The 115,343-nt window shown below is 33.2% G+C and carries 106 protein-coding genes and 15 pseudogenes (2 of these 121 cut by a window edge); 95 read left to right on the forward strand and 26 right to left on the reverse strand.

What is annotated here, in order from left to right; translation table 11 throughout:
- From MKY00_RS12190 to MKY00_RS12210, 5 genes are all read left to right on the forward strand, one after another.
- Nucleotides 1–195 carry the final stretch of a helix-turn-helix domain-containing protein gene (locus tag MKY00_RS12190; protein ID WP_000581024.1) on the forward strand. Its footprint begins 366 nt before the window's first position, so only the last 195 of its 561 coding nucleotides appear in the window; its start codon lies beyond the left edge, outside the window; its stop codon occupies nt 193–195.
- Between the two features lie 33 nt (nt 196–228).
- Nucleotides 229–1,176, forward strand: a complete 948-nt coding sequence (locus MKY00_RS12195) for a hypothetical protein (protein ID WP_016717475.1) — start codon at nt 229–231, stop codon at nt 1,174–1,176.
- A gap of 168 nt (nt 1,177–1,344) precedes the next feature.
- A complete protein-coding gene (locus tag MKY00_RS12200) occupies nt 1,345–1,494 on the forward strand; it encodes an aspartyl-phosphate phosphatase Spo0E family protein (protein WP_000424361.1) in 150 nt (49 codons plus the stop codon).
- A 114-nt stretch (nt 1,495–1,608) separates the two neighbouring features.
- Nucleotides 1,609–2,337, forward strand: coding sequence for an alpha/beta fold hydrolase (locus MKY00_RS12205; protein WP_016717476.1), 729 nt, complete (start codon nt 1,609–1,611; stop codon nt 2,335–2,337).
- Nucleotides 2,338–2,397: 60 nt separating this feature from the next.
- On the forward strand, nt 2,398–3,798 hold the full coding sequence (locus tag MKY00_RS12210; RefSeq protein ID WP_016717477.1) for a protoporphyrinogen oxidase: 1,401 nt from the start codon (nt 2,398–2,400) through the stop codon (nt 3,796–3,798).
- A 52-nt stretch (nt 3,799–3,850) separates the two neighbouring features.
- Here the strand turns inward: MKY00_RS12210 and MKY00_RS12215 are convergent, their stop codons facing one another.
- Nucleotides 3,851–4,399, reverse strand: coding sequence for a hypothetical protein (locus MKY00_RS12215; protein WP_016717478.1), 549 nt, complete (start codon nt 4,397–4,399; stop codon nt 3,851–3,853).
- Between the two features lie 299 nt (nt 4,400–4,698).
- On the opposite strand from MKY00_RS12215, the gene MKY00_RS12220 reads away from it, so the two are divergent.
- Entirely contained in the window at nt 4,699–5,250 is a 552-nt protein-coding gene (locus tag MKY00_RS12220; protein WP_000885372.1) for a GNAT family N-acetyltransferase, read from the forward strand.
- A gap of 39 nt (nt 5,251–5,289) precedes the next feature.
- Here MKY00_RS12220 and MKY00_RS12225 read toward each other — a convergent pair whose 3' ends face one another.
- Both MKY00_RS12225 and cspD read right to left on the reverse strand, forming a co-directional pair.
- Nucleotides 5,290–5,475: a cold-shock protein gene (locus MKY00_RS12225; RefSeq protein WP_000286198.1), complete on the reverse strand. Its 186-nt coding sequence runs from the start codon at nt 5,473–5,475 to the stop codon at nt 5,290–5,292.
- A gap of 86 nt (nt 5,476–5,561) precedes the next feature.
- Nucleotides 5,562–5,765, reverse strand: a complete 204-nt coding sequence (gene cspD, locus MKY00_RS12230; protein WP_000176368.1) for a cold-shock protein CspD — start codon at nt 5,763–5,765, stop codon at nt 5,562–5,564.
- Nucleotides 5,766–6,237: 472 nt separating this feature from the next.
- On the opposite strand from cspD, the gene MKY00_RS30180 reads away from it, so the two are divergent.
- The 4 genes from MKY00_RS30180 to MKY00_RS12240 all read left to right on the forward strand — a co-directional run bounded on the left by MKY00_RS30180 (nt 6,238) and on the right by MKY00_RS12240 (nt 8,308).
- A complete protein-coding gene (locus MKY00_RS30180) occupies nt 6,238–6,417 on the forward strand; it encodes a hypothetical protein (RefSeq protein ID WP_198318922.1) in 180 nt (59 codons plus the stop codon).
- The gene (locus tag MKY00_RS30185) at nt 6,402–6,464 is read left to right on the forward strand and encodes a hypothetical protein (RefSeq protein ID WP_350494781.1); all 63 of its coding nucleotides are present in this window, start codon (nt 6,402–6,404) and stop codon (nt 6,462–6,464) included. Before MKY00_RS30180 ends, MKY00_RS30185 begins: the two co-directional genes overlap by 16 nt.
- 273 nt (nt 6,465–6,737) lie before the next feature.
- Entirely contained in the window at nt 6,738–7,493 is a 756-nt protein-coding gene (locus MKY00_RS12235) for a hypothetical protein (protein WP_016717479.1), read from the forward strand.
- 155 nt (nt 7,494–7,648) lie between these two features.
- Complete coding sequence (locus MKY00_RS12240; RefSeq protein WP_141114919.1) at nt 7,649–8,308, forward strand: AAA family ATPase; 660 nt, start codon at nt 7,649–7,651, stop codon at nt 8,306–8,308.
- A 34-nt stretch (nt 8,309–8,342) separates the two neighbouring features.
- Here MKY00_RS12240 and MKY00_RS12245 read toward each other — a convergent pair whose 3' ends face one another.
- Nucleotides 8,343–9,125 (reverse strand): arginase family protein, encoded by a 783-nt coding sequence (locus MKY00_RS12245; protein ID WP_016717481.1) that lies wholly within the window; start codon nt 9,123–9,125, stop codon nt 8,343–8,345.
- Nucleotides 9,126–9,335: 210 nt separating this feature from the next.
- Here MKY00_RS12245 and MKY00_RS12250 point away from each other — a divergent pair, with 210 nt between their 5' ends.
- On the forward strand, nt 9,336–9,941 hold the full coding sequence (locus MKY00_RS12250) for a PRK06770 family protein (RefSeq protein ID WP_016717482.1): 606 nt from the start codon (nt 9,336–9,338) through the stop codon (nt 9,939–9,941).
- Between the two features lie 69 nt (nt 9,942–10,010).
- A pseudogene (locus MKY00_RS12255) lies at nt 10,011–10,133 on the forward strand (MFS transporter); the annotation flags it as partial.
- Nucleotides 10,134–10,203: 70 nt separating this feature from the next.
- Here the strand turns inward: MKY00_RS12255 and MKY00_RS12260 are convergent.
- Nucleotides 10,204–11,076 carry a LysR family transcriptional regulator gene (locus MKY00_RS12260; protein ID WP_016717483.1) on the reverse strand — a complete coding sequence of 291 codons (873 nt, stop codon included), beginning with the start codon at nt 11,074–11,076 and terminating at the stop codon, nt 10,204–10,206.
- A 129-nt stretch (nt 11,077–11,205) separates the two neighbouring features.
- Here MKY00_RS12260 and MKY00_RS12265 point away from each other — a divergent pair, with 129 nt between their 5' ends.
- From MKY00_RS12265 to MKY00_RS12295, 7 genes and pseudogenes are all read left to right on the forward strand, one after another.
- The gene (locus tag MKY00_RS12265; RefSeq protein WP_016717484.1) at nt 11,206–12,249 is read left to right on the forward strand and encodes an aspartate-semialdehyde dehydrogenase; all 1,044 of its coding nucleotides are present in this window, start codon (nt 11,206–11,208) and stop codon (nt 12,247–12,249) included.
- A gap of 139 nt (nt 12,250–12,388) precedes the next feature.
- Nucleotides 12,389–12,463, forward strand: a pseudogene (locus MKY00_RS12270) (MOSC domain-containing protein); the annotation flags it as partial.
- A 261-nt stretch (nt 12,464–12,724) separates the two neighbouring features.
- On the forward strand, nt 12,725–13,609 hold the full coding sequence (locus MKY00_RS12275; RefSeq protein ID WP_016717485.1) for a GNAT family N-acetyltransferase: 885 nt from the start codon (nt 12,725–12,727) through the stop codon (nt 13,607–13,609).
- 33 nt (nt 13,610–13,642) lie between these two features.
- The gene (locus tag MKY00_RS12280) at nt 13,643–14,239 is read left to right on the forward strand and encodes a DUF1349 domain-containing protein (protein ID WP_000703152.1); all 597 of its coding nucleotides are present in this window, start codon (nt 13,643–13,645) and stop codon (nt 14,237–14,239) included.
- 221 nt (nt 14,240–14,460) lie between these two features.
- Entirely contained in the window at nt 14,461–16,215 is a 1,755-nt protein-coding gene (locus tag MKY00_RS12285) for an ABC transporter ATP-binding protein (protein ID WP_016717486.1), read from the forward strand.
- Entirely contained in the window at nt 16,208–18,004 is a 1,797-nt protein-coding gene (locus tag MKY00_RS12290) for an ABC transporter ATP-binding protein (protein ID WP_016717487.1), read from the forward strand. Before MKY00_RS12285 ends, MKY00_RS12290 begins: the two co-directional genes overlap by 8 nt.
- A gap of 402 nt (nt 18,005–18,406) precedes the next feature.
- Nucleotides 18,407–19,480 (forward strand): RNA-guided endonuclease TnpB family protein, encoded by a 1,074-nt coding sequence (locus tag MKY00_RS12295; RefSeq protein ID WP_016717489.1) that lies wholly within the window; start codon nt 18,407–18,409, stop codon nt 19,478–19,480.
- Between the two features lie 337 nt (nt 19,481–19,817).
- Here the strand turns inward: MKY00_RS12295 and MKY00_RS12300 are convergent, their stop codons facing one another.
- Nucleotides 19,818–20,078 carry a hypothetical protein gene (locus MKY00_RS12300; protein ID WP_016717490.1) on the reverse strand — a complete coding sequence of 87 codons (261 nt, stop codon included), beginning with the start codon at nt 20,076–20,078 and terminating at the stop codon, nt 19,818–19,820.
- A 95-nt stretch (nt 20,079–20,173) separates the two neighbouring features.
- Between MKY00_RS12300 and MKY00_RS30190 the strand changes: the two are divergent.
- A pseudogene (locus tag MKY00_RS30190) lies at nt 20,174–20,233 on the forward strand (N-acetylmuramoyl-L-alanine amidase C-terminal domain-containing protein); the annotation flags it as partial.
- A gap of 89 nt (nt 20,234–20,322) precedes the next feature.
- Here the strand turns inward: MKY00_RS30190 and MKY00_RS12305 are convergent.
- Nucleotides 20,323–20,907, reverse strand: coding sequence for a LysE family translocator (locus MKY00_RS12305; protein WP_016717491.1), 585 nt, complete (start codon nt 20,905–20,907; stop codon nt 20,323–20,325).
- 57 nt (nt 20,908–20,964) lie between these two features.
- Between MKY00_RS12305 and MKY00_RS12310 the strand changes: the two genes are divergently transcribed.
- Nucleotides 20,965–21,579 carry a helix-turn-helix domain-containing protein gene (locus MKY00_RS12310; RefSeq protein ID WP_141114937.1) on the forward strand — a complete coding sequence of 205 codons (615 nt, stop codon included), beginning with the start codon at nt 20,965–20,967 and terminating at the stop codon, nt 21,577–21,579.
- Nucleotides 21,580–21,982: 403 nt separating this feature from the next.
- Here the strand turns inward: MKY00_RS12310 and MKY00_RS12315 are convergent.
- Nucleotides 21,983–22,183, reverse strand: a pseudogene (locus MKY00_RS12315) (BclA C-terminal domain-containing protein); the annotation flags it as partial.
- Between the two features lie 183 nt (nt 22,184–22,366).
- Here MKY00_RS12315 and MKY00_RS12320 point away from each other — a divergent pair.
- Entirely contained in the window at nt 22,367–23,170 is an 804-nt protein-coding gene (locus tag MKY00_RS12320; RefSeq protein WP_341034983.1) for a DUF4183 domain-containing protein, read from the forward strand.
- A gap of 61 nt (nt 23,171–23,231) precedes the next feature.
- On the opposite strand, the gene MKY00_RS12325 is transcribed toward MKY00_RS12320, so the two are convergent.
- Nucleotides 23,232–23,522: a DUF4183 domain-containing protein gene (locus MKY00_RS12325; protein ID WP_001121647.1), complete on the reverse strand. Its 291-nt coding sequence runs from the start codon at nt 23,520–23,522 to the stop codon at nt 23,232–23,234.
- Between the two features lie 604 nt (nt 23,523–24,126).
- Here MKY00_RS12325 and MKY00_RS12330 point away from each other — a divergent pair.
- Nucleotides 24,127–25,555: pseudogene (locus tag MKY00_RS12330) on the forward strand (exosporium glycoprotein BclB-related protein).
- Nucleotides 25,556–26,145: 590 nt separating this feature from the next.
- Here MKY00_RS12330 and MKY00_RS12335 read toward each other — a convergent pair.
- From MKY00_RS12335 to MKY00_RS12345, 3 genes and pseudogenes are all read right to left on the reverse strand, one after another.
- The gene (locus MKY00_RS12335) at nt 26,146–26,778 is read right to left on the reverse strand and encodes a cupin domain-containing protein (protein ID WP_016717495.1); all 633 of its coding nucleotides are present in this window, start codon (nt 26,776–26,778) and stop codon (nt 26,146–26,148) included.
- A 180-nt stretch (nt 26,779–26,958) separates the two neighbouring features.
- Nucleotides 26,959–27,267: pseudogene (locus MKY00_RS12340) on the reverse strand (TGS domain-containing protein); the annotation flags it as partial.
- An 80-nt stretch (nt 27,268–27,347) separates the two neighbouring features.
- The gene (locus MKY00_RS12345) at nt 27,348–27,506 is read right to left on the reverse strand and encodes a hypothetical protein (protein ID WP_001100983.1); all 159 of its coding nucleotides are present in this window, start codon (nt 27,504–27,506) and stop codon (nt 27,348–27,350) included.
- A 303-nt stretch (nt 27,507–27,809) separates the two neighbouring features.
- Between MKY00_RS12345 and MKY00_RS12350 the strand changes: the two genes are divergently transcribed.
- From MKY00_RS12350 to MKY00_RS12365, 4 genes are all read left to right on the forward strand, one after another.
- Entirely contained in the window at nt 27,810–28,403 is a 594-nt protein-coding gene (locus tag MKY00_RS12350; protein WP_029141122.1) for an O-methyltransferase, read from the forward strand.
- 313 nt (nt 28,404–28,716) lie between these two features.
- A complete protein-coding gene (locus tag MKY00_RS12355) occupies nt 28,717–29,829 on the forward strand; it encodes a toxic anion resistance protein (protein ID WP_000137402.1) in 1,113 nt (370 codons plus the stop codon).
- A gap of 24 nt (nt 29,830–29,853) precedes the next feature.
- Complete coding sequence (locus tag MKY00_RS12360) at nt 29,854–30,687, forward strand: DUF3974 domain-containing protein (RefSeq protein WP_016717498.1); 834 nt, start codon at nt 29,854–29,856, stop codon at nt 30,685–30,687.
- 267 nt (nt 30,688–30,954) lie between these two features.
- Nucleotides 30,955–31,872, forward strand: a complete 918-nt coding sequence (locus tag MKY00_RS12365; protein WP_229147457.1) for a hypothetical protein — start codon at nt 30,955–30,957, stop codon at nt 31,870–31,872.
- Between the two features lie 67 nt (nt 31,873–31,939).
- Here MKY00_RS12365 and MKY00_RS12370 read toward each other — a convergent pair whose 3' ends face one another.
- On the reverse strand, nt 31,940–33,499 hold the full coding sequence (locus tag MKY00_RS12370; RefSeq protein WP_016717501.1) for a glycoside hydrolase family 10 protein: 1,560 nt from the start codon (nt 33,497–33,499) through the stop codon (nt 31,940–31,942).
- Between the two features lie 227 nt (nt 33,500–33,726).
- On the opposite strand from MKY00_RS12370, the gene MKY00_RS12375 reads away from it, so the two are divergent.
- From MKY00_RS12375 to MKY00_RS12420, 10 genes are all read left to right on the forward strand, one after another.
- A complete protein-coding gene (locus tag MKY00_RS12375) occupies nt 33,727–34,032 on the forward strand; it encodes a PTS sugar transporter subunit IIB (protein ID WP_000865887.1) in 306 nt (101 codons plus the stop codon).
- Nucleotides 34,033–34,043: 11 nt separating this feature from the next.
- Entirely contained in the window at nt 34,044–35,327 is a 1,284-nt protein-coding gene (locus tag MKY00_RS12380; protein WP_001032281.1) for a PTS sugar transporter subunit IIC, read from the forward strand.
- 79 nt (nt 35,328–35,406) lie between these two features.
- Complete coding sequence (locus MKY00_RS12385) at nt 35,407–35,673, forward strand: hypothetical protein (RefSeq protein WP_016717502.1); 267 nt, start codon at nt 35,407–35,409, stop codon at nt 35,671–35,673.
- Between the two features lie 22 nt (nt 35,674–35,695).
- Nucleotides 35,696–36,847, forward strand: a complete 1,152-nt coding sequence (gene anmK, locus MKY00_RS12390; RefSeq protein ID WP_016717503.1) for an anhydro-N-acetylmuramic acid kinase AnmK — start codon at nt 35,696–35,698, stop codon at nt 36,845–36,847.
- A gap of 18 nt (nt 36,848–36,865) precedes the next feature.
- On the forward strand, nt 36,866–37,765 hold the full coding sequence (locus MKY00_RS12395; RefSeq protein ID WP_016717504.1) for a BadF/BadG/BcrA/BcrD ATPase family protein: 900 nt from the start codon (nt 36,866–36,868) through the stop codon (nt 37,763–37,765).
- Nucleotides 37,766–37,896: 131 nt separating this feature from the next.
- On the forward strand, nt 37,897–38,445 hold the full coding sequence (plsY, locus tag MKY00_RS12400; protein ID WP_000610849.1) for a glycerol-3-phosphate 1-O-acyltransferase PlsY: 549 nt from the start codon (nt 37,897–37,899) through the stop codon (nt 38,443–38,445).
- Nucleotides 38,446–38,514: 69 nt separating this feature from the next.
- On the forward strand, nt 38,515–40,098 hold the full coding sequence (locus MKY00_RS12405; protein ID WP_016717505.1) for an aminotransferase class V-fold PLP-dependent enzyme: 1,584 nt from the start codon (nt 38,515–38,517) through the stop codon (nt 40,096–40,098).
- An 86-nt stretch (nt 40,099–40,184) separates the two neighbouring features.
- Entirely contained in the window at nt 40,185–41,186 is a 1,002-nt protein-coding gene (tdcB, locus tag MKY00_RS12410) for a bifunctional threonine ammonia-lyase/L-serine ammonia-lyase TdcB (protein ID WP_016717506.1), read from the forward strand.
- 232 nt (nt 41,187–41,418) lie between these two features.
- Complete coding sequence (locus tag MKY00_RS12415; RefSeq protein ID WP_001030893.1) at nt 41,419–41,889, forward strand: MarR family transcriptional regulator; 471 nt, start codon at nt 41,419–41,421, stop codon at nt 41,887–41,889.
- A gap of 138 nt (nt 41,890–42,027) precedes the next feature.
- Complete coding sequence (locus MKY00_RS12420; RefSeq protein WP_016717507.1) at nt 42,028–43,263, forward strand: MFS transporter; 1,236 nt, start codon at nt 42,028–42,030, stop codon at nt 43,261–43,263.
- A 220-nt stretch (nt 43,264–43,483) separates the two neighbouring features.
- On the opposite strand, the gene MKY00_RS12425 is transcribed toward MKY00_RS12420, so the two are convergent.
- A complete protein-coding gene (locus MKY00_RS12425) occupies nt 43,484–43,813 on the reverse strand; it encodes a YkvA family protein (protein ID WP_016717508.1) in 330 nt (109 codons plus the stop codon).
- Nucleotides 43,814–44,057: 244 nt separating this feature from the next.
- Between MKY00_RS12425 and MKY00_RS12430 the strand changes: the two are divergent.
- Nucleotides 44,058–44,345: pseudogene (locus MKY00_RS12430) on the forward strand (MBL fold metallo-hydrolase); the annotation flags it as partial.
- Here MKY00_RS12430 and MKY00_RS12435 read toward each other — a convergent pair.
- Nucleotides 44,346–44,558 (reverse strand): annotated as a pseudogene (locus MKY00_RS12435) (hypothetical protein); the annotation flags it as partial. It abuts the pseudogene before it with no gap.
- Nucleotides 44,559–44,587: 29 nt separating this feature from the next.
- Here MKY00_RS12435 and MKY00_RS12440 point away from each other — a divergent pair.
- The 9 genes from MKY00_RS12440 (at nt 44,588) to MKY00_RS12480 (ending at nt 54,009) form a co-directional block, all read left to right on the forward strand.
- Nucleotides 44,588–44,857, forward strand: a complete 270-nt coding sequence (locus MKY00_RS12440) for a hypothetical protein (protein WP_341034991.1) — start codon at nt 44,588–44,590, stop codon at nt 44,855–44,857.
- Nucleotides 44,858–44,930: 73 nt separating this feature from the next.
- Complete coding sequence (locus tag MKY00_RS12445; RefSeq protein ID WP_016717510.1) at nt 44,931–46,283, forward strand: DEAD/DEAH box helicase; 1,353 nt, start codon at nt 44,931–44,933, stop codon at nt 46,281–46,283.
- A gap of 253 nt (nt 46,284–46,536) precedes the next feature.
- On the forward strand, nt 46,537–47,172 hold the full coding sequence (locus tag MKY00_RS12450; RefSeq protein ID WP_016717511.1) for a TetR/AcrR family transcriptional regulator: 636 nt from the start codon (nt 46,537–46,539) through the stop codon (nt 47,170–47,172).
- Nucleotides 47,173–47,233: 61 nt separating this feature from the next.
- On the forward strand, nt 47,234–48,481 hold the full coding sequence (locus tag MKY00_RS12455) for an MFS transporter (protein ID WP_029141123.1): 1,248 nt from the start codon (nt 47,234–47,236) through the stop codon (nt 48,479–48,481).
- Between the two features lie 6 nt (nt 48,482–48,487).
- Entirely contained in the window at nt 48,488–50,827 is a 2,340-nt protein-coding gene (locus MKY00_RS12460) for an ABC transporter permease (RefSeq protein WP_016717513.1), read from the forward strand.
- 11 nt (nt 50,828–50,838) lie between these two features.
- A complete protein-coding gene (locus MKY00_RS12465; RefSeq protein WP_016717514.1) occupies nt 50,839–51,600 on the forward strand; it encodes an ABC transporter ATP-binding protein in 762 nt (253 codons plus the stop codon).
- 100 nt (nt 51,601–51,700) lie between these two features.
- Nucleotides 51,701–52,411 (forward strand): class I SAM-dependent methyltransferase, encoded by a 711-nt coding sequence (locus tag MKY00_RS12470; RefSeq protein WP_016717515.1) that lies wholly within the window; start codon nt 51,701–51,703, stop codon nt 52,409–52,411.
- A 119-nt stretch (nt 52,412–52,530) separates the two neighbouring features.
- Nucleotides 52,531–52,938 (forward strand): VOC family protein, encoded by a 408-nt coding sequence (locus tag MKY00_RS12475; RefSeq protein ID WP_000072497.1) that lies wholly within the window; start codon nt 52,531–52,533, stop codon nt 52,936–52,938.
- A gap of 288 nt (nt 52,939–53,226) precedes the next feature.
- Nucleotides 53,227–54,009, forward strand: a complete 783-nt coding sequence (locus tag MKY00_RS12480) for a class I SAM-dependent methyltransferase (protein WP_000381776.1) — start codon at nt 53,227–53,229, stop codon at nt 54,007–54,009.
- A gap of 177 nt (nt 54,010–54,186) precedes the next feature.
- Here the strand turns inward: MKY00_RS12480 and MKY00_RS12485 are convergent, their stop codons facing one another.
- Complete coding sequence (locus MKY00_RS12485; RefSeq protein WP_033677799.1) at nt 54,187–55,872, reverse strand: alpha-keto acid decarboxylase family protein; 1,686 nt, start codon at nt 55,870–55,872, stop codon at nt 54,187–54,189.
- Nucleotides 55,873–55,979: 107 nt separating this feature from the next.
- Here MKY00_RS12485 and MKY00_RS12490 point away from each other — a divergent pair, with 107 nt between their 5' ends.
- The 5 genes from MKY00_RS12490 to spoIISB all read left to right on the forward strand — a co-directional run bounded on the left by MKY00_RS12490 (nt 55,980) and on the right by spoIISB (nt 58,925).
- The gene (locus tag MKY00_RS12490) at nt 55,980–56,462 is read left to right on the forward strand and encodes a MarR family winged helix-turn-helix transcriptional regulator (protein WP_016717517.1); all 483 of its coding nucleotides are present in this window, start codon (nt 55,980–55,982) and stop codon (nt 56,460–56,462) included.
- 166 nt (nt 56,463–56,628) lie between these two features.
- On the forward strand, nt 56,629–57,366 hold the full coding sequence (gene gpmA, locus MKY00_RS12495; protein ID WP_000594137.1) for a 2,3-diphosphoglycerate-dependent phosphoglycerate mutase: 738 nt from the start codon (nt 56,629–56,631) through the stop codon (nt 57,364–57,366).
- A 336-nt stretch (nt 57,367–57,702) separates the two neighbouring features.
- On the forward strand, nt 57,703–58,440 hold the full coding sequence (locus tag MKY00_RS12500) for a type II toxin-antitoxin system SpoIISA family toxin (protein WP_014893739.1): 738 nt from the start codon (nt 57,703–57,705) through the stop codon (nt 58,438–58,440).
- Between the two features lie 107 nt (nt 58,441–58,547).
- Entirely contained in the window at nt 58,548–58,676 is a 129-nt protein-coding gene (locus MKY00_RS12505; RefSeq protein WP_000588714.1) for a hypothetical protein, read from the forward strand.
- 72 nt (nt 58,677–58,748) lie between these two features.
- Entirely contained in the window at nt 58,749–58,925 is a 177-nt protein-coding gene (gene spoIISB, locus MKY00_RS12510) for a stage II sporulation protein SB (protein WP_000852590.1), read from the forward strand.
- Between the two features lie 18 nt (nt 58,926–58,943).
- Here the strand turns inward: spoIISB and MKY00_RS12515 are convergent, their stop codons facing one another.
- Nucleotides 58,944–59,333, reverse strand: a complete 390-nt coding sequence (locus MKY00_RS12515) for a YxeA family protein (RefSeq protein ID WP_016717519.1) — start codon at nt 59,331–59,333, stop codon at nt 58,944–58,946.
- A 216-nt stretch (nt 59,334–59,549) separates the two neighbouring features.
- On the opposite strand from MKY00_RS12515, the gene pepD reads away from it, so the two are divergent.
- The 5 genes and pseudogenes from pepD (at nt 59,550) to MKY00_RS12540 (ending at nt 66,029) form a co-directional block, all read left to right on the forward strand.
- Complete coding sequence (gene pepD / locus MKY00_RS12520) at nt 59,550–61,019, forward strand: beta-Ala-His dipeptidase (protein ID WP_016717520.1); 1,470 nt, start codon at nt 59,550–59,552, stop codon at nt 61,017–61,019.
- Between the two features lie 200 nt (nt 61,020–61,219).
- Nucleotides 61,220–61,825, forward strand: a pseudogene (locus MKY00_RS12525) (CatB-related O-acetyltransferase).
- 295 nt (nt 61,826–62,120) lie between these two features.
- Nucleotides 62,121–64,088 (forward strand): annotated as a pseudogene (locus MKY00_RS12530) (penicillin-binding transpeptidase domain-containing protein).
- 590 nt (nt 64,089–64,678) lie between these two features.
- Nucleotides 64,679–65,212: an RNA polymerase sigma factor gene (locus MKY00_RS12535; RefSeq protein ID WP_016717521.1), complete on the forward strand. Its 534-nt coding sequence runs from the start codon at nt 64,679–64,681 to the stop codon at nt 65,210–65,212.
- On the forward strand, nt 65,202–66,029 hold the full coding sequence (locus MKY00_RS12540; protein WP_016717522.1) for a hypothetical protein: 828 nt from the start codon (nt 65,202–65,204) through the stop codon (nt 66,027–66,029). Before MKY00_RS12535 ends, MKY00_RS12540 begins: the two co-directional genes overlap by 11 nt.
- 14 nt (nt 66,030–66,043) lie before the next feature.
- Here MKY00_RS12540 and MKY00_RS12545 read toward each other — a convergent pair whose 3' ends face one another.
- Nucleotides 66,044–67,807, reverse strand: a complete 1,764-nt coding sequence (locus MKY00_RS12545; protein WP_016717523.1) for a peptidoglycan D,D-transpeptidase FtsI family protein — start codon at nt 67,805–67,807, stop codon at nt 66,044–66,046.
- Nucleotides 67,808–68,187: 380 nt separating this feature from the next.
- Here MKY00_RS12545 and MKY00_RS12550 point away from each other — a divergent pair, with 380 nt between their 5' ends.
- From MKY00_RS12550 to MKY00_RS12580, 7 genes and pseudogenes are all read left to right on the forward strand, one after another.
- A complete protein-coding gene (locus tag MKY00_RS12550) occupies nt 68,188–70,314 on the forward strand; it encodes a peptidoglycan D,D-transpeptidase FtsI family protein (RefSeq protein ID WP_016717524.1) in 2,127 nt (708 codons plus the stop codon).
- A 233-nt stretch (nt 70,315–70,547) separates the two neighbouring features.
- Nucleotides 70,548–71,476 (forward strand): annotated as a pseudogene (bla, locus tag MKY00_RS12555) (class A beta-lactamase Bla1).
- Between the two features lie 247 nt (nt 71,477–71,723).
- Nucleotides 71,724–72,566, forward strand: coding sequence for a metallophosphoesterase (locus tag MKY00_RS12560; RefSeq protein ID WP_016717525.1), 843 nt, complete (start codon nt 71,724–71,726; stop codon nt 72,564–72,566).
- A 217-nt stretch (nt 72,567–72,783) separates the two neighbouring features.
- Nucleotides 72,784–73,035 carry a hypothetical protein gene (locus MKY00_RS12565; protein ID WP_000548621.1) on the forward strand — a complete coding sequence of 84 codons (252 nt, stop codon included), beginning with the start codon at nt 72,784–72,786 and terminating at the stop codon, nt 73,033–73,035.
- Between the two features lie 184 nt (nt 73,036–73,219).
- Nucleotides 73,220–73,945, forward strand: a complete 726-nt coding sequence (locus MKY00_RS12570) for an ABC transporter ATP-binding protein (RefSeq protein WP_001186989.1) — start codon at nt 73,220–73,222, stop codon at nt 73,943–73,945.
- On the forward strand, nt 73,942–74,961 hold the full coding sequence (locus MKY00_RS12575) for an ABC transporter permease (protein ID WP_001266750.1): 1,020 nt from the start codon (nt 73,942–73,944) through the stop codon (nt 74,959–74,961). Before MKY00_RS12570 ends, MKY00_RS12575 begins: the two co-directional genes overlap by 4 nt.
- 24 nt (nt 74,962–74,985) lie before the next feature.
- A complete protein-coding gene (locus MKY00_RS12580; protein ID WP_016717527.1) occupies nt 74,986–75,639 on the forward strand; it encodes a TetR/AcrR family transcriptional regulator in 654 nt (217 codons plus the stop codon).
- Between the two features lie 135 nt (nt 75,640–75,774).
- Here the strand turns inward: MKY00_RS12580 and MKY00_RS12585 are convergent, their stop codons facing one another.
- Nucleotides 75,775–76,074 (reverse strand): WGxxGxxG family protein, encoded by a 300-nt coding sequence (locus tag MKY00_RS12585; RefSeq protein WP_016717528.1) that lies wholly within the window; start codon nt 76,072–76,074, stop codon nt 75,775–75,777.
- A 232-nt stretch (nt 76,075–76,306) separates the two neighbouring features.
- On the opposite strand from MKY00_RS12585, the gene MKY00_RS12590 reads away from it, so the two are divergent.
- The 8 genes from MKY00_RS12590 (at nt 76,307) to MKY00_RS12625 (ending at nt 85,492) form a co-directional block, all read left to right on the forward strand.
- The gene (locus MKY00_RS12590; protein WP_016717529.1) at nt 76,307–77,275 is read left to right on the forward strand and encodes a YbgA family protein; all 969 of its coding nucleotides are present in this window, start codon (nt 76,307–76,309) and stop codon (nt 77,273–77,275) included.
- Between the two features lie 216 nt (nt 77,276–77,491).
- A complete protein-coding gene (locus MKY00_RS12595; RefSeq protein WP_000397274.1) occupies nt 77,492–78,637 on the forward strand; it encodes an acyl-CoA dehydrogenase in 1,146 nt (381 codons plus the stop codon).
- A 15-nt stretch (nt 78,638–78,652) separates the two neighbouring features.
- Complete coding sequence (locus MKY00_RS12600; protein WP_016717530.1) at nt 78,653–79,990, forward strand: acetyl-CoA carboxylase biotin carboxylase subunit; 1,338 nt, start codon at nt 78,653–78,655, stop codon at nt 79,988–79,990.
- 26 nt (nt 79,991–80,016) lie between these two features.
- Nucleotides 80,017–80,232 carry an acetyl-CoA carboxylase biotin carboxyl carrier protein subunit gene (locus MKY00_RS12605; protein WP_001985297.1) on the forward strand — a complete coding sequence of 72 codons (216 nt, stop codon included), beginning with the start codon at nt 80,017–80,019 and terminating at the stop codon, nt 80,230–80,232.
- A gap of 21 nt (nt 80,233–80,253) precedes the next feature.
- Complete coding sequence (gene mvaB / locus MKY00_RS12610; RefSeq protein ID WP_016717531.1) at nt 80,254–81,165, forward strand: hydroxymethylglutaryl-CoA lyase; 912 nt, start codon at nt 80,254–80,256, stop codon at nt 81,163–81,165.
- 4 nt (nt 81,166–81,169) lie between these two features.
- The gene (locus tag MKY00_RS12615) at nt 81,170–81,958 is read left to right on the forward strand and encodes an enoyl-CoA hydratase (protein WP_000939803.1); all 789 of its coding nucleotides are present in this window, start codon (nt 81,170–81,172) and stop codon (nt 81,956–81,958) included.
- 2 nt (nt 81,959–81,960) lie between these two features.
- Complete coding sequence (locus MKY00_RS12620) at nt 81,961–83,502, forward strand: acyl-CoA carboxylase subunit beta (RefSeq protein WP_000886752.1); 1,542 nt, start codon at nt 81,961–81,963, stop codon at nt 83,500–83,502.
- A 49-nt stretch (nt 83,503–83,551) separates the two neighbouring features.
- Nucleotides 83,552–85,492, forward strand: a complete 1,941-nt coding sequence (locus tag MKY00_RS12625) for an AMP-binding protein (RefSeq protein WP_000806485.1) — start codon at nt 83,552–83,554, stop codon at nt 85,490–85,492.
- 60 nt (nt 85,493–85,552) lie between these two features.
- Here the strand turns inward: MKY00_RS12625 and MKY00_RS12630 are convergent.
- A protein-coding gene (locus MKY00_RS12630; protein ID WP_085966774.1) for an IS3 family transposase occupies nt 85,553–86,886 on the reverse strand; the annotation gives its coding sequence in 2 pieces (ribosomal slippage) (nt 85,553–86,499 and nt 86,499–86,886; 1,335 coding nt in all).
- Nucleotides 86,887–87,257: 371 nt separating this feature from the next.
- Nucleotides 87,258–87,755 (reverse strand): hypothetical protein, encoded by a 498-nt coding sequence (locus tag MKY00_RS12635; protein ID WP_178378400.1) that lies wholly within the window; start codon nt 87,753–87,755, stop codon nt 87,258–87,260.
- 572 nt (nt 87,756–88,327) lie between these two features.
- On the opposite strand from MKY00_RS12635, the gene MKY00_RS12640 reads away from it, so the two are divergent.
- The 5 genes from MKY00_RS12640 to MKY00_RS12660 all read left to right on the forward strand — a co-directional run bounded on the left by MKY00_RS12640 (nt 88,328) and on the right by MKY00_RS12660 (nt 91,135).
- Nucleotides 88,328–88,684 (forward strand): hypothetical protein, encoded by a 357-nt coding sequence (locus MKY00_RS12640; RefSeq protein ID WP_000535574.1) that lies wholly within the window; start codon nt 88,328–88,330, stop codon nt 88,682–88,684.
- Nucleotides 88,685–88,789: 105 nt separating this feature from the next.
- The gene (locus tag MKY00_RS12645; protein WP_033677803.1) at nt 88,790–89,329 is read left to right on the forward strand and encodes a GNAT family N-acetyltransferase; all 540 of its coding nucleotides are present in this window, start codon (nt 88,790–88,792) and stop codon (nt 89,327–89,329) included.
- Between the two features lie 51 nt (nt 89,330–89,380).
- Nucleotides 89,381–89,941 carry an AAA family ATPase gene (locus tag MKY00_RS12650; protein WP_016717534.1) on the forward strand — a complete coding sequence of 187 codons (561 nt, stop codon included), beginning with the start codon at nt 89,381–89,383 and terminating at the stop codon, nt 89,939–89,941.
- A complete protein-coding gene (locus tag MKY00_RS12655) occupies nt 89,934–90,674 on the forward strand; it encodes an alpha/beta fold hydrolase (protein ID WP_016717535.1) in 741 nt (246 codons plus the stop codon). Before MKY00_RS12650 ends, MKY00_RS12655 begins: the two co-directional genes overlap by 8 nt.
- 2 nt (nt 90,675–90,676) lie before the next feature.
- Nucleotides 90,677–91,135, forward strand: a complete 459-nt coding sequence (locus MKY00_RS12660; protein ID WP_000288276.1) for a DinB family protein — start codon at nt 90,677–90,679, stop codon at nt 91,133–91,135.
- 58 nt (nt 91,136–91,193) lie between these two features.
- On the opposite strand, the gene MKY00_RS12665 is transcribed toward MKY00_RS12660, so the two are convergent.
- From MKY00_RS12665 to MKY00_RS12675, 3 genes are all read right to left on the reverse strand, one after another.
- A complete protein-coding gene (locus MKY00_RS12665; protein ID WP_016717536.1) occupies nt 91,194–92,210 on the reverse strand; it encodes a D-alanyl-D-alanine carboxypeptidase family protein in 1,017 nt (338 codons plus the stop codon).
- 181 nt (nt 92,211–92,391) lie between these two features.
- Nucleotides 92,392–93,549 carry a sensor histidine kinase gene (locus MKY00_RS12670; protein WP_001243301.1) on the reverse strand — a complete coding sequence of 386 codons (1,158 nt, stop codon included), beginning with the start codon at nt 93,547–93,549 and terminating at the stop codon, nt 92,392–92,394.
- Nucleotides 93,539–94,234 (reverse strand): response regulator transcription factor, encoded by a 696-nt coding sequence (locus tag MKY00_RS12675; protein ID WP_001038815.1) that lies wholly within the window; start codon nt 94,232–94,234, stop codon nt 93,539–93,541. The genes MKY00_RS12670 and MKY00_RS12675 overlap by 11 nt, the downstream gene beginning before the upstream one ends.
- Before the next feature lie 192 nt (nt 94,235–94,426).
- Here MKY00_RS12675 and yqeK point away from each other — a divergent pair, with 192 nt between their 5' ends.
- The 11 genes and pseudogenes from yqeK (at nt 94,427) to MKY00_RS12730 (ending at nt 106,327) form a co-directional block, all read left to right on the forward strand.
- Nucleotides 94,427–95,035 (forward strand): bis(5'-nucleosyl)-tetraphosphatase (symmetrical) YqeK, encoded by a 609-nt coding sequence (gene yqeK, locus MKY00_RS12680; protein WP_016717537.1) that lies wholly within the window; start codon nt 94,427–94,429, stop codon nt 95,033–95,035.
- 31 nt (nt 95,036–95,066) lie between these two features.
- Nucleotides 95,067–95,723, forward strand: a pseudogene (locus tag MKY00_RS12685) (DUF3885 domain-containing protein).
- Nucleotides 95,720–96,460, forward strand: coding sequence for a phosphorylase family protein (locus MKY00_RS12690; protein ID WP_016717539.1), 741 nt, complete (start codon nt 95,720–95,722; stop codon nt 96,458–96,460). Before MKY00_RS12685 ends, MKY00_RS12690 begins: the two are co-directional and overlap by 4 nt.
- An 11-nt stretch (nt 96,461–96,471) precedes the next feature.
- A pseudogene (locus MKY00_RS12695) lies at nt 96,472–96,546 on the forward strand (NADH-flavin reductase); the annotation flags it as partial.
- A gap of 92 nt (nt 96,547–96,638) precedes the next feature.
- A complete protein-coding gene (locus MKY00_RS12700; RefSeq protein ID WP_016717540.1) occupies nt 96,639–97,487 on the forward strand; it encodes a GNAT family N-acetyltransferase in 849 nt (282 codons plus the stop codon).
- A 103-nt stretch (nt 97,488–97,590) separates the two neighbouring features.
- Nucleotides 97,591–97,965 carry a hypothetical protein gene (locus tag MKY00_RS12705; RefSeq protein ID WP_016717541.1) on the forward strand — a complete coding sequence of 125 codons (375 nt, stop codon included), beginning with the start codon at nt 97,591–97,593 and terminating at the stop codon, nt 97,963–97,965.
- A gap of 170 nt (nt 97,966–98,135) precedes the next feature.
- On the forward strand, nt 98,136–100,802 hold the full coding sequence (locus MKY00_RS12710; RefSeq protein WP_016717542.1) for a M4 family metallopeptidase: 2,667 nt from the start codon (nt 98,136–98,138) through the stop codon (nt 100,800–100,802).
- A 182-nt stretch (nt 100,803–100,984) separates the two neighbouring features.
- Complete coding sequence (locus MKY00_RS12715; RefSeq protein ID WP_016717543.1) at nt 100,985–101,545, forward strand: class I SAM-dependent methyltransferase; 561 nt, start codon at nt 100,985–100,987, stop codon at nt 101,543–101,545.
- Between the two features lie 221 nt (nt 101,546–101,766).
- Nucleotides 101,767–102,504, forward strand: coding sequence for a hypothetical protein (locus MKY00_RS12720; RefSeq protein WP_016717544.1), 738 nt, complete (start codon nt 101,767–101,769; stop codon nt 102,502–102,504).
- A 93-nt stretch (nt 102,505–102,597) separates the two neighbouring features.
- Nucleotides 102,598–103,077, forward strand: coding sequence for an SRPBCC family protein (locus MKY00_RS12725; RefSeq protein WP_016717545.1), 480 nt, complete (start codon nt 102,598–102,600; stop codon nt 103,075–103,077).
- A 79-nt stretch (nt 103,078–103,156) separates the two neighbouring features.
- Nucleotides 103,157–106,327 (forward strand): ATP-binding cassette domain-containing protein, encoded by a 3,171-nt coding sequence (locus MKY00_RS12730; RefSeq protein WP_016717546.1) that lies wholly within the window; start codon nt 103,157–103,159, stop codon nt 106,325–106,327.
- Between the two features lie 371 nt (nt 106,328–106,698).
- Here MKY00_RS12730 and MKY00_RS12735 read toward each other — a convergent pair whose 3' ends face one another.
- On the reverse strand, nt 106,699–107,925 hold the full coding sequence (locus MKY00_RS12735) for an MFS transporter (RefSeq protein ID WP_016717547.1): 1,227 nt from the start codon (nt 107,923–107,925) through the stop codon (nt 106,699–106,701).
- A 449-nt stretch (nt 107,926–108,374) separates the two neighbouring features.
- On the opposite strand from MKY00_RS12735, the gene MKY00_RS12740 reads away from it, so the two are divergent.
- From MKY00_RS12740 to MKY00_RS12765, 6 genes and pseudogenes are all read left to right on the forward strand, one after another.
- A complete protein-coding gene (locus MKY00_RS12740) occupies nt 108,375–109,238 on the forward strand; it encodes a serine/threonine protein kinase (protein ID WP_016717548.1) in 864 nt (287 codons plus the stop codon).
- Between the two features lie 52 nt (nt 109,239–109,290).
- A pseudogene (locus MKY00_RS12745) lies at nt 109,291–110,044 on the forward strand (class I SAM-dependent methyltransferase).
- 193 nt (nt 110,045–110,237) lie between these two features.
- Complete coding sequence (locus MKY00_RS12750) at nt 110,238–111,032, forward strand: VOC family protein (protein ID WP_016717549.1); 795 nt, start codon at nt 110,238–110,240, stop codon at nt 111,030–111,032.
- Nucleotides 111,033–111,148: 116 nt separating this feature from the next.
- The gene (locus MKY00_RS12755; protein ID WP_062822435.1) at nt 111,149–111,901 is read left to right on the forward strand and encodes an aminoglycoside phosphotransferase family protein; all 753 of its coding nucleotides are present in this window, start codon (nt 111,149–111,151) and stop codon (nt 111,899–111,901) included.
- 117 nt (nt 111,902–112,018) lie between these two features.
- On the forward strand, nt 112,019–112,819 hold the full coding sequence (locus tag MKY00_RS12760) for an ABC transporter ATP-binding protein (RefSeq protein ID WP_000847755.1): 801 nt from the start codon (nt 112,019–112,021) through the stop codon (nt 112,817–112,819).
- Nucleotides 112,804–114,681 (forward strand): hypothetical protein, encoded by a 1,878-nt coding sequence (locus tag MKY00_RS12765; protein WP_016717550.1) that lies wholly within the window; start codon nt 112,804–112,806, stop codon nt 114,679–114,681. The genes MKY00_RS12760 and MKY00_RS12765 overlap by 16 nt, the downstream gene beginning before the upstream one ends.
- Before the next feature lie 76 nt (nt 114,682–114,757).
- On the opposite strand, the pseudogene MKY00_RS12770 reads toward MKY00_RS12765, so the two are convergent.
- Nucleotides 114,758–114,976 (reverse strand): annotated as a pseudogene (locus tag MKY00_RS12770) (protein kinase); the annotation flags it as partial.
- Between the two features lie 224 nt (nt 114,977–115,200).
- On the opposite strand from MKY00_RS12770, the gene MKY00_RS12775 reads away from it, so the two are divergent.
- Nucleotides 115,201–115,343, forward strand: partial view of a helix-turn-helix domain-containing protein gene (locus MKY00_RS12775; protein ID WP_016717552.1) — the 5' end (the start) only. Its footprint extends 952 nt past the window's final position; 143 of the gene's 1,095 nt are visible here — the first part of the coding sequence; its start codon is at nt 115,201–115,203; its stop codon lies beyond the right edge, outside the window.

The raw sequence follows: 115,343 nt of genomic DNA on the forward strand, positions 1-115,343 counted from the left end.
CACTATTCACATGAAGATAAAGAAGAAATTGCTGTTGTTATGAAAGGAGAAGTTTATGTGGAGTTAGAAGGCAAAGAGTACTTCTTAGAAGAAGGAGATGTTGTACGTATCCCGCCAAATGTGAAACATCGTTTTTTGAATAAGAGTGATGAATCCAATCATATTTTATTTGTATTGACGCCATCTTTAGGATGAGTAAAAAGTGGTTTTTTTACGGGGGATAGAAAGATGGAAAATAAAACTGTTTTAAAAGGTGGCTTGTCAATTATTTCTCAATGTAAAAAAGAAACAAATGATATTTGGCATGCACATTTCGGAGCAGCTGCAATTGCTAGTTACTTTTTCATGAAAGATATCAATATGGAAGAAGAGATAGCTCGAAGTATGTTTTCTCAAACTAAAATGATGCTAAGCAAGCAAAACTTAGGTGAAATCATCGATCATAAAGAAGAAATTGATTTTCAAAGTGCTGAAAAAATGATTATAAGATCATTAGAGCATACAATTGATGAACTTCATTGGGTCGGACATAATGTCATTTATGCTGCATTAAGTTTATTAGCTATGAAAGAGTTACAAAAATGGGGCGATAATCAAGCAATTGAAGGGATTACGAACCTTATATTATCGTTTCGAAAAACAATTCCAGGTAGATCGTGGATTGGTTTTACGACGAAGGAAGTAAAACAATTAAGTATAAAAGATGAGATAGAAAGTGAATTGAAAAATCCGAAACAACTATCAAAGTTTATTTTAAAGGAGCTATCGCAATTTAATATTATTTATAGAGCGGAATCTCATCATGATTTAATTGGTCATTTACTTACATTTTCTCATGCAATTAATATTATGTATGACTTAGGGCATATAGATATATTCCATCGAGGGATACGTCCACTATTAAAACTAGTATACGTGTTACGTGCTAGTCAAAATCTAACTTCAAATAGTGAAATAACTCTACACTCACCGATAGATTGTTTACCTTTAATTGAATCTAAACGGGCTCATATTTTACCAACAGAAAATCAGTTTTGGCTAAAAGACTACAGTACATTTGATTGGGATTTTGGACATGTCTTTAAATTCTCATATAGTTACTTTGATCATATTAAGAGGGCTCCAAAATATAAAGATATAACTTTAGAGAAATTCCGATTTGTTATGAATACGTAATGAAGCCTAATGGTCTGTATTAAGGTACAAAAATATAAATTTATTTGTTGTTAGTATATTATTTTAAAATATGTAAGATTTTACATGAGTATTTTACTTTTACTAATTATGTAAATAGGCTATACTAAAATACATATATTTTAGTATTGGAGAGAGAAGTAAAACGACATGGAATTAGTGAAATTGGAAAAAGTAATTGAAATAAAGAAAGAAGAACTTTTATATTTAGTATCAGATTACGGAATTCAACATGAAAAAGTATTGGCATTAAGTCAAGAAATAGACAAATTAATTAATTACTTTATGTTTTTAAAATAGGAAGAACTATGACATGATGTGAAAATGTTATAGTTCTTTTTTATTTGGAAATTCAGATGTATATTCTATATACTGATAATAGATGGAATATTCTGTTTTATGAGAGGGGAATATATGATATTACATGCACACATTTCAGGTGAAGGAGAACCAATTGTACTTTTACACTCTGGAGGTATGACAGGTTTAGTAGAATATGAAGAGCAGGCAGCACTTTTTGGAGAACAAAATTATCAAGTCATTCGCCCTGATTTAAGAGGGCATGGAAAATCAGGGGGGACATTGGAGAATTATTTCCTACGTTCTGTAAAGGATTTATATGATACGTTAGAGCATTTACAAATTGATAGATGTCATATCGCTGGTGTTTCACTAGGAGGATTAGTCGCTTTATTATTTGCAAAAAAGTATCCAGAGAAAGTGAGAACATTAACTTTTTCAGGTATATTTCCGGTTAAGAGGGATAATTGGGAAGAGTCGTTGGAGTATGAAGCGAAGTGTCATCAGCAATTGATGGAAAATGAAGAAGTTGTAACTTATATGAATCAAATTCATGAAAAAAGTGATTGGAAAGCATTGCTTGAATCGTGGCAAGTTAAAGATTGGTACCCTTACGATGAAACTGGTGAAGTAGCGAATCTTCAAATACCTACACTTTGTATTGCTGGGGGAGATTCAGAAGATGAAGTTACAGCTGCTACAACGTTCAAACAATTAAACAAAAATATTCATATTGCCATTATTCCGTTTGCTGGTCACTTAGTGCATAGTGATCAACCAAAAATTTATTCGAATATATTGTCTAATTTCTTACAGAACGCGCAAGTTGCTAGTCGAATATAAGGACTTTTGGGTATAATAATAAAGGAATTATTAATTGTATCGGTTAGGAGCGCAATACATATGAAAACAGTTGTTGTCATCGGTGGAGGTATAACGGGACTTTCTACTATGTTTTATTTAGAAAAATTAACAAAGGATTATAATATAGATTTAAATTTAATCCTTGTAGAAAAAGAAGAGTACTTAGGTGGGAAAATCCATAGTGTAGAAGAAAAGGATTTTATTATGGAATCCGGAGCAGATTCTATCGTTGCTCGTAATGAACATGTCATGCCGCTTATAAAGGATTTAAATTTAGAAGAAGAAATGGTGTATAACGAAACGGGTATTTCTTACATATATTCTGATAATACTTTACATCCAATTCCTTCTGATACTATATTTGGGATACCGATGAGTGTCCAGTCGTTGTTTAGCAGTACGCTAGTATCAACGAAAGGAAAAATTGTTGCTTTAAAAGATTTCATAACGAAAAATAAAGAGTTTACAAAAGATACTTCTCTTGCTGTATTTTTAGAAAGCTTTTTAGGGAAAGAGTTAGTAGAAAGACAAATTGCTCCGGTGCTTTCAGGTGTATATTCTGGTAAATTGAATGAGCTTACTATGGCGTCTACACTACCGTATTTACTGGATTATAAAAATAAATATGGAAGTATTATTAAAGGTTTTGAAGAGAATAAAAAACAGTTTCAATCAGCAGGAAATAAAAAGTTCGTATCATTTAAAGGTGGATTATCTACGATTATTGATCGTTTAGAAAAAGTGCTGACTGAGACTGTTATTAAGAAGGGGGCTGTAACGACCGCTGTAAGCAAACAAGGTAATCGCTATGAAGTCTCCTTTGCAAATCACGAATCAATCCAAGCTGATTATGTTGTTTTAGCAACTCCGCATGATATCGCAGAAAGTTTATTACAGTCTAATGAGTTAAACGAGCAGTTTCATACATTTAAAAATTCATCACTTATAAGTATTTACTTAGGATTTGACATACTAGATGAACAATTACCAGCGGACGGCACAGGATTTATCGTAACAGAAAACAGTGATTTACATTGTGATGCTTGTACATGGACAAGCCGGAAGTGGAAACATACATCTGGAAACCAAAAGCTATTAGTGAGAATGTTTTATAAGAGTACGAATCCGGTATATGAAACGATTAAAAATTATAATGAAGAAGAATTAGTACGAGTCGCTTTATATGATATTGAAAAGAGTCTCGGAATTAAAGGTGAACCAGAAGTAGTTGAAGTGACAAATTGGAAAGATTTAATGCCGAAATATCATTTAGAACATAATCAAGCAGTTCAAACATTACAAGAAAAAATGACGGATCTATATCCTAATGTATACTTAGCGGGTGCCTCATATTACGGTGTCGGAATTGGTGCGTGTATTGGAAATGGAAAGAACACTGCGGATGAAATCATTGCAACATTAAATGAACCGGCAAATTAATATAGCATATATAAATAAAATGTCCCTCCGTTATATTGGAGGGACATTTTATTTATTTTACTTGAATTGAGATCTTTTTATTCGTTGTATGATTTTCAGTAATCGTTAATGTTATGTTACCGGATTCTTTAAATGAATATGATGAGAGTTGATAAAGCTCTTTTATACCATGTTTCTCTTTTAATTTATGGACAGGAAGTAATGTTATGTTCGGTTTCCATGTTTCCTGTTTACCGGAAGGATAGCTTACTATTATTTCTGGATTATTTAATTGCATTGGTTTCCAAGAGGCAAAATGTAGCTTAACTTCTGTATCTTTTTTTAGTAATTCTTCTGAGAAATATCCAAGCTCTCCAATGTTACCGAAAACCGTAAAGTTTTGATTTTGTAATGTGATGTCTAAATGTTTAGGTTGATATGTTGCTGCGTGATAGATTCCATATGAAAGAGAAAGAGTAGCGGCGATTAAAATGCTGATTGAAAATGTCTTAAAGCTATTGCCTTTAAAACTAGTCATCATGAATGAGTTTGGGGCGACCTTTTTCGCAAATAAAAATATGAGTAATATGAGTAAGAGGGATAAGCTGATGAATATATACAAAGGAAATTTACACCTCCACAATAAAATAATGTATCAACTATATTTTACCATAAATGTATGGGGTAGGGTGTTGTTTTAGAAGGGAAAAGTGAGTATGGAATAAAGAGATGGTCAGTGTACTATGATCATCTCTTTATTTTTTCTCATCATGTGAAAGCAAGAAGGGTTACTCTTAGTTCGTATTGAATTAAGAGGGTAGGCTACTCTTGAAATATTTGATTAATGAGACATTGAGGACTTTCCTAATTATAAATATGTTTTCTGCTATAATGAATAAGTAGAAAGAAAGGAGTGATCCTATGGCATTTCCTATATTAGAAACAGAACGTTTGCGTTTAGTTGAAATAGAACAATCTTATTGTCAAAAAATATTTGAAATCTTTTCATTGGATGAGGTAACGTGTTTTTACGGTATGAATTCTTTTACGGAGTTTGGACAAGCTTCACGTATGATTGAATCTTTTTCAAAAAATTATTTTGAGAAAAAGGCAATACGATGGGGGATTGTATTAAAAGAAACAAATGCTTTAATAGGTACAATTGGATTAAATAATTTACAATTATGGAGTAAACGATCTGAAATTGGATATGATTTACATCCTCGTTACTGGGGGAATGGTTATGCGTCAGAAGCAGCCAGGGAAATTATTCATTATGGATTTCAAGATTTAGGCTTATTTAGAATTGGTGCTATTACATACCCTGAAAATGTTACTTCTTGTAAAATGTTATCTAAAATAGGCTTTCATAAAGAAGGGTTATTACGTGGATATATTCATCAAGGAAATAAGCAACATGATGCACTATTGTATTCTATAGTTCGAACGGATGTTGAAGTTATAAATTTATAATAAAAAACCCCTCTTAAATAAGAGGGGTTAAGCTAAAAATTAACCTAACTTAGGTAATAAACGTTCTCCGCTTTTCATGCTACTTTTACATAAAGGGCATTTAGGCTCTTCTTCAAATGAAAAGTTCTTTCTCATCCATCCTAAACAATCCTCTGCTTCACATTCCCAGACAGGGGTTTGTTCTGGTGGTACTTCTGCTACATCGTTCTTTCGATTGCGATACATGTAACCACTCCTTTTATGTAAAAAATTTTAGTTATATATTAAAAAGGTTGTTAACCGTGCTGGTAACAACCTTTTTATTGTTTGAATTATAGCTTTACAACGTTTTTAGCTTGAGGTCCACGGTTACCGTCTTCAACTTCGAAGCTAACTTCTTGACCTTCGTCAAGAGATTTGAAGCCGTCGCCAGTGATAGCTGAGAAGTGAACGAATACGTCGTTGCCACCTTCAACTTCGATGAAACCGAAACCTTTTTCGCTGTTAAACCATTTTACTTTACCTGTTAATGTCATGGTAATGCCTCCTAAAAATTAAAAAGATTACAATATGTTCGGCCTTATTTGAATGAAAAATAAAATTTCACATATTATCAAAAACCCATAAGGAATATAAAATGTTCCTCATTGATACTTGATAATATGCAAAGAAAATATACTGTTAAATTGACCTTAATTACTATCTTACAACAAATGGTGGGAAATAGCAAGTGCTGGTAATACCAGTGTGAAATAGGATGGTAAAAGACACAAAAACATCTCTTTTATTTATATATTATTCCTAATTTTGGTTTATGCTAAACTAAGAACATTTTTATTAGGAATTTGTATTAGTAAATCGATATATAGTATAAGAATAGTGTTGATGTATTTGTTAAGGAGGCGAGAATATTGCAGTCTAATCAATTTAAAATAATTGAAGCAGCCAAAGAAGGAAGAAGAAAAACAAATACAGTTATAACAATGTGATAAAAGCTGTCAAAAAAGATTGGAAAAGCAATCAATCAAGTTAGGTTATCCCAAAGACTTCAACACTTATGTTTTAAGACTGGTTATAGATTTTTATAATATTAAATCAGACATAAAATATTCTTATGAGCATAAAATAGGGATAATCCACAATTTGTATATTCAGAATCATTTATTGAATTCATTGTGTCGGAAATAAAGAAAAACCCTGATGATTTTGTGGAAAGCTTAGAAAATAAAAAATAATTCATCGAAAAATGTGTAGCATCGGTTTTTTTGGGGAATTTAGGTTATTATATAAATAATAAGTTAACTTGTGAAGGAGAATACTGGGTCTCAAAATGAGGTAAGCTGCCAAGCAGTGAGCGTTCCTATGTACCTAGGGTTATCTAAAATCTCTTTACCTTTTACTAGGTGGAGGGATTTTTTTATTTATCAAAAATTGTAAAATAACATTTTGAGTAAATCGAATACTATGAGATAATTAAGCTATCAATAATAGCGGAGGAAAATCAGGTCATGAAAAATTTTTATTTAATTGGCGAATCAAAAATCAACGGCGACAAGCCTCATTCAGTAACTGAGTTTGAAAATGTAACAAGCAAAGAATTTCCTTACTTTCAGAACGGCAGCAAATACGCCTGTTGTGAATTTTGTGGAAGCGTTGTCAGCATCACAAACGGTGTGAATAATAACTCTAGGTCAAATGCTACTCGTGCTATGTACGCCAAACATACTTCTACCAAGGATGGTTTTGACTTCAATGATAATTATAAAGAGTGTGTAGGTTATTCAGGCAATGAGAAGGGATGGCAGCAACTCTTTACTCAAGGGGGGAAGACGAAAAAGAATCAGGACTTAGAAAATTATATTGACAAACATAAGGATGAAATTGGGAGTCAATTGTTTGATTTGAGTGGAGTGCGCTTCTCAAATAAAAGTGGAGTAAATCCATTATTTGTTAAAATGTATGATTCTTTCAAAGCAAATAGAGGTCTATATATTGAATCTTGGTATCCTTCAATGGTTCCGCATTTATTAATGCAGAAAACTTCAAATTTAAATTTCTGGGGCTATATAGTGAATGATGATATTGCTCAAATGTTAAGCAATCAAGGGCTAAAGCTTGATGGAAATCAATTCAAGGAATCGGGATATGATATAAGTTTTGACCTAGATAATGATGAGAAACCTGCGCATCTCATTGTTAGATTAGTAGGTTCAGGAAATGCGATTGAAATTTCTAAATGTTCGCTAGGAGAAATTTTTGGCTAATAAGTGAGGAGGTAACTCCAAAATCTAGAAATGTTACAAAATTAGAATCCATATAGTAAATGGGAAGAGTCTCCTGAATTTGAATCAGAGGGCTTATTTTTCGCATCAAAAAGAAATTTATGGGGGAGAAAAGCGAAACAACGAAATCTAAGTTAATGAAAGAGGGAGAAACTATGGGGATTATAGCGTTTGAGGGAGCGAGTGCGGTTGGTAAGAGCACAACGTGTCGTGAGTTAGAAAAGAATTACGGTGCTTATATTATACCTGAAGTGAATTTATTATTTGAAAGACCAAAAAATGAACATAGAACATGGTATTTTGAAAAGCAAGTAGAGCGCTGGAAAATAGCAGTGCAGAAGTCAGAGCAATATAAATTAATAATACTTGATGGAGACATTTATCAGCCACTTAGCTATAATTGGTGTTTCCATTTTGAAATATTTGATCAGCCATTATCTTTAATAGAAAACTTTTATAAAGATAAGCTGGTTAATAGGGAAATTGGTTTTCCAGATCAATATTTTTATTTATATACAAATGATGAAGAACTTAGAAAACGGAAAGAATCTGACGAGACTAAAAGAAGAAGAAACTTTGAAAAACATTTATATATATCAAAATCGTTTCAACGTTATTATGAAAATTTAAATAACGTTACAGACGGGTATTGTAAAATAATTGAAGCGAAAAGTGTGAAAACGAATGAACTAGAAATTGTAAATAACTTAAACAGTTTACATGTGTGTGAAGAGAGTCGTTTTGATGTTTCGAGATTAGATGCGATTACGAAGTGGTTAAAAGAAAATCGCGCATAAAAAGAACGAGTACCTTATAAGGTACTCGTTCTTTTTATGCATATTGAATATGTAAGTTCGTTTCATAAATTGTTTTTAAAATTTGTAAGTTTGCTTGTTCATTTTTATGGATAGCATTTTTATATTTAGGTAAGAAAAGTTGAGAAGGATAAACTGGGAGTTCACCGCAAATATCAATACCATAGATAGATTTATTCATAATTAGAGAATGAATAAATTGTAAAAGTCTAGATAATTTCATGTGCCCTTGATCCCAATTGGTAATAGTAACTTTTGGATCTAACACATCTTTATCAATGCTTACATATATTGTTTCTGTATGAATATGTGAAAGTATTGTATGTATGGATACTTCATGTGATATATCAATTGGAAAAATTTCTACGTATGGACAATCATTAGAATGAATTGTAAGAGAAGAAGGCCCAATAATGATTACCTTCTTTAAATTATCATTATTTCGAAGAGAAAATGATACCCAAGATCCACAGGAAATAAGAGTCTGTTCATTCGCTCCCTGTAAGTTCATATCAGTATGATGATCAAATAGTATAAGGGTAAAAGGCTTGTCCATTTCTTCTAATAGTAAATAAGATACATAATGATAATTCCCAGAACCTATAAAAGTAATCCCCTTATTTTTTCTACGATTTAATGCTCTTTTTATTTGCATTAAAGAAGTGTTTTCGCAATATAGATTTGTGTGTGTTAAATGAGTAAAATCAATATCTTCATGTGAATAAGAATGTAGTTTATTTTGTAATAAATACGTATCATCAAAGTTTAAAAAAGTTAAACCGTTATGCAATAAACTCATATTTATTCATCTCCTTTATAGGTAGGCTAGCACATATTTTTATAAAATTAAAATGAAATGCTTAGAGGTGAAGTTGCATTTGAAAAAGATGGTTTTTTTGACAGAATAATCTTTCAATTTGTAAAAGAAAGAAATATAATATAAGGAAATACATATGTGGTTTAGGGAATAGAAAATATGAAATGAGATATGCGGGAGGAAACAAGCAAGATGAAAACATTCTTTAAAATAATTGGAATTATAGCTGGCATGGCGGTAATCGGAGTAGGTTTAACATATGGTATGCTGTATTATTTGAATAATAGTAAACCAGCTGCGAAAAAGGCATCACCAGCTGCTCCAGCAGCAGAAGTGCTGGCTGATAGTAATGTAAAAGCTGAAGATGCAAAGCTTTTAGAAAATGGCAATCATTCATTACCGAATAGCGGTTTTAATAAAAATTTTAAATGGACAGATGAGAACATACAGACAGCGTTACATGAAATGGCACATCAAAAAACGAAGGCTGATCAAAAATGGGGTTATATTTTTATTACACAAGAACGAATTGAAAGTTTGCTTGATATTGTAAAAAGTAATGATCTAGTACAAGGAACTACATATGCAGACATTTTAGAGAGATGGAAACAAGGAAAATATGAAAAGATGGATGAGGATCATAATAAGATTTGGAAATTACAAAGCGGGAATTTAGGAGAAGGAAAAGGAGTAATGTCAGAAGCGGAACAAAAAGAGTTAATTAATCAAGTGTTTATGCAAAAAGGTACATATTCAGGTAGTAAATTAATTGCAGGTGGAGAACAGACTAATAAATAAGAAGTATGTTGATTTTGAAACACCTTTGTTGTTATACATACAAAGGTGTTTTTGTTGACACAAGAAATAAATGGCTTTCCGTTTTCTTCTTTAGGAATAATGTGTGCAATTGCTAGTTTACTCGTCCTTCCAATTATATTTGTTCTAGTTAAAGGAAAAGCATTATCTAATAAAAAGAAGGTGACTATATAAGTAGTATGAAAGAAAACGTGGATTGATATTCTTCAAAGGATTTCAATTCATGTTTTCTTTCATATTCTTTTTATACTTTCATCACTTTTAAGAGTGAAAGAAACGACTGTACTACAGGGGAAATCCATCTAGATTTATGATAGATTATATGACTTTGAATAACAGTTGACGTTTCGATAGGCTGAAAACAGAGTTGCTCTTTTTGACAACTTTCTTGTACAACGATGTAAGGAAGAATTGAAATTCCTAACTCACACATAACGGATTGTTTAATAACTTCAACGTTGGAAGTTTCAAATGTTTTAGCTGGAATATTCCCGCTTTGACGTAAAAAACGATCTACCATTGGTCTATAACCGCAGCTTTGTTCAGTAAAAATAAACTGAGTATCCTTTAATAAACAAAACGGATTAGATTGTGTAGAATAATGAGGTGGTAAAATCCATCCAAATGTTTCATTACTAAATGTACGCGTAATAAAATCATTATGTTCTATACATTCTCCAATTATGAAGACAATGTCTGTTTCTCCTTCACGTAATTTTTGTAATGCTTGTTCATTTGTATTTGTTTCAAGTACGATATTTACTTTCGGATTTTTCTGTTTGTAAGTACGTAATAATTGTGGTAAACGGTACACTGCTAATGATTCGTTTGATGTAATACTTAATGTACCTTCTAATTGATCGGTATTTTGAGGGATTTCTTGCGCTTTTTCATAAATTGCAAGTAATTCTAAAGCATAAGGATGAAATTGATGACCTGCTTTTGTAAGAAGTATTTTTTTCCCTAATCGATCAAAAAGAGGGAGGTGTAAATCGTTTTCTAATGCTTTCATATGCGCTGTTACAGTAGATTGCGCATAACCTAACGCGTGAGCAGCTTTAGAAAAGCTACCATACTTAACGATGGCACAAAAAGTTTTAACATGTCTCATTTCCATAAAAAATCCCTCTTTTATTATCATGATTTGTGAATGATTATATCACGTATTTCAATTTTCCAAATGATTAAATTCCTTATAAAATGAAATTGTAGAAATATTTATTCATTTAACATTGGAGGAGAAAAGATGAGTGAAAAGGGCTATCATGTAGCTGTTGTTGGGGCTACGGGTGCAGTAGGTCAGAAAATTATTGAACTGTTAGAAAAAGAAACAAAGTTTAATATAGCTGAAGTTACGTTACTTTCGTCAAAAAGATCGGCTGGTAAGACAGTACAATTTAAAGGGCGAGAGATCATTATACAAGAAGCAAAAATAAATAGCTTTGAAGGGGTAGATATTGCCTTTTTTAGCGCTGGAGGAGAAGTTTCTAGACAATTTGTAAATCAAGCTGTCTCTAGCGGTGCAATCGTAATTGACAACACTAGTGAATACCGAATGGCACCTGATGTACCGCTTGTTGTTCCGGAAGTAAATGCGCACACTTTAAAGGAACATAAAGGTATAATAGCAGTTCCGAATTGTTCAGCATTACAGATGGTAACAGCTCTTCAGCCAATACGAAAAGTATTCGGATTAGAACGAATTATCGTTTCAACTTATCAAGCTGTATCGGGTTCTGGTATTCATGCGATTCAAGAATTAAAAGAACAGGCTAGGTCAATACTTGCAGGTGAAGAAGTGGAGAGTACCATATTACCAGCGAAAAAAGATAAAAAACATTATCCAATTGCATTTAATGTACTTCCTCAAGTAGATATATTTACGGATAATGATTTCACCTTTGAAGAAGTAAAGATGATTCAAGAAACAAAGAAGATTTTAGAAGACCCCAACTTGAAAATGGCAGCTACTTGTGTGCGCGTTCCGGTTGTATCAGGTCATTCAGAAGCGGTTTATATAGAACTTGAAAAAGAAGTAACTGTTGCAGAAATTAAAGAAGTACTGCTTGATGCACCAGGTGTTATTTTGCAAGATAACCCTAGTGAACAGCTGTATCCAATGCCATTATATGCAGAAGGAAAAATAGATACATTTGTCGGTAGGATTAGAAAAGATCCTGATACACCAAACGGATTCCATCTTTGGATCGTTTCCGATAATTTATTAAAAGGTGCGGCGTGGAACTCGGTTCAAATTGCAGAAACGATGGTGGAAGAGGGAATCATTTAGTATTAAGGAAACTAGGGAACTGTTAAAGATTACAGTTTCCTAGTTTTTATTTTATAACTGTTCGCTTTATTCCAATCGCATTTGATTTGAAAGCCAGTAGTAAGTGGTTTACAATGTTTTGCAGTAATTCGACTGTTGTTGGAGAAAGTCTTTTGAAAAGCGTATAAGTGGAGAAGAAATTAATACGAAGGAAAGACTTGAAGGGAAAAAATAATAAAAAATATTTTTTTATAAATGGTGTATTTCTATGAGTAAAAACGAAGTAGAAAGCACTATTTTTCTATAATAAACTCATTAATATTCAAAAATCCTAATATTGTTTTATTCGACTTATTTTCGAATAGTCAAAACATAAAATTAATTAGACTCTTTTTTTATATTTTATGATAGTATATTGATTGGTAAGACCTATTACTTTAAGGGCAGGTTCTACAACTATATCTAATTGGATGGAATTAACGTATGGAGGGACAACATGGGGAATGTTGAAAATTTTGAAAAACTTCTTTTAGAAGAACCGAAAAGAGAGCAGTTATTTCCTTTATTTGAAGAAGTGTTTGGAATTACAATTCAAACATTGAATGATTTCTCAGAGAGAGGTTATTGGGATGATACATACAAAGCTTTATCATTTTTACATGACGATAAAGCGGTTGCAAATGTTGCGGCATTCTCGCTACCATTGCTAGTAAATGGTGAAAGAATAAATGCAGCGGGCATTCAATCGGTAATGACACACCCTAATTTTCGTGGACAAGGACTCATGACGCAATTAATGAGTAAAATGATAGAAGAGATCGATAAGACATGTGAATGTACATTATTGTTTACGGAAAAACCTGAATTATATGTATCATTTGGTTTTAAAGTTGTGCAGGAATATTTAATGACTATTCGATATGATAAAAAGAATAATAATGATTTCTCACTTAGAGAGCTAGATTATTATATGGAAGAGGATAGAAAGCTAATACATGAAACTATAGATAGTAGCCAAAGACTTTCAAATAATTTTTCAACATTAAACTTCCGTCCTTCGTTTTATTTGAATATGTATGATTCGGAATGGAATGGAAAATTGTATTATTCAGAGAAGCTAGATGCTCTAATTGTGTATGAAGTAGATAATGAAAAGTTGAAATTATATGGAGTGTTTGCACCAGTAATTCCAGTTTTAGATGAAATATGTGGGGAGATCGCTGAAAGATTTACAGAAATCAAATTTTACTTCTCTCCAGATCAATTAGGGGTTGAGGATGTACAGTTTACAGAATTACAATCAAGTAAGTATTTAATGGTTCGAAGTAATAGAGAGTTGGATTTGAAAGGTTATAAATTCCCAGTATTAGTAGAATTTTAAATGTGCATATAGATGCTTTATTATGGAGGAACTATGAAAATATCACATATACCAGAACATATTGAGCAACTTACTATAATGAATGTACCTGAGTATTATAAGCTTAATAACAATCATGCGCTTATTGTCCGCTCGAAAGCCGAAACAGATTTTTGGCTTAAAACACATTATGGATTCGAAGTAATGAATGGTCATGTATTTTATACAGAGACGATGACAGACTTTCAAGCTGAAGTTCAATTGCGTATGAATCCAAATTCAAAATTCGATCAAGCTGGTCTTTTTGTTATGGTTTCGGAAAAGTGTTGGCTGAAAACTTCATTAGAATATATTCCAGATGGTCCATCTCATTTAGGAGCTGTCGTAACGAATAATGGATATTCCGATTGGTCCACGCAAGACTTTCCGACAGAATTAGCTAACGAGCAACTTCGTTTTCGAATTGTTCGTAAACGTGGTGATTATACAATATATGTAAAGAAAATCCACCAATGGGAACAAATCAGAATCGCTCATTTGATGGAAGATATAGGGGATAAGCCTATTAAAATAGGTTTTTACACGTGTAGTCCTTCTAAAAATAATGGATTTGAGACTGAGTTTTTAGATTTCACAACTGAAAAAATATAGATGAAAAACCGTATTCTTTTCATTGAGAATGCGGTTTTTATTTTTATATAATACAAAGCACATTTATTGACCGAAAAGTCATTAATGCTTATCATTTAATAATGTTAAATATTAATTTACATAATATAATAAAAGTAAGAAAGAAATTACAAACTATATCACTTAAATAAGGGGGGATATGAATTATTCATTGGTAATTTCATAGAAAAAGGAGATTATGTATGAAATCATTTCGCAAATTATTACAGTATTTAAAACCATACATGTTCTTCGCTATTATTGGACCACTATTTATGGTACTTGAGGTTGCGATGGACTTAATTCAACCGACTATTATGCAACATATTATTGATGTTGGGATAGCAAATCGGGATATGAATTATGTAATAAAAATGGGACTTCTTATGATAGGAGCTGCAGCACTCGGTTTAGTTGGAGGACTTGGGTGTATGATGTATTCTACAAAAGCAGCTGTTAATTTCGCTACTGACATACGAAAAGATGTGTTTGCGAAAATAGAAACATTTTCTAGTGAAAATCGTGATTCGTTTGGAACGGGAAAGTTATTAACAATTGTTACAAATGATATTACTTCTATTCAATCGGCGATGACGATGACATTACGTGTTCTTGTTCGTGGACCTTTGTTATTTATCGGAAGTATAATAATTGTTTTTATGACAGCGCGTGAGTTATTTCCTATATTACTCGTAGTCGTTCCAATTTTATTACTTGCAATTATATTCATTGCGAGTAAAGCAAGCGGGACGTTCAGAAAAGTGCAAGAAGCATTAGATAAAGTGAATACAAAGTTACAAGAAAATTTATCTGGAGTACGTGTGATTAAAGCGTATGTAAGACAAAAATATGAAATTAATCAGTTTGGAAATGTTAATACAAATTTAACGAAGATAAATATTCGAGCGGTGCAGCTTATTTCCTTAATGATGCCAATCATTATGTTAGTTGTAAGTGGCGGAATTGTCGCAACATTATGGGTTGGTGGAGAGAAAGTATTTAATGGAACCCTTCAAGTAGGGGCTATATTAGCGTTTATAAACTATTTGAATATTATTTTAATGTCACTTATGTCTATAAGTATGGTATTTATGCAAATCGCGCGAGCATTTCCGTCAGCGGATCGTGTACAGCAAGTTTTAAATACTGACGTTGATATTATGACCCCAAAAAATGCGCTTGCACCTAAGCAAATTGAGGGACAAATTGAATTTAAAAATGTTAGTTATAGTTACACGAAAAATAATGAATATGTTTTAAAAGATATTTCATTTCGCATAAGTAAAGGTGAAAAAATCGGGATTATTGGTTCTACAGGGAGTGGTAAATCTACTTTAGCAAAATTATTACCACGCTTATATGATGTTGATCAAGGGGAAATATGCATTGATGGAATAAATGTTAAGGCGTATGATTTACAAAAACTTCGTGCGTCAATCGGTTTTGTACCTCAAAAGGCATTGTTGTTTTCTGGTAGCATAGAAGAGAACTTACGTTATGGTAAAGAAGATGCATCAAATGACGAATTAGAAGTAGCAGCTTCATCAGCTTGTGCGACTGAGTTTATTAACAAGCTGGAAGATTCATATCAATATCATTTAACACAAGGTGCGACGAATTTGTCAGGTGGCCAAAAACAACGTGTATCAATTGCAAGGGCGCTTGTGAGAAAGCCATCTATTCTTATATTAGATGATTCTACATCAGCAGTGGATGCAAAATCAGAATCTAACATTCAATCGGCATTAAGAACACAATATAAAGGAACAACAACCTTATTAATCGCTTCTAAAATCTCATCTATAATAGATGCTGATAAAATTCTCGTTTTAGATAACGGTGAATTAGTTGGTGATGGTACACATGAAGAACTGTTAGAACAATGTGAGGTATATAAAGAAATCTATCTTTCCCAAGGTGGTAATTTATATAAAAAAGGTGGGAAAGAACATGCGTAATTTTCAAGGACAATTTGCTAATAAAGGTGGGCGTAACGCATCAAAGATGGGGAAGGCTAAAAATACGAAAGGAACTGTGATGAGAGTATGGAACTATATGGGCTACCAAAAGGCTGCCCTTACGTTCGTTATATTCTTAGTGTTTGTTACGACGTTACTTGGGTTATTAGGTCCGTATTTAATGGGAGTAATTATCGATCAATATATTGTACCGAAAGATTTAAGCGGTACGGCGAGAATGTGTTTGGTACTTATCGCGATTTATGGTGTAACAGTATTATTAACTTGGTTACAAACATTTGTAATGGTTAATGTTGCATTAAAAACGATACAAAAAATACGACAAGATATTTTTGAGAAAATCCAAACGCTTTCTTTACGGTTCTTTGATGTACGTTCTCAAGGGGATTTAATGAGTCGTGTAACAAATGATATAGATAATTTGAATCAAGCGTTGACACAAAGTGTTGTACAAATTATTTCATCAGCGCTAACTTTTATAGGTGTGACGATTGCGATGTTCGCATTAGATTGGATTTTAGCGATTGTTACTTTAATTACAGTACCTATTATGTTTTTCGTTACAAAAAAACTAGTTGCTTATAGTGGTAAAAACTTTGCAAAGCGTCAAAAAGATTTAGGAGAGTTAAATGGATTTATTGAGGAAGCTATAACAGGTGCGGATGTTACAACGTTATATGGGAAAGAAAAAGAAACCGTACAAAATTTCAATAAAATTAATGAACAGCTAAGAGTTTCTGCAACGAAGGCGGATACATTTTCAGCTTTTATTTTTCCGAGTATGAACTTTATTAACAACTTAGGTATGGGACTTGTAATTGGGACTGGGTCAGTAATGGTTTTAAATGGAATGACAACAGTAGGTGTCATTGCAGCATTTATTAATTATTCTCGTCAATTCTCAAGACCACTCAGTCAATTCGCAACTTTAATGAATACGATTCAAGCGGCAGTGGCTGGTGGGGAACGTGTCTTTGAAATTATGGATGAAGTACCGGAAATCAAAAATAAAAAAGATGCATTCGTTGTACAAAATTTACAAGGACATGTTGCACTCGAGAATGTTTCATTTGGGTATGAGGAAAATAAAACGATTTTAAAAGAAGTGAGTTTTAAAGCGCGGCCAGGGGAGACAATTGCTTTAGTAGGTCCAACTGGATCGGGCAAAACAACAATCATTAATTTGCTAACGCGCTTTTACGATATACAGCAAGGGCAAATTCATATTGATGGAAAAAACATAAAAGAATATGATATGAATTCGTTGCGAAGTAAAATAGGAGTAGTTTTACAAGATACGTATTTATTTGCTGGGACGATTATGGATAATATACGTTATGGTCGATTAGATGCTAGTGATGAAGAGGTAATCAATGCAGCTAAGGCAGCATCTGCACATTCTTTTATAAAACATTTACCGAATCAATATGAAACGAAAATTGCTTCAGAAGGATCGAATTTAAGTCAAGGACAAAAACAACTTCTTGCGATTGCACGGGCAATTTTAGCAGATGCAGATATATTAATTCTCGACGAAGCAACATCTAATATTGATACGAGAACAGAATTACAAATACAAGAAGGACTAAACAATTTAATGAGAGGTCGAACAAGTTTCGTAATCGCTCATCGACTGAAAACGATTGAAAAAGCAGATCAAATCCTTGTTATAAAAGATGGAAGTATTTTGGAAAAAGGGAACCATGAATCTCTCATGGAAGATAGAGGATTTTACTTTGATCTGTATACGAGTCAGTTTAAAATTTAATAAGAATTTTTGATAGGGTGCGGTTTCTCTAGAAAGGAGAAACCGCATTTTTATATTTATCCTTTTCGGCAAGAAAACTCCATCTGATTTGTGTTACGGGTGAAACCCAACAATTCAGGTGGAGATGAATTGCCGTCAGAAGGTAGGCTGAACTCTGTTGTTTCGCTCATAGTAATTTTCCCAGCGCTAATGTTTTTTTCGTTTTACGATATAATCTGCGTAGATAAGGAGGGAATGGATTGTAAGACAACGAAATTAAATAATAATTATGATTATCATTATCATTCGGCTGCTTGAGTCAAAAGGAATTACGATGAAGAACATGTTCGTATGTTGTTTCATTTCGTTCCCAATATTGATTTATCAAAAGTAATGAACTCTCTAAGAAAGGTGGTGAAAACAATGGCTAGAAAGAAAGCAGTGAAAGTATTACGGAAACAAAAGAAAAGAGAAAACATGCAACGATTCACGCAGAAACAGAATATTGGACGAGCTTGTCTGACTACAAAAGAATTTCGTTTACTGCAACGTATGTCGCATAGTTCAAAAGCGTTGCGAAATGTTGGCTTGTACACGATGAAACAAAGTTACTTGAATCATAACAGGATGGCTACTGTCAAAGAAGTGGACACTGCCATGCAAAATGATATGAACTACTCGGGCATTCAATCAAACTCTGTTCAAGCGATTCGTAGATCCTTATTTACAGAAGTGAAGAGCTTTTTTAAGGTATTGGAACAAATGAAGAAACCATCCACGACTACGAGTAACGCTTTGAGTTGCGATTTAGGTGTAGACAGATTGTTAAGTTGCGTAACCAATACAGGTGATACTTTCTTAATTGATGGAAAAAAACTAAAATCCATAAATCAATACTTCAACAAAATGATATGTAACCTCCAACAGAAAAATATGGACAATGGAATTTCAAAACGTATTGTAACGAATAAAATGGCCGCACTTTGGCATAAACGAGAAAGACAAATAAACGGTTACATTGCACAAACAGTAGGTCTGTTGTTCAAAAAAGTGAAAGAATTCGATATAGATACGATTATTGTAGGGTATAACGCTGGTTGGAAACAAAACTCTCATATGGGGAAAAAGAATAATCAAAAGTTTGTTCAAATCCCATTTCAGAAATTGATTGCAGCGATTGAGAATAAATGTGTAAAAGAAGGCATTCGTTTTTTAAAACAAGAAGAAAGCTATACTTCAAAAGCTAGTTTTCTTGATAAAGATCCGGTTCCAGTTTGGTCTAAGGATGATAAGACGGCGTATCGCTTTAGCGGCAAACGAATTACTCGTGGTTTGTACCAAAGTAAAGCAGGAACATGTATCCATGCTGATATGAATGGTGCGCTGAATACATTGAAAAAATCAGGAGTTGTAGAATTGGATGACAATCTCAAAGTGAAAACGCCGATTCTATTAGAAGTGCAAAAACGTAAGGCTATTGCCTCACGCATAGCTTAGTGGGTGTGTCAACCATCCATGTGTACGCGACTTGTCGGGGCTTGTAGCACACGCCAGATTCATCTGAGTGGTGGCTCTTCTTCCAAAAGGAAGAACTGCTCTTTTTCGAAAGGGGGGGCAAGTGGGGAAACAATCGTTCGTTGTCAGTACCAACCAAAAACAGACTTGGGGTGTTACCATAAGGTAGCATGAATGCTAGAGCGTCAACCTGTCTAGCGATAGACGAAAAGACCTAGTGTTCGAACTCAAGCTCCCACTGAAAGGCTTTATCTCAGTGGGGGTAGTTGACAAAGATAATTAGAAATATAGACTTGAATTTTTTTAGATACACGAATTGCTAGCAAAGACTAGCAACTTCAGTGCCAGACGGGAACAATAATTTACGAGGTATTGTAATAATCTCAAGAGCCATCTGGGCTGAATGGAGAAGTATTGGAGTTAACTCTAAAGCGTGTGTTAATAATAATATAAAGCTTGTTAGGATTGCAAAGCTTCCCCAAAAGAAACTTTTTGAAGTGTTACGGAAATCTTTTATTAAGGAAAAGAAAGAAAAAAATGCTGTAATAACAAGAATTAAAAATTTATACTTATCAGCCATTAAACCCCTCCTAAAGAACAATAATTTATATTATAGCGTATTTTTCTGCATTATTATAAAGAGATTTTAAAATGAATGATAAAAAGTAGAGGCCGCAACTTAAAGGAATGACGGATTACCTTGAGCGTAGAGGCTGGTGGTATGAAGTTAAGTAAAGATTTTATTTTAGTGAAACAGAAAAATCACTCGGCCTAAAAAAGAGGATACTTTTATTGAGTAATCCTCTTTTTTTAATAAAGGAAATTTAATTGGTTATAATGGAAAGCGCACTGAAAACTAATAAAACGGCCATAATGATGTTAAATGATTTAGTATGCTTCAACAAAAGTTTTTGAAACATGGAACCGAATAATGTCCAACTAAATGTGCTCATTAATCCAACTACACCTAGAAATAATGAAAAAAGTAGATAACTTGAATATGAATTGTAGTAAGGAAGAATAAAAATTGATACTACAGTTAGTCCGAATAGTATTCCTTTAGGGTTAATAAACTGAAGGAAAATCCCAACTGTAAATAAATTTTTATTATATTTTTCATCGGGATTTGTGCTAGTTTTACTTGTGAGTATTTTAAGAGCTAAATATAGCATATATGCTACACCTAAGATTTTTAAAGGAAATTCGATTATGGGTAGGATTTTAATTAGTACAATATTAAAGAAACTACATAAGGAAGTTAGGATGAAAAAACCGAAAGCTACTCCGAAGCAAAATGGCATACTCCTTTTTAAACCATGTTGATTAGCGTATGTCATAGCTAAAAAATTGTTAGGTCCGGGTGTGAAGCTACTTATAAAAACAAATAACAAAAAAGAAAATATAGGCATTTCAAAACCCCCTAATTATTTTGTATGTTATAATGACTGAAAAGAACAATATAACGTGTGCTTTTTATTATACATAACGGTCGTTATATTGTATATAGTGTAGGAGTGTTTCTTATGGAAGAAATTCAACTTATTCTGGCGAAAAATTTAAAAACAATTCGAGAAAAAGAAAAATTAAGTTTAGAAAAGGCTTCCCAATTAACAGGGGTGAGTAAAACAATGATTGGACAAATTGAACGTGGAGAATCAAGTCCAACATTAACAACGATATGGAAAATTGCGAATGGTTTGAAAGTGTCTTTTACTTCTTTAATCAATAATCCGCAATCAGATACGAAAGTTGTTTTACGAAATGATGTTCAAGTATTATCAGAAGACAATGGAAGATATAAAGTGTATCCTTCGTTTCCTTTTCAAGATGATAGGAACTTTGAAATCTATACGGTTGAAATTGAAACAGAAGGAAAATTAAATTCGGAAGGTCATAAAGAAGGGACTGAAGAATTTATAACGGTGTTTGAAGGGGAATTGACAATTGAAATAAATGATTGTCAATATAAATTAAATAGTGGGGATTCAATTCGCTTTAAGGCGGATAGACCACACTCTTATCATAATTTCGGAAGAACGCTAACTAGGTTAAGTATGACCATATATTATTCGGTTATATAAATTTACTATTGCATGAAGAATATAAAGAAAAGTGCGTTGATAAACCATCTATAAAAGATGGTTTTATTTTTGAAATTCATAAAAAAGGACACTCGTTTGAGTGTCAACATAGTATTGCTCTCGCGTATAGGATTGGAGTTTGTTTCTCATATACGTATTGAGATGGTTCGCATTTGAGAAACTACCTTCACCTTTAATGTAACATTGGCAGAGAGCAGTGTAAATTGATAATGTATATACGGAAAATTTAGTATAGATACTTTGTACTATGAATATAGTACAAAGTGTTTCTTATTGCAAAATCACTGTCGTGAAGTTATTAATATATAAGCTTAAGGAATGATGTAACAGTTACTATTTTAGCATTTAAGAATGATTATTATAAAAAAGAACGAATCATTTTTTAATCGATTCGTATAATTGTTAAAGAGGCACCTGTTAAACCACCCCAAACTAAATTAACTATGGATAATACGCCAAATAGTTGAAGTGAAATTGTATTACCAGCAATTAAATTGATTATTAAATTATTATTATAATTTGAAGTTGATATTGCGGGTGAAAAGATAGATCCGGAAAGTGGAGTCGAAGAGTTTAATAGTAGCGATTTAGTATTTTGGAATGGAACTATCATTTTATTATATTAATACTACTAGTTATAGTAACGATAAAAAGTTTACTTTGTGTAAAATCATTTGAGTATGAAAAAGTAGTTATGGAATTGTACTAAAATGATAGAGGTTTTATTTTGTTAATCAGTAAACAAAATGTGGAATGAGGTAGTAAATTGAACAGTAATGAAAAATTATCTTTGAATAAAGGGATGGTAAGACCAGAGAATATTGGACCTACTTTTCCGGTTCTTCCGCCAATTTATATTCCAACAGGAGCAACAGGAGCAACAGGAGTAACGGGAGTAACAGGAGTAACGGGAGTAACAGGGGCAACAGGAGCAACAGGAGCAACAGGAGCAACAGGAGCAACAGGAGCAACAGGAGTAACGGGAGTAACAGGAGTAACGGGAGTAACAGGAGCAACAGGAGTAACAGGAGCAACAGGAGCAACAGGAGCAACAGGAGCAACAGGAGTAACGGGAGTAACAGGAGTAACAGGAGCAACAGGAGTAACGGGAGCAACAGGAGCAACAGGAGCAACAGGAGCAACAGGAGCAACAGGAGCAACAGGAGTAACAGGAGTAACAGGGGCAACAGGAGCAACAGGAGTAACGGGAGTAACAGGAGCAACAGGAGCAACAGGCATAACAGGCATAACAGGGGCAACAGGAGCAACGGGAGTAACGGGAGACACAGGTCCACCTGGAGTTATTGGCCCCATAACAACAACTAATTTATTATTTTACACTTTTTCAGATGGAGAAAAACTTATATATACAGATTCAGATGGGCTAGCTCAATATGGTACAACTCACATATTATCCCCTGATGAGGTTTCGTACATTAATCTGTTTATTAATGGAATACTTCAACCACAACCATTATATCAGGTTAGTACTGGTCAGCTAACTTTATTAGATAATCAACCACCATCACAAGGTTCTTCAATTATTTTACAATTTATCATTATTAATTAAAAAAGACAGATTCTTAAATAAAAGGGATCTGTCTTTTTGCTCTACATTAAAGTAGTTAAAACTAAGTGACGATAAATTCGATTGTAATTGGAATTCCGCCGTCTAATGCATCTCCGCCAGGAATTGTAATAGCACCAGTAGGTCCAGTAGTAACACTGGAGTTCACACTAGGTTGAAGAATGCCGTTTACATATAAGTTATAATACGTAAAAGTCGGAAAAGCAGTTGCAGTAGTACCAGCATCGTTTAAACAAGCTGTAGCAGCAATTGCAAAAGCTGCACCAGTTCCGGTTCCAGCTCCTAGTGTAGATGTGAATCTTCTGGATGCCATAAATGGTTGAATAATTGGCAATTAATTTTCACTCCCTAAATTATTTTTTGAACAAAGTATGGGATAACTTGTCCAATATATTGTATGAAAGTTTTTGATAATAGAAACGGCTTCATGATAATAGAAGGAACACAATTTTAGTAAAGGTATTGTTGTTATTTATCCCGCATTAACGGGCAGTAAGACCCATCTCAAAATTCAGGTGAAGAAAAGAAGTTAGGTGGGGGATCAACTGCCCGTAAAAGCCCGATTGGTGAGGGCGGATAATCAGTGGGGATGAACAAAACCCCCACTGATTAAAGTTTAACTTTATCTGAAAAGGTGGCATTGTTACTTGGTGGTTACATGCTAATGTTTAGTTTTTATATTTAGATTAAAATGTGCTTTTGGACCTAAGAGGTAAACGTGGAAAAATAAAATAAACTCTTAAGTTTAGGTGTTTAATCTAAGCAGTCAATTATTAAAAACATATAATTAATATGTGAGTCATGAACATAATTAAATAGCGTTTTTTAGTTTAATTATATTTCATGTTTCCTATTTTAAGTAAATGAAATCTTTGCATAATTTTATTGTACTTATAATAGGAGAACACTCAACTATAAGACAAGTAAGGAGGAAATAAATGAAACATAATGATTGTTTTGGTCATAACAACTGCAATAATCCGATTGTTTTCACTCCAGAATGTTGTAACAATCCACAAACTGTTCCAATTACTAGCACTCAATTAGGACAGTTAATCACTTTACTAAATTCTTTAATATCGGCTATTGCAGCGTTTTTTGCAAATCCAAGTGATGCAAACAGATTAAATTTACTCAATTTGTTTACTCAACTATTAAATTTACTAAATGGATTAGCACCATCTCCAGAAGGTAATTATTTAAAACAATTAATTCAAAGTATCATTAATTTACTACAATCTCCTAATCCAAATTTAAGTGAATTACAATCTTTATTACAACAATTCTACAGTGCTCTTGCACCATTCTTCTTCTCTTTAATTATTGATCCTGCAAGTTTACAACTTCTATTAAATTTATTAACTCAATTAATTGGGGCTACTCCAGGAGGAGGGGCAACAGGTCCAACAGGAGCAACAGGAGCGACAGGAGCAACGGGTCCAGCAGGGACTGGAGGAGGAGCAACAGGAGCAACAGGAGCAACAGGAGCAACGGGAGCAACAGGCCCAACAGGAGCAACGGGAGCAGCAGGCCCAACAGGTCCAACGGGAGACACAGGTCTAGCAGGAGCAACGGGAGCAACAGGTCCAACAGGAGCAACAGGAGCAAGCAGGCCCAACAGGTCCAACGGGAGACACAGGTCTAGCAGGAGCAACGGGAGCAACAGGAGCAACAGGAGCAACAGGAGCAACAGGAGCAACAGGAGCAACAGGCCCGACAGGAGCAACAGGCCCGACAGGCCCAACAGGTCCAACGGGAGACACAGGTCTAGCAGGAGCAACAGGTCCAACGGGAGCAACAGGCCCGACAGGAGCAACAGGCCCAACGGGAGCAACAGGCCCGACAGGAGCAACAGGTTCAACTGGTGCAACAGGTGGCGGAGCTATTATTCCATTCGCTTCAGGTACAACACCAGCTGCGCTAGTTAACGCGGCAGTAGCTAATACAGGAACCCTCCTTGGATTTGGATTTAGTCAACCTGGCGCAGCATTAACAGGTGGAACTGATATCACATTAGCATTAGGTGTAGGTGATTATGCATTTGTAGCACCACGTGCAGGAACTATTACGTCGTTAGCAGGTTTCTTTAGTGCAACAGCTGCATTAGCTCCATTAGCACCTGTTCAAGTACAGATGCAAATATTAATTGCACCTGCAGCAAGTAATACGTTTACAGTTCAAGGAGCACCTCTATTATTAACGCCAGCATTTGCTACAATCGCTATTTTTGACACAGCATCAGGTATTGTACCGGAAGCTATTCCAGTAGCTGCTGGAGATAAAATACTACTATATGTTTCATTAACGGCAGCAAGTCCAGTAGCAGCAGTAGCTGGATTTGTAAGTGCAGGTATTAATATCGTCTAACTTGTAACAATGTCTGTTTGAAATTTGAACTGACATTTGTATATGGCCCTTCCTAATTCTATTAGGAAGGGCTATATTTTTTTGCGGGGAATAGGTAATAAATCAATTGAAAAAATATGATTTATAATTTATGAAATAAGTTAACGAGCTTGCAATATTCCACATACATAATAAAGGCTGAACTCTATTAAAAATAGAATTCAGCCTTTCAATAAACTATATACTAGGGGAGTAAACGGTTTATTGTGAGTGATGAAATTTCATTGCCCAAATAAACTATTTGTTTTTATTACAGTTACATCCTTTTTTCTTTACATAGCCTTGCTCGGCTAAGTCTCTTTGTGATTGGGAATTGGAAGATTGAGAATTTGAGGATTGAGAGGATGCTGATGAACTACTATTTTTATTATGAGAGTAGTTTTTTCGATAGTTATAATTACTCATAGTACTATCACCTCCAATTAAATATATAACTATTATATGTAGCTATTCTATTAATTGTTACGATAATAAAGAGGAATGGGTATACAATAAAAAAATCTCCTACGTATTTTCCGAGGAGATAAATCATTGTCTATTAATGATATAAATTAATATCCCCAGTAAAGAGGGAAATAGTATGAATCTTGGTAATATAAATCTTGTTGTAGATTAGGAGGTTGAGTTGCAGGGTTTGTCGTTCCGCGGTTTTTATTACAATTTGCTGGAGGGCCAATTACTGTAGTGGATTGAATAGGGGATACCGCTTGTTTCCATTGTTGTTCATCGAGACAGTAAGTATGAGCCATTATATTAGCAGGAGTTAATCGTAAAATATCAGAACCAAAAATAACTTCTGGCGTTGGGGCGTCGAAAATAGCTAATAAATGGGTACCATCTGCTGTCGCAATTTCATAATGCCACCAAGCTTTTGGAATGTTGGCAACTTGCCCTGGTTTTATCGGTAAGTTTAATATTTGATTTGTAAAAGGATTCAGTAAAGAAACAACAGCAGATCCTGAAATACAGTAAACAAGTTCAGCTGCATTTTGATGTATGTGCGGCTCTACAACATTTCCTGTACTTAAATAGATATCTAATAAAGAAGTATTTTCTAACGTATTTAATTGATTCACGCCAAGTACGTTTATATAATTTTGAGCATCTTTCTGAAAAAAATTACTTCTATTTAAATCATGAGTGAAGTTAGTTGAGGGGGAAGTGTAATCGATATTAGAGGTCATTTGTATTACCCGCCTTTCTATTAGTAAGTAAGGTTACAAAATTAGGATATGTGTCTAGTGTTTGTTATGTGCAGTTGTTGGTATCATAATAAATTTGCCTATTCCATACGAAATATGGGTTATTTAAGATATTTTTTGCTGAATAATTAATTGTGCTTTAGCGGTATTGGCATAATTGGGTCACTCTAATACCAAGTTTTGTTTTAAATCAAAATGGATTTCTATGACATCAAAATGAGATACCTTTTTTAAGTGGAACAGGTATACCATTTATTTCGCTTTTTTCATGTTATGTGCAATGTTTGGAAATGCAGAGAAAGTAAAATCAATAATTGTAGCACCATCTGGTAAATAAATAGGGTGTAAATCTGAAGTATAAGCCGTTAGGGTATTTTCAAATAGTTCATACGATACTAGATTTTGGAACGCAATTGGATCTGTAGTTAATAAACTGTTATTCACAATTGTATCATTCATTATTTTATATGATGGTTAATCCGGAAAAACTTATACGCTTAAATATAATAGTATAAAAAAAGACGCATTTCTTTAGAAGTGCGTCTTTTTCATTATTTCTCTAACATTTCAAGAGGTACGTCTTTTTCGCCAGCTACCTCAAATTTAATTTCCCCGTCTTCTTCATAAATACGTGAAATAATCGGTATAGTAATCATTAATTTTTTATGCTGCTTTCGCTTTCGAGCGGCATCTAAGCTAATCACGTTCATTATAAGCATCCTTTCTTCTAAAAATATATAAACAAAAGAAAATGCGTCCGGAAAGGGCGCTTAATTGAATTTGAAATACCGATTCATTTAAATGAGGGTTATATGATTTAACAACTGCAATTGAATTAAAAATAGTATGAATGGAATAATTGCACGTAGAAATTAACTTTACCAAAAAACGAAACAATATGCTATAAAAAATTTCAAATCTTTATCATATAACGAGAAAAAGGTTTTCGTTTCGCATATAATGAAAGTAGACGGGCAACGAGAGCTTTTTCATCATATTGCTGTGGAAAGGCGATGAAAAGAATGGATACGTTAGATTCATTATTATTTCAACTTGAACAATATGGAGAAGAGCATGATCGAAATAAAAAAACACGGGAAGAAAAATTACGGAATATTTCTCGTGAGATGGGGCAATTTTTATCAATTTTAGTAAAAGGGTGTAGTGCAAAAAATATTTTGGAAATTGGAACTTCTAATGGTTATTCTACATTGTGGTTAGCTAATGCAGTAGAAGAAACAAATGGAAATGTAACAACTGTAGAACTTTCTTCAGAACGAGTGGGAGAGGCACTTGCCAATTTTGAAAAGGCAAATCTTTTACAAAGGATTGATGTTCACAATCAAGAAGCAGGGGCATTTTTAGATTCACAACTAGATCATTCATTTGATTTTATTTTCCTAGATTCAGAGCGTACGCAATACATGTGGTGGCTGGAGCATATAAAACGCATTTTACAACCAAAAGGTCTTCTTGTTGTCGATAATGCTACTTCTCATGCGAGTGAATTAGTTGAGTTTATAAAAATGATTGAAGAAGATGAAATGTTTGAAACAGTATTATTGGCATTTCAAAATGGTGCATTTGTAGCGCGTAAGAAGAAATAGATTTTAGCGTAATATAATTATCACATTGAAAAAGGGTGTATGTCAAAAGATTGAGTGCAGTAGTATGGGAAGGACGTAATTTATATACGTAACATACGAAGAATCCGCCTTCAGCATGTCGGTCTCTAGGTCTTAAGTCTGAGGAAAATTATGTTGTTTACAGGTATACTTATAGTAAGAAACAGGGAATGACTGCATAAGCAGGTATTTCTTGAAAATTGATTTTATATAGGCTGTTTGCAAATGAAATACAATATATTAGATGAAATATAGTGCACATAAATTCGCACATATAAATAAAGGAGCGATTTTGTTGACTGAACTCGAGAAAAAAGAACCCGTATCAATTGTGAAAGATAATAATGTAGAAGTAGTAGTTGATACAGTTATAAAAGATGAAGAACTTGATGAATTAAACAAAGAAGCCGATCTTTATGTACAAAAGTTGAATAGCGAGCAAAATACAGATTTATCGAAAGTATTGTCTCAGCTAGGAGATTTAGGGGATAAAGAACAGCAAGCAGCAGGACAAACGCTATCAGCATTAAAACGTCCTGTCACAGCGATGATGAATGGAAAGAATGAAGAAATTCCAAATACATTGTTAGAATTACGCAAAGTAGTATCAGAGCTTGATCCAAATTCACTAAAAGCAAGTGGTATGAAGAAAATTATGTTTAAAGTATTCAAGAAAAACCCACTTGAAACATACGTGCATAAATATCAATCTATAGATAAGCAAATTGAGGAGATTATAAGATCACTTCTAATTGGTCGTGATAATTTACAAGAAGATACAGTTGGTCTTGAAATGCTTAAAGAGCAATCACACGATAAAATTCACGCGCTTGATAAGCAAGTATACTTAGGGAAAAAACTTGCTGGCATGCTGGAAGCTGAGAAACAAAATCCAGAACGTCAAAGGGATATTCCATTAATTAATGATGCATTAGAAAAGATTTTAGTGCGTACGCGCAATATGCAGCAAGCGAAAAGTGTGTTATTACAATCCATTGCATCTGTAGACATTATTAAGAAAAATAATGAAAAGTTAACAGAAGCAATTCGTAATGCAATTACGATGACGCAAAACGTTGTAACAGTTTCTGCTGCTATCCAGTTAGCATTAACAAATCAACGTAAAACAATTGATGCAGTGAATGCAACAAATGAAGCAATTGAGTCTATGGTATTAAGTAATTCTCAGGCATTAAAACAAAATACAGAAGAAACAACAAAACTTCTTGAAAATCCTGCAATTAGCATGGACAAATTACGCGAGTCATTCCAAAACGTATTCGCTGCAATTGAAGCTTCTGAGAAATCGTCAGAACGTATTATCGAGTCAAGTAAGAAGTTTGTTATTGAACTAGACACATTTAATGATGAAATGAAACAAAAACTCATTCAGCGCCCAAGAAAATAGCAGACTTTTAGAGGAGGTGAAAAAATGAGTTTCATTCAAACTGTATTATTACTACTCGGTACATTGTTTTTAATCGCATTTACTGTCGTTGTTTTAGTTGTATATTTCGGACGTAAACTGTATTTTTCGTGGACGAAGCCATATAAAAGAGCACACGATTCTTTAGATAAGTTATCGAATAAATCATTACCGTTTCTACAAGAATTTACACAACATCCACTCTTTTATCGCTGGATTCGTACTGAAGGAAAAAAAGAACAACATATATTAAACACGCTTTTCTGTGCATCGGGTCAACGTACGAGAGAACAAGTATTCTCAATGTTACCGAAAGAAAAACAGAAAAAAGTACATGTAATGGCAAAAACGACGAAAAAGCTTACTAATGAAGATATTGATGTAGCAGCGATGAAAGTAAAAGATTTTTTAAGACAAGAAACGCAGCAAACAGTAAAACCGACAGATTTATCGTTTTATAAATTGTATTTTTATGATCGATATCCAGATGCATTAAATACAATTCAAGCATATAAACGCTCAATAAATCCTTCATTACAACGAACGGTTGATGATATTACAATTTCAGTATTAAATGCTTTGCCATATTATCAAGAGCAGCGTATGTTTGAACAGCAACATAAACTTGAAACGTTCTTAATGAAAGATTTAACGGCGATGCTATCGTTAGTCGTACAATTACCACCTTCACAACGACCAGAAAAAGAAGAAGAGTTAAAAATCTACTTGCAAAATTTCCAAAAAGAAATGGAAGAAGTAGAGCGAGATATTCGTGACTCGATTGATCACGATTTGAATGTGAAGATGAGAGCAGCGACTGAGAAGTTTAAAAATAAGTAAGAGAGATTTCCTTAAAAAAGCTGATAAATATAGCTTTTTTGAGGGATCTCTTTTTATTTTGATAAAAATTATAGTTTAATCAGAAATTGCGGAATTAGTTGAAGTATTAATAAGTAAGTAAAAAGCTTTTATTATTGCTATACTGACAAATGTTGAAAATGTAAGATTCCAAAAGCAAGTGTTTTTATATAAAAATATCCAAAAAACATGTATAGATAACTAGTTTGGATCTTATGAAATACATAGGTAGAGGAGTATATTTAAATAGTGGATACTTTGTTAATGTTTATTGGGATGATTGCTTTAATTGGAGCAATAGTGTTTTTTATTGGGATGATAGGGACGTTAGTTATAAAGAAATATCGTTCACGCTTGAAAAAATTTGCTATTATTTTTGGTTCATGTTTATCGGTATTTATAGTTTCATTAACCTTAAGTCATATCTTTTATCCAATAACTGCGGAACAACAAGCTGAAATGGATAAGAAAGCAGAAGAAAAGAAGCAATTAGCAGCTAAAAAAGAAGAGGAAAAGAAATCGGAAAAAGAAAAACTAGAAGAAGAAAAAAATGCTGAAAAGACGAAAAAAGAACAAGAGAAAAAATTAGCAGTTGAGGCAAAGGAAAAAGAAAAAGCTGAAAAAGAAGCAGCCGAAAAAGCAGAGGAAGAAAAGAAGATTAAACAAAAGGAAGAAACAGATAGGTTAAAAGCAGAGGAAGCAAAGAAAAAGGCAGAAGAAGAGCAACGTAAGCAAGAAGAGGAAGTGAAAAAGAAAGCTGAAGCGGAGGCACGCAAGGCAGAAACACAACAAAAAGTGTTGGAATCAAATTATAGATCAGCATATGCTACTCATAGTAAAAAGCTTACAGATTCTTTAAATCAGACGGGGAATCTATTAATTAATGATAAGATCGGGAATGAAGAATGGACGATTAAATTAGCTGCTAGCTTAATCATGTTACAAGATGTAACTGAAAATCCACCAAATGTTCAGGTGCCTGATAAATTTAAAGAAGTTAATAGTTTATATATGCAGGCTTTAGAGAAATTTAATCAATCTGCGAAATTAACTCCAGAAGCTTTAGATGAAGGAAACACAAATAAAATGCAAAAAGCTACGAATTTAATGAATGATGGCGGAGAAATACTTAAAAGTGCTAACACTTTATTAAAAGAAATTATGTAGTTTAGTATTTAAATGATAGTATGAAAACTACCTATTCTTTTATGAATAGGTAGTTTTTTGTTGTATACTATTTTGCTTTTACAATGGCCTTACTAGAAGCAACACTTTCATTATGCAATCGATCAACCGCAGTTACTACATACGTATATGTTTCTCCAGGAATAGCCGTTTTATCTACATAAATTTCTCCAGGCTTTGTCTTTCTTACAGTAGTAAGTAAATTTTTCGGATTTTCTATATTCACTTCACTTTTTCCATTCACGCGGTAAATAGCGTAATAAGCAGAATCATTCTCTCTATTATCAATGATACCTACAGCAACCCCTTCATCTCTTGGAATGGCACCTTTTAAAGTAGGTTGTTTTGGTGGTTCATGATCAAGCCAAGGCATAGGTGGGACTAATGCAGGATGTTTATATATGTCTTTTGAGAGTCTATCTTTCACTCCAAGTGGATTATTATTAATGTCTTTTAAGCTAAAATGCATACTACCTTTAATTTGAGGGAATAGCCGGTTTAATGCAATCTGTCTTGGATATTCTTCAGGATCAGACCAAGCGGGGACAGAATTATTATTAATTTTATAGGCTGCCTGACCAATGTATAGGTGGATCGGTTTATTATTTGTTTCTTTTACCCACCAATCTACTAATATGTCATACGCAGCAGGAGTGAAACCTATATTCCAATATATTTGCGGTGTGATGTAGTCAATGTAACCTTTTTGTATCCACTCACGTGTATCAGCATAAAGATCATCAAAGTTTCTTTGGCCGGCAGTTGTGTTAGAGCCAGTCGGATCATCAGCTATATTTCGCCATACGCCAAATGGGCTAATGCCAAATTTCACATATGACTTTTCTTGTTTAATAGCAGTATTTAAATCTCTTACAAGTTCATTTACATTGTCACGTCGCCAATCTTCTATATTTGTAAATCTACCGTTATTATATAATTCGTACGTTTTTTGATCGGGGAATTGTTCACCCGCCACTTTATATGGATAAAAATAATCATCCATATGTAATGCATCAACATCGTAATTTTGTACGATTTCTAAAGCACCTTCAGTTATAAACTTTTTTACTTCTGGAATACCGGGGTTGTAATATAATTTTCCGCCATAAGGTACAACCCAATCCGGGTGCTGTCTTGCAGGGTGATTATTTGATAATCGATTTATATCAGTGTGATTCATCGTTATTCGGTATGGATTAATCCATGCGTGGAATTCTATATTTCTTTTATGTGCTTCTTCAATCATAAATGCTAGTGGGTCGTATCCGGGATCTTTTCCTTGTGTACCGGTAATATATTCAGACCAAGGGCCGTAATTGGAAGGATAAAAGGCATCAGCAGTTGGTTTTATTTGTACAATGACTGCATTCATACCAGTGTTTTTTACATCGTCTAATAATTTAATAAATTCTTGTTTTTGATTTTCAATTGGTAAACCAGTTTTTGAGGGCCAATCAATATTAAGAACAGATGCAATCCATACAGCACGTAATTCGTGTTTTTTGTACGTAGTAGTTACTTCAGCATAAGTAAAGTGAGGGGAAATGAAAGAGAAAGGGATGAACAAGATGACGATGCAACATATCATAAATAAACGTTTAACGATCATGTATACGCCTCCCTATCATATGATTATCTAAGATAATATACGAGGCAAGGTTGGCCTTGCAATAGAGAAAATTGTATATTGAAACATTAATTTAATAGGAAAAATATTTTTAATGAAATTTACTTTCAGTATAACTAAATTCTTTTACTTCTTCATATGCTTGTTAGTAAAGTGAAACTTCCTTTCATTTGAAGGGTAGTAAATTATAAGTATAGGAGGATTCATAAATGAAGGTTTTGTTCGTTTGTTCTGGAGGAATGTCCAGTGCAATTGTTGTAAACGCTTTAAAAAAAGAGGCGGAGAAAAAGGGTATGAACATGGAAGTGCATGCGATTGGAACAAATGAGGTAGAGGAAGAAGTAAAGAATGGCTGGGACGTTGTAATGGTTGCACCTCAAGTTAGACATCGATTTGATTCTGTTAAAAAATTCGCAGAAGAGGAATCTATCCCGTGCGGTATTATACCGCCGCAAGCATATACGCCTCTTGGTGGACCGACTTTATTAAAGACTGTAAATGATTTAATTCGTTAGGGGGAACCGTTATGAATAAGTTTGTCACGTTTCTTGATAAAAACTTATCTGGACCGATGGCAAGACTTTCTGAACAGAGACATTTACAAGCAATCCGTGATGGAGTTATTTCAGCATTACCGTTTATCATCGTAGGAAGTTTCTTTTTAATCGTAGCATTTCCACCATTACCGAAAGATAGCTTCATATCCGTTTGGGCATTAAAGAATCAAACAAGTATATTAATACCATATCGGTTAACTATGTTTATTATGTCTTTATATATAGCATTTGGAATAGGATATAATTTGGCGAAAAGTTATAAACTAGATGCTTTATCAGGAGCACAGCTTGCAGTATGTTCACTGCTATTAACATTAACTCCTGAATTAATTGATAAAAAAGGATTTATGCTTCCGATGACAAATCTCGGAGGTCATGGATTATTCGTGACGATGATTGTTTCTATTTTATCCGTAGAGATTTTAAGGTTTTGTAAGAAGAAAAATGTAATGATTAAAATGCCAGAACAAGTACCGCCATCTGTGTCGCGTTCATTTGAAGCACTTATACCTGCTGCATTCGTTATTATTATAATGAGTCTAGTAACTGTCGTTTTTAGCATTGATTTACACCATGTTGTTGATAAATTAGCAGCACCATTAGTAAAAGCTGGGGATAGTTACTTTGGTGTAATGATTCCAGTGTTTTTAATTACGTTTTTTTGGTCATTCGGAATCCATGGTGTGTCGGTTGTTGGAACTGTTGCTCGGCCATTATGGGAAGTATACCTAGGGAAAAATGGAGAAGCTGTTGCTAGTGGAGCAGATCAATTGCCATTTATTTCACCAGAGCCGTTATATCAATGGTTTATATGGATTGGTGGTTCTGGTGCGACATTAGGGCTTGTATTAGCTATGATTGTATTTGGTCGATCAAAATATTCGAAAGCATTATCAAGAACTTGTATTGTTCCGGGGATTTTTAATATAAATGAGCCAGTCATATTCGGATTACCGATTGTACTAAATCCAATTTTAATTATCCCATTTATCATTACACCACTTGTAACGGCAACTGTTGCATATTCTGCAACTGCAATGGGATTTGTAACACCAACGCATATTATGCCACCGTGGACATTACCTGCTCCAATTGGTGCTTATTTAGCAACAGGTGGGGATTGGCGTGCGATTGTATTAGTTTTTATAAATATAGCAATATCGTTCCTTATATATTTACCATTCTTTAAAATGTACGACAAAAATATGCTTGAAATTGAGAAGAATGGTGAAGGGGAATCTGTTAATCCATAATCTTTATGCTTTAATTTATGAGTGATAGGTATTTTGCCTATCACTTCTTTCACATGAAGTCCAGAGAGGATGAAATGGAATGAATATAAAATTTAGTTATAAAGGTGTATTTTTATTATTATTTGGAGTGATATGTGCGAATTTACTTTTTGTGCCTTTATTAAGAATGCTACATTTATCACAAATGTATAGTATATGGCTCGTTACAAGCATTGCGGCAAGCATTTTGCTTACAATAGTTGTTTCTTTTATTGATGGATCGTTTGCATCGAAAGCTCAGTTGTTTTTTAGATTTATATTATTTTCAATTGGCTGTACGTTTGTAACTTACATGATTGTTTTTTAATAAAGAGGAGGTCATACATGTTATGTATGTTGCAGGGGTAATGTCTGGTACTTCGTTAGATGGTATAGATGTAGCACTCGTTCATATAGAAGGAAGCGGTGTAGGTTCTAAAGTTGAACTCATCCATTTTACTACTGTGCCATTTCGTAATGATATAAAAAATGAGATTCAGCAAGTATTATCAATAAAAAATTCAAATGTCCAACTCATATGTAGTTTGAATTTTAAGTTAGGTTTATGTTTCGCTAAAGCCGTAAAGGAAGTTTGTAAAGAGGCCAATTTTTCTTTGGAACAATTAGATTTGATAGGTTCTCACGGACAAACGATTTACCATCAGCCAAAGCCAGAAGGTAATATGATATCTTCCACATTGCAAATTGGGGAACCTGCAGTAATAGCATATGAAACGAATACGACGGTTATTTCTAATTTTCGAACGATGGACATGGCAGCTGGGGGACAAGGTGCACCACTTGTACCATATTCAGAGATTATTTTATATCGTCATCCAACTAAAAATAGACTACTACAAAATATCGGTGGGATTGGTAATGTTACCGTAATACCAAGTCAAAAAAGTGATCAGAATGTTATAGCTTTTGATACTGGTCCGGGTAATATGATAATTGATGAAGTATGTCAAAGGTTATTTCAGTTGCCATATGATCAAAATGGTAAAATTGCAGAACAGGGTGAAGTTGTAGATGAAATTTTGACATATTGTATGAATCATTCATTTTTGAAAATGAATCCACCGAAATCAACTGGTAGAGAACAGTTTGGTGAAGAGTTTGTAAGTCAGTTATTGAAGCGGTATGAAAAGCATAGTAAAGAAAATATATTAACGACTGTCACGATGTTTACAGCAAGTTCAATTGTTCATCATTATAAGGAGTTTATTCTGCCATATTATGAAATTGATGAGGTAATTTTAGGCGGTGGCGGCAGTTATAATGACACACTTGTTGAAATGATACGGTATGGATTGAAGGATGAAAAATGTACAATATTCATTCAAGAAGATATAGGCTATTCTTCAGAGGCGAAAGAAGCAATCGCCTTTGCCATTTTAGCAAACGAAACGTATCATCGTAATCCGAGTAACGTGCCGAGCGCAACAGGTGCAATGCAATCTGTAGTATTAGGGAATATAACATTCCCTCCAATAAGATGATGAAAATGAGGCGAACATATGAAGTATATGATTGGAATAGACGGCGGGGGAACGAAGACAGAAGCAATTGCATTTGATAAAGATGGAAATGAACTTGTAAGAGCTACAAGTGGTTTTGGAAATATATTAATAGATTTTGAAGAAGCTCTTGTGCATATTATGGAGGCGATTGATCAATGCCAGAAAGGTGTATTAAATGAGCATTGCGTTTGTATTTGTTTAGGATTAGCGGGTGTAAGTGGAGTGAATACGAATGAATTAACATTACGTCTAAAGAAGAAGTACGGAACACCAATTGAAGTTTTTAATGATGCGATGATTGCACATGCAGCTGTTTTAAAAGGAAAAGATGGAATTTTAACAATTGGCGGTACAGGTGCAATTTGTCTTGGAAAGAAAGGAGAAGTGTACGAGTATAGCGGCGGATGGGGACATATTTTAGGAGATGCAGGAAGCGGATATTGGATTGGATTACAAGCTTTAAAGAGAATGGCAAATCAATTGGATCAAGGAATTAGACTCTGTCCATTAAGCATAAGAATTCAAGACGAGTTTCAACTTTTGACAGCGTCTCATATAAAAAGGCTAGTATATAGATCTTCAAAAGATAAAGTTGCAGCAATCACACCATTCGTTATTCGAGAAGCTAGAAATGGAAATGATGCTGCACATGAAATTATGATGCAAGCTGGAAAGGAATTAGCAAGGATTACGATAGATGTTTATAACAAGATGCAGCTTGATTTATTAGTTTCAATTGCGGTAAGTGGCAGCATATTGCGTTTCGTTCCTGAAATATATGATGAATTTAAGAAATGCTGTGAGAAAAGTGTAGGAGAAGTTACATTTGTATTACAATCCGAACCAGCAGTGAAAGGAACATATTATTTAATGAAAAATATGTATTTTAAAAAATAGCTGTATGAGAATTTTTGTATGAATTGTAAATATATGATGTTAAAATGTATAAAGGGATGTGGATAAAAAGTACAATATACATAGTTTTTGAATATTGTATAAGTACTCCTACGTAGAAAGTGAATGATTATATGATTAATAGTATGCAGTTTTTGTATTTGGTCGCTTCTTATTTATTTGGAAACATATTGACTGCTTATATAGTAACGAAATGGAGACATGACGTTGATATTCGGAATGAAGGAAGCGGAAATCCCGGCGCAAGAAATATGGGACGTGTATATGGAAAAGGGTATTTTATCGTTACATTTTTAGGTGATGCAATTAAAGGGGCAATCGTAGTTTCTATTGCAGAATACCTTTTTGGAGATTCTACATTTGTAATGTTAGCTTTACTAGCTGTTTTACTTGGACATATTTATCCAATTGTATTTAAAGGCAAGGGTGGAAAAGGCATATCAACTTTTATTGGAGGATTAATCGCATTTGATTACTTGATAGCGCTTACCCTTGTTGCTGTTTTCATTATATTTTATTTAATCTTTAAAGGATTTACTAAGCCAGGGTTAATTACAATTGCTTGTTTACCAGTTTGCATGATTTTGTATTCTTATTCTATTGTTACGACTATTTTAAGTGCTCTTATCATTGTGCTTATTTTATATGTAAATCGAGACTGAAACGAACTTTTAATAAGTGGAGGAAATCTCCACTTATAATTTTTATCAAACACATAAAGGAGATAAGGCATGGGGTTAATTTATAAAGTTGCTGATCAAGATTGGGAATTTGAACGTATACATAAATTGAATTATAAAACATTTGTAGAAGAAATTCCGCAACATGAAGAAACGAAAGATCGTGTTCGTATAGATCGGTTTCATGATGAAAATACATATTTAATTTGTTTAGATGAAGATAAGTTAGTAGGTATGGTTGCATTGCGAGGAAAACGACCATTCTCGTTAGATTATAAAATTTCAAATTTAGATTTTTATTTGCAAGAACATGGAGAAAACATGTATGAAATTCGTTTACTTTCAGTAGAACGTGAATATCGAAATGGAAGAGCATTGTTAGGATTAATTCGCTTTTTACATCGTTATTTGCTTCTAAACGGATATGAATTGGCACTCATTTCTGCGACAACACGTGAACTACCTTTATATGAGCAAATGGGGTTCAAATCTTTCCATACGTTAGTTGGTACAGAAGAAGCAGCCTTTCAGCCAATGTATGTTACTCCTGCTATGTTTGAAGAGTCGAGTGTTGGGGGGATTATGACGAAAGAATATACATTTTTACCTGGTCCAGTAGATATTGAAGAGAATGTTCGAAAGGCTTTTTCTACTAAGCCGATTTCACATCGTTCTAAGTCATTTCATGTGACGATGGAAAATGTAAAAAAACGTTTACTACAAATGACAAAAGCAAAACGTGTGCAAATCATGTTAGGAACAGGGACGTTAGCAAATGATGCCATTGCTTTACAGTTACGCTCTTTAAAAGGAAATGGACTAGTATTAACGAATGGGGAATTTGGCAATAGATTAGTTAGACACGCAACACGCGCGCAATTACATTTTGATACGTATAAAAAGGAAATGGGACAACCATTTATTTCTACAGAATTAGAACAAATAATGGAAGCTGGAAATTATGAGTGGCTTTGGTTTGTTCACCATGAAACATCTACCGGAATGTTAAATGATTTAGACGAGTTAAATGCATTATGTGAAAAGTATAAAGTGAAACTATGTGTAGATTGTATTAGCTCAATTGGAGCGATACCGATAGATTTAAAGAGTGTATATTTTGCGAGCGGCGTTAGCGGAAAGGCAATTAAATCGTTTACTGGATTATCTTTCGTTTTTCATAATCATAATGTGAAAGTAAACGAGACTTTACTGGCCTATATGGACATTGGTATGTATGAAGAAAATGAAAGTATTCCATATTCACATTCATGGAATTTAATTTATGCATTGCAAGAAGCGTTGAAGAGATTTGAAGATGAAAAAGCATTTGTAAAAATTAAAGAGACATATGATTATATGGAAGAAGCTATTACTAGTATAGGCTTAAAACTTGTTTCACCTAAAGAACATGCCGCACCAATTATACTTACGATTCAATTAAATGGAGATCTTTCTTCTAAAGCGGTCGGTGATGCGTTAGCGTTACAAGGATATATCGTCCATTATGAATCAGCGTACTTACAAAATAATAACTGGATCCAAATTGCATGCCTGAATCATTATAAAGAACGTGATATGAAAAGGATGTTGAATTGTTTACAACTGTGTGTATTACAGAGTGAGGTACATATTTAAAGACTTTTTCTTAATATAGATGGTTTCGTATAAAGGGGCTACGACTTACGAAAACTTAGGAATAGAACATTGGAAGAGGTGTTAGTATGATAACTAAAAAACTACCATTACATATAGACGATATTAAAAAAGCGCAAAACATTTTGGATAGAAATGCTCGTAAAACTCCATTAGTAAAATCATTTTACTTGACTAGTAAAACAGGCGGAGAAATTCACTTGAAATTAGAAAATATGCAATTAACAGGTTCGTTTAAATTCCGTGGTGCGTTTAACAAAATGTCACAGCTGACAGATCAAGAAAAAGAGAGGGGAGTAATTGCTTGTTCTGCTGGTAATCATGCGCAAGGAATTGCTTTATCAGCTCATTTACTCGGTATTAAAAGTAAAATTATTATGCCAATTTCTGCACCTCAGGCGAAAGTTGAAGCAACAAAAGGATATGGATCTGAAGTGATTTTACATGGTGAAACCTTTGATGATGCAAAGGCAAAATGTGAAGAGATAATAAGAGAAACAGGTGAAACATATTTACATCCATATGATGATTTAGAGGTAATGGCTGGTCAAGGTACAATTGGATTAGACATTCTTGATGATATGTGGGATGTAGATACTGTCATTGTACCAATAGGTGGAGGCGGAATTATTTCTGGTATTGCTGTAGCATTGAAATCTTTTAATCCATCAATCAATATAATTGGTGTACAAGCAGAAAATGTTCATGGGATGAAGGCTTCTTATGACAAAGGTACGATTGTAGAGCATTATGAGGCACCTACAATAGCAGATGGTTGCGCAGTTAAAATACCTGGTAACTTAACTTTTGAAGTAGTAAAAGAATTAGTAGATGATATTGTAACAGTATCAGAAGGTGAATTAGAAGTAGCGATGAAAGACTTATTACAACGTGGTAAAGCTGTTGTAGAAGGGGCTGGCGCATTAGCTACTGCTGCTCTACTTGCAGGGAAAGTTGATAGTTATATAAAAGGGAAAAAAGTAGTAGCTGTTATATCTGGTGGGAACGTGGACTTACAGCGCATATCAAGTGTATGTGAGCACTTTTTTGTCGCTAATGAAGTGAAATAGTTTTATAAAAGAAGAGCTAAGAGAAATAGTCTTAGCTCTTACTTTTTGTCTACCGTTTACTGTAAGTAGCAATAACCTTGCAGAATTTGCTTTTTAATGAATTGTTTTATTTAAGCCCCTATTTTTACACATATCTTTAATGTCACAATAATTATTTCAATATTGTCGAAACGTAAGCAGAAATTTAATATAATAGTTGTAACGTGCTAATGAGCGGTGAGGAGGGCAGGTCATGAATAAAGAAGAACAGGTCATGAACGGTTTTAGGGAATTATATAATAAGCTGGTTTGGCTTAATAAAGATAAGATGGAAGACGGTCTTAAAGGTTTTAAATCTTCTGAAGTCCACTGCATTGAATATATTGAAAACAATGCAGATTCTAACGTGACACAACTCGCAGAGGCTTTTTATGTAACTCGTGGTGCTATAAGTAGGATGACTAAGAAGCTCATGAAAAAAGGCCTTATTGAAAGCTATCAAAAGTCAGAGAATAAAAAAGAGATCTATTTTAAGCTTACTGAACAAGGGAAAGAAATTTATAAAATACATGAAGACTTGCACAAAGAGTTTCAAGAGCGGGATAAAGTCGTATTTGAGCAAGTAACTGAAAAAGAATTCGACAGTATAATTAGCTTTGTGGAAAAGTATAGTAGACATTTGGATGCAGAAATAAAGAAACAGGGTATACATATTAAGTCGTAATAAATTTAAATAATAAAAAGGTAGCCTTACTCCTGAGAATAGGCTACCTTTTTATTATTGTGTTTTTGTTGACTAATCAACAAAACGGAGTTATTATTTTGTTGACAAAGCAACAAAATTTTTAAGGAGAGAAATTAAATGTCTATATTTAGATCACAAAATGAAAGGGAAACTGAAAAAAGCATAGATAAACATGCTTTACTATTCGGACTTATTTCTGTATTTCTTTGTGGTATAGGTTTCAGTATCATCATGCCTGTAGTCCCATTCTTAGTCCAGCCATATACAAGTAATCCGGAAGAACAAGCATTGGTTGTTACACTACTAACTTCCGTATATGCGGCCTGCGTGTTTTTAGCTGCTCCTGTACTCGGAGCTTTGAGCGATAAATATGGCCGTCGTCCCTTACTTTTAATATGCCTGTTCGGTTCTGCAATTGGGTACTTAGTTTTTGGAATAGGAGGAGCTTTATGGGTACTATTTGCTGGACGCATAATTGAAGGTATAACAGGCGGGAGTATAAGTACAATTTTTGCATATTTTGCAGATATTATTCCCCAAGAACAGAGAACGAAGTATTTTGGATGGGTGAGTGCAGTTGTAGGTGCGGGGACTATTATTGGACCAACTCTTGGGGGGGTACTTGCAAAGTTTGGTCATTCTGTACCTTTATACTTTGGAGCGCTCATAACTTTAATAAATGTTTTATATGGCATGAAATATATGCCTGAGAGTCTTGATAAAAATAATAGGTTAACAGAGATTACTTTTGTAAGGTTGAATCCTTTTGCGCAGCTAGCAAACATACTTTCCATGAAAAATTTAAAATGGTTACTTGTCTCAGCGTTTTTACTATGGATACCTAACGGATCTTTACAAGCAATTTTCACTCAATTTACGATGGATACTTTTAATTGGCAGCCTGCACTAATCGGAATTATGTTTTCAATTATGGGCTTTCAAGACATTATTTCACAAGCTTTTATAATGCCAAAACTTTTGATCAAGCTTAGTGATAAACAAATAGCGATACTTGGAATGGTATCGGAGATTATTGGCTACAGTTTTATTGCAGTGTCTGCTTTGTTTTCCTTATATCCACTTTTAATCGTTGGGATGTTACTGTTTGGTTTTGGTGATTCAATTTTCGGGCCTTCATTCAATGGGATGCTCTCAAAGTCTGTCAGTTCTAGTGAACAAGGAAGGATACAAGGTGGTAGTCAATCTATTCAAGCTTTAGCAAGAATGATTGGTCCAATTATTGGGGGACAAATCTATGTATCACTCGGCCATGCAGCACCTGCTTTTATGGGGATGATTCTTATAGTAGCGGCAATAGTAGTTTTATATAGGGGGACGCATGTAACTGCATAAAAACGAATGATAGGGTGTCGGAACTTAAGAATAAGTGCTGGCACCCTAATTTTCTAAGGGTAAAGAGCTAAGAGAATTTCTGTTGTTTCTGACACGATTTATCCTGTAAAAGTGCAATTCATGCAGGATAATATTTAGTGGCTGCAAAGAGTTTACCTTAATTAAAGATTGGTTGTCGTTGAAACTAGAAAAGTTAGGGTAAATGACTAACTATTTTAAGTCACGCCTGAGCTAAAGTAAATAATGACTCCATTTTTATTTTACTCTTTTCTCGAATTTCAGCGTCGGCATGGCGCATTACAAATTTATGCGCAATAGCAATTGCTAAAACATCATCTAATAAGCCAATCCCAATAATAGCAGCTATATCTGGAATGAAGTCGATTGTTAGCACGTAATAGGATAAAGCGACTAATATGATAAATTTCGCTTTAGTAGGTAGCTCTTTTTTTCTCATTGTGTAGTATAAAATAATACTTTCATATACGCTAGATTTACCGAGATCTGCTGAGCTTTTCTTGAATTTTTTCCAAAGTGTTTGTTTCTCCATATAAACACTCCTTTTACAAAAAATAGATTTTTTAAAAGGATAGACAAAGAAGTGAGGAAATAATCAATTGTATTGGTTTTCTTATTGTATATTTCCATAAAAATAAGGAATTACCTGTTCAAAATAATAGAATGTTGGTTATGTAACGACTCACAGTGTTTTGTTACATAAGTATGTACAGTAAAATGTATGTGGATGATTTATTAATTATTAAACATTAAATAATGGGTATGGGGGAGGAAAAATGAAAATAATAGAACTACCAATTGAATTCGAATTTAATGGACAAAAACAATGTATTTATCCAAGTTTAATTATATTACATAATGAATTAACATTAGTCGATACAGGATATCCAAGTTTTTTACCTTTAATTGAAAATGCAATTTTAAAACATGAATATGAGATGAAAAACTTAAAAAATATAATTATTACTCATTATGATGACGATCATATAGGGGCTTTATATGATTTGAAAGTGAAATATCCTCACGTTAATATTATTGCTAGTGAAATTGAATCCCACTACATTGAAAGTAGGTAGTTCAACTCCATCTGTTACATATGACCTCATTAATTTTTTATCATTTTTCAGTAAAGCTTGTTTAAATTCACTTATCACATTTGTTTGAGCTTTTGCCATAATAATTGAGGTCGATTGAAAATATAGTAAGAAAAATACGCAAAAAATCTTTATGCATGTATTGGTCAATTTCATCACCCTGTAACTATATTTCCATAACATTGAAATATATATGTATAGGAGGGGAGAAAATGAGTTTATTGTTTGATGTAATTGCAGATATCATTTTATTTTACCCTCGAAATGACATGAAATTAAAACATAATATTGCAAAATTAAGTGAATTAGAGTGGTTTCGAAAGCTACACGAAGATACAAAGTATACAAAATTAATTTGGAGTAATAGAAAAATTAAGAAGTTTATTTCGTCTACTACTAATATGGAGGCATTAATTAATTCCGAGAAAAAACAAAAAGAATTTGTCCACCTAGTACACGATGAATATAAAAAAAGAAGATAAGAATTTTTTTATTTTTCATATTTAGCGAAACAAATGGTACAATGAAAGCTAATGTGAAAAATAAGGAAAAGAAGTGGTCTATTTGAAAAACTTTTTAGAATTAGGAATTAGTGAAACGTTTAATCATACATTACGTGAAAATGGAATTACAGAAGCAACACCGATTCAGGAGAAGGCAATTCCTGTTATTATGTCTGGTAAGGATATTATTGGGCAGGCAAAAACAGGCACGGGTAAAACATTAGCATTTGTGTTACCGATTTTAGAAAAAATCGATCCAGAGTGTAGTGATGTTCAGGCTTTAATTGTTGCGCCAACAAGGGAACTAGCACTGCAAATTACGAATGAAATTAAAAAAATGCTTGTTCAAAGAGATGATATTAATGTTCTAGCGATTTATGGTGGTCAAGATGTAGCACAGCAATTGAGGAAATTAAAAGGCAATACACATATTGTTGTTGCGACACCAGGACGATTATTAGATCATATACGACGTGAAACAATTGATTTAAGTAATCTTTCAACGATTGTATTAGACGAAGCGGATCAAATGCTTTATTTCGGTTTCTTATATGATATTGAAGATATTTTAGATGAGACACCTGGTAGTAAACAAACGATGTTATTCTCAGCAACGATGCCAAAAGATATTAAAAAATTGGCGAAACGTTATATGGATGAGCCGCAAATGATTCAAATACAAAGTGAAGAAGTAACGGTAAATACAATTGAGCAGCGTGTCATTGAGACGACAGATCGTGCAAAGCCGGATGCACTTCGTTTTGTTATGGATCGTGATCAGCCATTTTTAGCAGTTATTTTCTGTCGTACAAAGGTTAGAGCAAGTAAGCTATATGATGATTTAAAAGGGAGAGGTTATAATTGTGCTGAACTTCATGGTGATATACCTCAAGCGAAACGTGAAAGAGTTATGAAGAGTTTCCGCGAAGCGAAAATTCAGTACTTAATCGCAACGGATGTAGCAGCTCGTGGACTTGATGTAGATGGTGTAACACACGTATTTAACTATGATATCCCTGAAGATGTAGAAAGCTATATTCACCGCATTGGCCGAACAGGACGTGCAGGTGGATCAGGTCTTGCAATTACGTTCGTTGCAGCGAAAGATGAAAAACATTTAGAAGAAATTGAAAAAACGCTTGGTGCACCACTGCAAAGAGAAATAATCGAACAACCGAAGATAAAACATGTTGATGAAAATGGAAAACCGGTACCAAAGCCGGCTCCAAAAAAATCAGATCAATATCGTCAAAGAGATAGCCGTGAAGGTTCAAGAAGTGGTTCTAAAGGTGGCCGAAGAAACGATTCAAGAAATAGTTCGAGAAATGATAGTAACCGATCATTTAATAAGCCAAGTAATAAGAAAAGTAGTGCAAAGCAAGGTCAGCAAAGACGTGGCCGTTAAATAGTTAGTATTCAAAAATAGTCGCAAAGCGTTGCGGCTATTTTTTGCTTCTATGCAACGAAGTCGATATAAGCACAAGAGTGATTGCATAGAAATAATCTTTGAAATTTCATTTACCGTATTAATAAATTTAAAATTCATAAAGGAAATAGAAAGTAAGATGGTGTATATGTACAATAACAGGAAACTTTTTACTAACTAAGCATATAATTTAAATAGACCAACAGTCGGTCTAGCGGGAAGGAGAACTTGAATGCGAATAGTAAAGGAGTATGAGGAGCGTAGAAAAGAAATTTTAGAAACGGCTGAACGCTTGTTTGTTACGAAAGGTTATACGAAAACAACAGTAAATGACATTTTAAAAGAGATAGGGATAGCAAAGGGGACGTTTTATCACTATTTTAAGTCGAAAGAAGAAGTAATGGATGAAATCATTATGAGGATCATTAAAGAAGATGTTGCTAAAGCGAAAGTAATTGTCTCTAATCCCAATATCCCAGTGTTAGAAAAGTTATTTCGAGTTTTAATGGAGCAATCGCCAAAATCAGGGGATGTAAAAGATAAAATGATTGAGCAATTTCATCAACCAAATAATGCGGAAATGCATCAAAAAAGTATAGTGCAATCCATTATTCATTTATCTCCTGTTTTAGCAGAGATTTTAGAACAAGGAATCGATGAAGGTGTATTTTCTACACCATACCCACAAGAAACGATTGAACTATTACTATCCTCCGCGCAAGTCATATTTGATGATGGGTTATTCCAATGGAAACCGGAAGAAATGATGAGAAGAGCGAAAGCTTATATTAAAATGATGGAAGTATCTGTTGGAGCGAAAGAAGGATCCTTTGATTATATGATGGAGGTTTTAATGAAGCAGAAATAATGCTTTTTTGTTTGTTTATTATAGACCGACAGTCGGTCTAAATTAAGGGAAGGGTGTGATTATAATGTCTATTAGTATAAAACCTTCGATGAAAGATTTTTATTTAATGGTGAGTGGACAAATTATTACTATTTTAGGTTCAACACTTTTACGTTTTGCTCTGTCATTATATGTGCTAGATATAACAGGGCGTGCTGATATATTCGCAGGATTATATGCGGTAACGAGTATTCCGTTTTTGCTAGCTCCTCTTGGCGGTGCGATAGCAGATCGTTTCAATCGCCGTAATGTAATGGTTATATTTGATTTTATAAACGCTGCGATTGTATTAAGTTTTATAGTTTTGTTATTTACTGGATCTGTATCTATTTTATCGATTGGAACAATTATGTTTTTACTAGCGATCATTAGTGCAATGTACGCACCGGTAGTAATGGCCAGTATTCCGCAATTAGTTCCAGAGAAAAAGTTAGAACAAGCGAACGGTATCGTAAATGGTGTGCAAGCGTTATCTAATATAGTTGCTCCTGTATTAGGAGGAATATTGTACGGCATAATTGGTTTGAAAATGCTCGTCATAATAAGCTGTCTTGCTTTCTTTTTATCTGCGATTTTAGAAATGGTTATTACAATACCTTTTATAAAGAGAGTGCAAGAAAGTCATATCATACCGACAATTGTAAAGGATATGAAAGAAGGGTTTATATACGTTTTAAAACAGCCATTTATTTTGAAATCTATGCTTTTAGCCGCATTACTAAATTTAATACTGACGCCGCTATTTGTTGTTGGTGCTCCAATTATTATACGAGTCACAATGGAAAGTAGCCACACGTTATATGGAATTGGAATGGGATTGATCGATTTTGCTACTATAATAGGTGCATTATCAATAGGTTTTTTTGCGAAAAAGCTACAGATGAAAACATTGTATTATTGGATGATTTTAATAGCTTTATTAGTAATACCAATGGCACTATCAGTTACACCATTTATTCTTAATTTAGGATACTATCCACCATTTATCCTCTTTATACTTTCTTCAATTCTAATTGCAATGATCATGACAATTGTATCCATCTATGTGATTACTGTAGTTCAAAAGAAAACACCAAATGAAAACTTAGGAAAAGTAATGGCAATTATAACAGCGGTATCCCAATGTATGGCACCGATTGGGCAAGTCGTTTATGGTTTTATGTTTGAAGAATTCAGTATGAAAATTTATTTACCTATATTAGTTATTAGTTTCATAATGTTATTAATAGCGGTTGTGACGAAGAAAATACTATCGAATGAAGGGAACTAGCTTAATATGATTAGGAGAATGTTAAAAAGAGATTTCTCTCAAAATAAAATGATAATCACCATTTTATTTATGTTTATCATGTTATCAAGTCTTTTAATGGCTAGTGCTTCAAGTAACGTTATAAATCTATTGAACTCAATGGAGCAATTGGTTAAAGTATCAAACGCACCGCATTTCGTACAAATGCATGCCGGAGAAGTAAATCAAAAATCAATTGATTCTTTTGTAGAAAAAACTCCGTTTGTAAAAAAACAACAAACGGCTGAGATGGTCCAAATAAACGGATCTAACATTTTTATAAAGAAGAAAAATGAAGCGGAACATAATAGTGTAATGGACATAAGCTTCGTTAAACAAAATAGTAAGTTTGATTTTTTATTAAATTTAAATAATGAAGTGGTTGATATTAGGAAAGGGGAAATAGGTGTACCCATTTATTATATGCAAAAATATAATTTGCGTATTGGAGATAAAATATGGGTTGATAAAAATAAAAATGAACTAGAATTTACTATTTCAGCATTTGTTCGTGATGTTCAAATGAATCCATCAATTGTTAGTTCAAAACGATTCGTAATAAGCTATGAAGATTTCGAAAGAATAAAAAGGAATTTTGGAGAAAGCGAATATCTTATTGAATTCCAGCTAACTGATGTAAATAAAATAAATGAATTTGAAAATCTATACGAGTCATCGAACTTACCTCAAAAAGGTCCCTCTATTACGTATTCCCTATTTAAAACACTCAATTCATTAACAGATGGAATAATAGCTGCGGTACTTATCATAATAAGCGCATTATTAATGTTAATTGCAATGCTATGTATTAGATTTACGATCATTACTTCGATGGAAGAAGATTACCGGGAAATTGGTGTTATGAAAGCTATCGGCATTACAAGTAAAGATATTCAAAAACTATATGTAACAAAATATGTTGTTATTTCAGCTGGTGGGTGTATATGTGGATATATACTTTCCCTATTTGTTACAAAGATATTCACTTCGAATATCACTCTTTATATGGGGGCGGCAGATAAAAGTATTTTACACAATGTTGTGCCATTCATAATTACAATACTATTATTTTTAGTCGTTATCTTGTTCTGTCGTATCATTTTACGGAAATTTAGGGGGATTACAGCAATAGATGCTTTACAATCAAGAGATAAAATAGGGAAAAGAAAGATTAGAAACTCTTTTTCACTCAATCGATCTAAATTTAAAAATGTAAATATATTTATTGGTATACAAGATGTTATAAAAAGATTTAAGTTATATCGCGTATTAAGTATCGTATTAATAATAGCTGTGTTTATGATTGTTGTACCTGTTAACTTTTTGTATACGATTCAGTCACCGAAGTTTGTTAATTATATGGGAACAGGAAAAAGTGATATTCGAATAGATTTACAGCAAACTGAAAATATAGAGAAACGATTTAAGGATGTTATATCATATTTACGAAATGATGATGAAGTAGAAAAATATGCAACATTTGTAACGAGTACATTTAAAATGGTAAGCGCTGATGGTACACATGAAAACTTACATGTAGAAGTGGGAGACTTCACTACATTTCCATTAGACTATATGGAAGGTAGGGCACCAAAAACTGAAAATGAAATTGCTCTTTCTTATATGAACGCAAATGAATTAAAAAAGAATGTAGGGGATTCTATCGTTTTATTTGTTGATGGGAAAGAGAAAACACTTACGATTAGTGGTATGTATCAAGATGTAACAAATGGCGGGAAAACAGCTAAAGCGAGCTTTTCTTATAATAACGAAAACATATTATGGTATGTAGTAAATGTAGATTTAAAGTCTAATGTTGATTTGCAAGAAAAAGTGAAGGAGTATAAACAAAATTTTAGTTCTGCAAAAATAACAGATACGGATGATTATTTAACGCAAACTTTAGGAGAGACAATTAAACAATTAAGACTCGTGACTCAGGTGGCTATTTTGATTGCGATATTGATATCAGTTTTAATTACTGCGATGTTTTTTAAAATGTTATTAGCAAAAGATTCTTCGCAAATTTTAATTATGAAAAATATCGGTTTTTCTTATAAAGATATTCGTATACAGTATATAACTCGTTCTATTGTGATCGTATTATTAGGCATTGTGACAGGGACATGTATAGCTGCTACGTTTGGTGAAATGTTAGTAAGTTGGTTAGGCTCATTTATGGGAGCAGCTCATATAAAGTTTGTCGTAAATCCTATCGTTTCTTATATAATATGCCCAGCTATATTATTTATATGTGTGACTGCAACAACACTTTTCAGTAGTTTTACTATAAAGCAAACAAACGATGTAAAGCCAAATGGGGAGTAGGGGTGTAAAACTTGAAAAAAATTTTAGAAGTAAAGCAAGTAAACAAAACATATTCAATAGATGGAAATGCAAATTATCACGTGCTAAAAAATATAGATTTAGAGGTTTATGAGGGAGAATTTGTATCGGTTATGGGGCCTTCTGGTTCTGGGAAATCGACGTTACTATATAATATTAGTGGAATGGATCAAATGTCATCAGGAAGTGTGAAAATTGGTGGTAAAGAAATATCTTGTATGAAAGAAGAAGCGTTAGCCAAGTTGCGTCTTACTGAAATAGGATTTATTTTTCAGCAGAGTAACCTTCTTAGAAACTTGAATCTATTTGATAATATCATTTTGTCAGCATATTTAGCGAAGTGTGAGAGTAAGAAAATAGTAAATAAACGTGCTCTAGCGCTAATGGGGAAAATGGGGATAAGTGATATAGCGTCTCATTATATAACCGAAGCATCTGGAGGGCAATTACAAAGAGTTTCTATTTGTAGAGCGCTCATTAATAATCCAAATATTATTTTTGCTGATGAGCCAACGGGTGCTCTAAATTTAAAATCAACAGAAGAGGTAATGCAAATTTTATTAAATATTAACCGTGATGGAACGACTATTATGTTAGTGACTCATGATGTAAAGGTAGCAGCGAAAACAGAAAGAGTTCTTTTTATGGCGGACGGAGAAATTGTGAGTGAAATACAGTTAGGTAAGCTTAGGAACGATGATTTAAAAGCGCGAGAAGAGAAGTTGTTAAAATGGTTAGCTATACTTGGATTTTAAAAAGAAAAACTCCTATTGAATGTAGGAGTTTTTCTTTTTGTCTGAAAGTTCTAAAAGATGTATAATGATTTTCTGACTATTTAAATTTGGAGGGATACAAGTGAAAAATGAAACGTTGCATAATCAAGAAGATATTATTAAAATGCTTGATTCATTATTAAGACCAGCAGAACCATTTTGGAATGAATTTTATGCGAATAGAGAAAAAGATGTTCCGTTTTTTGAAAACGTTCCAGATGAGAACCTAGTTTCGTATATAAATAAAAATTGGGTTTCAAAAGGAAAAGTACTAGAACTTGGATGTGGTCCGGGTAGAAACGCAATTTATCTAGCAAATGAAGGGTTTGATGTAACGGCAGTGGATTTATCTATAGAAGGCATTAAATGGGCGAAAGAGCGGGCTTTAGCAAAAGGGATAGAAATTGAATTTATTTGTGATTCAATTTTTAATTTAGAGGTCCAAAATGAATTTGATTTTGTATACGATTCGGGTTGTTTACATCATATTCCACCACATAGAAGAATAAATTATGTGGATTTAATTAAAAACTCATTGAAATCAGGTGGTTATTTCGCATTAACATGTTTTGCGGCAGGCGATTTAGATGAGCGAAATGGCTCAGAAATAACAGATTGGGACGTATATAGAGGATGGAGTCTGCAAGGTGGTCTGGCTTATTCGGAAGAGAAATTAAGAGAGGTATTTAAGGGATTTGAAGTGATTGAAATTAGAAAAATGAAGCAAATTGAACAACCGAATACTATGTTTGGAGAATCATTTCTTTGGACAGCATTATTTAAGAAGAAATAAGGAAGTAGATAATTGACAAACTCATCGTTTTTATAGACAATACACTTACGGGAAAATACGTTCGGTTTTGCTGGCCGATGTATATTTTGCATAAATACATAACAAGGGGTTGTCTCTGTATGAGTAACACAAATCAAAAAATCACTACATTTTTAATGTTTGAAGGCAAAGCTGAAGAAGCGATGAATTTTTACACATCACTATTTGATCAATCAGAAATTGTAAGTATCTCTCGCTACGATGAAAATGGACCTGGTAAAGAGGGTACTGTAATTCAGGCAACATTTACGTTACACGGGCAAGAATTCATGTGCATAGATAGTTATGTAAATCATAATTTTACATTTACACCAGCTATGTCTCTTTATGTAACTTGTAATACGGAAGAAGAAATTGAAACGGCTTTTAATAAACTAGCGGAGGATGGAGCAGTACTTATGCCTTTAGGTGCCTATCCGTTTAGTAAAAAATTTGGTTGGTTAAATGATAAGTATGGTGTGTCTTGGCAGTTAACGCTTGCGGAATAAATTGTAATTGATTTGTTTAATGAGTGTAGTTAAGAGGTTAAAAATTTAAATAACAAATAAAAAGGTGTTCCAACCGTCAACAGGTTTGGAATGCCTTTTTATTTGTTTAAACGAATTTGTATTTTTCCTATTTAGAATATTTTGTTTTTATTTCTGCTTTTTATCTGTTAATATAAATATAGAAAAATATGTATTAATTATTGGTTACGTTAATAGAAAAAGGAAAGCTTTTATAGTAAATGATCTTACATTTAAAATATAACAAGATAGCTAGGGGGAATAGTTATAATGGATACAACTCAACAAAACAGTAATGCATGGGATAAAAAGGTTGAAGAAGGTTCTAGATATACACAACCTGTAAGTCGCGAGGTTATTGAAAGAAGTAAATCAGGTGAATGGGAAATCACAGTTACCACAGAAAAATCAGTTCCTAGAGAGTGGTTTCCAAAATCATTAGATGGATTAAAGATACTTTGCTTAGCGTCAGGTGGAGGGCAACAAGCACCTGTTCTAGCTGCTGCTGGAGCAGATGTAACAGTTACTGATATATCAAGAAAGCAGTTGGAACAAGATAAAAAGGTAGCAGAACGGGACGGGTTAACTTTAAAAACAGTTCAAGGGGATATGTCAGACCTTAGTGATTTTGAAGATGAATATTTTGATATTGTCGTAAATCCCGTTTCTAATTTGTTTGTAAAAGATGTTAACCTTGTATGGAATGAGATATCAAGGGTACTAAAGAATAGAGGAATTCTTATTTCAGGATTTACAAATCCGTTACTATGGATTTTTGATGACAATCAAGAGCAAAAGGGTATACTTGATGTTAAACATTCTATACCTTCATCAACACTAGACTACTTACCAGAGGATGAAGTTCAAGATTATGTAAATTCCAATCAAACAATAGAATATGCACATACTCTTGAAGACCAAATTCAAGGTCAAATTGAAGCTGGTTTAGTTATAAGTGGTTTTTATGAGGATGATTTTGGTGGAACTAGAATATTAGATAAGCATATTAAAACTTTTATTGCCACAAAAGCTATAAAGTTAAAGATGGATTAAAAATTATTACTTGTTATACCGGGATTAGTTGAAGAATGGTCTTCAAAATAGGGAAAGTTCAATATATGTCAAAAAGGATGGCCATTGCCATCCTTTTTCTTGTGTATTTTGAGTATATAAACAAATTTTACAACTCTCAGCTGAACCTGTTATTATTTTTTGCTACACGTTGCCTTATTAGGAATTTTGCATGCCGAATCTTTTCCCAAGTTTAGCTAACAATTCAGGCTGATCCCCTTGGCTCATTACAACTTCAATAAAGATAAGTTGATTGTTATTTACAGTTATATTCGTTAAAACTTCTGCTAACTCTGTTTCATTTTCCACTTTCCATGTTAGACTTTTTTCTTCTGTTCCGAATACGTTCGCTAGTTTTGTGTAATCCCACATTTGTATGTCATTATACGTTTCATTTTGACCATGAATTGCACGTTCAACAGTGTATCCATTGTTATTAATTAAAAATATAATCGGTTTTAAATTTTGCCGAAGTATAGTTGATAACTCTTGAACAGTTAATTGGAAAGAACCATCACCAATAATTAAAATGTTACGCCGCGATAAATTAGCGAGCTGTGTACCAAGTAGAGCAGGTAATGTATAACCAATTGATCCCCATAATGGTTGTGCTACATAAGTGGTGTTATTTGGTAAAGGGATAGTGGCACTACCGAAGAAAGGCGTTCCTTGCTCTGCAATTAAAACATCGTTTTCTTGTAAGAAATGATATATTTGTTGCCAAAATCGTTTTTGTGTAATCATTTGTGCTTTTGGATTGAACTCTTCTGTTATAGGTAGTGATTCTGAAATAAACGGCTTAATTTCAAGTGTGTCTTCTTTGCGATGTTCGATTAAATCATTTAATTGTTTTAAAACATCTTTCATTACAACGGGTCCATATTTTTTATCCATAATTTTCACAGTATAGGGATGGATTTCTATTACTTGCTCTTTTTTAAATCCTTGTGTAAAGCCACCGGTAATAGTATCAGTTAATTTCACGCCAATACTAATAATACAGTCAGATTCATCAATTCTTTTTCGTAAGTATGAAGGACTAACGTCACCAGTATAAATTCCTATAAATTGGGGGTGTTTTTCAGGGAATATTCCTTTCCCCATACTTAATGTCGCGATAGGAAATCCAGTTTTTTCTACGAATTGATGCAAATATTTTTCAGCATGAAAACGAGCCACTTCAAAATCAGCTAAAATAACAGGTTTTCTGGCACTGTTTATTTTCGAAGTTGCATGTAAAAGCATTTTATCCAGCGCATCTTTATTACTTACAAATGGTTTATGTAAAATGGATTCCGTAGGTTTATTAATTGGTTTATTATACACATCAATCGGTAATTGAATATGAACAGGGCGTTTCTCACTCCAACATGCACGTAACACACGATCAATTTCCTCAGCAGCATGTTCGGGGGTTAAATTTGTTTGCGCTACAGTAATTTCTCGATACATATTGGAAAAGTGATCGAACTTTCCATCACCTAACGTATGATGAACGAGTGCTCCATTCTCCATTACTGTTGTAGGTGGTGTCCCCGTGATTTTTATAACAGGTACATTTTCTGCGTATGAGCCAGCAACACCGTTAATGGCGCTTAATTCTCCAACACCGAAAGTGGTAATAAGAGCAGCGATTCCTTTTATACGAGCATATCCATCAGCAGCATATGCTGCATTTAATTCATTACAATTGCCAACCCACTCTAACTTTTCATGTGCTACTACATCATCTAAAAAAGCCAAATTATAATCACCAGGGACACCAAAAATATGCTCAATTCCTAATTCGCTTAGTCTGTCTAATAAATATGTACTTACAGTATATTGCGTTTTCAAATGAATCATCTCCTAATTGTGCAATGAATATTTCAATAGACGAAAGAAGTTCAAATGCGTTCATTAAAATATTGATTACTGGATTGTGGTATAATTTACATACAGGGGGAAAGTAGATGACACAACATAAAGAAGAACAGATGAATGAAGCATTAGCATTATTTTACTTTGCATATAAAACATTTACTGAAAAGCCAGATGAAATTATAAAAGAGTATGGCATACAACGAGTACACCACCGAATTTTATTTTTTATCGCACGCTTTCCAGGTCTAAGCGTAAATGAGTTATTATCACTGTTAGAAATAAGTAAACAGGCTCTACACGGACCATTACGACAACTTGTGGAAAAGGGTTTAATTGAGAGTAATGAAGCTACACATGACCGTCGTGTGAAACAGTTATCTTTAACAGAAAAAGGTACCGAATTAGAGAAAAAATTGAGCGATGTACAAAGGCAACAAATGGGTACTATTTTTTCAAAATTTGGTGAATCGTGTGAAGAAAATTGGCATCAAGTTATGAATGAAATGGCAAATAGCCGATCAGGTTTTGATGCTTGGATGTCGAAGCGAGAAGTTGTAATCGATCAAAAATAATAAGAAATATATCTGTTTTATAGTTTGAAAAAGAACAAATTTTATCCATACATTTGGCAACTATGATTTGGTCATAGAGTGAATGGATAAAAAGATACATTACTAGATACTTTATACGTGTACGCGATGGAACAATAAAATTCACATTTCCGAAAGGGGAATTATAATGATAAAACTTGTACTTATTCGTCACGGACAAAGTTTATGGAATCTTGAAAATCGTTTTACTGGTTGGACTGATGTAGATTTATCAGAGAATGGATTAAGTGAAGCGAGAGAAGCAGGAGCAATATTAAAGAAAAATGGATATACTTTTGATGTTGCTTATACATCTGTATTAAAACGAGCAATTCGGACGTTATGGATTGTACTTCATGAGATGGACCTTGCATGGATCCCAGTACATAAATGTTGGAAACTAAATGAAAGACATTACGGTGCATTGCAAGGATTGAATAAAGATGAAACGGCGAAAAAATATGGTGAGGAGCAAGTTCATATTTGGAGAAGAAGTATTGATGTAAGACCACCTGCTCTTACTGAAGATGATCCTAGGTATGAAATGAATGATCCAAGATATAAAGCACTTAAAAAAGGTGAGCTTCCATTGACTGAATGTTTAGTGGATACGGAGAAAAGAGTACTTGCTTATTGGCATTCAGAAATCGCGCCATCATTAAAAAGTGGTGAAAAGGTAATTATTTCATCACACGGTAATACGATTCGTTCGCTAGTGAAATACTTAGATAACCTTTCAAGTGATGGTGTTGTTTCATTAAATATTCCAACGAGTATACCACTCGTTTATGAATTAGACGATAATTTACGACCAATTCGTCATTATTACTTAAGTATGGACGGAGAAGTACCAGAAGGGGAAATTCCGAAACATATTTCTTTTTAACATGAAAATTTGAAACGCGTGCTTGTCTACATATACAATGTAGATTCAGGATAAAGTGAAACTTTAATCAGTGGGGGGGTTCGTCCCACTGATTATTAGTTGAACCAATCGGGCTTTTATGGGCAGTTGATCCCCCACCTATTTTCTTCGCTTTTGCAGAATGTTGAGATGGGGAGCTTACTGCCCACAAATAGCGGGGTAAAAGACGTGGCACCTTCTAATGTATATGCAATGTAGCTCAATTTAGAAGCTTGTCCACGTCTTTTGTCATAAAGAGAGCTGCTTGTGCATGTAATGATATCGTGAGTAGTTTTTGAATGGAGGGTGATGTCATTGGTGATCTCTAACATTCGAATCGGCTTATTTATTTTAGCAATCGTTTTTCTAGTACTTGTTTTCTTTTATTGGAAAAACGAAGAGTTGTACGAGGAGAAGAAGCAACGAATTAGAAAGACTTGGTATGGGTTGTTTATAATATCAGTCACCGTGTATTTCATGGTAAAAGGAATTGATTTAACCCTCTGGAAAAATCTTTTAATGTTCACTGCAATGGTTATTTTCGTTGATATTGCATTTATTTTAACACCTAATATTTCAGAAATATGGGGAGCAAAATTTAGCGATATCGGCAAGACTGTTCAATCGATAAAACGGTCATTAATTGCTTCTAAAGCAAGAGGAGAAATATACACAACAATTATTCAAAATGTCAATCCGGCAGTATTCGGTACGATGGAATGGCATACGGAAGAAGAATATACAAAAAGCTTAAACGTATTTTTAGATTCGTATGGTGAAAAGATTGGGGCAAAAATTGTTGTATTTGAAGCGGCAAAGGAATTAAATACAAACTTTCGCGGTATCCGTTCTCAATTTAGTATCATCGTTCCGTTTGAACATATTGAGCAATTGAATGAGCAGAAAGCGGTGCAAGTAGAAAATGTCGGAATTATACCAGCAAAAATAGTGAGTGATGTTTTCATTGTTATTGATGGTAAGAAAAATAACCTGCAAGATCGAGATTTTGAAAATGTATATAATTTAACAATACATCATAGTTATTTTAGTAAGTAGGACAGAACTTTCTGTCCTACTCTTTTATACATAAATTCGGAATAAATCGGAAAAAGTTGAATAAAATCGGACAATCATCCCTACACTAGCACGTAGAGGTGATTGTAGTGATAAAAGATTATGACAATGATTTTTTTAAAAAAGATAATGAAGATACAACAGATTTCTCGTTAATAAAAGGAGATACATTACAGCAAGTAGAAGAGCTAGAAGAAGAATTAAAAAGAAAATCATAAGTGTACACTCTTTCTGCATTTGCTATATAATATAAATAGAAGATTGTATCTTTTTGAAGAGGGGGAGAAGAGATGGCTGAAGTAAATATACAAAAGTCTTCATTTTTTAAAGAAAAAAAAGAAGAACCAAATACAGATTTCTCTCTTGTGAAAGGTGCGTTAACGGAAAATATAAATCGCTTAGAGAAACTGATGAATAATAGCAGTTCAAAATATATACGAGTGAAAAAAACAAAAGAAAATGCATAGTGCATTTTCTTTTGTTTTTTATTTAATATTAAACTTTTCTTTTATTTTTTCAGGTAAATCTGCTTTCTGAATCTCTTCATAGGATTTTACTTCAATTGATGATATTTCATTTTTGTTATTATCATCTTGATTTACAAATAGGCGTAAAAGTGCGTCTTCATTTAATTTATGGTCGTTTTCTTTTTTTGTACTTCTAAATGTAATTTGTTTTTTTACTCCGTTTTCATCATAAGCAGGGAGTGTGTAGTTACGTAAGTTTCTACCTTCTACTTTTTCGATAGTTCCTTCGCCTTTTATCTGCACGTAATATACATCTTTACCAATTCGATTGAGCGATGCTCTCTCACAGCCAATAGTAAAACTAGAAAATAATAAACATAGTGTAATAATTGTTAAAAACTTTTTCATTTTCTTTATCTCCTTCAATTTCTTTCTTTACACAGTATACGGCTATTATGAAGTGAGAAAAATCGATATAGATTACAACATCCTTACAATGTTGTAAGAGTGTTGTACATAAAATGAATAATATATTAAAAAGTTAAAAGAAAAGTAAAATAACGAATCATGGTATAATGATAAAAGACTTACATATTATTTTGTCATTTTGAGAGGAGCTTAAAAATGTATTCTACTTTAGAACAATTAACAAAGCACCCTGTATTTTATCATTTTGCAGAAATTTCAAAGATTCCTAGAGGATCGGGTAATGAAAAGGAAATTAGTGATTATTTAGTTGGTTTTGCAAAAGAGCGTAATTTAGAAGTAATTCAAGATGAAGCAATGAATGTCATTATTAAAAAAGAAGCAACTGCTGGCTATGAAAATGTACCAGCTATTATCATTCAAGGTCATATGGATATGGTATGTGAAAAAAATCAAGCAACCGTACATGATTTTGAAAAAGATCCAATTGAATTGCGAATCATTGGGGACATGTTATATGCAAATCAAACAACTTTAGGCGCTGATAATGGTATTGCAGTGGCGTATGCGATGGCTTTATTAGATTCGAAAGACATTCCGCATCCAGCACTTGAAGTAGTTATTACTACTGAAGAAGAAACAACAATGGGCGGTGCTTTTGCTGTTGATTCAAATCATTTTGAAGGAAAGATTTTTATAAATATTGATTCTGAAGAAGATCATAAATTACTTGTAAGTAGCGCAGGTGGTGCGAAAGCTGTTGAAACAATTCCAGTAATTTGGGATGAAGCGTCAGCGAATACGGATGCATATCGTCTACATGTTGGTGGTTTAAAAGGCGGACACTCTGGTATGGAAATTGATAAACAACGTGGTAATGCAAACAAAGTATTAGGACGAGTATTACGCGATTTATCAGCAAATATTCAATTTGATATAAGTGAAGTTCACGGCGGGTTAAAAACAAATGCAATTCCGCGTGAAAGTGTAGCTACAATTTTATTACGTCAAGAAGATGTAGAGAAGGTAGAAGAAAAGCTAGAGTCATGGACACGAGTATTACAAGAAGAAATGCGTGCTGTTGATCCAGATGTTCATGTTACACTTACAAAATTGGATGAGAAAGTAGAAAAAGTATTTGCTAAAGAGACGCAAAAACAACTTATTTCATCATTATTCTTAATCCCAAACGGCATTCAAAGTATGAGCATGGATATTAAAGGTCTTGTAGAAAGTTCAACAAATTTAGGTGTTATTGAAACGTTGCAAGATGAAATTAAATTACGTAACGAAGTGAGAAGTTCTGTAAGTAGTTTAAAACAACATGTTGCAGATGAGATTAAATGTATCGCCGATTTAGTTGGTGCAACATTTGAAATCGAGTCAGAGTATCCAGAATGGCCATACAATCCGAATTCACAAATTCGTAATTTGTTTGAAAAAGTGCATCAAGAAAAATACAATAAAGATGTTGAAATCTTTGCTGTACATGCAGGAATCGAATGTAGTGTATTCGTTCAAAAGATGCCTGAATTAGATGCAATTTCATTCGGTCCAGATATATTTAATGTTCACACTCCAGATGAACATATTAGTATTTCTTCTGTTGTGAATAACTGGGGATTCTTTGTTGATGTAATGAAGGGTACGAAAGAATTAGCTAAGTAATAATGATGAAATGAAAAGTAGCCTATAAAAATTTATAGGCTATTTTTTTGTATAGAGTTTTATTAGAGATTCCTTTGTAATAAAAGAAAGGCTTGAAGACAATGATTCGTCGTTTGAGAAAGCTAAAAAATGTAGCAGTCATAGTAAGCTTCTAAGTAAATTGTAAAAACCTACACTACTTAGAAGCGAGGAATAAAGTTATGAAGCATCCATTATGTAATCATTGGTCGGAAACAAAGTATATAAAAGATATAGTAACAAATCCACTCATTGAAGTAGGAGAGTACTCCTATTATTCAGGGTATTATGGTCATCAAAATTTTGAAGATGGCTGTGTAAGGTATTTGTGGGGGATGCTAAGTCCCGAGCACTTTTCAATCCAATTGAACAGATGGGATGGCATCTTGATAAACTCATTATTGGGAATTATGTTTGTATTGCCAGTGGAGTAGTCATTTTAATGGGTGGTAATCATAATCATCACTCAGAATGGATTACAGTATATCCATTCGCTGAGCAAATTGAACAGTCATATCAATTATAATGCCTGGCGTTACAATCGGTGAAGGCGCAATCATTGCAGCAGGATCTGTCGTAAGTAAAGATGTTCCGCCGTATACAATAGTGGGGGAACTCCAGCTAAAGAAATAAAGAAACGATTCACTGATACAGAAATAAATTTGCTGATGGAAATGCGTTGGTTTGATTGGGATAGAGAATTAGTTGAGAAGGCAATGCCTATATTATCTAGCTCATCTATCAATCTATTATATGATTTTTATAAAAAGGAAGTAAAAAATAGATAAGTCTGTGAAAAAACTACATTCTATATAGGATGTAGTTTTTTATTATAAGAGATTAATAGTCTAGACTAAGGAGAATTTATCTCTGGTATGAGTCTAGCAAATAACTGAATTGAATAATTAAACCTTTATAGTTAATAAAACCAGTGTGTCTCGATATTTAATCGAACACACTGGTTTTATTTTTTGTAAATGTGGAACAATTTCATTACTTGCACTGTCTATTAAGTGTTACAACATTTTTTATTCAATATATCAAGAAAGAAATAAATATTTTTAACTAAGGGAGAAGATTGAATTGAAAAAATTATGGATGCTGCTTTTCTTTTGTTCCGTAGTTATATTGGTAGGATGTAATAAAAACGAATCGCCAAAACAAGCATTTGAAGAATATATAAATTTATGGAATGATAAAAAATTTGCAAATATGTATGATCATTTATCAGAACATGCCCAAAAAACGATTTCTAAAAAGGAATTCACAGAGAAATATCAAAAAATTTATGAAGGTATTGGCGTTAAGAATTTAAAAGTTAAAACGAAAGGAGAGAATGCAAAAGATAAAGAACTTTTACTTTTTGAAGTTAAGATGGATACAGGTGGAGGAACAGCTTCATTTATCCATGAGGCAAAACTTGTAAAAGAGAAAGAATCTTGGAAAATAGATTGGACACCAGATTTTATTTTTCCAGGTATGAAAAAAGATTACAAAGTACGTATGCAAATAGAACAAGGAAAACGTGGGGAAATATACGATCGAAATGGGAAAGGTCTAGCAACGAATGGTAAAGCGACTGAAGTTGGAATTATTCCAGAGAAACTAGGCGAAACGGCGGCGCAAACAAAAGAAATAGTAGCACAGTTACTGGATATGTCTATAGAAGAGGTCGATCAGAAGCTTACAGCGAAATGGATAAAGCCGGATTCCTTTGTACCAATTGGTATTTTAAAAGAGGGAACTAGACAGAATGATTATATTGAATTAGAAGGAGTATCATCTCGTCCAGTCAATATTCGTACGTATCTATTAGGTGAAGCAGCTGCACATTTAATTGGATATATAGGAAAGGTGAATGCATAGGAATTAAAATCGCTTCAAAAAAGAGGTTATCAAGCTGATGATTTAATAGGTAAGACAGGTTTAGAGAAAGTACTGGAGAATAAATTGCGTGGTGAAAAGGGTGGACGCGTATTTATAGAAGATGAAAACGGGAAAGAAATTAAAAACGTAGCCAAAAAAGAAGCGAAAGCAGGGGAAAATGTTACGTTAACAATTGATGCTGCAATTCAAGAAAAAATCTATAATGAGATGAAAAATGAAGCCGGCTCTAGTGCAGCTATCAATCCTAAAACAGGTGAAACAATCGCGCTTGTAAGTAGCCCTGCGTATAATCCAAATACAATAGTTAGAGGAGCATCAAAGGCCCAACGAGAAGCATGGAATAACGACTCGAAACTACCAATGATGAATCGCTTCACACAAGCATTTGTACCAGGTTCCGTATTTAAAACGATTACAGGTGCAATTGGTTTGGAAACAAACGCAATAAAACCTAAGGAAGAATTTAATATTCAAGGATTAAAGTGGACAAAAGATTCCTCTTGGGGAAATTATTATGTAACACGTGTGAAGGATGCAAGTCCAATTGATTTTGACAAGGCAATGAAGTATTCTGATAATATTTATTTTGCTCAACAAGCTTTGAAAATGGGAAAAGATCAGTATGTAAATGAATTTAAGAAATACGGATTTCATGAAAAATTACCAATTGAATACGAATTTCCTATTTCAATCATTGCAAGAGATGGGATAAAAAATGATATTCAACTAGCAGACACGGGATACGGACAAGGACAAGTATTAATGACACCACTTCATTTAGCATTAACATATGCACCGATTGTGAATGAAGGGAATATTCCGTCGCCTCATCTTTTAAAAGAAGCAAAAGTTACGGGGAATTGGAAAGAAAATGTGATTTCTAAAAAGAATCAAGACATATTAAAGAGTGCATTAATCAAAGTCATTAATGACGCTGATGGCGCGGGGAGAATTGCTAAGATTGATGGTGTAACTCTTGCTGGTAAAACAGGTACAGCAGAATTGAAAGAATCGAAAGAGGCAGACGGAAAAGAACTCGGATGGTTTGCAGCTTTTGATGCAAATGAGCCAGACATGATTGTAACCATGATGATTGAAGATGTAAAAGGAAGAGGAGGGAGCAATGTTCCAGGCGAAAAAGTAAAACATGTTTTTCAGAAATAATAGCTTATCATAAGGTGAAATCTTCTAGTAAATTCACTATATGTTTGCTTAACTCAAAGGTATAAATTGCGTGAGATATAGAACAAATATATTTTGAAAAAGCATTCTTGCTAGTCGAGAATGCTTTTTTACTGTGGCTACAGAAAGTTGATAACTCATCTTCATTTTTGAAAGGTTGATATTGTAAATAGTAAATAGAAGAGTAAAACAAAATGAAATGGACAAGTTTTAAAATTAAACAAAACAGTTATTTAGTAAAACATAAATAGAGCACACAAATAAGCATGCTCTAAGAAAAAATGTGATATAAGTGGAGTGTTGTATGAAATTCACAAATAATAATCAAATTTTTATGAGTGTATTTTTAACATTGTATGCTTTACTTGTTTTTTAGGAGCCTGTCATGTAAGAGAATGTATAGGGGATTATTTTATGAAAGTAATTGCACACCTTTACATTCTCAAGAGGATTTTTCTATCAAAAAAAGATAAACAATGGAACAAATGAAACTTGTATCTTGTCTATATATTGAAACCATAATAAAAGTGAGGGCAGTTTTATGTTTATTCAAATAAGTTTGAGGTGTGGAAATGGAACAGACGTTTATTGAAAAGTGTAATCATGATGAGCTGGACTATGTTATAAAAGACTATTGGCAAGATGTATGGAATTATTCATTTATTATTACGAAAGATCCACACTTATCAGATGATATCACGCAAGACGTATTTATAAAGGTATTTAAAAATTGGAATTCATTTCGAAAGGAGTCATCTATTAAAACGTGGATATTAAAAATCACAAGAAATACGGCAATAAACTATTTGAAATCATCTTATTTTAAAAAAATATCTTTAGTAGGTTTTTTTAGTGACGATAAGCAAACTGTGTCGGCAGAACAAGAATTTTTTAAGCAAGAAGAAATGAATGATGTGTGGAAAGTTGTATTAAAACTACCTAAAAAGCACCGTGAAATAATAATATTGGATGCAAAATATGAATTATCTTATGAAGAAATGGCTGAAACACTAGGAGTATCCATTGGAACTGTAAAATCTAGATTAAGTAGAGCAAGAAGTAAGGTTTCAAAATTAATAGGGGAGGGTAGTAGTGATGAACAATAAACAAAATCCTGACTGGTATAGAAAATTAAAAAAAGGCCCAATGGAACACCGTAAAAACGAAGAAGAATATATTTATAAAATAAAGCAATCTATATATGAAAGTAATGAGGGAGGCTCTCTAAAACAAACAAGACGATTTCGTAAAAAAGTATTGCCAATTGTTGTGGTTTTAGCTTGTACATTTTTATTTTTTATTGTTCAACAACCTTGGCTTGATGATAATAAATCACCGGTACAAAGTAGTACACAAATTAAGCCTAAAACAAAAGATGAGTCTGCTCAAGATCCAACATTAAAACAATTCATGAATGAGTTATATCAAAGTACAAATGTAAAAAATAAAAATGAATTGTATAAAGCGTTAAACGATGAAGTTCAATTTAAAGGGAAGAGTTATAAGAAGGATGAATTGAATTTTGATGAAGATATTTTTCATGAGTTGCAAGTCGCACTTACAATGGGGGGAGAATTTGCAAATGATACAAAACATGTATATAAAGTACCAAGTGGATTGACAGAAAATAACCAACCAAAGCAACCTCATTTTATATATGCGACTGTTACTGGGAATAAAACGAAAATTTTAGCTGAACCAAAGCGAGAATCACAAGTTTTATATGAAGTATCGAATGAAATGGTAAAAGCTTGGATTCCAGAAAAAGTGCAGAAGGATGAATATATAAAAATATCGACAATTAACGGTAATACTGGATATGTACAAAAAGAGTATGTTTTAACTGACATTAAATACTCATTTATGTTTGAAAAGAATAATGAAGGTGAATGGAAAATAATAAATATAGATTCTATTTGGTAAAAAAGGAAGGTTCATTAAAGTGAACCTTCCTTTTTGTTTTTATTCTCTTTTTGAAGAGTATTCCAGGACTCTAAAATTTCTGATGTAACGAGAGCAGCAATGTTTTTTTCTGAATTACTACCAGGAATAACGACAGAAACGGCAACTTGTGGATCTTCGGTAGGAGCATATGCAATGAATAGAGAATGATTGATCATTCTTGCTTGCTCATTCGGAAAACCTGTAATACCTGTTTTACCAGCGACGTCGAAGGGCAACTTTTTAATCTCCTCTATATTTTGACTCATTCCACCTTGTACGACACTCCAAAAGTTCATTGGGTAACGATTTGAACTTTCTAAAATTGGTTTAAACTTTTTTGTTTCTTTACCATCTTGAACAATAATAGCACTTGCCATTTGTGGTTTATATTTATCACCTTTACTTGCTAAAGTTGCTGCATATTGAGCAAGTTGAAGAGGAGTATGCACTTCATTTCCTCCCCAAGAGGCATTTAATAAAGCGGAAATTCCATTTTCAAACTTATTAGAGGGATGGAATTCATATTGTCCGTCTTCTTCAAAGGGTAAATCAATCCCGGTTTTAGAACGTAGGCCGAATTGCATTAAATAATCTGTCCATATATGTGCCACTTTTTCTATATTTCCATTATTTTGGTTAAATAAGGGCAAAGCTACTTTTGCTGTCATAAATGTGTTAGATGAATTAATGATAGCCTGCCTCGGTGTAATCTCACCTGTTGGTGTTCCAGGTGCATTCGTAATATTATTTTGATTATCATACTGAAAAGTACCCTTATCTAAGTAAGTATCTTCAGGTTGAAAAAGTTTTTCGTTTAATCCAATTAAAATAGTAAGTGGCTTTATAGTAGAAGCCATATTTACATAAGATTCACCATACTTTAATTTTTGAATTGCTTTATTTTGCGAAAGTGATTTTATGTTATTTATTTTAGTTGATACATGTGTATGTAATATATTTGGGTCAAAAACTGCCGAGTTGGCCATAGTTAAAATTGCGCCAGTTTTTGCATCGCTCACTACAGCATAACCAGCTTTAGCATCAGGTGTTTTCTTAATTTGAGATCTTAATGCTTCCTCTGTTTTTTGCTGCAACTCAGAGTCTAAAGATAGCCGGACATCTTTTCCTTTTTGTACTTTTTGAATGTTCCATAAGAACTTTTTATTATTCAATTTAAAAATAAGAGTTTTACCTGGTTTTCCTTTTAAATCATTTTCATATTGCAACTCAATCCCGCTTTTTCCAACAACCATATACTTTGAATTAAGGTCATGTTTTACATACCCAATTACCTGTGAACCAATTTCGTGTTTAGGATAATAACGTATTACTTCATCTTTAATTATTACATTTTTGGGTTTGTTTTTGTTTATGAATGCAAGTTCGTTCTCAGTTATGTCAGAGTATAACGGTATATCATTCATAGTTTGCTTTTTACAAGATTGTTGTAATTGAGATTTTATATTCTCTGTAGAAATATGATGTTGAAACTCGTTTGAAAATTGATTGAAAAAAGCTAATGTGTTTGCTGTATCTTGTTTTGATAGCTTGTCCTCATTAGAAGTGCAATATAAAGACTTAACTTTCTTATTTGTAGCTAGTATTACACCATTTTGATCAAGTATTTCTCCTCTTTCAGCTGAAGAAGTTTCGGTAGTAATTGAAACGAAATGGCTTTTTAATAAAATGATTAAAATAACACCTACAATAGAAATAACCGCTATAAATCTCCATCTTTTTATTTTTGTATGTAACATAAAATCCTCCCTTTTTAGCCTATTCCATATTATAGTTAATTATTTTTTTTGTAAATGTGGAACAACTTTATTATTTAGATTGTCTATTAAGTATTACAGCATGAAGAAAGGAATAATTAACATGAAAATTTACTAGCAAGCCTATATGTAAGTTTAATAAGAGTCATTATACAGTTTAGCACTTCTGATACAAGCGGAAAAAATAGAGAGAGAACAGGAAGGCAGAGTTATTAATTACGTAGCTAAACGAAAAGAAATAGATGCTTACAAGCATTAAGCAAAAAATTGTGGCGATATTTATAACCGATTATTGTTATCTAATATATAAGGAATGCTTTTGGTATTTGTAGCAATTTCTGAAAGGATTAAATGGAGGATTTATGAAAGAACAAAAAGGTAAGAAGCAGAAGACATATATATATATTCGATTAAATATAATGTTCCTTTGCATATTTTTATTATTTTCAGCTATTATTATGCAGCTAGGAAAAGTACAAATCGTTGAAGGAGAGGCTTATAGGAACCAAGTGGAAAACAGTCAAAATGCAATAACTAGTATTTCAGTTCCACGTGGACAAATTTTAGATCGAGAAGGGAAAACAGTCGTTAATAATAAACCTCTTCGCACAATTACGTATACAAGGGTAAAGGGGATTACGAGTGAAGCTATTTTAAAAACAGCAAAAGACTTGGCGGAAGTACTTGAAATGCCCGAACAAGATATAAATAAATTAACTGATATCGATAAAAAGGATTTTTGGATGCAGTTGAATACGAAGCGTGCGGAAACAATGATTACGAAAAAAGATATAGAAAAGTTTAAAGAAAAGGGAATAGAGGGAAAAGAGTTAGATAAAAAAATAGAAGATTTAAGACGAAGTCGCGTTACAGAAGTAGAATTGGGTGAGTTAACAGAACAAGATTTAAAGGTGTTAGCTATTAAAAGTAAAATGAGTTCAGGTTATCAACTAACACCACAAATTATTAAAAAAGATGTAACAGATGAAGAGTATGCGCGGATAAGTGAAAATCTTGCGGATTTTCCAGGGGTAGATGCAACGGTTGATTGGGAGCGCAATTATGTAAATGGTGATTTATTTCGTTCCGTGTTAGGTAATATTACGAGTAGTGAAGAAGGTTTGCCAAAAGAAAATTTAGATTCTTATTTAGTACGCGGATATAACCGTAATGATCGTGTAGGGAAAAGTTACATTGAACAACGATATGAAGATGTGTTACATGGCACAAAAGAAGAAGTGAAAAATATTACAGATAAATCAGGAAATATTATAAACACAGAAATAATTTCTAAAGGAAAAAGTGGTAATAGTTTAACATTAACGATTGATATGGAATTACAACAGAAAGTGGAAGAAAGTTTAGAGAAAAATTTGAGAACTTTTAAGAGTTCAGAGCCACTATTGGACCGAGCTTTTGTTGTTATGACGAATCCAAATAACGGACAGATTTTATCTATGGCAGGCAAAAGGATTGTAGAAAAAGAAGGGAAAATGGAAATCGAGGATTTGGCATTAGGTAATATGACAACTTCGTATGAACTAGGATCAGCTGTAAAAGGTGCAACTTTATTAACTGGATATGAGACAGGGGCAATACAACCAGGAGATCAATTTTATGATGCGCCGATGAAATTTAAAGGTACACAAGCTAAGAAATCGTGGAATGTATCCGGATTTGGTAATATTAATGATTTACGAGCTCTACAAGTATCTTCGAATGTATACATGTTCCAAACAGCTTTAAAAATTGCGGGCGTTCATTACGTACCAAATGGTTCATTGGATATAAAACAAGAAGCATTTAATACGATGCGCTATTATTTTAAGCAATTTGGTTTAGGAGTTCCTACGGGTATTGATTTACCGAATGAAATAATTGGACAAACTAGAAAAGTAGATAGCCAGCCTGGGTTTTTACTAGATTTTTCTATCGGGCAGTATGATACGTATACGCCATTGCAATTAGCACAATATATTTCAACAATTGCTAATGGCGGTTATAGAATGCAACCTCAAATTGTACAAGAAATACGAGAGCAATCAATAAAAGAAGAGGTTGGAAAAGTTATTCGCTCAATAGAGCCTGTCGTATTAAATCGAATTGATATGAAGACAGAACATATTAATCGGATAAAAGAAGGCTTTAGATGGGTATTCCAAGAAGGTGATGGAACTGGCGTGAAGTATTTCAAAAATGCTCCATATAAACCAGCAGGAAAGACAGGAACAGCTCAAACTGTATATGGTGGAGATGATCCAATTGGTAGAAATGCAAAAGGAGAACGTATGGAATGCTACAACTTAACGTTAGTTGGATATGCTCCATACGATAATCCAGAAGTAGCGTTCTCAGTAGTAGTTCCGTGGCTTCATAATGATAAAAGTGGAATTAATTCTATAATTGGAAAGGAAGTTTTAGATGCATACTTTGATTTAAAACAGAAACGTATACATGGTGAAGCTGCTAGTACAGATAGTTCTAAGTAAAATTAGTAATATTCGAGTGCTTTTCTCAGGGAAGAGACCTTGTTTATATAAAGGTATTTATAAGTGGAAAATGAGATGTGAAATAAGAGATAGCGGCGATCATAGCTACTATTTCTTATTTTGTTAATAACTCTCATACTAATTATAAATTTTTTAGTTTATGGAACAAATTTGTTTCGGTGATTGTCTATTATGTGTACGTATAAAGAGGTATTAAGAATTTGAAAGGAATGATGATTTTGAAAAACAAGAGGAGGCTAAAAATAGGAATATGCGTTGGTATATTAGGTATAAGTCTTACAAGCTTAGAAGTTTTTAAAGGAGAGACATTGCAAGTTGAAGCGAAAGAAAAGACTGGAAAAGTGAAACATAAAAATCAGGCGACGCATAAAGAGTTCTCTCAACTTGAGAAGAAATTTGATGCACAATTAGGTGTATATGCGATTGATACTGGTACAAATGAAACCATTGCTTATCGACCTAACGAAAGATTTGCCTTTGCATCAACTTACAAAGCTTTAGCGGCAGGAGTATTGCTACAGCAAAACTCAATTGATACATTAAATGAAGTTATCAAATTTACGAAAGAAGACTTAGTGGATTATTCACCTATTACAGAGAAACATATAGATCCTGGAATGACGCTAGGAGAAATTGCAGAGGCTGCAGTTCGTTATAGTGATAATACTGCAGGAAACATTTTATTTCATAAAATAGGCGGACCGAAAGGGTATGAAAAAGCGCTTAGACAGATGGGGGATCGGGTTACTATGTCTGATCGCTTTGAAAAACAGAGTTAAACGAAGCTATTCCAGGAGACATTCGTGATACTAGTACAGCGAAAGCAATTGCTACGAATCTTAAAGATTTTACGGTCGGAAATGCGCTTCCAGATGATAAACGTAAAGTACTTACAGATTGGATGAAAGGGAATGCAACTGGAGACAAGCTTATTCGTGCGGGCGTACCAACTGACTGGGAAGTTGGAGATAAATCAGGAGCGGGAAGTTATGGAACACGAAATGATATTGCTATCGTTTGGCCACCAAATAGAGCACCAATTATTATCGCAATTTTATCTAGTAAAGATGAGAAAGAAGCTACCTATGATAATCAACTAATTAAAGAGGCGGCTGAAGTTGTAATTGATGCTATTAAATAATAATCTCTTAGTTATTTCAATTATTTACCATATGTTATTGGATGTATAAAATTAGAAAACGATTCTTTTTCGTATGAAAAGAATCGTTTTTGTATTTTTATTATTAAGAGGATAAAGGTAAAATAAATATATATGACGTATTCGATATGAAATTTCATGTACTGTACTATATTCAATAAAAACCAAAATGTATCATATAATTCTGTTAACATAAAATAAGTGTTTTATAAAAATAAAAGGAGAGAATATGAAGAGAAATATTAATAGAATCATATTGTTTATTGGCATATTAGTAGCTTTTATTACTTTTTTATATTTACAGAACAATTTAATAGGTATAACTGAGGTTAAAATAACCTCTAGTAAAATACCCTCCTCTTTTAAAGGGTATAAAATTCTACAAATTTCAGACTTACACAATAAACAATTTGGCAATAAGCAAGGTGTGTTAATTCAAAAAATTGAAAGCATAGACCCAGATATTATTGCGATTACGGGTGATTTAATTGACAGTAAATCATACGATGCAGAAGTTAGTATGCAATTAATACGAGAAATTGTAAAGGAGTATCCTGTATATTTTGTGACAGGAAACCATGAGAAATGGTCAGGAAAATATAATAATTTAGAGAAAGAATTAAAGAATCATCATGTTACTGTTTTAAGAAATGAACATGTTACTATTCAAAAAGGAGAGCAAAAAATAAATTTACTTGGTATTGATGATCCGGAGTTTGTAACTGGAAACCGTGATGAAGGAAATATTGTAAAAGATGCAATTTTAAAAGCGAAATTTGAAATGCCTCCAAATACATTTGATGTATTACTATCCCATAGGCCTGAATTTTTGACAGAATACGCTGATGAGCAACTAGATTTAGTATTATCGGGTCATGCTCATGGAGGGCAAGTTAGATTGCCATTTATTGGCGGGTTAGTTGCTCCGAATCAAGGGGTATTCCCTACATATACAGCTGGTTTATATGAAGAACAAAATACGTCTATGGTAGTAAGTAGAGGATTAGGTAATAGTATCATTCCGCAAAGAATTTTTAATAGGCCAGAACTTGTAGTCGTGCAGCTAAATTAAGCTGTACGATTTTTTTTATACAAAAATGAGTAAAGGGGCTTTCTGTATTTTGCAGGAGTAAACATTACAATTTTGTTAAAAATTTTCTACGTTACATAAAGTAACAAAATTTGACCCGAAGAGTTTGTTATAGTGTAAATAATCAAAAAACTTAAAAATTAGTCGAGTGAAAAATGTGATAAGTAACTCATGTGAAAAAACTTAAAGGGGTGTACACATGCATAAAGAATATGAAATTGAAGAATATACGGCGATTGAGGAACAAATACATTATTATTGTAAATGTTTATTAGTAAGTCATCCTGATCAAATAATTAAGTATTTAGAAAAAAGGTTAGAAAAATACGCAGAAACATTACAATATGCCCATTTATATCCTGATACAGTTATATTACCGTTACAGCAGTTAGTTATCGAGTATTCTTTAGATGTTGCTAGAATTAGAAAATATATGAATTTAAAAACGTAAAATAAAATATATAATTTAAATGAAACAGAGTCGGCTTTAGGAAATGAAATTCTAATGTTGACTCTGTTTCATTGTTTAATATTGTGGATTGAAAATATATACTAATCAATGAAGTTTGACATATAATTACGCAAGAGTAAAATAAAAGTGAGTACTCACTCATTTTGAAAAGGGGGAAGAAAACGTGCAGCAACCTGCAATTATTTTACGAACCGTGTCAAAAAGTTTTGGAAAAAAAGAAGTTTTACACAATCTTTCATTACAAGTTGAAAAAGCAGAGATATTTGGTTTAGTTGGGCCTTCTGGTTCAGGGAAAACGACACTTATTAAATTGATTGCTGGTATTAATGAGCCGACTAAAGGTGAGGTGCTTGTTTACAACACGAACATGCCTAATTTAAATGAGATGAAAAGAATTGGTTATATGGCTCAGGCTGATGCATTATACGAAGAATTATCAGCATATGAAAATGCAGATTTTATGGCAACAATGTATGGATTAAAGGGAAAGCATAAAAAAGAAAGAATTGAAGAGGTTTTTGATCTTGTTCAATTATCACAACATATGAAAAAGCAAGTACAGCATTTTTCGGGAGGTATGAAGAAACGTTTATCATTAGCGATAGCACTCATTCATGAGCCTGAAATATTAATTTTAGATGAGCCAACAGTGGGGATAGATCCACTTCTTAGAAAAACGATTTGGGAAAAATTTTATGATTTGAAAAAGAAAGGAACTACCATTATTGTAACAACACACATTATGGATGAAGCTGAGTTTTGTGAGCGTCTAGGGTTGATTAGAGAAGGAAAGCTAGTTGCGACTGGAGAGCCTGAAGAATTGAAAAAGCTGGTATCATCAGGACGGATTGAAGATGTCTTTTTGTTGGAAGAGGTGGCCCTATCATGAGAGTTACTGGTGTAATTATTCGTATTATTCGCCAATTTTTTCGAGATAAGCGTTCGTTAGCCATGATGTTTGGAGCACCTATGTTATTACTTTGGTTATTATCGCTAGTGTTTACACAAAAAGACTATGTACCGCATATCGCAGTTGTTGATATGCCGGTTCAGGTAGTAAAAGTGATGAAAAATCAGGAAGCGTCAATTTATGAATATAGTAAAGAAAAGGCAATGTCTGAGCTAGAAAATCAAAAGGTAGATGCAGTAATTCGTTTAGAAAATGGAAAAATGAATATTGTATTAGAAGGTAGTGATTCGTCAAAAAATCGTGCTGTACTTCAAATATTACAAAAAAGTACAGAGAAGAACGATGTATCGATAATGAAACCTGAAGTGAATTATTTACATGGCTCTAAAGACTTTACAATGTTTGATGGGCTTGGCCCTGTATTGATCGGTTTCTTTACATTTTTCTTTGTATTTATTTTATCAGGGGTGTCTTTCGTAAGAGAACGTTTAAGCGGTACGTTAGAAAGGTTATTATCGACTCCAATTAAAAGATGGGAAATAGTTGTAGGATATATTATTGGTTTTGGAATCTTTGCATTTATACAATCCATTATAATCGTAAGTTTTTCAGTTTATATTTTAGATTTGTATGTAGCTGGCTCTATATGGCTAACCCTACTTATTACATGTATGCTTTCTTTAACGGCACTAACTTTAGGGACGTTTTTATCAGCATACGCAAATAATGAATTTCAAATGATTCAGTTTATACCGCTTGTCATTGTGCCGCAAATATTCTTTTCTGGTTTGTTTCCAATTGAATCGATGAATAAGTGGCTCCAAATGTTAGGGAAATTATTTCCGCTCACATACGGCGCTGACGCAATGAGACAGGTGATGATTCGAAATCAAGGATTTACAGAGATTGCATTAGATTTAACTGTTTTACTATTTTTCTCAGTATTATTTGCAGTAGGGAATGTGTTTGCATTAAAGAAACATCGAAAAATATAATGATGATACAAAGGGGCATTATAGATGAAGAAGGATTGGCTGGAAGAATTAATTGCCGCAACAAATACAGACCAACGAAATGAACGTCAAATGCGTATATTAGAGGCGGCTGTTGATATGTTTGGAGAAAAAGGCTATGCTTCAACTTCAACAAGTGAAATTGCAAAACGGGCTGGTGTAGCGGAAGGAACAATCTTCCGCTACTATAAAACGAAAAAAGATTTATTGTTAGCAGTTGTCATGCCGACATTAACGAAGTTTGCTGCACCATTTTTCGTGCAAGCATTCGCAAAGGAAATATTTGAATCGGAGTATGAATCATATGAAGGGCTTCTAAGAGTTGTTATTCATAATAGATTTGAATTTGCAAAAAAGCATTTTCCAATGATAAAAATATTAATTCAAGAAGTGCCATTTCAGCCGGAACTGAAAAATGAAATACAGCAGTTAGTTGAAACAGAATTACTTTCACATTTTAAAAAGTTGATTGAAAAGTTTCAAGAAAAAGGGGAAATTATTGAAATGCCCCCAGTTACTGTTTTACGACTTACTTTATCAGCTGTATTAGGTTTATTATTAACACGATTTTTATTATTGCCAGAAGAAAAATGGAATGATGAAGCGGAAATTGAAAATACGATTCAATTCATATTGTACGGATTAACGCCACGAATTTAATCGCAGGCAAAAATGTGTGGCAGTGTGAAGTACATATTTTCCATTAAAAAAATAATAAATCGCCTTTAAAAAGGCGATTTATATCCATTATATATTTTTGATAAATAAGTACTGGTTTACTAAAAATGTTCTAAATTAACGTGTTTCTTTGTCTCTTCTTCTAAGGCCTAATAATCCTGCTAGTCCTAATAAACCGAGCCAAGCCCAATTATTATTTCTATCACGATTATCATTTAAATCATTTGTTGTATTTACATTTCGAGTTCTTACATCATTATTAACTCTGTCTAAGTTATTGTCATTAACTCGAGTTGAAATATCAGTTTTATTAACTCTATTCATATTAGTTCCATCGTATTCAGCTTGTACAGATGTACCTAAAAACATAATAGATAGTGCTAAAACACTTAAAATAGATGATAATTTTTTCTTCATAACGCTCCCTCCTTTCTTACATATTAATTTCTCCAGAGCATGTGTGTATTATTCGTTTCACAGTTTCTAAACCATCATTATAAAGGCCACATTTATAGAAAATAGAGTTGAATGATTGCTAATATATTATTGGCTATATATGTATCATAAAATTAAATGAATCAAACTTTGCTTAAAATGTTAATCTTAGTACAATTTATATTATACGGACTAGCATTAAGGAGGTAATGAAATGCGACAATTTGCAAAACCTACAATCGTTGTAAGTAAATGTTTAGAGTTTGATGCTTGTCGTTATAATGGAGAGATGATTCCCGATGTAACAATACGAAATTTGCAGCCATTTGTTACATTTATACCTGTTTGTCCAGAAGTCGAGATTGGATTGGGGACTCCTCGTGAAACGATACGCATTGTAGAAGAAAAAGGGGTGAATAAACTTGTGCAACCGTCTACAAGAGAAGACCTCACTGAAAAAATGGAGCAATTTTCAAATGAATTTTTACAAACGATATCAGATGTGGATGGTTTTATTTTAAAAAATCGTTCGCCAAGTTGTGGTACGCGTGATGTGAAAATTTATTCTGGTTTTGAAAAAGCACCAGCAAAAGGAAAGGGACCTGGTTTATTTGGCGGAGCAGTAATAAAAAATTTTTCGCATCTTCCAATTGAAGAAGAAGGTAGATTGTCGAATTTTATTATTAGAGAACATTTCTTTACAAGGTTATTTACAATCGCATATTACAAGATGATGAAACGGAATAAAAATATGAAAGACCTCGTATCGTTTCAGTCGGATAATAAATATTTATTTATGGCATATAATCAGGTAAAACAAAAGGAATTAGGGCGTATTATTGCAAATCACAAAAATGAAAAGATTGAAGTTGTATTTGAAAATTATGAGAAGACTTTATATGAATTATTTATGCGCACACCCCGCTATACATCGAATGTAAATGTATGTGAGCATATTTTTGGATACTTTAAAACAAAGCTGAAAAAACAAGAAAAAGATCATTTTTTAGATTTGATACAAAAATATAAAGAAAAGAAAATTCCGCTTAGTAGCTTACTTGCAATTTTAAAATCATGGGCTCTTCGATTTGATGAAAAGTATTTATTAAGACAAACATATTTCGAACCATATCCTGAAGCTTTAGTAGAGATTTCAGATTCAGGTAAAGGTAGAGATTATTAAACAAAAAATTACATAATTCGACAATAAAACTCCTATGTTGTTGTAGAACAATGTAGGAATTTTTTTGTGCATTAGTACAGAATCTGTTTTAAAATTAAATTATGACAGAATTATAACAATTATCTAACTAATATTCTTGTCTTTTCATTCGTAATGTTTGTAGTAGAAACTCGCACGCTGTCGAAACTCAATATTCGATAAGGGGTGTGTAGCGGAATGGAATTTACTCTAACTCGCGAAAAACAAATGATTAAAGAAATGGTACGTGACTTTGCTGAAAAGGAAATCGCACCGAAAGCTGTATATTATGACAAAACTGCAGAATTTCCATATGAAACATTTCAAAAAATGGGCGAACTAGGATTATTAGGTATCCCATTCCCAGAAGAGTATGGAGGTTCAGGTGGCGATACTGTATCGTACGCGTTAGCAGTTGAAGAAATTGGTCGTGCTTGTGGTGGAACAGGATTAAGTTACGCTGCAACAATTTCATTAGGTGCTTCTCCAATTTATTATTTCGGTACAGAAGAACAAAAACAGAAATATTTAGTTCCAATGGCATCAGGCAAAACGTTAGGTGCTTTCGGACTAACTGAGCCGAATGCTGGATCTGATGCAGGCGGTACACAAACGAAAGCTATATTAGATGGAGACGAGTATGTTATTAGTGGTGAGAAGTGTTGGATTACAAATGCAGAGTATGCAAACACAATTATTGTAACCGCTGTCAACGGTGTTGAAGAGAATGGTAGAAAACGTATTTCTGCATTTATCGTACCGACTACTAGTGAAGGGTTAACGATTTCAAGCCCTTACGATAAGATGGGCGTACGTGCTTCTAATACATGTGAAATCGTACTTGATGGTGTACGTGTACCGAAAGAAAATATACTTGGTGATGTAAATAAAGGGTTTAAACAATTCTTATATACACTTGATGGAGGACGTATTTCAATCGCAGCATTAGCTGTTGGTATTGCGCAATCTGCATTTGAACGTGCACTGCAATATGCGAAAGAACGTCAACAATTTGGAAAGTCAATTTCTAATTTCCAAGCGATTCAATTTAAATTAGCTGATATGGCGACTGAAGTAGAGCTAGCGCGTAATTTAGTACATAAAGCAGCTTGGTTAAAAGATAACGATAAACCTTTCGGTAAAGAAGCGGCTATGGCAAAACTTTTCGCATCTGAGGCTGCTAGTCGTATTGCCAATCAAGCGGTACAAATTCACGGTGGATACGGCTATATGCGTGAATATGAAGTAGAACGACATATTCGTGATGCAAAACTATTAGAAATTGGTGAAGGAACTTCTGAAATTCAACGTCTTGTAATTGCTAGACATTTAGGATGTAGATAAAAAGGAGGAATCACTATGTTTCAAAAAATATTAATTGCTAATCGCGGGGAAATCGCAGTTCGTATTATGAAAACTTGTCAAAAACTTGGCATTCGCACTGTTGCTATTTATTCTGAGGCAGATGAAAATGCCTTGCATGTAAAAATGGCAAATGAAGCTTACTTAGTAGGTGGGCCGCGTGTCCAAGAAAGCTATTTAAACCTTGAAAAAATTATTGAAATAGCTAAGAAGACAAATGCTGAAGCAATCCATCCGGGGTATGGATTATTATCTGAGAATCCATCTTTTCCGGTTCGTTGTAAAGAAGAAGGAATCGTATTTATCGGTCCATCAGAAGAAATCATTACGAAGATGGGAAGTAAAATCGAATCACGTATTGCGATGCAAGCTGCAGATGTCCCAGTAGTTCCAGGTATTACTACAAATATTGAAACTGCTGAAGAAGCAATTGAAATTGCTAAACAAATTGGTTACCCATTAATGTTGAAGGCATCCGCAGGCGGCGGAGGCATTGGAATGCAGTTGATGGAAACTGAGCAAACGCTCACCAAAGCATTTGAAAGCAACAAAACAAGAGCACAAAACTTCTTCGGTAACGGAGAAATGTATTTAGAGCGCTATATTGCAGATGCACATCATATTGAAATTCAGCTTTTAGCAGATACACATGGTAACACAGTGTATTTATGGGAGCGTGAATGTTCAGTACAGCGCCGAAATCAGAAAGTAATTGAAGAAGCACCTTCACCATTTTTAGATGAAGGTACACGAAAAGCGATGGGTGAAGTTGCTGTACAAGCTGCTAAAGCACTTGGTTATACAAATGCAGGTACAGTTGAGTTTCTTGTAGATGATCAGAAAAACTTCTATTTTTTAGAGATGAATACGAGATTACAAGTAGAGCATCCAGTTACAGAAGAAATTACTGGTTTAGATCTTGTAGAACAACAACTTCTAATTGCATATGGTGAAAAATTATCGTTTACACAAAATGATGTAAAACGTAGTGGTCATGCCATCGAGGCACGTATTTATGCAGAAGATCCGAAAACCTTCTTCCCATCACCTGGGAAAATTACAGATTTAACGCTTCCAACAAATGTACGTATTGATCACTTTTTGGAGAATCAAGTAACGATTACACCTTTCTATGATCCAATGATTGCGAAAGTCATTGCTCATGGTGAAACGCGTGAAGAAGCAATTTCCAAATTACACGATGCATTAGAAGAATTAAAAGTAGAAGGTATTAAAACGAACACGCCAATGCTACTTCAAGTATTAGAGGACGAAGTGTTTAAAGAGGGCATTTATACAACAGGTTTTGTAACGAAACAACTTGTTAAAAAATAAGATTTAACAATACTAAGGGGGAAAAAATGATGACGAAAGTATATGCATCGATGGCAGGAAACGTTTGGAAGATTGTTGTAGGAGTAGGGGATACAGTAGAGGAAGAACAGGATGTCGTCATTTTGGAATCTATGAAAATGGAAATTCCAATCGTTTCAGAAGAAGCTGGCACAGTTATGAAAATTAATGTGCAAGAAGGCGATTTTGTAAATGAAGGAGATGTATTACTAGAAATTGAATAGGGAGATATAGGGGGAAGCGAATTGAAACTACCTAATTTTGCTGTCATTAAAGAAGTCGGGCCACGTGATGGCTTACAAAATGAAAAAAAGATTGTTGGCACAAAAGATAAAGTAAAATGGATTCAACTACTTACAGAGGCTGGATTATCGTACGTTGAAGTTTCCTCATTCGTTCACCCTAAATGGGTCCCTGCATTAGCAGATGCAAATGATGTGTTTTCTGAGCTGAAAAGGGATCCAAATGTTACATATGCAGCGCTTGTTCCAAATCAAAATGGTTTGGAGCGAGCTTTTTTGCAAAATGTAGATGAGGTGAATGTTTTTTTATCAGCAAGTGAATCTCATAATAAAAGCAATATTAATAAATCAATTCAAGAAGCATTAGTTGTAATTGAAGATATAACAAAACAGGCATTATTCGAAGGGAAAAAAGTAAGAGGCTATGTTTCTACTGTATTTGGATGTCCTTATGAAGGCGATATAAGCGTCATAGCAGTTGACGAATTATGTGATCAACTATTTTCATACGGCATTTATGAAGTGTCTCTTGGTGACACAATCGGAGTAGCGAATCCGTTACAAGTAGAGCGAGTATTAGAGCATTTATTAAAGAAATATAATGCTTCACAGTTTGCAATGCACTTCCATAATACGTACGGAATGGCTCTTGCGAATGTAGTAAAGTCTTTAGAATATGGTATTACAACATTTGATAGTTCTTGTGGTGGTCTTGGCGGCTGTCCATATGCACCAGGAGCATCGGGCAATGTTGCAACTGATGACTTAGTTCATATGCTCCATAAGTTAGGGGTCCAAACGAATATTGATGAAGAGAAGTTATTGAGAGCGAGTCAATTTATTCAAAGTAAATTAAATATCCAATTACCGAGTCATGTGTATAGAGCGCTTCAACATAAAACGATAAGTAGGTGAGAAGATGCTACAATTACAAAATATTTCAGTTGATTATGTAACACCGCACGTTGTAAAGATTTCATTAAATCGTGAAAGACAAGCAAACTCATTATCTTTAGCGTTATTAGAAGAGTTACAAAACATATTAACTCAAATAAATGAAGAGGCAAATACTCGTGTAGTTATTCTAACAGGTGCTGGTGAAAAAGCGTTTTGTGCTGGTGCTGATTTAAAAGAACGCGCTGGTATGAATGAAGAACAAGTTCGCCATGCTGTTAGTATGATTCGTACTACTATGGAAATGGTTGAACAATTACCACAGCCAGTTATTGCTGCTATAAATGGCATCGCACTTGGTGGTGGTACGGAATTAAGTTTAGCTTGTGATTTTAGAATTGCGGCTGAATCTGCAAGTCTTGGTCTTACTGAAACTACACTTGCAATTATACCAGGAGCGGGTGGTACGCAGCGATTGCCAAGATTAATTGGTGTTGGTAGAGCGAAAGAATTAATTTATACAGGAAGACGTATTTCAGCAAAAGAAGCGAAAGAATATGGTCTAGTAGAATTTGTTGTACCAGCTCATTTACTTGAAGAAAAAGCAATTGAAATAGCAGAGAAAATTGCTAGTAATGGCCCTATTGCTGTTCGATTAGCGAAAGAAGCAATTTCAAACGGTATTCAAGTTGATTTACATACCGGATTACAAATGGAAAAACAAGCGTATGAAGGTGTAATCCATACGAAAGATAGATTAGAAGGATTACAGGCATTCAAGGAAAAACGCACACCAATGTATAAGGGGGAGTAAATATGTTAGATCAAAAACAACAATCGAATACATTTGAAGAACGAGTTGAAACGATTAAACAAGGCGGCGCACCAAAATATCATGAACAAAACAAAGCGAAAGGTAAACTATTCGTTCGAGATCGCTTAGCTCTTTTATTTGATAATGGTGAATATGTAGAAGATGCATTATTTGCAAATTGTGAACAAACAGGGTTACCCGCTGATGGTGTTATAACAGCAACGGGTAAAATACATGGTCGTACAGCATGCGTAATGGCGAATGATTCAACAGTAAAGGCTGGATCATGGGGTGCACGTACAGTCGAAAAGATTTTACGTATTCAAGAAACGGCAGAAAAATTACGTGTTCCGTTATTTTATTTAGTTGACTCTGCTGGAGCACGTATTACTGATCAAGTTGAAATGTTCCCAGGGCGCCGCGGTGCAGGAAGAATCTTCTATAATCAAGTGAAATTATCAGGTAAAGTTCCTCAAGTATGCTTGTTATTTGGACCTTCTGCAGCTGGTGGTGCTTATATTCCAGCCTTTTGTGACGTTGTAATGATGGTTGAGGGAAATGCATCTATGTATTTAGGATCTCCTCGTATGGCTGAGATGGTTATCGGTGAGAAGGTAACGTTAGAAGAGATGGGCGGAGCTCGTATGCATTGCTCTGTATCAGGATGCGGAGATGTTTTATGTAAGACAGAAGAAGATGCAATTACACAAGCAAGACAATACATTTCATATTTTCCAAACAACTACTTAGAAAAGACTCCATTAGTTACACCTCAAGAACCGAAACAATTCGATAAAACGTTAGAAGAAATCATTCCAGAAAATCAAAATGCTCCTTTCAATATGAAAGATCTTATTAATAGAGTTATTGATGAAGGTTCTTTCTATGAAGTGAAAAAATTATTTGCTCAAGAACTCATTACAGGTTTAGCACGTATTGATGGTAAGCCAGTTGGTATTATTGCAAATCAACCGCGTATGAAAGGCGGCGTATTATTCCACGATTCAGCTGATAAAGCAGCGAAATTTATTAATTTATGCGATGCATATCATATTCCGTTACTATTCCTTGCAGATGTACCTGGATTTATGATTGGTACAAAAGTAGAACGTGCTGGTATTATTCGTCACGGTGCAAAAATGATTTCCGCAATGAGTGAAGCAACTGTACCGAAAATTTCTATCGTTGTTCGTAAAGCATATGGTGCTGGTTTATATGCGATGGCAGGTCCAGCTTTTGAACCAGATTGCTGCCTAGCATTACCAACAGCTTCTATTGCGGTAATGGGTCCAGAAGCCGCGGTCAATGCTGTATATGCAAATAAGATTGCAGCTTTACCTGAAGAAGAGCGTGATAGCTTCATTGCTGAAAAACGCGAAGAGTATAAGAAAGATATTGATATTTACCATTTAGCATCAGAGATGGTCATTGATGGTATTGTTCATCCGAACAATTTAAGAGAAGAGTTAAAAGGACGATTCGAAATGTATATGAGTAAATATCAAGTGTTTACGGATCGTAAACATCCTGTTTATCCAGTTTAAAAGCCCTATTTAGGGCTTTCTTGCTCAAAAAGTCAAGGAGGGGAAAACATTGAAACAAGCAGTTTGGTTTCCAACAGAAGAGTATAAAGAAAAAACGCGTTTATATGGTTGGATGAAATCATTGGGCTATGAAGATTATGAAACGTTTTATAATAAGTCAATCGAAGAAACAGCTTGGTTTTGGGGAGAAGCTGAGAAAGCAGTTGGCTATCAATGGATGAAACCTTATACAGAAGTGCTAGATTTAGAAAATGGTACGCCATTTGCACAGTGGTATAATGGCGGAACATGTAATGTTGTAGAATCGGTTTTATCACGCTGGCTTGCAGATGATGAAACGAGGACACAACCAGCACTTCAGTATGAAGGGGAAAATGGAACTTCAAAATCATTTACATATGAGGAGCTTGATAGCTGGGTAAGTCGCGTTGCAAACGGTTTGAAACATGCGGGTATTGAAAAAGGTGATCGTGTCACAATTTATATGCCGATGATTCCAGAAACCGTTGTTGCGATGCTAGCGGTTATGAAGATCGGAGCAATTATTTCACCAATATTCTCAGGATTTGCATCTGATGCAGTCATGACACGTGTACAAGCGGCAGGGTCTAAAATGATTATTACTGCAGATGGTTTTTCACGCCGAGGTAAAATTGTTTCATTAAAAGATGAAGTAGATAAAGCTTGTGAGCATTGTCCAACTGTTGAAAAAGTTGTTATCGTGCGTCATGCAGGAAATGATTTTACACCGCATAATTATGATTTCTCATGGAGTACGTTAGAAAAAGAAAAACCATTTGTACATGCTGAAGAAATGCATAGTGATGATCCATTAATGCTCATTTATACATCAGGTACTACTGGAAAACCGAAAGGGACAGTACACACTCATGCTGGATTTCCTTTAAAAGCAGCTTTTGATGCGGGATTTGGAATGAATATCAAACAAGGTGACCGCGTATTATGGGTAACTGATATGGGATGGATGATGGGACCATTTTTATTATTTGGCTCTCTCATTAATGGAGCAACGATGGTTATGTATGAAGGTGTTCCGGACTTTCCAGAAGCAGATCGTTTATGGGAGACAGTTGATAAATATGAAATTACACATCTCGGTATATCACCAACATTAATTCGTGCGTTAATGGCAAAAGGTGATAAGTATGTAAATAAACATTCACTCAAGAGTTTAGAAGTATTTGCTTCAACAGGTGAGCCTTGGAATCCAGATCCTTGGATGTGGCTATTTGAAACAGTTGGAAAAAGTAATGTACCAATTTGTAACTATTCAGGCGGGACTGAAATTTCTGGTGGGATTTTCGGGAACGTCCTTATTAAACCAATTGCACCGATTAGCTTTAACGCTTCTTTACCAGGAATGGCAGCGGTTGTGCTCGATGATCAAGGCAATCCGATTCGTGATGAAGTTGGAGAATTATGTTTAGAGAAACCTTGGGTTGGTATGACGAAAAGTTTCTGGGAAGACGATGAGCGTTATGTGAACACATATTGGTCACGTTTTGAAAATAAATGGGTTCATGGTGACTGGGTTGTTTACGATGGTGAGCAATATATTATTACAGGACGCTCGGATGATACGTTAAACATTGCTGGGAAACGTATTGGACCTGCTGAATATGAATCAATTCTTGTAAAGCATAATGATGTCATAGAAGCTGCCGCGATTGGTGTACCAGATGATGTAAAAGGTGAAGTCTGTCATTGTTTTGTAGTATTAAGAGATAATGTAACATTTACTGAAGAATTAAAGAAAGAATTAATGAGTTTAGTAAACTCTCATATTGGAAAAGCATTATGTCCAAAAGATATTCACGTTGTAGAAGATTTACCGAAAACACGTAATTCTAAAGTAATGCGACGCGTCATTAAAGCCGCTTATTTAGGAAAAGAATTAGGCGATTTATCATCACTTGTGAATCCTGAGGTAGTTCCGTTTATTCAGGGGTTGCAGTCTAGTAAATTATAAAGTTAAAAAGGAGCTCTATATAATAATCTGTACCCTTTGTAAAGGACATTTTAAAAAAAGTTAGGCGGCATCAAGAAGATGGTTTCTGTATTCGACAGGAGTCATCTTCTTTAAATTCCACTGATATCTGTGCTGATTATAGTATTTCATATAGTCTTTAATTTCTTGTTTTAACTGTGTGAAAGATGTACAAGTTTTGATGTGTGCTTCATCTTTAAAGTGCCCGAAAAAAGATTCTTGTGGGGCATTATCCCAACAGTTTCCTCGCCTTGACATAGATTGTCCCAGCTTTAATTTTTTGACTAATTTTTGATAGGTAGGACTTGTGTAATGAGCACCTTGATCAGAATGAATATAGGCATCTTGCGTTAATCGTACCTTCTTATTCTTCTTTAGTTTGTGCAGCGTCGTCGTTGCGATATCTAAGGTAAGTCGTTCTGAAACATGATACGCCAAAACTTCATTCGTAGACCCGTCTAGAATAGTAGATAAATATCCTTTTTGATTCTTACCATAAAACAGGTATGTGATATCTGTAAGAAGTACCTTTCCCGGTACACCTTGCCTAAATTCGCGTTTTAATCGATTGGGTACCACGAAGTGTTCTTTCGTCGCTTTCAACATTTTTTTATAGGGATTTTCTCTACGAATAGGACAGATTATCCCATATTTTTTCATGATTCTACGGATGCGTTTCAAATTGTAGACAACTTGAAATTGACCCGCCAATGTCATTTTGATCTGACGAGCCCCCTTTTTTCGGTTTTTAAATCGAAATGCCTTTAATATAATCTCTTTCACTATTTCATCTTGATGTATTCTTTTCTCTCGCCGACTTTGAGAAATGGCTAAAAAATAATTATAGTATCCAGAACGTGAAACGCCTGCGACCTGACACAAATATCTCACCATATTTTTCAGGCGGTATTTTTCAATGATAGAACGAATTAATAGGTACTTTTGACTAGCGTGTAACGTTATTTCTTTCCCATCCTCCCTTCCATAAATTTGATCTTTTTTAACAGTTCATTTTCAGCTTTTAATAAGTTTCGTTCCGCTTCCAAACGTGCATATTTCTCCTCTAATGTAAGTTCTCTTTCTGACTTTCTTCCTGAGTTTTCCTTACGTGTGTCTCTTAAGCCCCATACACCGTTTTGCTTATAGGACGTACGCCATCTATTTCCTGATGACACAATACGTTGTAGACCGATGATATCTATATCAAAACCACATTCTTCAAAAATAATACGAGGTGGTTTACCCTGTTCATTTTCCTTAATAAAAATACGCTTGAATTCATCGGTATAGGTAATTCCTTTTTGGCTTACCGATTTTACGTATCGATTTTTTGATAATATTTGAATTTCCTTTTCTGTAAGCAATTTTTTCGTCATTTTGAAATTTCTCCGATTCTCATTTTTCTCTCATTATACAAGAAATACCCTATAGAATAGACTTTTTTTAAGTGTCTATTCTATAGGGTACAGTTTAATAAATAGTGCTCCTTTTTTATTTTTATAAAAAGAGAAGAAGTGCGGTTGATGAAGAAGAAAAATTCTACTATTAGTGTTAAGTATGTTTTATAGTTTTAATCAAAATACGATATTATGGGATGTCTATTCGATGGAGAAATACTAATTTACAACAACAAGGTGATGACAAAGCGTGACTGCTTATATGTCTGTTTAAGCCTTTACGTGTTAATATATAAAAAGCTGACTATCTCAGTCAGCTTTTTATATATTACATTCTAGTATTTATCTCGCTATTTGCCGGGCAGTAATGCCCCCACTTCAAAATTCAGCGAAAGCAAGGAAGTAGGTGTGGGATCAACTTTCCGGAAAAGCCCGATTGGTTCCAAAAGACATATTCTTGCCTTTAAGTTGACATCGAAAATATTACCAATTCTTCCTTTTACAATGGCAACAAATAAAGAAACATTTACAACGACACTTATTTCGTTTAGAACTCCAATCATCATCACGATGACACTTTTCTTTAGATTTCCACCAATCATCATTACAATGTTTTTCCTGAGAACTCCAATCATCATCACAATGACACTTTTCTTTAGATTTCCACCAATCATCATTACAACGCTTTTTCTGAGAACTCCAATCATCATTACAACGCTTTTTCTGAGAACTCCAATCATCATCACAATGATGTTTTTCTTTAGATTTCCACCAATCATTACAACAATGCTTTTTTTGAGAACTCCAGCAATCATTTTTCCAGGACATTCATTTCTACCTCCTTTCAATAGTGTTCATATTATTCTATGTTTTAATAAAAAAATGGCTTGTTTATTAACCTACTATTTTACCTTTATATGATAGAGTGCTTTCTACTTGATATAGAGTTCATACAAACTATGCTAATTTTCAAGAGATAGTAGAGAGAACTTTTATTTATGATATTGTTCAATAAACACTTGTTGAAGAAAACGTTATGTTTATAAATAATATCTTATTTTGGAGTACGCTTTTCTGAATGTATATTTCATAATAGCGAAGGAAAAACCTACTATATTAGCGCAAACAAAGTCTATGTATATGTGAAGCAATGGGGAAATCTGGTGCACCTTTAAGGGGCGACTTATTTAAAAGAAAAAAGATTTTTTTAGAAAGTGGTGCTTAAACATTAAATGAAGTAGGAATAAATTCACGGCTTCTAATGAAACAAGCTTTTAATTAGGAGAGGTATGTTTTTATAGTTAATAATGCAAGAAGAGTTTAGTACAATCGTTTGTTTTTTTCTTTCTATGTGTTTGCCTCGTACCCTTTTAAGCTAGTGGACATACTTTACTAATAGAAAGGATTAGGGGGTGAGGTATTGGGTTCTCGATTTAATAATTGTAAAAAGAAGTGTACATGTAAACAGGATGATTGTTGGGAAGTATTCGAAGAGTGTAAAAAAGAACAGCATGAGAAATGTGATAATTCTTGTGTACAAGGAATTAGAGATGAACTTAAGAAATTAATTAATCGAACAGTTCAAATTAATACAGAGGGACGTACTTATGTAGGTACTGTTTCGTCTGTAAGTTGTGATGTAGTTAAGCTTGCAGCTATTCCTGGATCGGTTGGAGTAATTATTTCCATTTGCAAAATTGAAGCAATTTTCCCACCTGTTACAACGGTTACTGCTGAGTTTGATTTTAATGGTGTCGATGTAGCAAATAAAGCATAATTATGCTGTTTATTTGTAAAGCCATTCATATGAATGGCTTTATTTTCATTTCGTATAAAAGGAGAATATATTCTATATATAGAAATAAGTTTGAGGATATATAGAATGGTGTATGAAAGGAGAATGGAGTTGATTAAATTAGAACCCTTAAAAAGATCCGATTTCAAACAATTAATAAATTGGATTAATTCCGAAGAATTTTTAATACAATGGTCAGGAAATGCATTTACATATCCTTTAAATGATCAGCAATTAGAACAATATATAGAAAGTACAAATACACTTGCATTCAAAGTAATAGATGAAGATAGCAAAGAAGTAATTGGTCATATTTCACTTGGACAAATTGATAATATAAATAGATCTGCAAGAATTGGAAAAGTACTAGTTGGTGATACGAAAATGCGAGGACGTTCTATAGGGAAACATATGATGAAAGCAGTACTTCATGTTGCTTTTGAAGAATTAAAACTACATAGAGTAACACTTGGTGTTTATGATTTTAATACATCAGCCATTTCATGTTATGAAAAAATAGGATTTATAAAAGAAGGTTTATTAAGAGAGTCAAAAAAAGTAGGGGAAATGTATTGGAATTTATGGGAAATGAGTATGTTAGAATATGAATGGAGAGCTAAAAAATAATCATTTCCTATAATTATATTATGTTAATTAAAAGAGGGTTGGGGGAAAATTATGAATAAAAAGACGAAAATCATTACAATTGCAGCTGTTTCAGGGGGAGGTAAAACTACTGTTACAGAAAGATTAACTCATAAGTTAATAAATTCAAAAGCTCTATATTTTGATAGCTACCACTTTGATAACTGTCCTGCAGATATTTGTAAATGGATTGATGATGGAGCAAATTATGATGAATGGGTACTCACACCATTAATTAAGGATATTCAGCATCTTATACGAGATAGTAATGTAGATTATATTATTGTAGATTATCCTTTTGCATACTTAAATAGTGAAATGCGGCAATTTATTGATGTAACTATATTTATAGATACGCCTTTAGATATTGCGATGGCTAGAAGAATTTTGCGAGATTTTAAGGAAGATACAAGGAGTGAAATACATAATGATTTAAAGCATTATATAACATATGCTAGAAAAGCTTATTTGGAGGCGCTTCATACTGTAAAGCCAAATTCAGATATTGTTTTGGATGGATCTTTATCTGTAGATGAAATAATTAATCAAATTGAAGAGGAACTTAATCGAAGAGAAGTGATCGTCGATGGTTAAAAGTATAGAAAAATATGTACAAGTTGATGATTTTAGAATGTATTCAAGAGTATTTCAAGGAAAGAAGTTGCAGCCAGTTATTATAATGGATGCAGGTTATGGCGATTATTCAAAGGCATGGGAGCATATTGCTGAAGAACTGACTGAATTTGGGACTGTACTTACATATGATCGAGCGGGATTGGGGAAAAGTGGGGTTAGTTCCAAACGACGTATTAGTTCTGAAATGATAAAAGAATTAAGAAGTTGCTTAGAGAAATTGCAACTGAAACCGCCTTATATTTTCATAGGACATTCTTTTGGCGGTATAAATGCACGTTTATTTACGACTTTTTATCCCGAGAATATGATGGGAGTAGTTTTAGTTGATTCAACACCAGAAAATTATAAAGAAGCTTTTTTGCCGATCATGTCTCCTGAATTTCAAGAAGCTTACTATAAACAATTTGTACATGAAAGTTCTTATGAAGAGTTTATGTTTAGTCTAGGTGAAGCAGATAAACATTGTCAGTCAATGAGAAATATTCCACTTATCGTGTTAGCTGCTGGTAAAAAAGCCTTTTATTTGCAAGAAGCACAAATGAAATGGTTACAATTGCAAGAAGAATTATTACGATTATCAAGCAATAATAAGTTTGTAATTGCAGAACAAAGCGGTCACTATATTCAAAAAGATGAGCCATATTATATTATAGATGCTGTAAAGTGGATAATCGAGGTAGGGGAGAGATAAATGTGTACACTTTATTTCGATACAATTGGCAAGTAAGAGATGATTGGTTTAAGTGGTGTGAGCAACTTTCAGAGGAAGAATTACTCCGCAAACGTGTTGGTGGTGTTGGAAGTATTTTAGAAACATTATTTCATATTGTTGATGTTGAGTATAGCTGGATTAATGCGCTTCAAGAAAAAGAAGATCGGGCACCGCAGTTTAAAGAGTATCAATCTATCCAAAAAGTGAAAGCGTTATCTGATTTATATAAAAGAGAAATAGAAGATTTTTTACAAGTATGGTCAGCTAACTTAGAAGGTAAAATATTAAAAGCTTCATGGACAGATAAAACATATACATATGGTGAGGTCTTAAGGCACGTAATTGTACATGAAATTCACCATATCGGTCAGTTATCTATATGGGCGAGGGAGTTAAATCTTCAGCCTGTTTCAGCGAATTTAATTGGGAGAGGACTATAGATTTAGAAAACGGCTTGCATTGTAAATGTAAGCCGTTTTTTATATATAAGAAGATTTCCTAGTTGAAATCCTCGGATTTTTTTTGACGTATATGTAAGAACATTAAAATTGTTATAATGAAGAAAATCAACAATGTTTGTATAATCAAATTTTTAAACTGAAGCAAAACTGCCCAAGATGTAACAGCATCTTTAAACGCTTGGAGTGCAGAGTATGAAGAAGGATCAAAGCCGTACTGAAGTAACTTTTTTGTTTCAATAAAAGTACTGTTTTCATTTTCGGCGTCTAATATTACTGAAATAAGTCTAGTATCTCCTCGTTTTGCTGTACTGACAAAACTATAATTACCATTAGTTGAAAAACTAGTTTGTAAGCCATCAACACCTTGGTGTTTAATGTTTTTATTAAGGGAATAAATCATTTTATTGGTGTTGAAAACTTTCGTATCTTTGAAGGTGAACTGGTAAGAGGTTAGTTTTGTAACGTTCAGTACATCTGGAAAGTCTGTTACTAATTGTGTTGCTAGTTTAGCAACTTCAATTGCTGTTGTAGTTGAAAGTTTATTTGTATCGTTATTCATTCCAGTAGCGTTTAGAAACGGAGATGATTGTGATAACTTTAGGTGTTTTGCTTTTTCATTCATTAACTGTGTGAATTTATCTTCGTTTCCAGCGATGTGTTCTGCAAGAGCAAGTGCGGAACGATTATTTCCTGTCAATAACAGTGTATGAAGTAAATCACGAACCGTCGTTTTATCTTTCGAAGTTACTTGTATAGGACTCGTTTCTGCTCGGAAAACTTCGTTACTTATTTTTACTACTTCATCTAACTGTATAGTTCCTTCATTTAGTTGTTCCAGTGTGATATATTCAGTCATTAATTTAGATAAAGTAGCTGATTGTATAGGAGTTTCTTCATTTTTTTTATAAACAACTTCACCAGAATGAGCATCTATTAAAATAGCTGATTTAGCTTGAATAATTGGGCCATTTACATAAAGGTAAAAATATAAAACGATAAGTGCGGTAATAAAAAAAGATAATAATAAAATAGCGAATTTTTTTAAGAATTGCATAAGCGATCCTCCTATTATGACATCGATAATAATATTGTAAAAAGGAATGCTTAATTAGGAAGAAAGAAAAGGTAAAGAATTTCTAAAGAATTATAAAGGATTATTAAAATTTGGATGTTGCTGGAAAATAAAAGGTCCAATTTCTTATATTGTAAGAAATTGGACCTAAAATTAAGCTGTATTAACATTTGTATGGTTGTAGTTTTACAGTGAATGTTGTTTTTTTGTCATCACTATACACTTCAATTGTTCCTTTATGCAATTCGACAATACTTTTTGCAATTGCCAATCCGAGTCCAGATCCACCAGTGTTTGTAGAGCGTGATTTCTCAACGCGATAAAAACGTTCAAAAATATGAGGTAAATCGGTACTAGGAATAGGTTGGCCGTAATTGGTTATATCGATTGCGATCATATTATTACTTTCATAAGCAGTAATATCAATATAATCACCATCGTTACCGTAAGCGATAGCATTAATAATTAGATTTTCAAATACGCGCACTAATTTGTCTCCATCAGCTAATACCATTAACTTCTTTGATGGGAAAAAGGGGCGACAATCAATATTAGCCTCTTGAAGCTGTATTCGAAATTGAACGGTTAATTGTCCAAGAAGTTCTACAATATCAATAGGGACAGAATATAAACTTAATTCTTTATTTTGAACACGTGTATATTCAAACAAATCATTCATTAATGCATTAAGACGAGTTACTTTATCGTAAATGACTTGTATATAATGCCGTAATTCTACTTCATCTCTATAATTATCATGGTGGATTAAATTCACGTATCCAACTATAGAGGTAAGTGGAGTACGTAAATCATGCGATACATTTGTAATAAGTTCGCTTTTTGCTTGTTCTGCCTGTCTTTCTTCATCAATCGAGACTTTCAATTGTTCAACAATTTGATTAACCCCGCTTGCTAACTCTTCTAGATAATTATGGTTTACGATAGAAACTTTATGATTGAAGTTTCCATTTGCAATATAGCGAATCTCTTCTATCATTTTTTTTATACAAGTTTCATAGTAAAGCTTTCTTTCATGACGATAAAAAATGTATAGGTAGGATGAGAAAATAGAAAATAAAAATAAATAAGAGACAATCATCATCCATAGAGATTCTTTTATTCCTTTATATTTTTCATAACCAAAAATTCTAATGAATTCTTTACCAAGTTCGCTTAACGTAAGCGAACTCTCAATTACACTCGTAACGAGGCGATATATAATTAATTCAGTAATAGGAGTGAGTGTGATAGCTAATAAGAGCCAAAAAATAAGTTTCCATTTCGGGATATCTTTTAATATATCAAATGCTTCATTTCTCAATTTTGTAGCCTACTCCCCAAACAGTATGAATAAATTTTTCTCCATTCATTCCTGTTTCAAGCTTATCTCGTAAATTACTAATGTGGACCATTACAGTTTTATTTGAACCATAACCATCTTCATTCCAAACACGTTCAAATATTTCTTCAGAACTAAATACTCTTCCTGTATTACTCGCAAGTAAATATAAAATATCAAATTCAATAGATGTAAGCTTAATATATTCGCCATTTACTTTAACGGTATGATTATGTTTGTGTATTTCAGCAGAACGAATGCGAATCATACCATCTTCATTCTTTTGGGAAGTGGCATTTTGGAAAGATGATCGTCGTAGCAAAGCTTTCACTCTAGCTACTAATTCTAATGGATTAAATGGTTTAATCATATAATCATCAGCGCCTGTCATAAGTCCTAATATTTTATCCATATCTTCTGCTTTTGCACTCAGCATAAGAATAGGTACAGTATTATTTTCACGAACTTCTTGGCAAACTTCTAATCCATTTCGTTTTGGCATCATAATATCCAAAATCATAAGGTCAACTTCATATGTAGAAATCATTTGTAATGCTTCATCGCCATCATATGCTTTATAAATGTTATAGCCTTCATTTCGCAAATAAACAGCAAGTAATTCAACAATTTCTTTATCGTCATCAATAATTAATATATTTTTATTCATTATGTAGTTCCTTTCCTTACAAATCATTAACATTACTATAATATCAAACATTTATGTATTTTGTAGCAATGATTCCACATAAAATTTCATGTAACGTATAAAAAGGGATTAAAACATTCATAACGAATACAAATAAAAAGGATATCTAAATGAAACGTTATATTGAAAGTTTGGAAGAAGGGGGGACTTAAGATGTTATATAAAGATATTTATTCATTTACTCCGACTGGAAAAATTGAAAATGATATAAAAGTTTTTCTATTAAAATACAAAAAAGAACTTACATACAAACATTCAATTCGGGTGGCAAATGAAGCGCGAAAAATTGCGATTAAGTATCATGAAAACGAGGAAAAGGCAGCAATGGCAGCATATTTACATGATATTAGTGCAATCTTTCCGAATGAAGAGCGGGTTGAAGTTGCTGAAGAATTTGGAATAGAGATATTACAAGAGGAACGAGAATTCCCGATGATTATTCATCAAAAGCTGTCGAGAATAATTGCAAAAGAGATATTTAAAGTGGAAGATGAAGAAATTTTAAATGCCATTAGTTGTCATACTACACTGCGTAAACATGCAACGAAGATGGATTTAGTGTTATTTGTTGCTGATAAAATAGAATGGGATCATAATGGGACACCACCTTATTTAGTAGAAGTAAAAAAAGAATTAGAAAAATCTTTAGAACATGCTGCTTTTGCATATATTTCATTTTTGTGGGAAAGAAAAGAAACGTTGAAAGTTATACATCCTTGGCTAAAAGGTGCATATTGGCAGTTAAAAGAAATTGTAAAGTAGAAAGAATATAAAAATATAGTTAAAAGAATATATGAATCAAATATTTCCTGGAGTTACATTAGTACCACATATATACATTCAGTGGGAAAATCATTTGCATTTTTATTTTTGGAAAGGGAAAGGCCTATATGTAGAACGAACCGACGATGTAAATATGAAATACTTCACTCAACTTTATACATATAATAAATACTTATTTGAAAATATATTTTCAAAAGAAGATGAAGTGTTTTTAGTAACAAATGTTTATCGATTTAAAAAGGAAAATGTGAAAAATCCGCAGAAAATAAATGTATACAATAGTTTTATTAAAAAGAGGGATTTAAATTTCAAGTTAAGACAAGAAACATTACCTTTTCTATTTGAAGATGAAGAAGCTGATTTATATTGTACATATCAATTTTCATTAAAATGTTTTGCTAGCGATATAAAGTATAACCAGCTTATTCAAGTTGCAAATCATGAAGATTTTCCAGGTTTTTATCCTCGTTTGGACGCAAAAAAAGAAATTTCTTATTCAGATGTATTTCTCATATATGCAACAAAAGATATTATCATGTGTATTTACGATGATAGAGGATGTAAAGTAATTGCGAAGAATAAAGAAACAATATGAAATTTATATGAGAAATATAAAAAGTGGATTCTAGATTATGAACGAGAAAGTATAGATACCTTATTTAAATGACAACAATGGGGGAAGTGAAACGTGTAATGAAACGTATTGCAATCGTATCCGCATGGGAACCAGAACTTACGTATTTGCATCAATATTATCCAAGTAAACGTATTGAAAAAAGAGCAGCTTGGGAATTTCATTTTCATACTATAAATGATCTGGAAATTATTTCAGTTATAACTGGAGTTGGGAAAGTAAGCTGTGCAAGTTGTGTACAATTATTAATTAGTGAGTTTCAGCCAGATGAGTTGTTTATGACAGGAATATGTGGAAGTCTATCAAATAAGGTGAAAAATGGACATATTGTAGTAGCTCTTAATGCAATACAACACGATGTTACTGCTGCCGGTTCGGGGGAAGATGTTTTTAATTTATATAATGGTAGGACAGCACCTATTGAAACAACAAAGTGGCTTGTAAGAAGAATAAAAAAGATACGATCATATGATCCGATTCATTATGGTACATTTTTATCTGGAGATCAACGTATTCGTAGTTCAGAAATGAGATATTTACTCCATACTGTATATGGAGCATTAGCGGTTGATCAAGAAGTGGCAGCTTTTGCTTATGTGTGCCAAATCAATAACAAACCTTTTCTATGTTTAAAAGCTGCTTCAGATCAAGCGAATGATAAAACGAAAGAGGAACAAAAAATCTTTAAAATGTTAGCATGTGAACGAGCGTGTGAGCATTTAATTGCTTTTTTACGTGTATATGAGATTAATGTAGTAAATCATAGATAGTAAGAGGGGTTAATATTGCACCATTTGTTATAAAACAAATTAATAGTGACAGATATGTAGGGAAGTGTCCGTTCATTTCAAATTAAGCAGTAGAATTCAAAATTAAAGTATGATGTGACTAGTAGATCTTATATATTTGAACATTAGTTTAACACGAGTAAGTGGGGGATAATTTTATATGATTCAATATAAAAGATGCAGTGAGATAAATATAGATTTAGTGTATGAAGCTTTTAGAGATGGCTTTTCAGATTACATTATTAAAATGGAAGTTTCAAAGGAAGATTTTATAAAAAGATTTTTTGGAGCTGAAGGGAATTCACTAAAACATTCATTTGTTGCTTTAGAGGGTAATAAATCTGTTGGTGTAATACTTGGCGGGATAAAGGATTATGAAAACATAAAAACAATGCGCTGCGGAACATTAGCAGTTCATCCCAATTACCGTGGTATTGGTGTGAGCCAAAAGTTATTTGAATTACATAAAGAAGAGGCGATTCAAAATGAGTGTAAGCAACTTTTCCTTGAAGTCATTGTAGGCAATGACCGGGCGATTCGTTTTTATAATAAATTAGGCTATGAAAAAGTGTACGATCTATCTTATTATAATTTAAAAGATATGACTAAAATAATACATAAAGAATGTAAGGGAATTGAAGTAAAACAATTAGAATTCCCTGCTTTTAAAGTTGAAATTCAGAAATGGTTACACTTCCATATAAACTGGCAAAATGATATGGATTATATCGAAAAAACAAATCATACATTTTATGGCGCATATGTCGATAATGATTTAAAAGGTTCTATATGTATAAATGAACAAGGTAAAATTAGTTTTATTTTCGTAGACAAAGAGTATAGAAATCGTGGTATTGGATCAAAATTATTACAAGTAGCAAGAGATGAGTTGAATTTAGAAAGCTTATTAATTAGTTTTCCAAACAACAGTTTACTGGAAGGGTTTTTAAAGAAAACTGGACTTGAAAAGAATTCTTTAGCACAATATGAAATGTATGTATTACTGTAAAAAGCGAAAGAAGTTATTCTTTCGCTTTTTATTTTTGTACTATACTGATATTTTACTTTGTATAATATTCTTTTTTTATGTAGAATAGATAGGAGGGGATAAAATGAATAACGGATTAAAGCTTAAGATTGTTGAGTTGCATTGTTTCGTTCAAAAGACTTATTCTGATATGAAAATAGCATGTGATATTGCTATTTATCAAGAAAACACTTCTAAATATTTAGTTTCATTAGGATTTTTAAATAAATCATATATGACTTATATAGAAGCAAGAAGATTTTATCGTGAAAATGAAGAACTTGTAAGTGTAGAATTTGATAATTTCTTTCATACATATGATATATTAGAACAGGAGTTAAAAAAAGTTATTTCAACTGAAGATAAGAATCCTTCATTGTTACATAGTAGATTTGATCAGTTTCAGCAGAAAGTTGAAAATATAAATGACCTAATAAAAGTATTGCAAAATGCTCGTTAATGAATGCTTTTTTCTGTTTATATAGAAATTATGCATTAAAAATATATTAGGGATATTACATATTGAAGGGATGACTTTTGTTGATTACAAAAGTCATCTTTTTATGATAGGAATAAATTGTATGGATTTTAGCAGTTTCATATTTTAGAAAATTATACGAGGAAAATAACATGAAAAATAAAAAAGAAATAGCTATAGTTGCATTAACAACAGGATTAGCTTTAGCAAGTGTAACACCATATGGGGTAGGTTATGCAGAGGAAATGGTTCAAATGCAAGTTGATGTTCAAGAGGATTCGTTTCGTACCGGTGAACTTACACAACCATCACAAAAGACGCCAGAGAATGTAGTGAAAGATGCACTTAAGGAAAAGACAGAGCATGCTTTGTCTCCAAAACAAGTTAGTGGAGACAAAGGGGTAGATTACAAGGTTCTTCAAAAACGTAGTTCATATGATGGGACGACACTTTTGCGTATGCAACAAATATATGAAGGAAAAGAAGTATATGGACATCAATTGACTGCTCATGTAGATAAAAAAGGTGTTATTAAAAGTGTTTCAGGAGACAGCGCACAAAATTTAGCAAAAGAAGATTTAAAGAATCCTATTAATTTATCAAAAGAAGAAGCAAAACAATATATTTATACGAAGTATGGAAAGGATATTCAATTTATTTCTGAGGCAGAAGTTAAGGAAGTTATTTTTGTTGATGAAAATCGTGGGCAGGCTACAAATGCATATCAAGTTACATTTGCAGCTGCCACACCAAACTATGTATCTGGAACTTATTTAGTGGATGCTCATAGTGGTGATATGTTGAAAAATATGGTGCAAGAGTCAGATTTAAAAGTAAGTGAAGAGCGTGTTGAAGCTATTCAGGAGAGTAAAAAAAGTAATTTTAAATCATTAACCGGGACTGGAAAAGATGATTTAGGAATAACTCGTACATTTGGTATTTCTGAACAAAGTAACGGGAAGTATGCGCTTGCCGATTATACAAGAGGGCAAGGAATTGAGACGTACGATGTAAATTATAGAGATATTACTTTTGAAGATAAATATTATCCTGGTATATTAGCAACTAGCACATCAACAACATTTAATGACCCAAAAGCGGTAAGTGCTCATTTCTTAGCGACAAACGTATATGATTTTTATAAAGACAAATATAAGCGTAATAGTTTTGATAATAACGGAAAAAAAGTAGTTTCAGTTGTACATGCATGGGATTCAGGAGAAACAAATGATCCTAAAAATTGGGGGAATGCATTTAGCGCTAATATTAACAATGTTAGTATGCTTATATATGGTGATCCAATGGTTAGAGCGTTTGACATAGCGGGCCATGAATTTACACATGCGGTTACATCTAGTGAATCTAATCTTGAATTTTTTGGAGAATCCGGGGCAATTAACGAGGCATTATCTGATATTATGGGAACGGCTATTGAGAAATATGTAAATAATGGAGAATTTAATTGGACAATAGGAGAACAAAGTGGATCCGTTCTCCGTAATATGAAAGATCCATCTTCAGTCAAATTTTTTGATGGAGTACCGTATCCGGATGATTATAGTAAATTCAGTGATTTAAACGGAGAGGATAATGAGGGCGTTCATTTTAATTCAAGTATTATTAATAAAGTCGCATATTTAATTGCACAAGGTGGTACTCATAACGGTGTAACTGTAAATGGTATTGGTGAAGATAAAATGTTTGATATTTTCTATTATGCAAATACTGATGAATTGAACATGACTTCTAATTTCTCTGAATTAAGATTAGCGTGTCTTAAAGTTGCAACAAATAAATATGGGGCAAATTCCATTGAGGTTGAAACGGTCCAAAAAGCTTTTGATGCAGCAAAAATTAAAGGACCAGTGAAAGAAAACGAAAAAACTGAGGCAAACCAAGTCCCAGAGCTAACAGTACCGCCAACAATTACACTACGTGTCGGTGATAAGTTTGACCCAATGAGCAATATAAAAGCTATTGATAAAGAAGATGGTGATTTAACAACTCGAGTAGAACATAAAGGTGATGTAGACACTTCTAAACCAGGCAAATACATTGTGGAGTACTCTGTCGTTGATTCTCAAGGTGGGAAAGCAACGGTAACACGGACTGTAATTGTAGAGGGAGATGGAGAAACATCAGATCTAAAACCTACATTAACAGTTCCTATTGCAGCGACAATTACTGTAGGAGAATCATTCGATCCGATGGCAAAAGTAAAAGCTATTGATAAAGAAGACGGCGATCTTACTTCTAAAGTAAAAGTTGAGGGGGAAGTAGATACCTCTAAAGTCGGTACTTACATAGTAACGTATATAGTTACAAATTCTAAAGGCCATGAAGAAATTGCGAAACAAACTGTAACAGTCACAGGTAGAGAAGAAGTTAAGAATGACATACCAATACTAAAAGTACCTTCTACAACTACAATTACTAAGGGAGATGAATTCAATCCGATGGTAGGTGTATCAGCTACGGATAAAGAAGACGGTGATCTTACTTCTAAAGTAGTATATAAAGATATTGGAGATACCACTAAAGCTGGTACTTTTGAAATAATATATAGTGTGACAGATTCTGTAGGTAATAAGGTACATGCAATACAAAAAGTATTAGTGAAGGATACAGACGCTAGCAAAGCTAAAGGTAGTACTAATAACGGTAATATCCAAAACAACAGTAATTTCGATAAAAAAGAATCTACATATAAAGAGCTTCCAAACACGGGGGGCAGTACAACTAACAGTACAACAATGGGCTTATGGATGGTTTTTGCAGGTATAGTGTTCACTTTAGTTCGCAAATTTAGAAAAATATAAAAGTAGATAGTACAGCTTATTCGTTTGAAGAATAGAGTACAAAAATAATTGTGCATCATGAACTGTTTTCATAACTCATTTTTGTTAAAGCAATCACCATTTTTTCTTAATTTATTTTAGAAGGTAGAATAATAGTAAACATAGAATATATTAATAATTAAAATGTTTACGAGGTGAAGGTGATGGCAATAAAACAAGACGAAATTAAAGTAGTAGTCGGAGCAGGGGTGTTTAATAATAATCCTGGATGGATACAAACGCAAGAAAATGAACTTAATTTACTAGATAAAGCTACGTGGGAAGAAAGATTTGAATACAATTCTATTTCAGCTATCTTAGCTGAGCATGTATGGGAACACCTTACGTTTGAAGAAGGTGTAAGAGCTGCTGAAATTTGCTATGAATTTTTAAAGCAAGAGGGGCATATTCGGTGCGGTGTTCCTGATGCATTTTTCCGAGATGAGGCGTACCAAAAGATAGTTCAAATAGGTGGACCTGGCCCAAAAGATCACCCAGCAGCAAGTCATAAAATTGTCCATACCTATAAAACACTAATGAAAATGTTTGAAACTGCTGGATTTGAGGTAGTTTTACTTGAATATTGTGATGAAAATGGTCAGTTTTATTATAATGAATGGGATGCAAACGACGGTGTTATTTTCCGTTCGAAAAGGTATGATTCTAGAAATAAAGGTGATAAACTTGGTTTTCCATCGTTAATTGTTGATGCGATTAAACGATAAGTTTTTCAAGTAAGTAGATTTAGTATAATAATTTCATGAGTCATAGCGTTTCTTTATATGCTGTAATTCTATGTTCGATGAAAATGAGAACGCAACATAAGGGGAATTCCTTAAAGTTGCATAATATGAATTAAATTGAGCATAAGAAATATAATACTAATTATAAAATTGGCAGAAAGTAGTCTTTCTGCTTTTTATTTTGCAAAGGGGATGAATATACTATGCAACCTATAAAACAAGTGGCATTAACATGTATTACTCATGATCCAACAGGGAGCTTATTATTTGCAATAAAAGAATTAAAAGAGGAATTGTCAAACTTAAATTATGATGAGAAATATATAACAATTAGTAATGTAACACCAAAAGAGATTGTAAAAGAACTAGAGGAAAGTAACTTCTATATAAATATAGTAGAAAAATTAGGTGTAGGGAATGCACGTAGGGATTCTTTAAAGTTTGTTAGTAACTATGATTATGATTACTATCACTATTGTGACTTTGATCGTTTGCTAACTTGGATTAAAGAATATCCAGCTGAACTTAATTCCTTCATTCAGAATATAGTAGATGTAGATTACTTAATCATTGGCAGAACAGAAAAAGCTTTTCAGACACATCCTGAAGAATGGCAAGTTACAGAATCAGTATCAAATAAAATTATGTCATTACAATTAGAGAAACAAGTAGATATTACAGCTGGTTCATGTGCGTTATCAAAACGAGCAATTGATTACATAATAAAATATTCTAAATGCAGAATGACTGATGGAGAATGGCCGATGATTATAAATACTTTTACAGATTTTAATATTGGTTACATTGCAGTAGAAGGTTTAAAATACGTGAACAAGCTTAACCAAGATAATCTAGTTGATCCGATAAAAGCATGGTCAACTAGATTAGAGCTCTCATATATAATAAGTCAATCCATTTTGGAGCTAACAAAAACCTCTTAAATTAATGGGGTGTAATAGTGATTTCTTTTTTAATTGAAATCATGTAAAATAAAGAACATACATTCGTTTTGACGAAAAGGGGGTTAATTAATAATGTTAGCAGTAATAGAGAAACAAGGTAATGAATATGTAGTGCAATTTGAGCGTTATTTTTCATATTCAATAGAAGAAGTTTGGTCTGTTTTAACAGAAAACAGTAATTTGAAAAAATGGATGTCTAATTTACAAATCGAAAGCCTTAAAACAGGTGGAATAATCAAGTTTGATATGATGGACGGTTCATTTATAAATATCGATATTTTAGAGTGTCAAGTAAACGCAGTGCTTGAATTTACTTGGGATAAAGACTGTGTACGATTTGAAATACATAAAGAGGAAAATGGTACTCTTTTACTTCTTAAAGAATACATTCATGAGTTAACAGATCATACTCCGAAAGATATAGCGGGTTGGCATATTTGTTTAGATCTTTTTTCCTCCGTACTAGAAGGGAAAGAAAAAGAATTTTCTAAAGATGAATGGCAACAGTGGTTTGAAATATATAAAGATAAGGTTCTTGAATTAAGAGTGTAATCAACTTAAAGGTTATATTCATTGTGTAATTATTATATTGCAAATATGATTTTAATGAGAAATAAGAATAGAGGTTAATATGAAGGTAAACCAATTAATTGCTAATAACATAAACAAATTAGATACAGTCATTCCATTTAATAAGTCTTTTGGAATCGCTGGTTTATCAGGATCAGGTAAAACAACTTTTTGTCAAACAATTGGTGAAGAATCAAAAAAACGATTAGTTTCTTTATTACCAAAGGCTGAATATCAATATTTATTTCCTAATATCATGGAAACGAATTTTAGTGCTATTAAGATGGAGGATATGCCTTTAGTACTTTTTCTGGGGAAATCATCAATTTCTTCTAATCCACGTTCAACGCTAGGTACTCATACTGGTGTTTTCACTGAAATTCGCGAAAAACTTGCTGACGTATTTCATCTTTCCCCTGAGGTTTTTTCATTTAATAACCAGTTAGGTTGGTGTTCTGGTTGTAAAGGCCGAGGTACTAATAAAAATATTGAGTGTAAAAAATGTAAGGGAAAACGTTATAGTGAAGAAATTGAACAACATACTATAGATTTATTTGCTAAACCACATACCATTTCAAATATTAATGATTTAAGTGTTGAGTCTATTCTTTCGCTAGCGGAAGTGTTAAATATTAGTGAAGCAAAGCAACATATATTACAAAACATAATAAATATGAACATTGGTTATTTAACATTAAATCGAATAATGGGTACGTTGTCAGGTGGAGAGTTAACACGACTATATTTAGCTGAATTCATGGCAGTAAGTGAAAATGCTGTAATTATTATTGATGAGATTTCAGTTGGACTTGATCATGGAACATTATTACAAATATTAGAAGAGATCAAGAAATTAGGGTGTAAAAATCAAATTTGGCTTATAGATCATTCAGATACAGTACTGGATACAACAGATGAGCAATTGTTCTTTGGACCTGGTAGCGGAAAATATGGTGGACAAATTGTGAAAGAATCACCAAGACCAAAATCAATACTGTACGATCTAAATAAAGAAGTACCAACAGAATATTATACATTCCAAGAATTATATTGCCGTAATATCCAAATGGTGGAGTTTCAGATTCCTAAAAATAGGCTTGTAACAGTTACAGGAGAATCTGGTTGTGGGAAATCTACTCTTGTCAATGAATGTTTAGCTACAGATTTCTTGAAACGATATCCAAAAGATAAACTAGTTATGGTAGGGCAAGATCGAAATCAATCCATTACAAGTCGATCAACTGTAGCAACTTTTCTAGATATTAAAAAGAAACTAACAAAGTATAGTGAAGAAATTGATAATATTTTTGAGCGTTCGATTGAAGATATTATTGGTGAACTTCCAAATGAAGATATTGCGTATAAACGCTTGAGTCTACTCATTAAATTAGGACTTGGTTATTTAACGTTAGAACGAAAAACACAAACATTATCAACAGGTGAGTTTCAATGTGTTCATTTAGTTTCGGAGTTATTTGCAAACACTAGAAATCCACACACATTATTTATTTTTGATGAGCCTTCAAAAGGTTTATCACAAAATATTTTAAATCAATTTATAGATAGTGTTAGAGGGATATTGCAAGATGAATCAGTCTCTATCATCATGATTGAACATAATAGTTACATGTTAGAAAGCTCTGATTATATTGTAGATTTTGGGAAAAGACAGCTTGAATCTATCAATCATCTTGATGTAGTAAGTCATGAAGATTATTATCGTCAAAAAAGCAGTGTGAATAATGCTGAACAAATACATATTTCTTCAGCCCTTAAGCAGAAGGAAGGCGTTCATTATTTAGAAGAAGATCATATTAACTATTTTAAAAATGCTGAAAACATTTATAAGGGTGGTATCTTAAAAAGCTTATCATCAATGGCGCGTTTAATTTATGGTGAATATGAATCTGATACAATTGCACCGGTTATTGCTATTGATTTTGAGAGGCATTTATATAGTCAATATAGTTTTTTATATGAGGTTGGTGGACTAATTAATCATATTGTAGCTGCTCATCCAACTAATAAAGATACGAGAAGTTTTGATTTCTATTCACAGGACAACCATTGTCCATCTTGCTCTGGACGTCTTCAAATTGAAGTTTTCGATAAAGATATTACAATTCAAAATAAAAACGTTCCATTTTGGGATGGTTTATTCGATCCGGAAATCATGAAAGTATTAAAATTTTATCAATATGAAAAAATAGAATTTCTATTTGATGAAATTAAACATGAGCTTGGTCAAGATTTGTCAAAGAGCTATAATGAAATGTCCGAAGAAGAAAAGCATACGTTTTGGTACGGGTATTTTGAAAAATCATTTTATGATAAAAAAGGAAAGACACGCAGAACATGGGTAGGTTTTAATACGATTATTGGTGGATATATTGTTATTTCAAAAGCACCTATTAAAGAAGAAATTAAGACTTCTAAAGAAATGGTGACATGTCCAATTTGTGAAGGGACGGTTTTAAATCATCATAAACCACTTAAATTTGGCAACTCAGATATTCGTGAAATTATCAATCAGCCAGTTGATGAAGTGTTGAAAATAGTCGGTGATTTACCTGCACTTCATAAATTGAAGGATATAGTTGGTGGCGATATGAGATTGACAGAAGATGTTTCTTTATTGCCAAGAAAAGTACAAGTTGCATTGAAAATGTTTGAATTAGAACAGGCAAGCTTTTCAAACTATGAAATAGTGTTACAAAATGTCTTACCATTCTGGGATAAAATAAAAGGAAATATCGAATTCATTAGTGGTAATAATCAAGTAACTGTTTGTGATTTCCCTAATGTTTATGAAACGAGAGAAAACATGATAGATAAGTATTTCACAAATGGTAAATATAAAAAACTTACGTATGTATACGAAGCATTTGGATATAAAAAGTTAGTTACCCAAATTAATAAAATTAAAAAAGGTTATCCATGTCCATTCTGTAAAGGAAAGAAAGTTATAACGGAAGATAATTTGCATGATGGTGTCTTTAAATTAACAATTCCATGTGTAACTTGTAATGCAAGTGGTATTAATGACGAAGGACTAAAAAAAGTTGTTGAGGGTGTGGATGTACAAACATGGTTAACTGGAAAAGTTAGTGATGTTGTGGATGAGAGCTTATTAACAGAGGCTGTTGAGCAAATACCAATTTTTAATCGTATTCGTGAATTGGATAAACGAGATATGATGGCGGTTTATGAATGTCTTGAGCGTAATCAGTAAAGTTTTATTAGCTTATGTGTTATTAACATAACTTATATAAAATGTATATTCTTTATAATATATATTAACACAGTATGATTAATACAAGGTAATGAAAGAAGATTCAATTTCTTAATGTTAAAATTAAGAAATTGGATCTTTTATTATTTTTATGTTCCGCATACAATGTTTTTTACTAAGAAAAGAATTATGGAAAGGGAAAGGAGGAGAGATGGAAAACTAAAAAGAATAAACAGGTGATATAATTATGTAATTATTATATTATAAAATCGATTAATAAGCATAAAAATAGTTCTTAGGTTATATTGTTTTCTTTATCAACTTATCCGTAATTACAATTAACCAATCATACATAATTATCTCTCCTTCTATTATAGTTTTCGTATTGGACTATATAGTGCAATAAAAACTTCAACTAGCTTCGTGAAAGCAGCTAAAGCAAATACAAGTACTGGATTATAGGCTGAAATAATACCTCCTACTAATGCCCCGAGTGGCATAGCTAATCGTGTAAGTACACGTGAAAACCCTAAAACCCTTCCTTGCATATTTGATGGAACGGTTTCCTGGCGAACTGTGGCTACAATTGTATTCCATGCAATATTGCAAGTCATTGCAATACCGAAAGCAATTCCAGGAACGAACCAATATGTATTCCAAAGTGCAAAAGTTAAGCCAATTGCTCCAACAAATAGGAGTAAAGGAATTAGTATGCCGCGCTGCAACCTTTTTTCTAAAGGAACTGCAATAAAGCTTCCTAAAAGACCACCTATTCCAATTAATGAATAATTAACCCCACTTTGTTCTGGGGTAAGTTGTAATGTGGATAATAAATAATACATGAATATACCTAAAACTGCACTTGCTCCAAAGTTTCCTATCATAGCTTGAAAAGATAAAGCTAAATTTAAGTGGTCATTTTTGAGCCATTTAAATCCATTAACCAAATCAGATAGTATATTTTGAAGTGTATTTTTATCTTCACATTTTTTATTTGTGGTTTTCATAGACGGTAATAACATCACAGCAACTAATGTTGCAATAAATGAAAGAACATTAATCCAAAGCAACTGAAAGCCGCCAATAAAAGAAATGAAGACCCCAGCTATCATTGGACCAAATAAACTAGCCAATTGATTGACCATTTGATAGAAAGAATTGGCCTTCGTTAAGGATGCTCCAGCAATTTGCGGAATGACTGTAACAGTTGTTACATCAAAAAGCATGGACATAACTGCTAACATAAAAGTAATTATGTATAAATGCCAAATTTCTAATAGATGTAATGAATGTAGTATTGGAACAAGACTTACTAAAATAATATTGGTAATATCCGCTACCAAAAGTAACTTTTTTCGATCATAACGATCAATTATTACACCAACTAAAGGACCAAATAAAACGATTGGCAATACGTTAATAGCAAATAAAGAACTCATAATGACAGCTGAACCGGTTAATTGATAGGCAATCCAAGGTAACGCAAAAGTATACAATGAGTCCCCAATTCGTGAAATGAGTAAACCAAAAATAAAAATCTTATATTCTTTAGAAAAAGTTGTCTTTACGGTAAGGCTACGTCCTTGTATAGGTTTCACACTGTTTATACCACCTTTATGATAGAGGAATTTGAAAATCATCCGTCTAATACTTGTTATATATATAATTCTGTAATTTTTTGGTGAATCCTATTTTTTGCATGTATTTTAAGGAGGAAATAAAAATGAAGAATATAAAAGGAGTCTGTACTGTTTTATATAGTATGTATGGTTGGGAAGAGATGTAGATTATACATGTAAATAAACCATAAAAATGTTATGTAAACTATTTGTGCATATGAAATATATTTTCCTTATAATTTGTATTTTATAATATATAATAGAAAGTAAGAACATTTTGGTAGTTATTGAATGAAATTAAGAGCCTGTATTTGAAAGGAGTGATGTTTTATGAACAAACAGAAGAAAATCAAGCATGAGGTAAAAATAATTTGAGTATGCGTATCATACCTCTATAAACTACGTTCGCTCAAAGCTAGGAGCAGCGCATGATAAAAATTACAATAGGAAAAAATCAATACCCAATAACATTAGCTGAGGAACATAATTTTGATTGGTTAAAGGGGGTAGAAGTATTTACTGTTTTTGATCAGCAAGATTCAGGAAATATTAGCTTTGGTATTATTGAAAATGGACATCGTTACTTTTTGAAGTATGCCGGTGCACGTAATTTAGAGTACAAAGGTAATGTAGCGGATGCAATTCAACGATTAATGAAAGCAAAAGAAATATATGAACAAATTCAACATCCTTTACTAGTTCCATATATTAATTGTATTCAAATGCAAAATGGGTTTTGTTTAAAGTTTCATTGGATAGATGGGGAATGCATGCACAATCATTGGGACTTTACTCCGTTTGAAAAGCACCATTCACCAAATTCACCTTTTGTTAAGTTAAGACAATTATCCGTGATGGAGAGACTTAACATATTGACTCAGATTTTTGAGTTTGCAACCTATGTGGAGTCACTAGGCTATGTCATGGTTGATTTTTATGACGGTAGTATTTTATATAATTTCGAGCAATCAAAATTGATGATTTGTGATATTGATTTTTTTCAAAAAGCACCAGTGTTTAATGAAATTGGGGAGAATTTTTGGGGTACAGCTCGCTTTAAAGCACCAGAGGAATATGAACTGTATGCACAAATTACAAGCGAAACGAATGTGTATGTATTAGCTGGAATTGCTTTTTCCTTTATCGGTGGAAAAAATGATAAAAGCTATGAAAAATGGGAGAGCTCACAAGAATTATATAATATATGTAAAAAAGCGCTGCATAAAGAAAAAAGTAAAAGATACCGCACTATTCAAGCATTTTATGAAGCTTGGCTTACAAATATAGAATAAATAATCAATATTCATTTTAATTTATATGTATCAACAAAGGGGAACACATAAAATGAACGAATTAGAGTACAAAAACTTTTATGATAAAGTAGGAAGATTAAATGGATGGGATTTTGGTAAGATAAAATGTGAAACTGCAGGAGATTCAGGGGACTTTTATAGAGAGGTAAAAGAAAGATGCAAACCATCACATATTTTACTTGATGTTGGTACAGGCGGAGGAGAAAATGTACTTAATATAGCATCATCAGCTAAATCTTTAATTGGAATAGATAATTCTAACGGAATGATTGAAAAAAGCACATTCCAATTTGAGAAAATCAGGTGTACAAAATGTTGAGTTTCTGCAAATGGATTCTGAAGCTTTAACGTTTCCACATGTTTATTTTGATATTGTTTCAAGTTGTCACGCACCATTTGCAGCATCCGAATTAGCAAAAGTAATGAAACAAGGTGCTTTTTTCTTAACACAACAAGTAAGCGAACATGATAAATTAAATCTTAAGGAAGCATTTGGGCGAGGACAATGCTTAGGTGAAAGAGATGGTACATTAAAAGAAAAGTATATGAGTGAACTTATTAGTGCAGGATTGGAACTCGTGCAAGTACGTGAATATGATGTTACTGATTATTACAGTACGGCTGAAGATTTCATTTTCTTATTAAAACATACGCCTATTATTCCTAATTTTGGAGAAGAGGAAGAGGATTTTAATATTTTGCAAAAGTTCATTAAAGCTAATAGTTCTGAAAAAGGGATTCGTACGAATTCAAAAAGATTTATGATTATTGCTGTAAAATCATAATATGTTTTGTTGTAAAAGCTGCTCTTCGTTTAAGAAAAGGCAGCTTTTTGTATGGAAACAATGCAGGATAAACTTAAATATTCATACTAAAGTTGTAGTTTGTATTTGAAAAATCCATCCTTCCGTTTGATTCTATCTATTTATAAATGTAATACAATACAAATAGATAATAAGAAGCAAGGGGGTATGCAATGTGATTACACATATATCAGATATAAAACTACAAACAGTTTCTATAGAAGGGGTAAAACAAGTTTATAAGGACATATTATCTTTTCCAATAAAAAAAGAAACGGCATCATTTATTCAATTTAAAGTAACACCTTACACAACAATTAGTTTTCAAGAAGTATACGAACCAATCGCTCCAGCACATTTCGCCTTTGAAATTTCATATTCAAAATTTCATGAAACAGCAAAATGGCTTGAAAAGTCTGGGTTACTTATTGTGAAATGGAAAGATGGAAATACAATTGGTGAGGAGAACGAGCTATTCAATTTATACTTTAAAGACGGAGATGGAAATCTACTCGAAATTATCGCGCATAGTTATGTTAAAGAAGAGGTATTAGTACCGCAGTCACCTTTAAACATTTTATATATAAGGGAAATTGGTCTTCCTGTTAAAAGTGTACCTATTTTTAGGGAATGGCTGAAATCAAATTTAAATATGAAAACGATGGAAGACGGGGATATTTTTAACTTTGTAGTTGGCGGCACTGCATATATCGTCGCAACTTGGTGGCAGCGACCTTGGATCCCGATTGCGATGAAAGCTTTACCACCGAAAGTACATGTTTCTTTTGGAACACCAGACGTCGCATTTTTACAGCGAATCCAAAATAACTTTAAGAAAAATAGTGTACTATTTGAATGTAAACGTAATGAAGTATCATTTATTGAGCAAGGATATACATTTTCAATTGTGCATACATCAGAGTTTCATTCTGATATTCCTAAACAATTAAACTTACCGCTTTCTATTTAATGATGGAAAGCGGTAAGTTTTTTATATTTTCGTGGAGAAGGGTTTCAGCATAATTACACTGAATTTATAGAGGAGTATAATGTATTAGCTTAATTTATAGTAAGGAGATAAATGAATTGAATCTAGGAAATCCGATAGCAAAAGGGAACACAGCGGAAATTTATCTATATGATAATAAGATTATGAAATTATTTAAAGATTACCTCCCAAATACAGAGTCTATGAATGAAGCAAAAAAACAAAAATATGCTTATTCATGCGGGCTGCCAGTTCCAAACGTATTTGAAGTGACAAAGATACAAAATAGACAGGCAATTATTATGGAATACGTAAAAGGGGACAGTATTGGTGATCTCCTACTTAATAATCTAAATGAGGTAGAGTATTATATAAATATTTGTGTGAATGAACAAAAAAAGATTCATGCTATACATGTGAATACAGATGAAATGGAAGCAATGGGGGAAAGGCTAGAGCGTCAAATTAAATCTGTACATAAATTGGATGAAAAACAAAAGGAAAGTATATTGAATAAGTTACATTCAATCAAATTTGATCCTAGATTATGCCATGGCGATTTCCATCCATTTAATCTAATTTTAAGTGAAAAGAATGTAAGTATTATAGACTGGGTAGATGCTAGTTCAGGTGATATTCGTGCAGATGTGTTTCGAACATACTTGTTGTACTCACAATCTTCGGTAGAATTAGCTGAAAAGTATTTGCATATTTATTGCAGAAATACTGGATTATCAAGAGATGAGATTTTTCAATGGGCACCTATTATTATTGCGGCTAGAATATCTGAAAATGTAACTGCTACAAACATTGAATATTTAAATGATTTGGTAGCGCAGTATTGTAATTAAAGAAAAGCTCTTCCTAAATTCATTTTTTATTATATCCGTTCTAACAATGCAAATGGATGAGTAAGGTTATTGAGATTTGTAATTGGGTATTACATTTGTAAAGAAGGAGTCCATTTTATGAAAACTGGTGAACCAATTTCAATGCATACTGAATTTGAGCAAGTTGCTCCAGCACTACAGCTTTTGAAACTATATAAGCGTTTCGGAGAATTTATTGCAGTTAATCATATTGATTTAGTTGTGCCAAGAGGATCTTTTTACGGAGTTGTTGGGCCTAATGGAGCAGGGAAAACTACATCTTTATCGATGGCCGTTGGTTTGTTACGACCAGATAGTGGGAGCGCAAAAGTTTTTGGAATTGATGTTTGGGGTAATCCAAAACAAGCTAAAACATTGATTGGGGTATTACCAGATGGGTTAGCTTTACCGGAAAGACTTACTGGTCGCGAATTATTAACATATATGGGATTGTTAAGAGGAATGAGTGCTAAGGAAGTTGCTCAGCGGACAGAAGAATTACTTACAATATTAGAGTTAAATAATACTGAGGGGACTTTAGTTATTAATTATTCTACTGGTATGCGCAAGAAAATTGGCCTTGCACTTGCACTTCTTCATGCGCCGAAATTACTCGTTCTCGACGAACCGTTTGAGGCGGTAGACCCTATTTCTGCAGCTACTATCAAAAAGATTTTACAGAAATTTGTTAGTTCGGGTGGTTCTGTAGTATTTTCAAGTCACGTCATGGCGTTAGTTGAACAACTTTGTGATCACGTTGCAATTATTTCAAAAGGTAGAGTGGTTTCTTCAGGAACAATGGGAGAGGTTTGCGGTGAAGAAACCCTCGAAGACATTTTCGTTCAGTTAGTAGGGATTCCTGCTGTTAAAGGAGAGGAACTGTCTTGGTTAGTGTTTTGATTCGAATGAAGTTATCTATCCTTAAAAATTCAATGAATAGTGGTAAAGCAGTTCTTTTCATTGTTACAGGAATAATTGGCTTATTAATTGCAATTGGAACCATGCTGCTTTTTTCTTTTTATCCTACGGAACAGAACGTTTCACAAAGTATTCTATACATTACATTTGCTCTGTGGACAGTAGGGTGGGTTTTGGGTCCAATTATCGCTGGGGGAGATGGAATATTACGTTCTGAATATTTCGTGTTGCTTCCATTTACTTCTTATAAACTTGCTAGGGCGTTACTTGTTGTAGCTTTTATAGGATTAGGACCAATTGTTAGTTTAATAGCCTTCATAGGACTATTCATTTACGCAGCTAGGGTTAGCTTATCTGCAACTATAGTTGCAATTCCAGCAATTATTTTACAGTTAATATTTGTAGTATTGTTATCAAAAGTAGTAGTTAGTATTATTGGTGAGACGTTGAAATCAAGGATTGGAATGGAAGTGGGAGCAATGCTCTTTGGTTTCATTATAGCGTTTCTAAATGTGGGCTGGTATGTACTTCCTGCTATTAATAAGATGACACTTAGTGATTCAACTTTACTTTACATGTTTCCGTCTAGTTGGGCGATACTCGCTGTAGAGTATGCAATTCAATCCAATTGGTTATTAGTTCTTGTTTTTTTAATTGTTCTAACAATATTATGTGGATTGCTGTTTTTTATATGGGCTACATTATTAATGAAAAGTACAGAAACTAAGAAAATCGAAGGAAGGATTACTACTAATAAACATAGAAAAGCTTTACGTTTCTTTTCAGAAACGAAAATTGGAGCAACAATTACGAAAGAATTAAAAAGTTGGAGAAGAGATCCACAACGTGGCCGTTTCCTCCGAATGGGTATTTGGATAGGGGTATTTTATGGTATTTTAGTTACAAGCGCTAATATATCGTACTTAATGCCTTGGGCAGGGATAATTATGATTGTATTCACAAGTATGTTTTCCTGTAATATATATGGTTTTGATGGGAGTGCATTATGGTTAACTTTGACGACACCTGACGCAGAACGAATTGATGTGCGTGGTCGTCAATTTGCATGGTTGATAGCAGTTGGTCCAATTGCAATTTTAGCAACAATTATTTTCACAATTTCTAGCGGGCTTACTTTCATTTATCCTTGGGTATTTACAGTAATACCAGCATTACTTGGTGGAGCAGCAGGTCTAATTATGTTATTTTCTGTATTTAACGTAGTACCGATAACTGATCCTCATCGCCGCGGGAGAGGATCAGTTATCTCAGGTGATGATATGAATGCGAGTAAAATGTTTATAACAACGTGGTTAATGATGGTGATGGTAATGGCAACAACTATACCCGCTTTGTTAGTTGTATGGCTTGGGACATTACTACATGTACAGTTCTTACAATGGCTAGGTGTGTTGACTGGCATTTGTACAGGAATGTTTTTTGCTTGGTGGTTTGGGCGAATTGCTTACTTAAAAATTGAAAAAAGTGGATCTGAATTGCTATTTGAAATGAAGAATGGCATGAAAACATTGCGTGATGATAACAAAAAGAAAGGTAACAGAAAAGCGGTTGAATTACCTAAGAAAAAACTAGCTATTGTTGTTCTTTTAGTATTTATGGGTATCTTTTTTTTGATACATCAAAGTGTAGTCCCGTTAATTTTTGAGATATTTAGTATAGATGATAAAGTTCGTCTTTTCTTTCTACCGCGCTATGTTCCACATATTGTTCGTATTCCTATAATCATCCTATTTGCTATATTAGGTATAGCATCTTTGTATAAAGCAATTTTAATTAAGAAAACACATGGAAAGGAACATCGATTTATAAAAGACGAAATGTAGAATACCATTTAAAATAATTTGGTAATTATAGGATGTTGTTCAACTATCATTACCATGTAGTTGAACAACACTTCTGTTAAATATTAATGAGAGAACGATTAGTTTCGATCTTCATCCTATAAAGGTTCATTATCCGTACTTGTTCCTCAGTTAATTCTTCTTTATCCCAATACATATGCATTAAGCTATATTCAAAAATCTCCTTTAATTTAATAAATATAGGCAACTGGTCTATCATCTTTTTAGGCAGTTCCTTTTCCTCTTGATATCCGTCAAATATTGCTTTTGTAAATGAAATATGATGTAAATTGATCTTTAATAATTAGTTAAGTCTTACCAGCATACGAATGAACACTAAATTGAAAAATGAATAGAAGGTATGTCAAAATAAGATAGGTAAAAAATATAAAATTAATACATATATATAGATTTTACAGAATGGCTCATGTTATAAAACACAAGAAATATCAAAAGAATGAAATGCACTTCTCTTATACTTTTATATAAGGAGTGAAGGAAATGAATGAACATATACAGCAGATGATTGATTGGATTGAGCGCAATTTGAAAAAGGGATTTTCATTAGATGAATTATCTCGTTACATGGGGTATTCTCCTTATTATTGCTCTTTTAAATTTCATCAAGTAACGGGTTTCAGTAT

The organism is Bacillus sp. FSL R9-9834, assembly GCF_038006905.1.
Taxonomy (GTDB): Bacteria; Bacillota; Bacilli; order Bacillales; family Bacillaceae_G; genus Bacillus_A; species Bacillus_A pacificus.

What these genes read in the sequence shown, in the direction of transcription:
- MKY00_RS12195 (WP_016717475.1), top strand. Translation starts at nt 229, where the DNA reads ATGGAAAATAAAACTGTTTTAAAAGGTGGCTTGTCAATTATTTCTCAA.
- MKY00_RS12200 (WP_000424361.1), top strand. Translation starts at nt 1,345, where the DNA reads ATGGAATTAGTGAAATTGGAAAAAGTAATTGAAATAAAGAAAGAAGAA.
- MKY00_RS12205 (WP_016717476.1), top strand. Translation starts at nt 1,609, where the DNA reads ATGATATTACATGCACACATTTCAGGTGAAGGAGAACCAATTGTACTT.
- MKY00_RS12210 (WP_016717477.1), top strand. Translation starts at nt 2,398, where the DNA reads ATGAAAACAGTTGTTGTCATCGGTGGAGGTATAACGGGACTTTCTACT.
- MKY00_RS12220 (WP_000885372.1), top strand. Translation starts at nt 4,699, where the DNA reads ATGGCATTTCCTATATTAGAAACAGAACGTTTGCGTTTAGTTGAAATA.
- MKY00_RS12225 (WP_000286198.1), bottom strand. Translation starts at nt 5,475, where the DNA reads ATGTATCGCAATCGAAAGAACGATGTAGCAGAAGTACCACCAGAACAA.
- cspD (WP_000176368.1), bottom strand. Translation starts at nt 5,765, where the DNA reads ATGACATTAACAGGTAAAGTAAAATGGTTTAACAGCGAAAAAGGTTTC.
- MKY00_RS12235 (WP_016717479.1), top strand. Translation starts at nt 6,738, where the DNA reads ATGAAAAATTTTTATTTAATTGGCGAATCAAAAATCAACGGCGACAAG.
- MKY00_RS12240 (WP_141114919.1), top strand. Translation starts at nt 7,649, where the DNA reads ATGAAAGAGGGAGAAACTATGGGGATTATAGCGTTTGAGGGAGCGAGT.
- MKY00_RS12245 (WP_016717481.1), bottom strand. Translation starts at nt 9,125, where the DNA reads ATGAGTTTATTGCATAACGGTTTAACTTTTTTAAACTTTGATGATACG.
- MKY00_RS12250 (WP_016717482.1), top strand. Translation starts at nt 9,336, where the DNA reads ATGAAAACATTCTTTAAAATAATTGGAATTATAGCTGGCATGGCGGTA.
- MKY00_RS12260 (WP_016717483.1), bottom strand. Translation starts at nt 11,076, where the DNA reads ATGGAAATGAGACATGTTAAAACTTTTTGTGCCATCGTTAAGTATGGT.
- MKY00_RS12265 (WP_016717484.1), top strand. Translation starts at nt 11,206, where the DNA reads ATGAGTGAAAAGGGCTATCATGTAGCTGTTGTTGGGGCTACGGGTGCA.
- MKY00_RS12275 (WP_016717485.1), top strand. Translation starts at nt 12,725, where the DNA reads ATGGGGAATGTTGAAAATTTTGAAAAACTTCTTTTAGAAGAACCGAAA.
- MKY00_RS12280 (WP_000703152.1), top strand. Translation starts at nt 13,643, where the DNA reads ATGAAAATATCACATATACCAGAACATATTGAGCAACTTACTATAATG.
- MKY00_RS12285 (WP_016717486.1), top strand. Translation starts at nt 14,461, where the DNA reads ATGAAATCATTTCGCAAATTATTACAGTATTTAAAACCATACATGTTC.
- MKY00_RS12290 (WP_016717487.1), top strand. Translation starts at nt 16,208, where the DNA reads ATGCGTAATTTTCAAGGACAATTTGCTAATAAAGGTGGGCGTAACGCA.
- MKY00_RS12295 (WP_016717489.1), top strand. Translation starts at nt 18,407, where the DNA reads ATGGCTAGAAAGAAAGCAGTGAAAGTATTACGGAAACAAAAGAAAAGA.
- MKY00_RS12300 (WP_016717490.1), bottom strand. Translation starts at nt 20,078, where the DNA reads ATGGCTGATAAGTATAAATTTTTAATTCTTGTTATTACAGCATTTTTT.
- MKY00_RS12305 (WP_016717491.1), bottom strand. Translation starts at nt 20,907, where the DNA reads ATGCCTATATTTTCTTTTTTGTTATTTGTTTTTATAAGTAGCTTCACA.
- MKY00_RS12335 (WP_016717495.1), bottom strand. Translation starts at nt 26,778, where the DNA reads ATGACCTCTAATATCGATTACACTTCCCCCTCAACTAACTTCACTCAT.
- MKY00_RS12345 (WP_001100983.1), bottom strand. Translation starts at nt 27,506, where the DNA reads ATGAACGTGATTAGCTTAGATGCCGCTCGAAAGCGAAAGCAGCATAAA.
- MKY00_RS12350 (WP_029141122.1), top strand. Translation starts at nt 27,810, where the DNA reads ATGAAAAGAATGGATACGTTAGATTCATTATTATTTCAACTTGAACAA.
- MKY00_RS12360 (WP_016717498.1), top strand. Translation starts at nt 29,854, where the DNA reads ATGAGTTTCATTCAAACTGTATTATTACTACTCGGTACATTGTTTTTA.
- MKY00_RS12370 (WP_016717501.1), bottom strand. Translation starts at nt 33,499, where the DNA reads ATGATCGTTAAACGTTTATTTATGATATGTTGCATCGTCATCTTGTTC.
- MKY00_RS12375 (WP_000865887.1), top strand. Translation starts at nt 33,727, where the DNA reads ATGAAGGTTTTGTTCGTTTGTTCTGGAGGAATGTCCAGTGCAATTGTT.
- MKY00_RS12380 (WP_001032281.1), top strand. Translation starts at nt 34,044, where the DNA reads ATGAATAAGTTTGTCACGTTTCTTGATAAAAACTTATCTGGACCGATG.
- MKY00_RS12385 (WP_016717502.1), top strand. Translation starts at nt 35,407, where the DNA reads ATGAATATAAAATTTAGTTATAAAGGTGTATTTTTATTATTATTTGGA.
- anmK (WP_016717503.1), top strand. Translation starts at nt 35,696, where the DNA reads ATGTATGTTGCAGGGGTAATGTCTGGTACTTCGTTAGATGGTATAGAT.
- MKY00_RS12395 (WP_016717504.1), top strand. Translation starts at nt 36,866, where the DNA reads ATGAAGTATATGATTGGAATAGACGGCGGGGGAACGAAGACAGAAGCA.
- plsY (WP_000610849.1), top strand. Translation starts at nt 37,897, where the DNA reads ATGATTAATAGTATGCAGTTTTTGTATTTGGTCGCTTCTTATTTATTT.
- MKY00_RS12405 (WP_016717505.1), top strand. Translation starts at nt 38,515, where the DNA reads ATGGGGTTAATTTATAAAGTTGCTGATCAAGATTGGGAATTTGAACGT.
- tdcB (WP_016717506.1), top strand. Translation starts at nt 40,185, where the DNA reads ATGATAACTAAAAAACTACCATTACATATAGACGATATTAAAAAAGCG.
- MKY00_RS12415 (WP_001030893.1), top strand. Translation starts at nt 41,419, where the DNA reads ATGAATAAAGAAGAACAGGTCATGAACGGTTTTAGGGAATTATATAAT.
- MKY00_RS12420 (WP_016717507.1), top strand. Translation starts at nt 42,028, where the DNA reads ATGTCTATATTTAGATCACAAAATGAAAGGGAAACTGAAAAAAGCATA.
- MKY00_RS12425 (WP_016717508.1), bottom strand. Translation starts at nt 43,813, where the DNA reads ATGGAGAAACAAACACTTTGGAAAAAATTCAAGAAAAGCTCAGCAGAT.
- MKY00_RS12440 (WP_341034991.1), top strand. Translation starts at nt 44,588, where the DNA reads ATGAGTTTATTGTTTGATGTAATTGCAGATATCATTTTATTTTACCCT.
- MKY00_RS12450 (WP_016717511.1), top strand. Translation starts at nt 46,537, where the DNA reads ATGCGAATAGTAAAGGAGTATGAGGAGCGTAGAAAAGAAATTTTAGAA.
- MKY00_RS12460 (WP_016717513.1), top strand. Translation starts at nt 48,488, where the DNA reads ATGATTAGGAGAATGTTAAAAAGAGATTTCTCTCAAAATAAAATGATA.
- MKY00_RS12475 (WP_000072497.1), top strand. Translation starts at nt 52,531, where the DNA reads ATGAGTAACACAAATCAAAAAATCACTACATTTTTAATGTTTGAAGGC.
- MKY00_RS12480 (WP_000381776.1), top strand. Translation starts at nt 53,227, where the DNA reads ATGGATACAACTCAACAAAACAGTAATGCATGGGATAAAAAGGTTGAA.
- MKY00_RS12485 (WP_033677799.1), bottom strand. Translation starts at nt 55,872, where the DNA reads ATGATTCATTTGAAAACGCAATATACTGTAAGTACATATTTATTAGAC.
- MKY00_RS12490 (WP_016717517.1), top strand. Translation starts at nt 55,980, where the DNA reads ATGACACAACATAAAGAAGAACAGATGAATGAAGCATTAGCATTATTT.
- gpmA (WP_000594137.1), top strand. Translation starts at nt 56,629, where the DNA reads ATGATAAAACTTGTACTTATTCGTCACGGACAAAGTTTATGGAATCTT.
- spoIISB (WP_000852590.1), top strand. Translation starts at nt 58,749, where the DNA reads ATGGCTGAAGTAAATATACAAAAGTCTTCATTTTTTAAAGAAAAAAAA.
- MKY00_RS12515 (WP_016717519.1), bottom strand. Translation starts at nt 59,333, where the DNA reads ATGAAAAAGTTTTTAACAATTATTACACTATGTTTATTATTTTCTAGT.
- pepD (WP_016717520.1), top strand. Translation starts at nt 59,550, where the DNA reads ATGTATTCTACTTTAGAACAATTAACAAAGCACCCTGTATTTTATCAT.
- MKY00_RS12535 (WP_016717521.1), top strand. Translation starts at nt 64,679, where the DNA reads ATGGAACAGACGTTTATTGAAAAGTGTAATCATGATGAGCTGGACTAT.
- MKY00_RS12540 (WP_016717522.1), top strand. Translation starts at nt 65,202, where the DNA reads ATGAACAATAAACAAAATCCTGACTGGTATAGAAAATTAAAAAAAGGC.
- MKY00_RS12545 (WP_016717523.1), bottom strand. Translation starts at nt 67,807, where the DNA reads ATGTTACATACAAAAATAAAAAGATGGAGATTTATAGCGGTTATTTCT.
- MKY00_RS12550 (WP_016717524.1), top strand. Translation starts at nt 68,188, where the DNA reads ATGAAAGAACAAAAAGGTAAGAAGCAGAAGACATATATATATATTCGA.
- MKY00_RS12560 (WP_016717525.1), top strand. Translation starts at nt 71,724, where the DNA reads ATGAAGAGAAATATTAATAGAATCATATTGTTTATTGGCATATTAGTA.
- MKY00_RS12565 (WP_000548621.1), top strand. Translation starts at nt 72,784, where the DNA reads ATGCATAAAGAATATGAAATTGAAGAATATACGGCGATTGAGGAACAA.
- MKY00_RS12575 (WP_001266750.1), top strand. Translation starts at nt 73,942, where the DNA reads ATGAGAGTTACTGGTGTAATTATTCGTATTATTCGCCAATTTTTTCGA.
- MKY00_RS12580 (WP_016717527.1), top strand. Translation starts at nt 74,986, where the DNA reads ATGAAGAAGGATTGGCTGGAAGAATTAATTGCCGCAACAAATACAGAC.
- MKY00_RS12585 (WP_016717528.1), bottom strand. Translation starts at nt 76,074, where the DNA reads ATGAAGAAAAAATTATCATCTATTTTAAGTGTTTTAGCACTATCTATT.
- MKY00_RS12590 (WP_016717529.1), top strand. Translation starts at nt 76,307, where the DNA reads ATGCGACAATTTGCAAAACCTACAATCGTTGTAAGTAAATGTTTAGAG.
- MKY00_RS12595 (WP_000397274.1), top strand. Translation starts at nt 77,492, where the DNA reads ATGGAATTTACTCTAACTCGCGAAAAACAAATGATTAAAGAAATGGTA.
- MKY00_RS12600 (WP_016717530.1), top strand. Translation starts at nt 78,653, where the DNA reads ATGTTTCAAAAAATATTAATTGCTAATCGCGGGGAAATCGCAGTTCGT.
- MKY00_RS12605 (WP_001985297.1), top strand. Translation starts at nt 80,017, where the DNA reads ATGATGACGAAAGTATATGCATCGATGGCAGGAAACGTTTGGAAGATT.
- MKY00_RS12615 (WP_000939803.1), top strand. Translation starts at nt 81,170, where the DNA reads ATGCTACAATTACAAAATATTTCAGTTGATTATGTAACACCGCACGTT.
- MKY00_RS12620 (WP_000886752.1), top strand. Translation starts at nt 81,961, where the DNA reads ATGTTAGATCAAAAACAACAATCGAATACATTTGAAGAACGAGTTGAA.
- MKY00_RS12645 (WP_033677803.1), top strand. Translation starts at nt 88,790, where the DNA reads ATGGTGTATGAAAGGAGAATGGAGTTGATTAAATTAGAACCCTTAAAA.
- MKY00_RS12650 (WP_016717534.1), top strand. Translation starts at nt 89,381, where the DNA reads ATGAATAAAAAGACGAAAATCATTACAATTGCAGCTGTTTCAGGGGGA.
- MKY00_RS12655 (WP_016717535.1), top strand. Translation starts at nt 89,934, where the DNA reads ATGGTTAAAAGTATAGAAAAATATGTACAAGTTGATGATTTTAGAATG.
- MKY00_RS12665 (WP_016717536.1), bottom strand. Translation starts at nt 92,210, where the DNA reads ATGCAATTCTTAAAAAAATTCGCTATTTTATTATTATCTTTTTTTATT.
- MKY00_RS12675 (WP_001038815.1), bottom strand. Translation starts at nt 94,234, where the DNA reads ATGAATAAAAATATATTAATTATTGATGACGATAAAGAAATTGTTGAA.
- yqeK (WP_016717537.1), top strand. Translation starts at nt 94,427, where the DNA reads ATGTTATATAAAGATATTTATTCATTTACTCCGACTGGAAAAATTGAA.
- MKY00_RS12690 (WP_016717539.1), top strand. Translation starts at nt 95,720, where the DNA reads ATGACAACAATGGGGGAAGTGAAACGTGTAATGAAACGTATTGCAATC.
- MKY00_RS12700 (WP_016717540.1), top strand. Translation starts at nt 96,639, where the DNA reads ATGATTCAATATAAAAGATGCAGTGAGATAAATATAGATTTAGTGTAT.
- MKY00_RS12705 (WP_016717541.1), top strand. Translation starts at nt 97,591, where the DNA reads ATGAATAACGGATTAAAGCTTAAGATTGTTGAGTTGCATTGTTTCGTT.
- MKY00_RS12710 (WP_016717542.1), top strand. Translation starts at nt 98,136, where the DNA reads ATGAAAAATAAAAAAGAAATAGCTATAGTTGCATTAACAACAGGATTA.
- MKY00_RS12715 (WP_016717543.1), top strand. Translation starts at nt 100,985, where the DNA reads ATGGCAATAAAACAAGACGAAATTAAAGTAGTAGTCGGAGCAGGGGTG.
- MKY00_RS12720 (WP_016717544.1), top strand. Translation starts at nt 101,767, where the DNA reads ATGCAACCTATAAAACAAGTGGCATTAACATGTATTACTCATGATCCA.
- MKY00_RS12725 (WP_016717545.1), top strand. Translation starts at nt 102,598, where the DNA reads ATGTTAGCAGTAATAGAGAAACAAGGTAATGAATATGTAGTGCAATTT.
- MKY00_RS12730 (WP_016717546.1), top strand. Translation starts at nt 103,157, where the DNA reads ATGAAGGTAAACCAATTAATTGCTAATAACATAAACAAATTAGATACA.
- MKY00_RS12740 (WP_016717548.1), top strand. Translation starts at nt 108,375, where the DNA reads ATGATAAAAATTACAATAGGAAAAAATCAATACCCAATAACATTAGCT.
- MKY00_RS12760 (WP_000847755.1), top strand. Translation starts at nt 112,019, where the DNA reads ATGAAAACTGGTGAACCAATTTCAATGCATACTGAATTTGAGCAAGTT.